The sequence below is a fragment of the Microtetraspora sp. NBRC 13810 genome, assembly GCF_030268685.1.
GTDB lineage: Bacteria > Actinomycetota > Actinomycetes > Streptosporangiales > Streptosporangiaceae > BSRQ01.
Window position 1 is genome coordinate 57446 of sequence record NZ_BSRQ01000003.1, and the last position, 105053, is coordinate 162498.

Here is a 105053-nt window from a genome sequence, read left to right on the forward strand (position 1 = left end):
GACATCCGCGCCACCGAGCCGTTGTAGGGCACCGGCACGGCCCGGCCCGCCGGGGTCACGTAGGGCGGCAGGTCGGCGTCGTCGGAGGCGGGCGCGATCACCGACACCTGGTGGCCGTCGGCGATCAGCGCCTCGGCCAGGTCGCGGATGTGCGCCATCACGCCGCCCGGCATGTCCCACGAGTAGGGGCAGACCAGCCCGACCCTCACCGCTCGCCTCCTGCGGGCTCCAGGTCGTCCAGCCAGAGCCGCTGCAGCATGTGCCAGTGCTCGGGATGCTCGGCGATGCCCTTCTCGAAGACCGACACCAGCGCCTGCGCCACCGCCCGCACCTTCTCCTGGCGGGTGCCCTCGACCGGGACCTCGATCCGCTGGTGGATCTGGAACGCCCAGTCGTCGTCCTGGAACCACAGGATCACCGGCAGCAGCACGGCACCGGTCTGCACCGCGAGCAGCGGCGGCCCGGCCGGCACCCGGGTCTTCGCGCCGAAGAACTCGACCTCGATGCCCTTGGCGGTGAGATCCCGCTCGGCGGGCAGGCAGACCACTCCCCCGCCGCGCACCTTCTGGGCCAGCTTGCCGAAGTTGTGCCCGTCGCCGCCGGTCAGCGGCAGCACCTCCATGCCCAGCCCCTCGCGGAAGGCGACGTAACGCCGGTACAGCGACTCGGGCCGCAGCCGCTCGGCCACCGTGGTGAACGGGTGCCCCTTGGCGACCAGCCACGCGCCCGCCTGGTCCCAGTTGCCCATGTGCGGCAGCGCGAGCACCACGCCGCGCCCCTCGGCCGCCGCCTCGAAGATGTGCTCCTCGCCGATGACGTGGCTGCGCGCGACGATCTCGTCCCTGGACATCGCGGGAAGCTCGAACACCTCCTGGAAGTACCGCAGGTAGGTGCGCATGCCGGCCCGGCTCAGCTCGCGCAGCTCGGCGCTGTCCGGGTGCAGGCCGGTGACCCTGGCCAGGTTGGCCTCCAGCCGGCGCACCGGGGCGCCGCGCCGGCGCCACAGCCGGTCGGCGAAGGCGCGGAACGCGAATGCGGTCGGCCGCCGGGGCAGCCGGGGGATCAGCGCCCAGCCGGCGCCGAAGCCGGCGGAGACGACGCGGTCCTGCAGGGACGGCTTATCGGTCATCACTCTCCCGATCGGCGGAGGGTCTGGGCCCGGCCGCCCCTCCGAGGCGCTGGGTCGCCTGGCCGTGCACGTGCGCGATCCGCTGCACGACCGTGACCGCGCTGGCCCCCGCGAGCAGCCAGAGCGCGATGGCCAGCACGTACGGCACGCCGAGCCCGTCCAGCCAGGCCGGCACGAGGACCGCCACCAGCCGCTCGGGACGCTCGACCAGGCCCACGTCGCAACTGAGCCCGAGCCCCTCTGCCCGCGCCTTGGCGTAGGACACCAGCGCCCCCGCCACGAGGCAGAACAGCGCCACGCCGGCCAGGACGAGCTGGTCGCTCAGCACGAACCAGAACGTCAGGCCGGCGAAGATCGCGGCGTCGCCGATCCGGTCGAGGGTGGAGTCGAGGAACGCGCCCCACGTGCTGCCGCCTCCACCGCCCAGCCTGGCGAGCACCCCGTCGAGCAGGTCGGCGAGGACGAAGACGGTGATGACCAGGGTGCCCCAGAACAGCTGCCCGCGCGGGTAGAAGTACAACGCGGCGGCGGCGGTACCGAGAGTGCCGACGGCGGTCACCATGTCGGGGCTGATTCCCCGGCGCGCCAGAGCCCTGCCCAGCGGGGTCAGGGCACGTGTGACGGCGGGGCGGAGGAGTTTGAGCATCGCGGTCCGATCGTAGGACACCTGGGAAAGGGGCGGCACCCAACGCACAGGAGCCGAGCACTTTACCCTTTTCCTCTTGTGAGATTCGCCACATGGGTATTTGGTGAACACACCGCGTCTTGACGGTGACTCGTGGTCTTACCCGGCGGCGCGCGTCGGGATGCGGTGGCGGACGCACAGGCGGCCGTTCCCACCGTTGCTGCGGGTCACGGTCGCACGAGACGACGCGGGAGGCGATGTGGCGGACAGGACAACCGGAGCCGCGGGAGCCGCGGGCAGGGCACCGGCGGCCGACCGGCCCGACATGGTGCGCAACGTGGTGCTGGTCGGCCATTCGGGAGCGGGCAAGACCACGCTCGCCGAGGCACTTCTGGCGGCGACGGGCACCATCCAGCGCCCCGGCAGGGTCGAGGACGGCACCACCGTGAACGACTTCGACGAGGTCGAGGTACGCCAGCAGAGATCGGTGAACCTCTCACTCTCGCCGATGACGCACAACGGCATCAAGATCAACCTCCTGGACACCCCCGGCTACGCCGACTTCATGGGCGACCTGCGGGCCGGGCTGCGCGCCGCCGACGCCGCGCTCTTCGTGGTCTCGGCGGCCGAGGGCGTCGACGGGCTGAGCCGGATGCTCTGGGAGGAGTGCGCGGCGGTCGGCATGCCGCGCGCCGTGGTCATCACCAAGATCGACCATCAGCGGGCCGACTTCGACGAGGTGCTCACCTCCTGCCAGGACGCCTTCGGCGACGGCGTCGCCCCGCTCTACCTGCCGCACGACGGCGGCCTGATCGGGCTTCTCAGCAGGCGCTTCTACGACTACTCGGGAGGGACCAGGACCGAGAAGGAGCCGCCCGAGTCGACGCGGGAGAACATGGAGGGGTACCGCGGGATGCTCATCGAGGGCATCATCCAGGAGTCCGAGGACGAGTCCCTGATGGACCGCTACCTCGCCGGCGAGGAGATCGGCACCAAGGTCCTCATCGACGACCTGGAGAAGGCCATGGCCAGGGGCGGTTTCCATCCCGTCCTCGCCACCGGTACCGGCGTCGGCGCCGCGGAGCTGCTGGAGATCATGACGCAGGGCTTCCCCGCGCCGCCGGAGCACCCCCTCCCGGAGATCGCCACCATCGACGGCAAGCCGGTCGCCGGCCTGTCCTGCGACCCCGACGGCCCGCTGGTCGCCCAGATCCTCAAGACCACCAGCGACCCGTACGTCGGCCGGATCAGCCTGGTCCGGGTCTTCTCCGGCACGCTGCGCCCCGACATGACGGTGCACGTCTCCGGGCACGGCCTGGCCGAGCGCGGGCACGAGGACCACGACCTCGACGAGCGCATCGGGGCGCTGTCCTCGCCGCTCGGCAAGACGCAGCGGACCAGTACCAGGTGCGTCGCGGGCGACATCTGCGCGGTGGCCAAGCTGGGCCGGGCGGAGACCGGAGACACGCTGTCGGAGCGGGAGAACCCGCTGGTCGTGACCCCGTGGGCGATGCCCGAGCCGCTCCTGCCGGTGGCGATCCAGGCGAGGTCCAAGGCCGACGAGGACAAGCTGGGGCAGGCGCTGGGGCGGCTGGTCGCGGAGGATCCGACGCTGCGGCTGGAGAACAACCCGGAGACCCGCCAGCTCGTGCTGTGGTGCATGGGCGAGGCGCATGTGGACGTGCTGCTGGACCGGCTCGCCAGACGGCACGGCGTCGAGGTCGAGAAGATCAGCCTGCGCGTCCCGCTGCGCGAGACGTTCGGCGGGCGCTGCCAGGCGATGGGCCGCAACGTCAAGCAGACCGGCGGCCACGGGCAGTACGCGATCTGCCACCTGGAGGTCGAGCCGCTGCCCTCGGGGAGCGGGTTCCAGTTCGTGGACCGGATCGTCGGCGGCGTCGTGCCGCGGCAGTTCATCCCGTCGGTGGAGAAGGGCGTGCGCAGCCAGATGGAGCGGGGCGTGCTGGCCGGGTACCCGATGGTGGACGTCAAGGTCACGCTCTACGACGGCAAGGCGCACTCGGTGGACTCCTCCGACATGGCCTTCCAGATCGCGGGCGCGCTGGCCCTGAAGGAGGCGGCGGGCAAGGTGCCGACGCTGCTGCTGGAACCGGTCGACGAGGTGTCGGTGCTGGTGGCCGACGACTACGTCGGCTCGGTGATGTCCGACCTGTCCTCGCGCCGCGGCCGCGTCCTCGGCACCGAGCCGGTCGGCACCGGCCGCACGCTGGTGCGCGCCGAGGTCCCCGAGCTGGAGATCACCCGGTACGCCATCGACCTGCGGTCGATGTCGCACGGCACCGGCACCTTCCACCGTTCCTTCCTGCGGTACGAGCCGCTGCCGCCGCAGGTGGCGGACCGGCTGGCGACGCCGGGCTGACCGGCCTCGGATGACCGGCGCGGTTCCCCGGGGCGGTGGGCGGCGGCCCCTCTCCGCCCCGGGAGCCGCGCCTCATTTCCTACCCCCACCACATAAACCCAGAAATATCCCTTTAAATCCCCAATATCGCTTAAATCGCAATTGCCCGGACGATACCTTCGCGCCACAAAGGAACGTCACAGTAGCCCCATTTCATCACACGGACCTCACAAATCGATTTCGTTCTTCCGGCCTGAGCACCTCGCCCGCGGTGTCAGACTGGAGAACCATGCGAACCGGACACCCTGAGAAGCGACCGGCGAGAATGGCCCTCCTGGCAGCGGCCGCCGTCGCCGTCGCCACCACAGCGGCCGCTTACAGCTTCGGGCCCGGCGCGAGAGCCGACGACGGGCACAAGCCCGCCAAGCAGGCAGGGGCCGCCGCGACCCCCGCGACCTCCGTCCCGGGAGCCGTCACCTCCGCGGCCGGCTGCCCCGTCGACCCGCGGTACCCCAAGCGCCAGCTCCGCGGAGTGTGGATCGCCACCGTCACCAACCTCGACTGGCCCTCGCGGTCCGGCCTGTCCCCGGCCCGGCAGCGCGCCGAGTACGTGCGGATCCTCGACGGCGCGGTCGAGCGCCGGCTCAACGCGGTCTTCGTCCAGGTCCGCCCCGCGTCCGACACCTTCTACAAGTCCGCGCACGAGCCCTGGTCGCGGTTCCTCACCGGTACGGCGGGCAAGCACCCCGGCTGGGACCCGCTGCCCTTCCTCATCGCCGAGGCGCACAAGCGCGGCCTCGAGTTCCACGCCTGGTTCAACCCCTACCGCGCGTCCTACGAGGCGTCCGCGGCCGACATGCCCGCGGGCAGCCCCGCCAGGCGGCACCCGGACTGGCTGGTCAAGTACGACGGCCGCCTCTACTACAACCCGGGCCTGCCCGCGGTCCGCGAGCACGTCGTCAAGGTGGTCACCGACGTGGTGAACCGCTACGACGTGGACGGCGTGCACTTCGACGACTACTTCTACCCCTACCCGGTGCCGGGCGCCCGGTTCGACGACGCCGCGGCCTTCGCCAGGTACGGCGGCGGTGAGGATCTCGCCGACTGGCGCCGGGGCAACGTCAACAAGCTGGTCGCCGACGTCGACGAGGCCGTGCACGCGGCCAAGCCGTACGTGAAGTTCGGCATCAGCCCGTTCGGCATCTGGCGCAACACCGCCAACGACCCCGACGGGTCCAGGACCAGCGGCATGTCCGCCTACGACGAGATCTACGCCGACCCCCTCGCCTGGATCAAGGCGGGCACGGTCGACTACATCACGCCGCAGCTCTACTGGCCGCGCGGGTTCCGGGCGGCCGACTACTCCGTGCTGGCGCCCTGGTGGGCCCGGCAGGTCAAGGGCACCGACGTGCACCTGTACATCGGCCAGGCGCTCTACCAGGTCGGCAGCACGTCCTCGGCGGCCTGGACCAGGCCCGGCGAGCTGCCCGCCCACCTGGTGCTCAACCGCAGGTACAAGCAGATCGGCGGCGACGTCTACTTCAGCGCCAAGCAGCTCCTCGCCAACCCGCTCGGCGCCATGGACCGGATCGCCAGGGAGAGCTACTCCAGGCCCGCCCTGCTGCCGCTGATGAAGGAGCGCGGCGGCGGGGCTCCGGCCGTCCCCGCCGGGCTGAAGGCGTCCGGCGCCACCCTGACCTGGCAGCCCTCGCACGGCGCCCGCTCCTACGCGGTCTACCGGGTGGACGGCAGGCCGGGCGAGTGCTCCACCGCCGACGCGCGGAACCTGCTGGCCGTCGTCCCCGGCGCCCACACCTTCCGGGCGCGGGAGTCCGGCACCTATCTCGTCACCGCGCTCGACCGGCTCGGCAACGAGAGCGACGCGTCGCTGGTCGCCGTCAAGGTTCCGTGAATTCCGGTTATTAGGTCGATCTTCACCTACGTTCCGCCGGAACCTGTGGACGGCGGCCGTCCGGCTCCCCTAGCGTGCGTGCGAGCGCGTCGGAACGACAGGGGAGGTCTTCGGTGAGGCGGACGCTGGCCGCGTTGGCGTTGCTCGTGAGCGGGCTGCTCAGCGTTCCCGGCCTGGCCGGAACGGCGTCGGCCGCGCCCGCGCCGGACGCGCCGGTCGCGCTCATCGGCGTCCCCGGGCTGCAGTGGAGCGACCTGGGCGCCGAGGCCACCCCGAACCTGTGGCGGCTGGCCGGGCAGAGCGCGCTCGGCTCCCTGTCCGTCCGCACGGTGGGCCGGGTGACCTGCCCCTACGACGGCTGGCTGACGGTCTCGACGGGGGTGCGCGCCACCGTCGGCTACTACTGCGGTGAGCCGCCCACCCCCGAGCCCCGCGGCGCGGGCGCGGCCATCGCCTCCTACGGCTACCTGCACGACGTCGCCGGCGAGCAGCACGCGGGCTCGCTCGGCTCGGCGCTGCGCGCCGCGGGACGGTGCTCGGTCGCGGTCGGGCCGGGCGCCGCGCTCGCCCTCGCCGACCGCACCGGCGCCGTGGACGTCTACCTGCCCTCCGCCGCGCAGGCCGACGCCGCCACGCTGAGCCGCTGCCCGGTGGTCGCCGCCGACGTCGACGACCTGATCCGGCCCTACCTCGCCGGCGGGACGATCCCCCGGGTGCCCGAGACGCTCGGCGCGGCGCGGCGCGCGGCGGCGGTCCGCGCGGCCGACGCCAAGGTGGGCGCGCTCCTCGCCGCGCTCCCCCGGAACTCCACGGTGCTGCTGGCCGGGGTCGCCGACCACGGATCCGACCCGCATCTGCGCGTCGCCATGATGCGCGTCCCCGGCGGCGCGGGCCGGCTGCTCGGCGCGGCGTCCACCCACCGCGAGGACACCACGATCCTGCCGGACGTCACGGCGACGCTGCTGCGCGAGGCGGGCGTCGAGGCGCCCGCGAACGTGGTGGGCACGCCGTGGACGCCGAGCCGCGACCGGGCCGGGCAGGTGGCTGAGACCGCCGCCTCGCTGGCCCGCGCCGACACGGCCGGTCAGACGGTCAAGAGCCTGCTCTTCGGCTTCTTCACCGCGCTCGCCGTGCTCCAGGTGCTCTTCTACGCCGCCGTCTTCCTGCTGCTGCGCCGGGGCCGCGCGCCCGGCGGCATCCGTACGGCGGCGCTGGTCCTCGCCTCGCTGCCGGTCTCCACGCTGACGGTCAACCTGCTGCCCTGGGACCGCGCGGGCGACCCCGCCCTGGCGCATCTCGGCGGCGTCCTCGGCTGCGCGCTGGCCCTGGGGGCGATCGCCCGGTACGGCCCGTGGCACCGGCACCCGCTCGGCCCGCTCACCGTCGTCGCCGTGGTCACCGCCCTGGTGCTCGCCGCCGACCTGCTCACCGGCAGCCCGCTCCAGCTCGACAGCGTGGTCGGCTACACCACGGTGCAGGGCGGCCGGTACTACGGCCTGGGCAACATCCCGTTCGCGCTTTTCGCCAGTTCGGTGCTGCTGTCGGCCACGGTGCTCGCCCACTGGCTGATCGGCCGGGGGCGGCGCGGCCCGGCGGTGGTCGCGGTCGCCGCGCTCGGCGGGGTGGCCATGATCCTGGGCGGCTGGCCGGGGGTGGGCAGCGACTTCGGCGGCGTCATCGCGTTCATGCCGGGGATCGCCGTGGCCGCGCTGATGATCGCCGGCCGGCGGATCTCCCCGGTGAAGCTGGGCGCGTTCTGCGTGGCGGGCGGGGTCCTCGTGATGACCATCGCCTTCCTGGACAGCCTGCGCCCGCCGGCCTCGCAGACCCACCTGGGCCGCTTCGTGGGCCAGGTGGCCACCGGCGAGGCGCTGGACGTGATCCTGCGCAAGCTCTACGCCATGCTCAGCACCCTGCTCAGCCCCAACCTGATGCCGATCGTGATCGCCGCGGGCGCCTTCCTGGTCTTCACGCTGATGCGGCCGGAGACGGTGACCGCGGGCGCGCTGCCGGCGGCCTTCGAGCGGTCGCCCGCGTTGCACGCCGGGTTCGTCGGCACCCTGGTGAGCGGCGTGGTGGGGATGCTGGTCAACGACTCGGGGGCGGCGGTGCTGTCGATGGCGCTGGCCCTGGCCGTGCCGCTGGTCCTGACGGCGGGCATCGGGACGAGGGGCGTGCCGACCCGCGAGCCCGTCTCGCGGCCGCTCAGCCCCGCCACGACCTGACCCGCGGCCGGGGAGGGCCGGCCGGGGCGGTCGTCAGTCGACCGGCCACGCCTGGGCGAGCAGCGACCGGGTGTCCTGGAGGAGCTGGGGCAGCACCCTGGTGCGCCCGACGACGGGCATGAAGTTGGTGTCGCCGCCCCAGCGCGGCACCACGTGCTGGTGCAGGTGCGCGGCGATGCCCGCGCCGGCCACGCCGCCGAGGTTCATCCCGACGTTGAACCCCTGGGCCCCGCTGGCCTTGCGCAGCGCGCGAAGCGCCCGCTTGGTGAAGCCGGCCAGCTCGGTGGTCTCCACGTCGTCCAGGTCGGCGTAGTCGGAGACGTGCCGGTAGGGGCACACCATGAGGTGGCCGGAGGTGTACGGGTAGAGGTTGAGCACGGCGAAGACAGCCGCCCCGCGGGCCACGACCAGGCCCTCCTCGTCGGTCATCTTCGGGATCTCGCAGAACGGGCACCCATCGTCGGGCCCGGCGCCCGAGGGCTTGTTCTCCCCTTTGATGTAGGCCATGCGGTGGGGAGTCCACAACCGCTGGAAGTCGTCCGGGACCCCGGCACCGGCCTGCTCGATCGGCTCGCTGTCCTGCATGCCATGCAGCATAGGACCTGGCGGCCGGCCGCGGCGCGGCGCCCTGGGCAAGCGGAAGGCCCGGCGCCCACGGTCACGGGCGCCGGGCCTCCGGCGAAGGCTCGTCAGACCTGGACGCGGCGCTCCACGGCGTCGACGATCTCGGCGATCGCCTCGTCGATGGGCACGCCGTTCTTCTGCTCGCCGTTGCGGTAGCGGAAGGACACCGCGTCGTTCGCGACGTCGTCGTCACCGGCCAGCAGCATGAAGGGGACCTTCGACCGCTGCGCGTTGCGGATCTTCTTCTGCATGCGCTCGTCGCCCTCGTCCACCTCGATCCGGATGCCCTTGGCCGCCAGCCTCTCGGCGACGGCCTTCAGGTGCGGCACGTGCGCGTCGGCGATCGGGATGCCGACCACCTGCACCGGGGCCAGCCACGGCGGCATGGCGCCCGCGTAGTGCTCCAGGAGGATCGCGAAGAAGCGCTCCACCGAGCCGAACAGCGCCCGGTGGACCATGTAGGGCCGCCTGCGGGTGCCGTCGGCCGCCTGGTACTCCATGCCGAACCGCTGGGGGAGCTGGAAGTCCACCTGGAGGGTGGAGAGCTGCCAGCGGCGCCCGATGGCGTCACGGATGTGCACGTCGATCTTGGGCGCGTAGAAGGCGCCCTCGCCCTCGGCCACGACGTAGGGCACGCCGGACTTGTCCAGCGCGTGCCGCAGGGCCGTGGTCGCCTCGTCCCACTCCTCCGGGTCGCCGACGAACTTCTCCGGCCGGGTGGCCAGCTCGGCCTCGAACTCGGTCAGGCCGTAGTCGCGCAGCAGGTCGATGACGAACTGGAGCAGCGAGGCCAGCTCGTCGGCGAGCTGGTCGGGGGTGACGAAGATGTGCGCGTCGTCCTGGGTGAAGCCGCGGGCCCGGGTGAGGCCGTGCAGCACGCCGGACTTCTCGAAGCGGTAGACCGTGCCCAGCTCGAACATCCGCAGCGGGAGCTCCCGGTAGGAGCGGCCCCTCGCCTTGAAGATGGTGATGTGGAACGGGCAGTTCATCGGCTTCGGGTAGTAGGTCGCGCCCTCCATCTCCATGGGCGGGTACATGCCGTCCGCATACCACTCCAGGTGGCCCGAGGTGCTGAACAGCGTCGACTTGGCGAGGTGCGGCGTGACGACGAACTCGTAGCCCGCCTCCTCGTGCCGCTTGCGGGAGTATTCCTCCATGACGCGGCGCACCCGGCCGCCCTTGGGATGCCAGACGGCGAGGCCGCCGCCGATCTCGGCGGGGAAGCTGAACAGGTCGAGCTCGGCGCCGAGCTTGCGGTGGTCGCGCCGCTCGGCCTCCTCCAGCATGGTCAGGTAGGCGTCCTGCGCCTCACGGGACTCCCATGCGGTGCCGTAGATGCGCTGGAGCTGCGGGTTCTTCTCGCTGCCGCGCCAGTAGGCGCCGCCCGAGCGCATCAGCTTGAAGGCGGGGATGACCCGGGTGGTGGGCAGGTGCGGCCCGCGGCACAGGTCCTTCCAGCAGGTCTCGCCGGTCTTGGGGTCGAGGTTGTCGTAGATGGTCAGCTCGCCCCCGCCGACCTCGACGGACGCGCCCTCCTCGGCCTCGGCCGCGCTCCCCTTGAGCCCGATCAGCTCCAGCTTGTACGGCTCGCCCGCCAGCTCCTCGCGGGCCGCCTCCTCGGTGACCGGCCGCCGGGAGAACGCCTGGCCCTGCTTGACGATCTCCCGCATCCGCTTCTCGACCTGCTTGAGGTCGTCGGGGGTGAAGGGCTCCTCGACGTCGAAGTCGTAGTAGAAGCCGTTCTCGACCGGGGGGCCGATGCCCAGCTTGGCGCGGGGGAAGATCTCCTGGACGGCCTGGGCCATGACGTGCGCGGTGGAGTGGCGCAGGATGGCCCGGCCGTCCTCGCTGTCGATGGCGACCGGCTCCACGGTCTCGCCGTCGGCGACCCGGCCCGCGAGGTCTCTCAGCGCGCCGTCCACCCGGGCGGCGACGACGGTTCTTCCGTCGGCCTCCAGGGCCTCGCCGTACGTCGTGCCGGCCGCCACCACACGCTCGGCTCCGGCGAGGGTGATGCGCAGTTCGGCGACGGCAGACACGGTGGCTCCTAGATCACAAGGGGATCGATGCGAATACCCCTGAATGCTACCGGGGGTCCAGACCCAGAGAGGTCAGCTCGCCGCGGCTCCCGGGGAAGACGTTCTTGTCCAGCGGGCTGTTGGCGTACTGGTGGATCACCCAGGACTGCCAGGGCGCCGGCACCACGGGGTCGCCCCGCGGGCTGCTGGGGGAGGCGATCCACAGGGGGTGGCCCTCCAGCCCCGCGCAGTTGCCGGCGCGGGCGAAGTTCACGTAGGTGTAGATCAGTGGCCGCACGCCGGTGAACTCCTCGACGATGTGGCACCACCTGCGGGCGAAGGCCGCCACCCTGGCCGGCGGGAGGCCGTCGTCGGCCTCCAGGTCCAGCGCGATCAGGTCGCCCGGCTGGAGGCCGCCCGCGGCCCTGAGCACCCGCAGGAAGTGCCGGGCCTGCCCGGCGGGACTGCCGTCCGGCCGGGCGAAGTGGTAGGCGCCGCAGACCATCCAGTTCTCCCGCATGCCCGCCCAGTTGCGGGCGAACCACTTGTCGGTGAACGTGCCCCCCTCGCTCGCCTTGGCGAACCCGAAGGCGACGCCGTCGCGGGCGTGCCGCGCCCAGTCGACCGCGCCTTGCCAGTTGGACACATCTATGCCGTGCAGCATGCGGCTCACCCCGCGGGATTCTAATGATCCCGGCGCTCCCCGTACCGCCGACGCGCCGTGTTCAGCGGCGTGCGGCGAGCAGCTCGCCGTACAGCGACTCCCACTGCGGCATGACCGACGCGGGCGAGTACGCCTGCACGGTCCGGACCGCGGCGGCGCCCATCCTGAGCCTGCCCTCGCGGTCGCCGATCAGGTCGGCGAGCGCCCTGCCGAGCGCCTCGGAGTCGCCCGGCGGGACGAGCACGCCCTCGACGCCCGAGGTGAGGACGTCGGCGGGGCCGGTCGGGCAGTCGAAGCTCACGATCGGCAGCGCGTGCGACATCGCCTCGATCATCACCATCGGCAGGCCCTCGAACCGGGAGCTGAGCACGAACAGCGACGCCTTGGCGAGCTCCTCGTCGAAGTGCTCGGTCCTGCCCATCAGGAAGACGTTGTTGTACAGGCGTAACTTCTCGATCTGTTTGCGCAGCCGGTCCTTCTTGGGGCCGGTGCCGTAGACGCGCAGCTGCCAGTCGGGGTGCCGGCGGACGACCTCGGCGAAGGCGGGCATCAGCATGTCGAAGCCCTTCTGCGCGACAAGCCGCCCGGCGGCGATGACGACCTTGTTGTTCTGCTCGGAGCGCCGCTGGTCCACGGTGTGCACGGCGTTGGGGATCCGCTCGACCCGCACGCCGGGCAGCACCTGCTCGTACTCCTTGCGGTCGGTCTCGGTGAGCACCACCACCGCGTCGAAGGCGCCGTAGTGCCGGAGCAGGGCCTCGCGCACGTCCTTGCGGTGGGTGGCGAGGTTCATGTGCTCCTGGGCGACCTTGACCACGCCGCGGCGGGTGTACTTCGCCGACAGCAGGTTGAGGCCGGGCCGGGTGGTGATCACCACGCCGCCGGAGAGCGAGGCGAGGTAGGAGATGACGGCCCGCTCCACCTGGGGGGTGAAGTAGTCCACCGCGAACTCGCCGGCGGGCACGGCCCGGCCGCGCAGTTTGCGGACGACCCTGGCCCCGAGGCTCGGCGGGCGCACGCCGTCACGCTGGTCCACCAGCGCGGACAGGGCGACCCGGGGGTCGAGCGCGAACTGCGGCCGGTCCCTGCGCCGCACCACGCTCACCACCTCGACGTCGTGTCCCGCCTCGGCCATGGCGTTCGCCTGGTTGATCACTGTCCTGATCGTCCCGCCCATGCCGTAGGCGTGCAGCAGCAGGTACCTGAGCCTCATGTCCCGTACCAGTAGTCGATGGAGAGGTTCTCGTTCACGGTGTAACGCGGACGGACGTGCATGAAGCCGCCGTCCAGCGGGATGAGCTGGGCGGGGAAGACCATGATGGAGGTCTTGTCGCGGATGTCGTCGAGGTGCCTGCCGACGCGCAGCCGGGTGCCGTCCGCGCTGAGGTACAGGTCCCAGACGCCCTTCTCCGGAGCCTCGGAGGGCACCAGGTCGGCGATCGGCACCGACGCCTCGAACGCCTGGCCGCTGACCGTCACCGGGTAGGCCAGCTCGGGCCCGCGCGGCTCGCGCAGGACCAGCGTCACCTGCCAGGTCCGCTCCCCCGCCGCCAGCCCGTGGAAGGAGCCGAGGACCAGGACGCGCCCGTTCTCCGGCCAGACCTGGCCGACCTCGGCGTGCGGCTTCACCGGCTGCCCACGGGCAGGTAGCCCCAGGCGGCGCTGATGTCCTTCAGGACGTCGGGCACGGCGTCGGGGTCGGGGAGCTCGCGGCCGGTCTGGATCGCGCCGGAGCGGATCTTGTCCTTCCAGTCGCCGAGGCCCTTGCGGTAGTCGTTGCGTGCGCCGTAGTCGAGCATCTCCTCCTCCCACGGCACGCCGAGGAAGTCGCAGATCCGCCTGGTCTCCTGCTCCGGCTCCGCGGTCACGTCCTCGTAGCGCACGGTCAGCCCGTCGAGCGCCTTGCGGGCCCGCTCGACGGCCTTCATGTACCTCAGCGCGTCGACGGCGGCGGCCTCCGCGTCTCGCTTGCCGGGGCTGGCCTCGTGCCAGGAGGTGGCGATGGAGACCGGGTGGCGCAGCAGGAAGACGAACCGGGCGCCCGGCCAGCAGGCGGTCAGCCGCTCGAAGGCGAAGGCGTTGGCCGGGGTCTTGTCCACGATGATCTTCTTGCCGGAGAGCGTCAGCTCCCGGTGCAGGACGCGGTCCCACAGCAGGTGTTCCAGGTCGGCGCGGTTGTGCCCGAGCGCGTCCATCGCCTGCTCGGCGAGTGTGGTGCCGAAGCCCACGGTCAGCCGCCGCAGGTGCAGCTCGTGCGGCGCGTGGATCTGGGAGTGGGCGTTGAGGATGACGCGGAGCAGCGTGGAGCCCGAGCGCACCGGGGACAGCAGGAAGACGGGCTGGACCAGGCGGTCGGCCTCCGGGTGGACCGGCGGCCGCACCTGGTCGGCGGCGACGGCGGCGGCGCGTTGCGACTCGCGCCGCGCTGTCCGTTGTGGCTCCGGGCCGCCCGCCGGGTGGGTGACACGGCTGAAGTGGAATCCGGTCAGTTCACCGACGGTTTCGTTGACCTTGCGCTTCCAGTTCATGCCGACGGAGGTTAACAACGAATCCTTAAGGTTCGCTGGGGAAAAATCTATCCGTTACGTAACCTGCGGGCCGTGTTCCTGTCACCCGCCGGTCATTCCGGTTCGGAAGGCAGATATCCCCAGGATCGGCAGATCGGGTGCAGATCTTCCGGCACCTCGTCCGGTTTGGGCAGCGGCCGGCCCGGCTGCACGGTGCCGGTGCGGATCTTGTCCCGCCAGTCGCCGATGCCCTTGACGAACTCGCCGTGCCCCTTGTCGCCGTAGTGGACCATCCCCTCCTCCCAGTCCACCTTGAGGTAGTCACAGATCCGCCGGGTCTGCTCGTAGGGGTCGGCCGTGAGGTCCTCGTACCTGACCGTGACGCCGTCGATGCTGTGCCGCGCCTCCTCCAGGTACTTCATGTACTGGTAGGTGTGCGTCACGGCCTCCTTCATGGGCCGTTTGACCGGGTCGGCCTCGTGCCAGGAGGTGGCGATCGACAGCGGGTGCCGCAGCAGGAAGATGAACCGCGCGTCCGGCCAGCAGGTGGCGATGCGGCGGAACGCGAAGACGTTGCTCGGCGTCTTCTCGGCCAGGATCCGCTTGCCGCTCCTGGCCAGCTCGCGGTGCAGCAGCCGGTCCCACAGCAGGTGCTCCACGTCGCTCTGGGTGTGCCCGAGCGCCTCGATGGCCTGCTGCAGCGGCTCGGTGGGCAGGTTGACGGTGATCCGCCGCACGTGCATCTCGTGCGGGGAGTGGATCTCGGAGTGGCTGTTGAGCATCACGCGGAGCAGGGTCGACCCCGACCGCACGGAGGACAGCACGAACACCGGCGCCACGAGCAACCGGTCCGCCGGGTCGGAGGGCGGCCGCACGGCGTCGTTCGGCGCCCGCCGCACCACCGGCGCGGACGGCCGCCGAACGGGCGGCCGTGGCGTGGCGGCGGGCCGGGCGGGGGCTCCGGCACGTTTGAAGTTGTAACCGGTGATCCCTTCGAGTGTGCGGTTCACCCTGCGCTTCCAGCTCATGTCCAGGCAGAGTAGAGACCACCGGTTAACCGGAAGTGAACGCAGGCTGTGTGATCAATTGTCACTTAGGGGCGCGACCCACGAGGGGGCGAGACCGGGAATGCCGGTGTCCTCGGTGTGCAGCCGCTCGGGCAGCACCCCCAGGGCAAGCAAGCGCTGGGTTGACGCACGGACCATCTCGGGTGAGCCGCAGACGAACGCCTCGTAATCGGAAGGCACCCGATGCCGGGAGACCGCCTCGGCGACGCTCTCGGGCGGGCCGTGCCGGGGGTCGTCGGAGACGGCGAGCACGAACCGCATCCGCCCGTGCCGCTCGCGCAGCCGCAGCAGGTCGGGAAGGTCGTACGCCTGGCTGCGTAGTCGTACGCCGTGGAAGAGGTCGACGGAGGGGCGGTCCGGCATCCAGGCGGTCTCTTCGATGATCGCCTTCAGCGGGGCCAGGCCGGTGCCGCCGGCGACGAAGAGCAGGTGCGAGGCATTGGAGCGGCGCAGCACGAGGGTGCCGCGGGGCGGCCCGAGCAGGAGCCGGTCGCCGACCGCGGTGTGCTGGGCGAGCGCGGTGCTGACCCAGCCGCCGGGGATCACCCGGACGTGGAAGGAGAGCAGGTTGTCGGCGCGGGGCGGGTTGGCGATCGAGTAGGGCCGCCACACCTTGGGCCAGTGCGGGCTCTGCAGGGTCGCGTACTGCCCCGCGCTGAACGGGTAGGGCGAGTCGGGCCGCACCACCAGCACGGCGAGGTCGCGCGAGCGCAGTTCGTGCGACACCACGGTGGCCACCCAGTACGGCGGGCCGCCGACGGCGTCGTCCTCAGCCGCCTTGATCATCACACTGGCGATGACGTCGTAGGCGGTGAACCACGCCTCGTCGTGCTGCGCCGTCCAGGCACCGCCGGCGTTGGCCCGCATGGCCGCGACCAGGCAGCGGCCGACCGCCGCGTAATGCTCGGGCCGCACGCCGTACTTGCGATGGTCCCTGGCGAGCTGGGAGAGGTGGCCGGTGAGCCGGTCGCCGTCCTCCAGGTTGAGCACGACCTGGGTGAGCGCGTGCAGCAGCCGCTCGCGCTGGAGGTCCATGGCGGCCGGGAACATCTCCCTGACCTGGGGATAGCGGGAAAAAAGCATTCCGTAGAACTGCGCCGCCACTTTGGCGGCGTGCGGCTCGACAAGCTGCCAGCTCTGGCGGATCAGACCCGTGTCGATGGCCATCGTGTCTGCATCACTTCCTACAGAGAACCATCACTTATTGCTAGTCGTCGGCGACGTTACGTTATATGTGTACATAGATACGTGATCATAGCGACATGTACACGTATCCGGACTCGTCTTGACCAAACGCAGTCCGCTCTTCGGTTAGCGTTAACCCGCTCTTCGGTACCGCCCGCAACCCTCCCGCGACCCGCCGCACCCCGCTCGACAAGGGGAAACCCGCTGCCTATGGTTGAACATATGAAGGATCGTTCAAACGTCGTGGCCCTCGATCCTGACGCCTGCTCGACGCCGGTGGTGGACGCGGAGCGCGTCGCCTCGGTGCGCGGGTCGCTGCCTTCGGAGGACACCGTCCAGGATCTGTCCCGGGTCTTCGGGCTGCTGTCGGACCCCGGGCGGCTGCGCATGATGGCGGCGCTGCTGGAGGGCGGCGAGATGTGCGTGTGCGACCTGGCCGCCGCGACGGGGCAGAGCATGTCGGCCGCCTCGCACGCGCTGCGGCTGCTGCGGGCGCACCGGGTGGTCAAGGTGCGCAGGGCCGGCCGGATGGCCTACTACCGGCTGGCCGACTCGCACGTGCGGATGCTCTTCGACCTGGCGATCACGCACATCGGCCACGAGGAGGGATGACCATGGCCTCGCGGGGGCACGGCCACGGCCACGACCGAAGCCACGACCGAAGCCACAGCCGAGGCCACGGGCACGGGCACGGGCACGGGCACATCCGGATGAGCGGTGAGACCGACCGGCGTCTCCTGACCGGGGCGCTCTTCCTGATCGTCGGCTTCATGGCCGTCGAGGTGGTCATCGGGTTCGTGGCCGACTCGCTGGCCCTGATCTCCGACGCCGGCCACATGCTGACCGACGCGGTGGCCATCGTCTTCGCGCTGGTCGCCATGCGGATCGCCGCGCGCCCGCCCAGGGGCGGTTTCACCTACGGCCTCAAGCGTGCCGAGATCATGTCCGCGCAGATCAACGGCATCACGTTGCTGCTGCTCAGCGCGTTCTTCGTGGTCGAGGGCGTGCGCCGGCTGATCGAGCCGCCGCAGGTCGAGGGCGCCTTCGTGGTGGCGACCGGGCTCGCCGGGATCGTGGTCAACGTGGCGGCCACCTGGCTGCTCGGCAAGGCAGACCGGTCCAGCCTGAACGTCGAGGGCGCCTTCCAGCACGTCCTGAACGACCTCTACGCGTTCATCGCCACCACCGCCGCCGGTGTCGTGATCCTGCTGACCGGCTGGGGCCGGGCCGACGCGGTCGCCGCCCTGGTGATCGCCGCGCTGATGCTGCACTCCGGCTGGCGGCTGGTCCGCGACTCGGGCCGGGTCTTCATGGAGGCGGCCCCGGTCGGCATGAACCCCGCCGAGATCGGCCGCCGCGTCGCCGCCCTGGACAGCGTCGTCGAGGTGCACGATCTGCACGTGTGGGAGGTCACCTCGGGGTACGCCGCGCTGTCCGCGCACATCCTGGTGGTCCCCGGCGCCGACTGCCACGCCGTACGGCAGGCCGCCGAGCGGATGGTGCACGAGGCGTACGGCGTCGAGCACACGACCCTCCAGGTGGACCACGCGCCGCCGGACCTGCTGCACATCGGCGAGGTCGTGTCCCGGGCCGGCGACGGGCACTGCGCGGACCCGCACGGCCCCGCCCACCGCCGTCCCGGCGCCTGACCTCTCGCCCAGGGGAGGGTCATCGGGCGACGCTCCGCATTTTTACCTGCGACAGTCGCCTGACGTGCCCATCTCCCCCTGTGGCGGGTGCACAATGAGGGGAGCGCCACCGCCGGATGACGGCGAGTCAGGCGCCGGTCCCTCACCACCGTTTCGCACTCTCTTCCGGCCATCCGGATGTCCCCGCTCGCGGAAGGCGCGGGCGGCGATTCCCCGGGGAGCGCGGAGGGGGACCGGTCCGGCGCACCACGCTGACAAGCACGAGGAGGTCGTGCCGATGTCACAGACCGAGTCTCGCAAGGCCGAACAGCTTCTCACCGCCGCCAGGGCGGAAGCCCTTTTCGCCAGCCCGCTGTCGATGTGCAGCCGGCCCAGCCTCGCCGAGGCCGCCGACGCGATCAAGATGTCGATGCGCAGCCACGGCGGCACCCTCGGGTGCGCGGCCGAGGTGGCCGCGGTGTTCGGCGACTACCCCGACCTCGCCGCCCACCGGATGCGGTGGGCGCTGGCCACCGTGGAGGCCGTCTTCTCGGCCCGCCGCGGCGGCTGACCCGCCCCACCCCCGCGCCCGGCGCGATCGGCGCCGGGCCCCCGCGCACCGTCGTCCGGGGCGGCTGACGACGGCTATCGACGGGTATCGACGGGTATCGACGGCTATCGTGGTGGGCCGTGACCCGCCGACGCCTTCTCGCCGCGCTGGCGGCCTGCTGCACCGTCGCCGCCGGGCTGGGGGTGCGCGCCCTGTCCGCCGGACCGGTGGCGAAGTACGCCGGAGACGCGCTCTACACGGTGCTGCTGTTCACGCTGCTGCTCGCCGTCCTGCCCAGGCTGCGGCCCGCGCCGGCCGCCGCCGCCGCGCTCGCCGCGAGCTGGGCGGTGGAGTTCGCCCAGCTCACCGACGTGCCGGCGGAGCTGGCCGCGCGCTTCTGGCCGGCCCGCCTGGTACTCGGCACCTCTTTCAACCCGCCCGACCTGCTCTGGTACGCCGTCGGCGCGGGCCTGGCCTGGGCCTGCGCCGCACGGCTCATCCGCCGCCGGGACGGGGAGCGGCCGGTTCCGCCCGGCTGAGTTCGAGGGCGGCGTTCTCCACCCGGATCCGCACGGTGAGCAGGCCCGCGTTGACCACGGTGAAGATCAGGGCGGTGAGCCAGGCGGTGTGCACCAGCGGCAGCGCGACGCCCTCGGCCACGACGGCGACGTAGTTGGGATGGCCGAGCCACCGGTAGGGGCCGGACCGGACGAGGGGCAGGCCGGGCACGACCACGACCCGGGTGTTCCACCGCCTGCCCAGCGTGCCGATGCACCACCAGCGCAGTCCCTGGGCGAGGACGACCACGGCCAGCATGGGCCAGCCCAGCGCGGGCAGGAAGGGGCGGTGCAGCAGCAGCACCTCGGCCGCCGCCCCGGCGAGGAGCGCGGTGTGCGCGAGGACCAGCCACGGGTAGTGACCCCGCCCGGACTCGACGCCGCCGTGCCGCCTGGCCCAGGCCAGGTGCCTGCGGGCGAGGATCAGCTCGGCGACCCGCTCGGCCACCACGAGCAGGAGCAGCAGCAGGTAAAGGGCGGCGGAGCTCACCGGCTCACCAGCGCAGCAGGACGAACTCGGCGGAGAAGCCCGGCCCCAGGGCCGTCAGCAGGCCGAAGGAGCCCGGCGCGGGCTCGCGTTCGGCCATGGTGCGCTGCAGCACGTTCAGCACCGAGACGGAGGACACGTTGCCCATCTCGTTCAGTGAGCGCCAGGTGAGGTCGAGCGCGCCCGGCGGCAGGGCGAGGACCTCGGCGATCTTCTCGATCACCTTGGGGCCGCCGGGATGGCAGACCCAGGTGCCCACCTCGCCGATCAGCATGGCGTGCTCGGCGAGGAAGGCGGCGACGTCCGCGGCGAGGTGTTTCTCGACCACGTCCACCAGGTCGGGGGCGAGGACGAGGCGGAAGCCGTGCCCGCCGACCTCCCAGCCCATCAGCCGCCCGCTGTCGGGGTAGAGGCGGCTGCGGGTGGAGACGACCACCGGGCCGCGGGCGAGGCGCTGGGCGGCCCGCCGCTCGCCGTACGCGACGACGGCCGCCGCGCCGTCGCCGAAGAGGCTGCTGCCCACCAGGTTGGCGAGCGAGGTGTCCTCCCGCTGGAGGGTCAGCGAGCACAGCTCGACGCACACCAGCAGTGCGACCTCGTCCGGCCAGGCCCGCAGGTAGTCGTGCACCCTGGCCAGGCCCGCCGCGCCCGCGACGCAGCCCAGGCCGAAGACGGGCACCCGTTTGACCCCCTGGCGCAGGCCGATCCGCTGGGCGAGCCGGGCGTCCAGGGAGGGCGTGGCCAGGCCGGTGGAGGAGCACATCATGATGTGGCAGACGTCGTGCGCGGCCACCCCGGCGGTGTCCAGGGCGCGGAGCGCGGCCTGTGTGGCGAGGTCGAGCGCGGTCTCGATGTAGGCGTCGTTCGCCGCGGTGAAGCCGTCCAGCCCGGCGTAGGCGTCCAGCGGCAGGGCGAGGCTGCGGGCGCCGACCCGGGCCGCGGCGTGGAACCGGCGCAGGAGGTTCTCGTCGACGTCGCAGACCCGGGCGAACTCCTTGGTGATCTCCTCCTGCTCGTACCGGTTCGGCGGCAACACGGTCTCCACGGCCGCGATCAGCATCGCATCCCTCCCGGGCGGTCGCACAACGGCAGGATCACTGCCCTTCTGTGCCCTTTTGTGCCCGGTCCCCTACCACCGGGAACCACCCGTTAACCCGGGCGGCCCGCCGGCGGCGGGGTCACTCCGCGAGGTCGAGCGCGGCGCGAACGATGCTGTCGGCGTCGATGCCGTGGTAGCGGTAGACGTCCTCCAGGGAGCCGGACTGGCCGAACCGGGAGACGCCCAGCGAGGTGATCGGCGTCCGGTTGACGCCGGCCAGGAACGCCAGCGTGTGCGGGTGGCCGTCCAGCACGGTGACCAGCGGGGTGGCGCGCTCGGCGGGGAAGACCTGGTCGAGGATCCAGGACGGGGCGTCCTCGTGGCCCTGCCGGGCGCGCAGGGCCTGGAACAGCAGTCCCGGGCTGGTCACGCAGACGACGTCGGCGCCGATCCCGGCCTGCCGGAGCCGCCCGGCCGCGGCCAGCGCCTCGGGGATCACCGCGCCCATCGCCGCGATGGTGACCTTGGCGTCCTCCTCGCGGCGCAACGGGTAGGCTCCGGCGACCACCTGCCGCCTGCGGCGCTCCCTGGCGGCCGGGTCGGCCGGCACCCGGGCGAGGGTCTGGTCGACCGGCCGGGTGGACAGCCGCAGGTACGCCGAGCCGCCGTCGGGCCGGCCGAGCCGGGCGAGCGCGGCCAGCAGCGTCCACTCGACGTCGATCGCGAACGCCGGCTCGTAGGCGACGCAGCCCGGCTGCTCGATGCCGATGGACGGGGTGATGACCGACTGGTGGGCGCCGCCCTCGGGGGCCAGTGCCGCCCCGGACGGCGTGCCGACCAGGATCGACTGGCCGCCGGCGTACATGCCGAACGACCACGGCTCCAGCGCCCGGCCCACGAACGGGTCGTACACCACGCCGATCGGCAGCAGCGGCTCGCCCCAGCGGCTCCACGTCGCGCCCAGCTCACCCAGCAGGCCCACCAGGTTCGTCTCCGCGATGCCGAGCTCGATGTGCTGGCCGGTGGGCCGCTCCCGCCAGTGCAGGATCGTCTCCGCGTCGTCGGCGAACCAGTCCACCCGCTCGCGGGCCGACCACACGCCGACCTTGTTCACCCAGCCGCCGAGATTGGTGCTGGAGCTGACGTCGGGGCTGACGGTCACCACCCGGCCGGCCGCCTCGGGGGCCTGCCTGGTGAGGTCGAGCAGGGTGCGGCCGAGCGCGGCCTGCGTGGTGGAGGTCCCGGACGGCGTGCGGGCGAAGTCGGCGGGCAGCCCGGGCGGCGTCCTGCGCACCGGCTCGGGCCTGCGCAGCCGCTCGGCGGCCCGCGCGCAGGTGAGCCCGGCCGTACTGGCCGCGTCGAACCGGCGCCAGGGCCGCTCGGCGTCCATCCCGATCCCGGCGGCCAGCTCGTCCATCTGCTCGCCGGTGAGCAGTGTGGAGTGGTTCTGCGGGTGGCCCTCGGTGGGCAGGCCGTACCCCTTGACGGTGTAGGCGAAGATCACGGTGGGCCGGGTGTCGTCGATCGACGCGTACGCCCGGTCCAGCGCGCTCAGGTCGTGGCCGCCGAGGTTGCGCACGGCCCGCATGAGGGTCGCGTCGTCCACGTCCTCGATCAGGCGGGTGATCGCGGCGCCCTGCGAGCCGGGGCCGGGCAGCCGCAGCCGCACCTGCGCCGCGGTGCACCGCAGCAGGCGCTGGTATTCGGGGTTGGGCATCTCGTCGATCCGGGCGCGGAGCGCGTCGCCGCCCGGCCGGGCGAACAGCTCCTCCAGCAGCCGGCCGTACTTGAGCGTGATGACCTGCCAGCCCGCCGCGGCGAACATGCCGCGCAGCCGGCCGGCGGCGATCTCGGGCACCACCCGGTCCAGCGACTGCCGGTTCAGGTCGACGACCCAGACGATCTCCCCCAGTTCGGCCACGCCCGGGTCGAGGATGGCCTCCCACACCGCGCCCTCGTCGAGTTCGGCGTCGCCCAGCAGCGAGTACTGCCGTCCGGCGGCGCCCGCGCCGGTGTGGCTCTCCACATAGCGGCGGGCCAGCGCGCCCCAGATGGGGGCGGTCGCGCCGATGCCGACGGAGCCGGTGGAGTAGTCGACCCGGCCGGGGTCCTTGGTGCGGCTCGGGTAGCTCTGCAGGCCGCCGAACTCGCGCAGCCTGGTGAGGTAGCTCTCGTCCAGGTCGCCGAGCAGGTAGTTGATCGCGTGCAGCACCGGGGAGGCGTGCGGCTTGACCGACACCCTGTCCTCGGCGCGCAGATGGCGGAACCACAGCGCCGTCATGAGCGAGACCATCGAGGCCGAGGACGCCTGGTGCCCGCCGACCTTCAGGCCGGACGGGTTGGGCCTGACCCGGTTCGCGTGGTGCACCATGGCCGCGGACAGCCACAGGACGCGTTCCTCGATCTCCGCCAGGACGTCGATGTCCACGGCGCCGTCGCCGCGCGTCTCGACCGGCGCTGTACTCATGTGTCGGTTACCCCCTGGGGACGAGTCGCCAGGTCAGACGACCCGTGCGTGCAAGAAACGGCACGAGCACATCACGAATGACACAGAGTGCACAATAGGCCGCAAAATAGTTGTGCAGAACGCACGACCTGGGAGGTCCGCCCAGCGGAGAGAGGATGCATAGTGCCAAGCGACGACCGGATCGACCCCACCGACGCCCGGCTCCTGCTCGCGCTGAGCGAGAGCCCGCGGGCCACCAGCATCGCGCTCGCCGAGCGGACCGGCCTGTCCCGCAACACGGTGCAGGCCCGGCTGGCCAAACTGGAACGGGACCGGGGCCTCGCCTCCTTCGAACGCCGCGTCGACGCCACGGCGCTCGGCTACCCGCTGACCGCCTTCGTCACCGTCAACGTCACGCAACGCAGGCTGGACCAGGTGGCCGCCGACCTGGCCGCCGTCCCCGAGGTGCTCCAGGTGCACGGGGTGAGCGGGCCGGTGGACCTGCTCGTGCACGTCGTCGCGGCCGACGCCGGCGACCTCTACCGGATCGCCGGGCGGATCCTGGCCATCCCCGGCGTCGAACGCACCAGCACGTCGCTCGTCATGCGCGAGCTCGTCGACTACCGGATCACGCCGCTGCTCCGCCGTCTCGTCGAGGAGGGGTGAGCGGTCAGTCCACCTCGGCGCTGCCGTTGACGCGGAGCTTGCGGCGGGCCCGCTCGTAGAAGGTGGTGGCGCCGAGCCGGACCACCTGGGCCGCGCTGCGCTGGGCGGTGACGCTGAGGGTGTCGCCCGGCGACAGGTGCGCGGCCACCGCGCCGTCGACCTCGACGGCGAGCCGGCCGCTGGTCGGCAGCAGATCGAGGGTGACCTGTTCGTCGGCGGCCAGCACGAGCGCCCGGTTGAACGACGAGTGCGCCGCCGCCGGGACGACGAGGAAGCCTTCGACGTTGGGCGAGACGAGGGGGCCGCCGGCGGAGAAGTTGTAGGCGGTGGACCCGGTGGGGGTGGCGACGATGACCGCGTCCGCCGCGTAACGGACGAAGGGGTGCCCGGCCACCGAGATCCCCACCGCGGCGAGCCCGTCGCCGGGCGTGCGCACCAGCGCGATGTCGTTGAACGCGGTGACCTCGGGACCGCCGCCGAGCACCGCCCGCACCGCCATCCGCGGCTCCACGGTGTAACGCTGCCCGTCGATGGCGGACAGCGCCGGCGGCAGCTCCTCCACGTCGATCTCCGCGAGGAACCCCAGCCGCCCGACGTTGACACCGAGCACCGGCGTCGGATGCCCGGCGATGAGCCGCATGGTGCGCAGCATGGTGCCGTCGCCGCCCAGGCTCACCAGCAGGTCGGCGCGATGGACCAGCGCGGCGGAGTCCACCGCGACCGCGCTGCAGTCGATGCGGTCGACCTCTTCGTGCAATCCGAGCACGGTGACGGACCGGGTGCGCGCCCATTCGACGATCGTGTCGATGGCCACCTTAGAGTCACGCTTCGGGTGCAGCACCAGCCCCACGGTGTGGACCATCCCCATGCCCGCCACTGTACGGCAGGCCACGTGGTGACATGGCCTGCCGTACCGGGGCACGGCGATCTAGTGGCCGGCGGAGGAGCCGTTGACCGTGAGGACGGGATCGGGGGTGACGATGGCGGGGAAGGTGCCGGTGTCGATGATGCCGTGCTCGTTGTAGGCGGCCTCGATGAGGGCGTACGCGCGGGGCTCCAGCTTCCACAGGGCCCGGTACTCGCGGGCGGTGGCCAGCGGGATGCCGGTCTCGTGCGCGATGTCGGCCGCCCGCGGCACGAACCGCCGGTCGATCTGCTTGTCCCAGTAGGCGCGGGCCGCGCGCATCTTGGCGGCGCGCTGCGCCGCGTCCACCGCCTGCGGTGCCGCCTCCACCACCTCGACCTGCTCGTCACCGTCGTCGTCGATCGACGCGCCGGCCGCCGAGATCACCAGCCGGTCGCCCGGGACGATCACCTGCGGCTTGCCCTGCTCGGGCGCCCACGGCACCGGCGGGGTGAGGTCCATCAGGGCGGAGGTGTTGTACAGGGCGCCGATCTGGGACAGCAGCGCCTGCTGGCGGGCCGCGTCCACGGCGAGGCCGGTGTGCTCGACGGCCTGGTCCATCGCCTGGTCCAGGCGGGCCAGCGCGGTGCGCATCTTGCGGTCGGAGGCGCCCGACTCGCGGAGCGCGCGGGCCCGCTTGGCGGCCAGCGCGACCCTGGTCAGCCTGCGGTGCGCGTCCACCTCGCTGGCCGTGCGGTCGCTGGCCTCGGCCAGGCCGAGGCGGACCATCATCCGCTCCGGCGTGAGGCGCCAGTGGATGCGGCCGCGGCCGGTGATGCGGTGCCGCTCGATCGCCATCCCGCGCTCCCACAGCCACGCGGCCACCAGCGGCGCCGCGAGCCGGAAGACGGCCTCGGCCACGCTGCGGGCGTCCATGCTGGACAGCACGGCGGTCAGGCAGGTGAGCGCCCACACCGCGATGCCGTCGATGCCCGCCGAGTAGTTCTCCCGCATGTTGCGCCGCGCCCGGACGGCGCTGGTGATGACGGCGACCTCGATGAACGCGAAGAGCAGCAGCCGCAGCGGCCCGTCGAAGCCGAGGACGTCGCTGGAGAAGCGCCACATGCCCTGGGCGGACACGCCCGTGGCGATGCAGGCGGCGACGATGGTGAGGAGGTCCTCCACGGGACGGGGGGCCACGTGGACCTGCCAGAGCCGCACCGCCGTGCGGCCGGCGGCCCGGAGCACGAAATACGCCGCGACCATCAGGGCCAGGGCGAACACACTGATGATGGCCGTCGCGAACGGATTCTCCGCCGCGAAGGCCGTGATTTGCTCGATGGGGGGCATTGGTCACTGTCCGTCAGTCTCGATGTCCGACAGTAGATTTATGAGATCATTCCAGATTGCTGGCGTCTTGTTCGCGAAACGCGTGTTCAAACAGTGACAGTCGGGAAATGACACGACGCCGTGTCCGATCGCGGGCGGGTGCGCCGCCCGGGTCAGGTGGCCGCGAGGATCGTGCCGGTGCGGTGGTGGCGGACCAGCCCGGCCAGGTCGTGGTCGAACTCGGTGACGATCTGCCGGACCCTCGACTCCGCCAGCGGGCCCAGGGTGTCGTAGACCTCCACGAACAGGTCGCGCGCCGCCGTACGGGGCCAGTCCTGCGGCAGCAGCTCGGCAGGCAGGCCGGGGTCGAGGTTGGGGAAGCCGCGCCAGGTGTCCATGATCCCGGAGCGGGCGACCAGCGCCTCGGACGCGCCGACCGCTCCCCCGCGCACCCGGTCGAGCAGCGGGCCGTAGTGCCGGAGGAAGTCGTCATAGGCCCGGCGGAGCAGCGCGAAGTCCCACGCCTCGTGCGGCGCGCGCAGACCGGGCGCCGCGCCGCCGCGGAAGACCGTCGCGTGGCGGACGCCCAGGTCGCGCAGCGCCTCGGCCACCGTCTCCCCGCCGGCGGTCGGCGAGACCCACAGCCCGTCGTAGAGTGGCGCGAAGCCCAGCCAGCGCAGCCGGGTGCGCAGGGCGTGGCGCAGGTCCCGCTGCTCCTCGGGGACGGAGAACCCGGCCACGGTCCACTTCCCGTCCCAGCCGCCCGTGCCGAGCCCGAACGACATGATCCGCTGCCTGCCCTCGGCCAGCACCGCCGAGGCCCGGTCGGTCAGCCGGTAGTAGGTGCGCCGCCCGGCCTTGGACGACTCCAGCAGGTCCCGCCTGGCCAGCCTGCTCAACGCGGCCCGCGCGGCCACCGGCGACACCCCGAACTCCCCGGCCAGCCGGACCAGCGCCGCCGAGGGCAGCGGCTCCCGCCTGCGGAACCAGTAGTCCCCGAGCAGGGTCGTGATGAGGTGCTGGGGAGGCATGCCCACCTGGAAGCGCGGCAGATCGACGTCGGCGCCGGGGGCTGGTCCGCTGTCCGTCACGCCAAGCAGTATATGGATGACGTTTGCCCCCACGCCCGTAACGGCGAAGTCTCCCGATCGGGCTCAGCCGGCCCGTTCGAGGTCGTCCCGCTCCTCGTCCAGCGGCGGGCGCGGGGCGGGGTGCTCGACGAGGGCGAGCAGCCTGCTGGCCATGAACCGCGCGGTGCGGACCGGCGTGCCGCTGCGGGTGACCTCGGCCACCTCGACCACGCCCCGGCCGATGGTGATCTCGACGCGGCGGCCCGCCCGGGTGGCGACGATCTCGTAACTTCGCGAGGTGTCGTGCGCGTCGACGACGATCTCGACCCTATCGCCCTTCACGTCGAAGCCCCCGCCACTGCTCCGGCATATGCGCCTCCCTCACCTGATATATCCGTTACCCGAACAAACCTCCGCATTAAACCTGGGAAGCGGGGTCAGCGGGCCCGGGGGAGCCTTTGCACGGCGAGCATGGCGGCGTCGTCGCCGAGGAGGCCGCCGGTGTGGGCGAGAAGGTCGTCCCTGACGTGGTTCAGCAGCGCCTCTGGCCCGTCCCTGCACCACTCGGCGAGCCGCTGGGCCAGCGGGTAGAACGTCCCGTTCCGGTCGCGGGCCTCGATGACGCCGTCGGTATATAGCAGCAGGATGTCGCCGGCCTCGAACGCGTACGTCTCCACGGCGTACTCCGGCCTGGTCAGCTCGCTCAGGCCGAGCGGCGGGGCGGACCGCCCTCCGGCGAGTTCCTTGACGCCGTTGCGGTGGATGACGATCGGCGGCGGATGCCCGCAGTTGATCAGGCTGAGGATCGGGGCGTCGTCGGGGATGTCGAGCACGGTGGCGGTGACGAAACCCTCCTCCACCTCCAGGTCGGCGTCGGGGAACTCCTCCATCTCCGAGCGGAGGCTCTCCTCCAGGTCGGCCACCAGGGCGGGCAGCATGGCCTGCCGCCGGGCGGTCTCACGGAAGGCGCCGAGCAGCAGCGCGGCGTCGGAGATGGCGCTCAGGCCCTTCCCCCGGGCGTCGCCGATGATGAGGCGGGTCACCGAGCCCGCCCGGGTGGCGCCGTACAGGTCGCCGCCGATCTGGGCCTCGGCCTCGGCGGCCAGGTAGAGGGAGGTCAGGCGGAGCGGGCCGCTGCGGCGTGGGATCGGGCGCATCAGCACCCGCTGGGCGGCCTCGGAGACCGACCGGATCTGCACCAGCTGGCGGCGCTCCTGGTCGCGCACCATGCAGAAGATCACGACCAGCGCGGAGACCACCACCACCGAGACGATCTCCACCTGGATGGTCTGCTTGCCCAGGGCGCGGTCGTGCGCGCCGATGAGCACCTGACCGGCCACGGCGGTGATGCCGAGCAGGCCGGTGAGCCGGGGGCCGGCGAACGACGCCGTGATCGCCGGGGCCACGACCAGCAGCGGCCCCAGGTGGATCTCGTTGGGGACCGCGATGTCGGCCACCATGATCAACACGATCAGGGTGAGCGGGATCGCGAGCAGAGCGTGCTGTGAACGCCACAGCCGCTCCGAGACCGTAGTCCGTGGCATAGTCTCGCCTCCCTCGGCGGGCCGTCCGGCCACCACCTCCTCTCAGACGGTATATCGCATGTCACGCGTAGTCGGTGATCCACCATGCCCTTCGGGGGTCAGCGGCCCCGCCCGCGCGCGGTGAACCAGCCGGACAGGGCGCCGCCGCGGCCGGCGAGAAGGTCGCCGAGCGCGGCGCAGAGGGCGACCAGCACGAACGCGATCACCACGAGCAGCCCGCGTTCGAAGGCCACCGCCCAGTCGCCGCCGGTGCCGGCCACGGTGGCGAAGAACATCGAGCCCACCGCCGCGACGCCGACGGCGGTGCCGATCCGCTGCCCGGTCTGCAGGACGCCGGCCGCGCTGCCGCCGCCCTCCGGCGGGACCTCCGACAGGGTGAGCGTCTGGTTCGGCGAGATCACCAGGCCGCTGCCGAGCCCGGCCAGCAGCAGCGGCGCCGCGGTGGCCAGCGCGACGTGCTCGTCCGGCACCAGGCGCACCGCGACGAGGGTCGCGATCAGCCCGGCCGCCACGCAGACCAGGCCCGCCACGACCAGCGGCCGGCCGAACCGGGCGACGATCCGGCCGCCGACGAACGCGGCGATGGCCGACCCGACCGCGAACGGCGTGATCGACAGACCGGCGAGCAGCGGCGTGTAGCGCAGCCCGTTCTGCAGGTAGAGGGTGAAGCTGAAGAAGATCCCGGAGAACCCGGCGAAGTAGAGCAGCGCGATCAGCGCGCCGAGGGCGTAGGAGCGCAGCCGGTAGAGCCGCAGGTCGATGACCGGCTGCTCGTGCCGCCGTTCCCAGCGCACGAAGATCCAGAGCACGGCGAGGCCGGCCGGGACGAGCAGCCACTTGGCGGCGCCGTGCCACTGCTGCTCCTGCACCAGGGGCAGCAGCAGGAGGACCACGCCGGCGCCGAGCAGCAGGATGCCGACCGGGTCGAGGCGCTCCCGCCCGCGGGTCTCGTCCGGCGGCGGGAGCAGCCGCCAGGCCAGCGGCAGCGCGACGAGGCCCACCGGCAGGTTGACGTAGAACACCCACCGCCATCCCTCCTGCGCTCCGGCGAGCGCGATGAGCGCGCCGCCGATGAGCGGCCCCGCCGCGGTGGCGATCCCGACCGTCGCCCCCAGCGCCCCGAAGGCGCGGCCCCGCTCGGCGCCGCGGAACAGCACCTGGATCACGCCGGCGATCTGCGGGTTCAGCAGCCCGCCCGCGGCGCCCTGGACGAGCCGGGCCACGACCAGCCAGGTGACGGTGGGGGCCAGCCCGGCGGCGGCGCTGGCCAGGGTGAAGAGCGCGAGCCCGGTCATGAAGACGCCGCGGCGGCCACGCGCGTCCCCCATCCGCCCGGCGGGCACCAGGGCGAGCCCGAAGGTCAGCGCGTAGCCGCTGAGGATCCACTGGAGGGCGTCGGGGGAGGCGTCCAGTCCGGCCCGGATGGACGGCAGCGCCACGTTGACGATGCTGACGTCCAGCAGGGTCATGAACGCCGCGACCAGGCACACCGCCAGGGCCCGCCAGCGCCGCCGGACGCATTCCTCCGTCTGCTCTTTGACCCGTTCCGAACGCATGTGGCTGCTTTGTCCGGCAATGAGGCGGTGAAACCCTTTCCCCGCGCCGCGCGCTAGTGGGAGTGCCTCGGTACGGCGTCGCCTCCGGCACCGGTGAGGAAGTCGAGGTCGGCGCCCTGGTCGGCCTGGAGCACGTGCGAGACGTACAGGCTCGCCCAGCCGCGGCCGGCGGGCGGGTCGGGGGCCCGCCAGTCCCGGGCGCGCTCGGCCAGCTCGGCCGGATCGACGACCAGGTCGAGCCGCCGGGCGGGCACGTCGAGCTCGATCACGTCGCCGGTGCGCACCAGGGCCAGGGGGCCGCCGACCGCCGCCTCGGGCGCGGTGTGCAGCACGCAGGTGCCGTACCCCGTGCCGCTCATCCGGGCGTCGGAGACCCGCACCATGTCGGTGACCCCCGCCTCCAGCAGCGCCTTGGGCATCGGCATGTTGCCCACCTCGGGGAAGCCCGGGTAGCCGCGCGGGCCCGCGTTGCGCACGACGAGCACGGTCCCGGCGTCCACCGGCAGCTCCGGGTCCTCGCAGACGGCGATGTAGTCCTCGACCCGGTCGAAGACCAGGGCGCGGCCCCGGTGGCGCAGCAGGTGCGGCGAGGCGGCGGAGACCTTGAGCACCGCGCCGCGCGGGGCGAGGCTGCCGCGCAGCACCACGGTGCCCGAGCCCGCCGGTTGGAAGGGGTTCTCGCGGGTGCGGATGACCTCCGGCCGCCAGCACCGCGCCTGCGCGACGTTCTCGCCGACGGTGCGGCCGGTCACGGTGAGCGCCTCGCGGCGCAGCAGGGAGCCCAGCTCGCGCATGACGACGGGCAGCCCGCCCGCGTAGTAGAAGTCCTCCATCAGGAACCGGCCCGACGGCATGAGGTCCACCAGCACCGGCACGTCCCTGGCCAGCTCGTCGAAGTCGTCCAGGTCGAGCGGCACGCCGACGCGGCCGGCCAGCGCGAGCAGGTGGACGACGGCGTTGGTGGAGCCGCCGAGGGCCGCGTTGACCCGGATCGCGTTCTCGAAGGCGTCCCTGGTCAGGATCGCCGCGGGCCGCAGATCCTCCTTGACCATGTCCACGATGCGGCGGCCGGTCGCCTGGGCGAGGGCGTAACGGCGGGAGTCGACGGCCGGGATGGCGGCCGAGCCGGTGAGCTGCATGCCCAGCGCCTCGGCCAGGCAGGCCATGGTGGAGGCGGTGCCCATGGTCATGCAGTGCCCCCGGCTGCGCGACATGCAGGACTCGGCCTCGGCGAGGTCGGCGGCGGTGATCAGGCCGGCCCTGGCCTCCTCGCTCAGCCGCCACACGTCGGTGCCCGACCCGATGTCGGCGCCGCGGTATTTGCCGCTGAGCATCGGCCCGCCGGTCACCATGATCGTCGGCAGGCCGACGCTGGCCGCGCCCATGAGCTGGCCGGGGGTGGTCTTGTCGCAGCCGGTCAGCAGGACGACGCCGTCCAGCGGGTTGGCCCGGATCGTCTCCTCGATCTCCATGGCGAGGAGGTTGCGGAAGAGCATCGTGGTCGGCCGCATCAGCGTCTCGCCGAGTGACATGGTGGGGAACTCCAACGGCAGCCCGCCCGCCTGCCACACCCCGCGCTTGACCGCGTCGGCGACGTCGCGCAGGTGGGCGTTGCACGGCGTCAGCTCCGACCAGCTGTTCGCGATGCCGATCACCGGCCGCCCGTCGAACACCTCCGGCCCGAAGCCCTGGTTGAGCATCCACGAACGGTGGATGAACCCGTTGCGTCCCGCCGCGGCGAACCACTGCGCGCTGCGCGGCCCCTCGATGGAGTGATCTTCGCCCGGCTCCCGTGGATCCTCAGCTCCCATGGGGGCAGTTTAGGCAGGTTCGACCGATTCGATCACCCCCCTGGGGGACTCCGGCCGAAGATGCCAGCGCGGGCGGGCGACGGCCCAGCTCCGCCGCCCGCCCCGCCGACCTGTGACTGGAACGGCCGATCCCGACCCAATTCGGAAAGCGCTATCCACGGAATCGGAGAATCAAAGTCCGAGCCCCGGACGAGTTCGACCCGTTCGCATCGTCCCGAAGCTTATCGGCGCATCCTTGCCGGCACCTTGCAGGCCCCGTGACAATGCCGCGTCACCAGCACGACCACCCGCTCCGATCCGGACGACCGGGCAGCGACCGGGACACCCGGCATTTTCTTTCCGAATGGCGATCACTGCGGCCGAGAATTCGTCACCTTTCCCACTCCCGCTTTTATCAGCCATTCCCTATTATCGCCTCAGGGGTGGGAGAAATATGAACGGTCACGATCTACATGCCCGTGCCGATCCGGCGGCGGGATCACGGCAGGCGTTCACCGCCGTGCCCGCGGGCCCGGCCCCGGCGCGGCCGGTCCTCGGCGGTGAGCTGCGGCCGGTGGTCGCGGGCGTGCCGGCCGAGGTCGCGCTGCTGCTCGCGCTCGGCTGCCCGATCGAGGTCGTGCCGGGCCTTCCGGCGGGGGTCCTGCCCCGCCTCCCGGCGGCGGACCTCCGCCGCCCGACCGAGGTGGCGGAGCGCCGCCGCCCGACCGAGGTGATCGACGAGATGCCGCGCACGACGCCCCCCGCCCACGACCACGTCCTCGTGTGCGCCCGCGCCGAGACGCTCACCGGCCGTTTCACGCTGGACGCCCGGGTGCTCTTCCCCCAGGGCACGCCCACGGTCCGCACCCTGGAGGTGTACGGCCCGCCGTACGGCCCGGACGACGCGGAGATCCACGTCACTCTGCCGATCATGAAGCGGGTCGGGCCGCGCCCTGCCGGCTGGGAGGTCGTCCGGCTGCTCCACGCGAGGGTACGGCCGGGCGCCAGGATCCGCGTCGAGGTCGCCCTCACATCCGGCGGAGAGATCACCGCCCGGCTGCGCACGGACTCCGCCGAAGCGCCCCTGGCGGGAGGAACGCCTTTCACGACGGGACCCGCCGTCATGGAAGAACCCGCCCTCGCGGAACGGCCCGCTGCCGGAGAGAGGGAAGAACCCGCCGTCCTGGAACGGCGCGCTGCCGGGGAGAAGGAGGAACCCGCCCTCGCGGAACGGCGCGCTGCCGGGGAGGGGGCGGGGGCCGAGTGGGTCCGGTCGCTGGAGCGGCTGGCTCGGGCGCGGCTGCCGTTGCCGCTGGACCTGGCGATCCTGGCGGAGGCCGGCGGCGATCGGAGGACGGAGCGCGTCGCGCGGTTGCTGGAGCTGATCGACGAGGTGGCGGGCGACCGGCCGGTGGGCGCGCTGCGGGTCGCGGTGGTCGGTTACCGGGAGGGCGGCCCACCGGCGGGTGGGCGGGCCGCCGTCGTCCAGCCGTTCACCGGGCCGGAGGAGGCCAAGCGCCGACTGCTGGCCTTCGGGACCGCCGAGACCGGTACGACCGCCGGGGCGGACGAGGCGGGCAGGGCGGCAGGCGGCGCCGGGGCGAGGGTTCCCGGCGATGCCGGAGGGGCTGTCGAAGGCGACGGGGTGGAGACGAGGGACTCGGGTTCCAAGGTGCACGGCCTGGTGGACGGGCTGGGCGCGTTGCCGGATCTCGGATGGCGGAACAGGGGCGAGTACGCCGTGGTGGTGGCCGCGGAGCGGATGCCGGTGGCTTCCGATGCCACCGGGGGGCCTGCACCGGACGGGCGGGACTGGCGGCGGGTGCGCCGGGATCTCGAGCTCAGGCTGGGCAGATCGTGGGTGGCCGGCATCCTGCTGCTGGAGCGGCCGGAACCGATCCCGGGGCCGCACACCGGCCGCCGGGCCGTCGAAGGAGCCGAACGCGCCCTGCTGGCCGTCGCCGACGCCGGATGGCAGCGCTTCTCCGCCGCCGACCCGGACGCCACCGGCGAGATCGCCATCAGGCTGGCCCCCTTGGACGTCCCGCACCCGGCCCCGTTCCCGCTGACCGAACCGCTCACCGGCGACCTCTGACCGGCGGCCCGTCGTCGGCCTGGCGGAGTCACCGGCCCTTCCGCGAGGCGCAGCGTCCGCACCGGCCCTTCCACAGCACAACGTCCACGAGGCGCAGTCTCCGCACCGGCCCCTCCGCAGCACAGCGTCCACGAGGCGCAGTGTCCGCACCGGCCCCTCTCATGACGCGGGCCAGTTCCTCCGCCCCGGTCCTCCCCCGGCGCGGACCAGGCTCTCTTCCCGGTGGCGACGTTCGTGTGGCGCTGGTCCCGTGGCGTGGAGTTTTCAGGGATCGTTCCCGCTGTGTGAGCGTGTGACCAGGTGTGTGGAGCCGGGCGGCTGAGGGGGCCGTTTGCACCGGCGGGCTTCAGCGGGGACGATCACGTCATCAATGATCCCTGAGGGAGGGCCGGGATGACGGCACCGGATCGCAGGGCGTGGCCCGGCGCGGCGTTCGGGACGAGGCGGGTCGCGCTGGCCGGGGTACTGGCGTTCGGCGTGGGGGTCGTCGTCCTGGCCGGGGTGCTGCTGGCCGGCGGCGGGGCGCCGCAGCCGATGGCGGAGGGGCTGCCGGACGCCGGGCCGATCACCGGCTGGGGGCTTCCGCTGGTCCGGTTCGCCTATGACCTGTGCGCGATCGCGACCGTGGGCGCGCTGGTCACAGGGGTGGTGCTGACGCCGCGGGACACGCCGGAGAGGACGGCCTGCCTGCACGCCGCCGCCGGGTGGGCGCTGGGCTGGACGCTGTGCGGCGTCGCGACCTACCTGCTGACGATCTCCAGCCTGGTCGGGACGCCGCCCGGCGAGGTGCTGGCGGACCCGTCCCTGCTGACGTTCGGCGCCACCTTCCCCGAGACGCAGGCCGTGCTCTTCGCGCTGGCCGCGGCCGTGGTGGTGGCGTCCGGCGCGCGGACCTTCCCCGGCTGGACGCTGCTCGTGGCGGCCGTGCTGGGGCTGCTGCCGCCCGTCTACGCCGGGCACGCCGCCTCCTCGGGCGACCACGAGATGGCGATCTCGGGGCTGACGCTGCACCTGGTCGCGGTCGCCGTCTGGGTCGGCGGCCTGGCCGCGGTGCTGCTCCACTTCCGCCGGTCGGACCGGCTGACCACCGTGCTCCCCCGGTTCAGCACACTCGCCCTGGTCTGCTTCGCGGGCGTCGCCGTGTCGGGGGTGGCGAGCGCGTGGGTCAGGCTGGGCTCGGTGGCCGATCTGTGGCAGACGCCGTACGGGCTCGTCGTGGTGGCCAAGGCGGGCGTGCTCGCGGCGCTCGGCGCGTTCGGCTGGGCACACCGCCGGCGCACCGTCGCGGGGATCGGCGAACGGCCGGTCCGGCACACGTTCCTGCGGCTGGCCGCCGGAGAGGCGGTGGTCATGGCGGCGGCCGTGGCGCTGGCGGTCGGGCTGTCGCGCACGCCGCCGCCGGTGCTGGAGGGCGGCGGGCACGGTCACGGCGCGCTCGGCTTCGAACTGGCGCCCTTCTCGCTCGCCGCCCTGGTCACGGAGATCCGGCCGGACCCGCTGGTGCTGTTCGTCCTGGCGGTTCCGGCGGCCGGCTACCTGGTGGGACTGCGCAGGCTGGCCCGCGACGGCGTGCCCTGGCCGCCCGGCCGTACGCTCGCGTGGTTCGCCGGGCTGGCGGTGCTGGCGCTGGTGCTGCTGTGCGGGGCCGGCGGTTACGCGCGGGCGATGCTGGCCGTGCACGCCGTGCAGTACGCCGTGCTCGGCGTGGTGGCGCCGCTGCTGCTGGCCTTCGGCGCGCCGCTCACGCTGGCCGCCCAGGCGACCTCGCCCCGCTCTCAGTACGGTGACGCCGCCACCGCCGTGCTGGACGGGCGGCTCGCCGCGCGGATCACCCATCCGGCCGTGCTGGCGGTGCTGTACGCGGCGCCGTTCGCCCTGTTGTACGGCACCGGCTGGCTGACGCTGTCGGCGTCGGGCCACGCCTACCACCTGATCAACCAGGCGGTCTTCCTCGGTGCCGGGCTGTTGTGCGCGTGGGTGCTGGCCGGGGTGGATCCGCTGCCGCGGCCGGTCACCTGGACGACGCGCGCGGCGCTGCTGGCGCTGGTCGCCGCCGTGCAGGTCGCCGTCGGCCTGCTGCTGCTGGCCGGGCCGCCGCTCGCGACCGGCTGGTTCTTCCTGGCGGCGCCGCCCGGCTACGCCGACCTGGCCGCCGGGCAGCGGACGGCGGGCCTGGTGTTCCTCGTGCTGCCGACGGCGGCGCTGGCCGTGCCCGCCGTACGGCTGGCGCGGTGGCGGCGTTCCGCCCGGCGGACGGCGGCGGCGCGGGACAGCCGGGTGTGACATGTCGATCGTCCCGTGGCGCGGGCGCTTTTCTCCGGGGCGCGCTGCTGGAAGGATGGGGGCCGTGTCCCGTGGCCCGTCAGCGTTCCGCCTGCTGCGGGCCGTCGTCTTCGCGACGGTGTGCGTCGCGATCTCGGCGGGCGGGCATCTGCTGGCCGGCGGCGGCCCGATCCGGCTCGGCGTCGGCGTGCTCGCCGCGGCGGGCGCGTTCGGCCTGGCCTACGCGCTCAACGGCCGTGACCGGGGCCCCGAGGTCGTCCTGCCCGCCACGATGGCCACGCAGCTCCTGCTGCACGAGCTCTTCTCCTGGCACGCCCCCGCTCCCCCGGCTCAGCTGACCGGCGGGCACGCGCACCCGGGCGTGGGCATGGCGCTGATCCACGTGGTGGTGGGCCTGCTGACCGGCTGGTGGCTCTACCGGGGTGACAGCGCCCTGTGGCTGCTGGTCCGGGTGTACGGCGTGCCGCCGCTGCGGGTGAGGCCGCCGCTCGCCGTGCCGCCGGCTCAGGCGCCGCCGCGGGTGCGGCGGGCCGGCGCGGGCGCGGAGCCGCCGCGGCTGTGCGGCCGGGTGATCCCGCCGGCGGCGTACCGGCGCGGCCCGCCCGAGGGGGTCCGCGCCGCCTGAGGTCCCGGAGGGGCCGCGGGCGGGCGCGCCGGATCCGCTCCGCCCGCGCGGAGCGCGCCCTCGTCCACGCCCGACACCGGAGTCCGTCATGACATCCCTGCCCCGTCCCGTCGGCAGGACGGTCCTCACCGCCCTGCTCTGCGCCCTCTTCTTCACCCTGGGCACGCCCGCCGCCCTCGCCCACGACCGGCTGAAGAGCAGTTCCCCCGGCAAGAACGCCAAGGTCGAGTCCGTCGAGCGGATCGAGCTCGACTTCACCGCGAGCATCAGGCTCGCCACGATCGTGCTCCACGACGCGGACGGCGAGCGCGTCACCGTCGGCAAGCCGGAGGCCGACGGCACCAAGGTGACCGCCGAGGTCTCCGAGCCGCTGACGGCCGGCAAGTACGTGATCGCCTGGCGGGTCGTCTCCTCCGACGGCCACCCGATCACCGGCGAGATCCCGTTCACCGTGACCGGTTCGCCCACTCCGACGCCTTCGCCGTCGCCTTCCGTGCCGGAGACCGCCGATCCGTCCGCCGCGCCGGCCGGGTCCGCCGCGCCTCCCGCGCCGCCCGCCTCGATCGCCCCGGATCCGGCGTCGGGCGCGGAGGCTCCCGCGGCGGACTCCGGCGCGCCCGGGTGGATCTGGGCCGGGGTCGTCGCCCTGCTGGCGATCGGCGCGGGCGTCTGGGCCCGCACGTCTCGCCGGAACCGGCGCGCGCCCGCGGAGTGAGCGTTCCTCCGCTCCGGGCCGGCCCGGGGCGGAGGATGGTTGCCCGGCGAGGAGTGGGTAGCACAGACCACGGGGCCCAGGCACGGGCCGGGCCCCGTCTCGGCCGCCCGCCGCCCGCCGAACGGGTTCGGCGCACCCCCTCGTACGGAAAGGGAGCAGCGCCATGACCGAGCCCGTGTTGGAACCGGCCGCGAGGGCCTTCGCCGACGACACCGCGGAACCGCCGTTCCTGTTCCAGCTCGACCCCGCGGAGGGCCGCAAGGTCGTCAACGGGGTGCAGAGCCCGGAGATCGACGTGCCGGGCACGGAGAGGGAGGAGCTCACCACGCCCGACGGGGTGTCCGTCACAGTCTTCCGCCCGTCGGGGGCGGAGGGGCCGTTGCCGGTCATCCTCTACATCCACGGGGCCGGGTGGGTGTTCGGCAACGATCACACCCACGGCAGGCTGGCCCGGGAACTGGCCCGTGGCGCGCGCGCCGCCGTGGTGTTCGTGAACTACTCCCTCTCGCCGGAGGCCCGTTACCCGGTCGCCACCCGGCAGAACTACGCCGCCGCCCGCTGGGTCGTGGAGCACGGCGCCGAGCACGGCCTGGATCCGGCCAGGATCGCGGTGGCCGGTGACTCGGTGGGCGGCAACATGGCCGCCTCGCTCACCCTGACCGCCAAGGAGCGCGGCGATCTGCGCCTGGCCGGGCAGGTGCTCTTCTATCCGGTCACAGACGCGAACTTCGACACCGGCTCCTACCGTGAGTTCGCCGAGGGCTACTTCCTGAGCCGGGAGGCCATGCGGTGGTTCTGGGACCAGTACACCGCCGATCCCGCGCAGCGGGACGAGATCACCGCCTCGCCGCTGCGGGCCGCCGTGGAGCAACTGGCCGGGCTGCCGCCGGCACTGGTGATCACCGGTGAGGCCGACGTCCTGCGCGACGAGGGCGAGGCGTACGCCGGGAAGCTGCGTGCCGCCGGGGTGCCGGTGACCGCGGTCCGGTACGGGGGCATCATCCACGATTTCGTGATGCTCAACGCGCTGCGAGACACCCACGCCGCCGAGGCGGCGATCAGCCAGGCCGCCGGGTTCCTCTCCGACGTCCTCGCCACCCGCCCCTGACCGGGGCGCCCGCGCGTCACGCCCCTGCGCACCACGGGGCGCCCGGGGTCGCGGGCCGCGCCCACCACCAGGGCATATAGCCCAGCTATATGCCCTGGTCATACGAAAAACCCCACAATCGTCCACCTCGCCCCGCGATAAACCTCCTGAATCAGGAATTCCACATAAAGGAATTCATCGGCCCATATATTGCTCTTCGCGGAAGAAGCGGGTTAACGTGCCTGAAACTCCCTGCTCTTCCGTACCAAACGCCGCCGAACTCCAACCGCTCCGTCCGTGATCCGCCGCGTGCCGCGCACCGTCCGCGCCGCGGCGGAGGAGCGCCCCCCACGAGGAGGCACATGTCGTGCGTCAAGCCGTAGAGGACGAGGGCAACGCGCTCGTCGTGGCATCGGACACGGCGGGTCCCGAGGCGGTGGCCGGGCCGCCGGGCCGCCGGGCCGGCCCGCGCGGAGCCGCCGACCTGGCGATCAAGCTGGCCGGGGTGCTCGCCGTCCTCGTCGTCCTCGAACTGTGCTCCCGGTTCGGGCTGCTCCCCCGGCGCTGGTTCCCCCCGGTCAGCGAGATGTACGCCGAGCTGTTCCGGCTCGCCGCGCAGCAGCCGCTGTGGGTGGAGGTCGGCCGCACCCTGCGCGCGTGGGCGGTGGGCATCGGGCTGGCCACGCTGCTGGCCGTACCGGCCGGGGTGGCGCTGGGCTCCAGCGCGGTCGCCTACCGGATGTCCCGGATCGTCATCGAGTTCTGCCGGCCCATCCCGTCCGTCGCGCTGATCCCGCTGGCGGTCCTGGTGTACGGCACCGGCCTGGAGATGAAGGTCTTCCTCATCGCCTTCGCCACCTTCTGGCCGCTGCTCTTCCAGACCGTGTACGGCGTGCAGGACGTCGATCCGGTGGCCAGGGACACCGCGCGGGCCTACGGGCTGGGAGCGGCGGCCCGGTTCTGGGTGATCACGATTCCCAGCGCCGCGCCGTACATCGCGACCGGGCTGCGCATCGCCTCCTCCATCGGGCTCGTCCTCGCGGTGACCTCGGAGCTGGTGGGCGGGGCCACCGGGCTCGGCCGGGCCATCGTGGTGGCCCAGTCGGCCGGGCAGATCACCCTGATGTACGCCCTGATCATCACGACCGGGCTGCTCGGCTGGGCGCTGAACGCGGTGTTCGCGGCGGTCGAGCGCAAGGCCCTGCGGTGGCATCCCGCGCAACGCCAGGAGGTGGCCCGGTGAAGGACGGCAGGGTGATCGGCCGCCGGGCCGGCCTGTTCCTCCTCCAGTTCGTCGTGCCGGTCGCGCTCGTCGCCGGGTTCGGCCTGTGGTCGGAACGGGCGGACGACTTCTTCTTCCCGCCGCTCAGCCGGATCGCCGCCGACTTCGCCGACACCTGGCTCTTCGAGCGGGTCGGCACCGATCTCGTGCCCAGCCTGGCCAGGATGCTCGCCGGCTACGCGATCTCGGTGGTCTGCGGGGTGGCGCTCGGCGTGCTGTTCGGCATGTCGCGGATCCTGCGCACGGCGACCGACCCGGTGATTCAGTTCCTCCGGGCGCTGCCCGCGCCGGCCATGATCCCGTTCGCGATGCTGCTGTTCGGCACCGGGGACGCCTCGAAGGTGTTCATCGTCGTCCTCGGGACCATGTGGCCGATCCTGCTGAACACCCTGGACGGGGTGCGCGGGGTGGAGGAGCAGCAACTGGACATGGCCCGCTCCTTCCGGGTGCCGGCGACGGCCCGGTTGTTCCACATCACGCTGCCGGCGGCGTCCCCGCGGATCTTCGCGGGCATGCGCACCAGCCTCGGCATCGGGATCATCCTGATGGTCGTCTCCGAGATGGTCGCCAGCCGTAACGGCATCGGCTACTTCGTGCTCCAGTCACAGCGCTCGTTCGAGATCTCGGCGATGTGGGGCGGCGTGATCCTGCTCGGCCTGATCGGCCTGGCCCTGAGCTGGGTCTTCGTCCGGGTGGAGAACCGGGTGCTGCGCTGGCACCGCGGCGCCCGCGGGCTGCTCCCCGAGCCCGCCACCGCTTCCGGCAGAACGGGCCTCCCCCGGCCCACGACCCAGGAGGTCACCCGTGCTTGAGGTGTCCAGGCTGCGCAAGGTGTACGGCGCGGATCCGCAGGCCGCCCCGGCGATCGAGGAGGTGAGCTTCGAGGTGGCCGACCGCGAGTTCCTGTGCATCCTCGGGTCCTCCGGCTGCGGCAAGTCCACGCTGCTGAAGTGCCTGTCCGGCCTGATCCCCGCCTCCTCCGGGGAGATCCGGCTGAACGGCGAGCCGGTCACCGGCCCGCCCGAGGACATGGCCTTCGTCTTCCAGGACTACAGCAGGTCGCTGCTGCCCTGGATGACGGTGGCCGGCAACGTGTCCTTCCCGCTCCGCTACAAGGGCCTGTCCAAGCGGGAGGCGCAGGCGGCGACGGACGAGGCGCTGGACGCGGTGAGCCTGGCCGGGATGCACAAGCGCTTCCCGTGGCAGCTCTCCGGCGGCATGCAGCAGCGGGTGGCGATCGCCCGGGCGCTGGCCTACCGGCCGAAGATCCTGCTGATGGACGAGCCGTTCGCCTCCCTGGACGCGCAGACCCGCTCCGGGCTGGAGGACCTGCTGCTGGACATCTGGCGGCGGTTCGAGGTGACCGTGCTCTTCATCACCCACGACATCGACGAGGCCGTCTACCTGGCCGACCGGGTGCTCGTGCTGGAGGCCCCCGCCAAGGTGGGGCTGGACGTGACCGTCCCGCTGCCCCGCCCGCGCGACCAGCTCACGACGAAGGCGCTCCCGGAGTTCGCCGAGCTGCGCGGGCGCCTCTTCTCCGCGATCCAGGGCGCCCCGGTCGCCCGGTGAGCCGCACCGCGTTCGGAGGACGCCAGATGACATCGTCGCTCTCCCGGCTGCTCGCCGTCCTGGTCCTGGTACTGACCGGCGCCGCGTGCGGGAACCCCGGCTATGACCTGTCGGCCGGCACCTACACCGCGGACGAGGCCGCGCAGGACGGGCTGCGGCGGATCACGGTCGCGGACACCGCGGGGATGCCCGCGGCGTTCGTCCGGTACGGCATGCAGCGGGGGCATTTCGCCGCGCAGGGGCTCTCGGTCGACTTCAAGAGCTCCGGCGGCGGCACCACGGTGATCCCCTCGCTCATCAACGGCGAGCTGGACATCGCCGGGTCCAACGTGGTGTCCAGCATGATCGCGATCGACCGCGGCCTGCCGGTGAAGATCATCGCACCGGGCACCAGCGCCGGTGTGGACGCGTCCAGGGACTTCTCCGCCCTCCTGGTGACCCAGGGCAGCCCGATCAGGACCGTGGCCGACCTGTCCGGCAAGCGGATCGCGGTCAACGCCCTGCAGAGCGTCAGCGACGTGATCGTGGCGGGGCTGATGGCCAGGCACGGCGGCGACTTCGCCAGCGTGACGTTCGTCGAGATGCCGTTCCCCGACATGCTGCCGGCGATCGAGCGGGGCAACGTGGACGCCGGTTTCCTGATCGAGCCGTTCGGCACGGTGGGCCGGTCCCAGGGGCTTCGCGAGGTGGTCCAGCCGTACGCGGCCCTCCAGCCGGGGTTGCAGATCGGCGGATATCTGGCGGCGGCGGAGACGGTGGAGAGCGAGCCCGAGATGGTCGCGGCCTTCAAGCGGGCGGTGCGCGACACCGCGCGGGACATCGCGCGGGATCCCGAGTCGTTCCGCGCGGCGCTGCCGAAGATCAGCAATCTGGACGCGGCGATGGCGGCCAGGGTCCGGCTCAACCAGTGGAAACCGGACAACGACCGGGCCGGGATGGAGAGCCTCGCGGCCATCATGCTCCGGATCGGCTACCTGAAGGAGCCCTTCGACTACCGCCGCGCGGTGGTGGGCTGACCGGTCAGCCCACCGGTCAGCCGACTGGGGCGCGGGTGGGTGGTCACAGCTCCGCGCCGAGGAGTTGCTGCACGGACTCCGCGGCGCGCAGCACCGCGGGGGCCAGCGCGCGCCCGGCCTCCGCGGTGGGCATCCGGCTGGAGGGCACGACGACGGCGACGGCCGCGAGGGGGGCGCCGGTGATGTCGCGCAGCGCGACGGCGACGGCGCTGATGCCCTCCTCCCCCTCTTCGACGTTGAGCGCGTAGCCGTCGCCGCGGACGGCTTCGAGCTCGTTCCGCAGCACCTCCCAGTCGCCGATGGAGGAGGGCGTCCTGGTGTCCAGCTCGTGGCCGCGGTAGCGGCGGTCCAGCTCGACCGGCGGCAGGGCGGCGAGGATCGCCTTGCCGCCCGCGGTGCAGTGGGCCGGGAGCACGATGCCGGTGCGGTTCCCGACGCGCACCGCGCGGGTGCTCTCGACGCAGTCCACGAACCGGATGTTGCGCCCTTCGAGGAGGGACAGGCTGACCGTCTCCCTGGTCTGCTCGCGCAGTTCCTCCAGCACCGGGCGGGCCACCCGGCGCAGGTCGATCCGCCCGATGGCGGCCAGGCCGATCTCGTTGAGCACCGGTCCCGGGCGGTAGGCGCCGTTGGGCTTGTCCTGCAGGACGAAGCCGCGCTTGCGCAGGGCGGCGAGCAGCCGGTGCGCGGTGGACCGGGCGACGCCGAGCAGGTCCGCGGCGTCGGCCACCCGGAGCACCTGCCGCTCGCCGATCAGTTCGAGCAGCCGCAGCGCGTTGTCCACCGAACTGAAGCCACCCTCGCCCGAATTATTCGACATAGCGGAACTATATCCGAAATTTCTTCTAGTAATAGGAATTCATGGATATGGTCATTTTCATGGTGCCTAATCCGCCAGAAGAACCTCCCGTGATCGTGGTCGGCGCCGGACCGGTCGGCATGACCGCCACCGCGATGCTGGCCCGGGCCCGGGTGCCGGTGGTGCTGATCGAGTCCGAGCCGGTGCCCAAGACCGACTGGCGCGCGTCCACCTTCCACGCCGCCACCCTGGAACTGCTGGAACGCGTCGGGGTCACCGGGCAGATGGTCGCCGAAGGGCTGCCCGTGCCCAGGTACCAGTTCCGCGACCGGCGTGACGGCCTGGTCGCCGAGTTCGACCTGACCCTGCTGAAGGACGAGACCCGCTACCCCTACCGGCTCCAGCTCAACCAGCAGCACCTGGTGCGCATGCTGCACGAGCGGCTGCGCGACGACGACTCGGTGCGGATGATGTTCGGCAGCCGGGTGACCGGGGTCGCCGGCACGCCGCGGGGCGCGTCGGTGACGGTGGAGTCGCCGGGCGGCCCGCTGACGGTGCACGGCTCGCACGTGATCGGCGCGGACGGCGCGAGCAGCGTCGTACGGCAGTCGCTCGGCGTGGCGTTCGACGGGTACACCCACGCCGAGCGCTTCCTCATCGCGAGCACCACCGCCGACCTGGCCGGACTGCTGCCGGGCATCGCCGACGTCAACTATGTGGCCGACCCCCTGGAGTGGCTGTTCCTGCTACGCACGCCGGAGTCGTGGCGGGCGGTGTGGCCGGTGCCCGCGGGGGTGCCGGCGGAGCGGGCGACCGCGCCGGAGACGCTCCAGGCGCAGCTCCAGGGGCTCGCCCCCTGTCCCGGCGGCTACCCGATCGTGGACGCCCAGCTCTACAACGTGCACCAGCGGGTGGCGGCGAGCTTCCGGACCGGCCGGGTGCTGCTCATCGGGGACGCCGCGCACATCAACAGCCCGCTCGGCGGGGTCGGGCTCAACAGCGGCATCCACGACGCGATCGACCTGACGACCCGGCTGGTCCGGGTGCGCGCGGGCGAGGCCGCCGAGGACCCCGAGTTGGACACCTTCGCCGAGATCCGCCGGCGCGTCGCCGTCGAGTACGTGCAGGCGGACACCCGGCGCAACACCGAACGGCTGAACGAGACCGACGAGGAGCGCCGGGCGGCGAACCGGGCGGAGATGCGGGCCACCGCCGCCGATCCGGAACGGGCCCGCGCCTGGCTGCGCCGGGCGTCGCTGCTGGAGAGCGTCCGGCGGTTCGGCATCGGCACGCCCCCCGAGGAGTACGCGCGTCGCACCGGCGGCTCCTCCGACCCCCGAAGGGAGGACCCCGTTGCCGGGTGAAAGCGCCGACGCGCTCGACACGCTGTACCGGGATCTCGACGCGGCGAGCCTGCGTCCCCTGTGGACCATCACCGAGCAGTTGCTGACCCCGGCCCCGCGGCCGAAGGCCGTGCCGTGGCTGTGGCCCGCGCGCACGATGCGCCCGCTCGCCGAGCGCGCGATCGGGCTCGTCCCGGTCGAACGCGGCGGGGAGCGCCGGGTGCTGAGCCTGGCCAACCCGGGACTGGGCGGCCGGCCGTACGCGGCGGGCACGCTGTGGGGGGCGATTCAGTGCCTCGGGCCGCGCGAGTCGGCCCCCGCGCACCGGCACACGCCGGGCGCCGTCCGTTTCGTGCTCGAAGGGCAGGGGGTGTGGACGACCGTCGACGGCGACTCCTGCGCGATGCGGCCGGGCGACCTGATCCTCACCCCGGCGTGGAACTGGCACGACCACGTCAACGAGGGCGACGAGCCGATGTTCTGGTTCGACGGCCTGGACCTGCCGATGATCGAGGCCCTCGACGGCGTCTTCTTCGAGCCGCACCCGGACCACCGGCAGCCGGTCAGGGGACGCAACCTGTCCGAAGACGGGTACGCCGCCGCGCCGGGCCGGTTGACCCCGGGAGGGGTGGACGGGGCGCTGGACCCGGCGCCGTCCCCGCTGCTCGTCTACCGGTGGTCCGACACCGACGCCGAGCTGGACCGGCTCGCCGCGCGCACCGGGGAGCCGATGGTCACCCTGGAGTTCACCAACCCGCGCTCGGGCGCCAGCGCGCTGCCCACCCTGGCCTGCGCGATGCACCGGCTGGCCGCCGGCCGCCCGACCCCGCCGGTACGGCGCAGCGGCAACACCGTCTGTGTCGTGCACCGGGGAACGGGCGCGAGCGTGATCGCCGGGACGCGGTTCGCCTGGGAGCCCGGCGACATGTTCGTCGTGCCGTCCTGGATGCCGGTGGAGCACCGGGCCGAGACGCCCGCCGACCTGTTCACGCTCAGCGACACCCCCGTGCTGCGGGCGCTCGGCATCTACCGCGAGGAGACGCTGGACGCCGCGCAGCCGGTGACCGGAACCTTCGAGCCCCGAGGAGAGACCTTTCCATGAAGCTGGCGTTGCTCGACGGGCTCCGGCTCGCCGCCGTCCGCGACGGCATGGCCGTCGACGTCACCGCCGCCCTGCCCTGGGCGCACGACGCCGATCCGCTGACCGCCGGATGGTGGCGGCGGCTGTGCCGTGACTTCGCCGAGGCGCGCCCGGCGCTGGAGGAGGCGGCCGGGACGGGCAGGGCGGTGCCGCTGGACTCGGCGCGGCTGCTCGCCCCGGTGCTCAACCCGTCCAAGATCGTGGCCTGCGCGAGCAACTACGCCGACCACGTGGCGGAGATGCACGAGGTGCAGCGGCGCACGCTGGGGCGGGTCGAGTCGTGGATGATGGAGTTCGACGTCTTCCTCAAGGCGCCGTCGTCCATCTCGGGCCCCGGCGACGACATCGTGCTCCCGCCGGAGGTGGTCGCGGCCGGGCAGGAGATCCACCACGAGTCGGAGCTGGTCGTCGTGATCGGCTCGGGCGGCAGGGACATCCCCGAGGACACCGCGCTCGGCCATGTCTTCGGTTACACCCTCGGCCTGGACATCACGGTGCGCAGCGCGGCCGACCGGTCCCGGCGCAAGAGCTACGACACGTTCTCGCCGATCGGCCCGTGGGTGGTCACCGCCGACGAGGCCGGCGACCCGGGCGACCTGGACATCGTGCTCCAGGTGAACGGCGAGGACCGGCAGCGGGTGAACACCGCCACCCTGGTCACCAAGGTGCCCGCCATCGTGTCGTACGCGTCGAGGATGATGACGCTCCTGCCCGGCGATGTCATCTTCACCGGGGCCCCGCCCGGGGTCGGCGCCATCCACCGGGGCGACCGGCTGACGACGTGGATCAGCCGGATCGGCCCGATGACCCTCGACGTGCGCTGAGGGAGCCCGCGCGGGACGGCCCCACGATGCGGCGGCGGCCGTCAGGCCGCCTCCGCCGCCTCGCCCGCCTGCTGGAGGGCGGTGGAGAAGTGCTGGTCGGAGAGGATGTGGCCGACGCCGACGACGAGGACGACCGGCCATTCGACGACCCCCAGGACACCGAGCGCGCCGAGCACGGCGTAGAAGGCCAGCCTGTCCGGCTCGGGCATGGCGAGGCTGCCGAGAACCGGGACGTGGACCGAGGGCCGTCGCGGAGCCCGCCGGGCGGAGGTCCGCGCCGTGCCGTCCCGGACGGAGGCGCTCGGCGTACGGCGGCGCGCGGGGGTGGGCGTCCGCGTCGCGGTGGAGGTTTCGGCCATAAGATCCCCCTTTGATGTGACATGTACCGCACGGGTGCCCTGCCGGTGACCCGGATAACACCGGGCGGCCAAACTTTGCCGCCTTTACCCGCCGCCGACGTCCGGCTCCGGGCGGCTTCGACGCGGGTCCTAGCCGAACAGCGCGCGTCCCCAGAAGTCGCCGCCGTCGCGGACGCCGGGCGGGCAGGCGAACAGGGCGCTGGAGACGTGCTTGATGTACTCGTTGAGCGCGTCGGACCTCGCCAGCGCGGACTGCACCGGGACGAACTGGCGGCGCGGGTCGCGCTGGTAGGCCATGAAGAACAGGCCGGCGTCGAGGCGGCCGAGGCCGTCGGAGCCGTCCACGTAGTTGTAGCCGCGCCGGAGCAGGTGGGCGCCGTCGTTGTTGGTGGGATGCGCCAGCCGTACGTGGGCGTCGTCCTTGATCAGGGGCCGGCCGTCGGAGCCGGTGAGGGTGAGGTCGAGCGGGTCGAACTCCTTCTTCCCGCCCAGTGGCGCGCCCTCGCCCTTGTCCCTGCCGAAGATCTGCTCCTGCTCGGCGAGCGGGGCGCGGTCCCAGGTCTCGATCTGCATCCGGATCTTGCGGGTGACGAGGTAGCTGCCGCCGGTCATCCACGCGGGGCCGTCGCCGGGGCCGACCCAGAGCTGCTCGCGCAGCAGGGCGGAGTCCTCCAGCTTGAGGTTCGCGGTGCCGTCCTTGAAGCCCATGAGGTTGCGCGGGGTGGCCTGGGCCCGGGAGGTGGAGGAAGTGCGGCCGAAACCGAGCTGCGACCAGCGCACCGAGACCCGGCCGAAGCCGATCCTGGCGAGGTTGCGGATGGCGTGCACGGCCACCTGGGGGTCGTGCGCGCACGCCTGGACGCAGATGTCGCCGCCGGAGATCCCCGGGACGAGGGCGTCGCCGGGGAACTTCGGCAGGTCGGCCAGCGCGGCCGGCTTCCTGGCCGCGAACCCGAACCGGTCGTCGAACAGCGCGGGGCCGAAGCCGACGGTGAGGGTGAGGCCGGAGGCGGGCAGGCCGAGCGCCTCACCGGTGTCGTCCGGCGGCGCCTCGGGCAGCCCGCCGACCGCGCCGAAGGCGCCGGCCTCCTTGCCCTGCGTCATCCTGGCCGCCGCCGCGGTCCACTCCTGGAGGAGCTCCGACAGCTCCGCCCGCTCCCCCGTGGTGACGTCGAAGGACACGAAGTGCAGCCGGTCCTGGGCGGGGGTGACGATCCCGGCCTGGTGCTCGCCGTAGAACGGGTACGGGGTGCCCGCCTCTTCGCCCGCGGCGGGCCGCGGCGGCTCGCCGGGGAAGGCGCGCGCCGCGAGCGCGCCGGCGCCGGCGGCGGCCACGCCCGCCGCCCCCAGCCCGAACAGCCTTCTCCTGCTGACCTGCTCAGCCACTGCGATCCTCCCTGGACGGCACGCGCCCCACGGCCGGGCGGCTCATCCCGCGATGACCGCGGCGATCTTGCTGATCGGCTCGGCCAGCGCGTTGATCGCGTCGGACAGCGTCTTCAGCTCGGCCTCCGACAGCTCGTTGTGCAGCTTCCAGCCGTCGCCCTGCCGGTGGGCGCCGAGCGCGGCCTCGGCCGCGGCGAACTTGTCGTCGAGCGTCTTCACCAGATCGGGCGAGCGCTGTTCGAGGACGGGACGCAGGGCCTGCACGGCCGCCTTGGAGCCCTCCAGGTTGGCGTCGAAGTCCCACAGGTCGGTGTGCGACCAGATGTCCTCCTCACCGGTGATCTTCCCGGTGGCGACCTCGTCCAGCAGCCCCTTGGCGCCGTTGGCGAGCTGGACCGGTGAGAGCTTGGCGGAGTTCGCCCTGTCCACGATGGTCCTGACGTCGGTCATCAGCTTGTCGGCGACCGGGCCGTCGGCGGAGACGTCCTTCTTGATCCACAGGTCCTTCTCGATCCGGTGGAAGCCGGTCCATTCCTGGCCCGGCTCCAGGTCGGCCTCGCGGGCGTCGATCGCCGGGTCGAGGTCGCCGAAGATCTCGGCGACCGGCTCGATCCGCTCCCAGTACGTGCGCGCGACCGGGTAGAGCTCCTTGGCCCTGTCGATGTCGGCGGCCTTGACCGCGTCCACGAACTCCTGGGTCTTGACCAGCAGCGTGTCGCTCTGCGACTTGACGTAGCGCTGGTAGCCGGCGGTCGCCGCGGCGAGCTCGGCGTCGGCGGACAGCGGCTGGGCGGTGCCGGACACCTTCAGCGCGCTGCGGATGCCGTTGCCGACCATCCCGGGCTTGCAGGCGGCCTCGTAGGCGCCCGGCGGCAGCTCGACGATGACGTCCCTGGTCAGGCCGGGCACGATGTTCTCCACCTCGCCCATCACCCGGTCGCCCGGCGCGTAGACGTAGAACTCGGTGACCTTGGTGCCGTTGTTGGTGATCGCGAAGGTGGAGGTGCCCGCGGTGACCTCGCCGGCGGCGACCTTGCACTCGGTGTCGTTCGCCGCGACGGCGATCTTGGCGTCCTCGGCGGGCGCGGCGCCCGGGGTGCCGGACTGCGTCTCGCCCGAGCAGGCGGCCAGCGTCGCCGCGGCCAGGCCGGCGGTGGCGAGCAGGAGGAGGGTGCGCATCTTCAACTCGTTTCAGCCGTCGCGGGCGCGGCCGGCGCCGGGCGGTTCGAAGGGGGTCGGAGGAAGAGGATCAGGGTGGGCACGGCGTAGGCGACCCAGGCGACGGTCTCCAGCACGGTCGGCTGCGGGGTGATGTTGAACATGCCCGCGATCAGGGCCCCCCACCAGGAGTCGGCGGGCAGGATCGCGCTGATGTCGAACGCCTGGGTGGACAGCCCCGGCAGCAGGTCGGCCTCCTGGAGGTCGTGCACGCCGTACTTGAAGATGCCCGCGGCGACCAGGATGAGCAGCAGCCCGGTCCAGTGGAAGAACGTCGTGAGGTTGATCCGCAGGGCGCTGCGGTACAGCCCCCAGCCGATCACGACGGACGTGAGGAGGCCCAGGCTGATGCCGATGAGCGGGGTGGCGGTGGTGGTGGCGCCCTGGACGGAGGCGAAGAACAGCAGCGCGGTCTCCAGGCCCTCCCTGGCCACGGCGAGGAAGGCCATGACCACGACCGCGAACGGGCCGAGCCTGAGAGCGTCGCCGAGCCTGGCGCGCAGTTCGCCGGACAGCGACCTGGCGGCCCTGCGCATCCAGAAGATCATCGCGGTGACGAAGACGGTGGCCAGCAGCGAGGTGATCGCGTCGAAGAGCTCCTGCTGCCGGTGGTCGAGGTGGGCCGCGGTGAAGGTGAGCAGCGCGCCGAAGCCGACCGAGAGCGCCACCGCGGCGAGCACGCCGGTCCACACGAGCGGGAGGCGGTCCCTGCGATCGCCCTTGACCAGGAACGCGACGAGCACGGAGACCACCAGAGTGGCCTCCAGCCCTTCGCGCAGGCCGATGAGAAAGCTGGCGAACACCGTCACTCCATACTCTTTGGCAAGGCTTACCTAATTGGGGCAGGAAGCACCATACTCCTCCGCCTGTCAGATCGACAGCCGGGGCGGCTTCGTGCGCGCACGCTACGCGAACCCCACCCGTCCGTCCTTTCACCGCACTCATCCGCGCACAACCCCTTCACAGCCGACTGCCGCCGGTTTACGTTCCGTGGAGCGTTGTATGTCAGTGATCTCCACTCTTCGACTGAGAATGAGGAACCTGCATGCGCACAACCCGGCGCAGGGGTGCCACCCGCGTGCTGACCGTCGCCGCGGCGCTCGCCCTTCCCCTCACCCTCGCCCCGCCCGCCCAGGCCGATCCGGTCCCGAGCAGGTCAGAGAAAAAGCTGATCGACTCGGTGACGGCAGTGGGCGCGAAGCGGCATCTGGCCGCCTTCCAGTCCATCGCGAACGCCAACGGCGGCACCCGGGCCTCGGGCACCCCCGGCTATGACGCCTCCCGCGACTACGTCGCCGGCAAGCTCCGCAAGGCGGGGTACACGGTCACCGTCCAGCCGTTCGAGTTCCCGTTCTTCGAGGAGCGGGCCACGGCGTCGATGGCGCAGGTGTCGCCCGAGCCGAAGACGTACGCGCCCACGCCGCCCGACGGTTCGGCGATCGGCGAGTTCGCGACGATGAGCTATTCGGCGGCGGGCGACGTCACCGCGACCGTGCAGGGCGTGGACCTGACCCTGCCGCCGAGCCCGGCGCCGAGCTCCACCTCGGGCTGTGAGGCGGCCGACTTCGCGGGCTTCACCGCGGGCAACATCGCGCTGATCCAGCGCGGCACGTGCGACTTCGTGGTCAAGGCCACGAACGCGGAGGCGGCCGGCGCCTCGGCGGTCATCATCTTCAACGAGGGCCAGCCGGGCCGTACGGAGACGCTGCTCGGCAACCTGGGCGCGCCGGACGTGGGCATCCCGGTCGTCGGGGTCGGCTTCGCGGTGGGCGAGGAGCTGAACTCCCCCGCCGGCACCGTGGTACACCTGGTCACCGACACCGTCAGCGAGCTGCGCACCACCTCCAACGTGCTGGCCGAGTCCAGGTGGGGCGACCCGAACAGGACGGTCATGCTCGGCTCCCACCTCGACTCCGTGTCGGCCGGGCCGGGGATCAACGACAACGGGTCGGGCAGTTCGGCGATCCTGACCGTGGCCGAGGCGCTGGGCCGGGTGCCCACCGTCAACAAGCTGCGTTTCGCCTGGTGGGGCGCCGAGGAGCTGGGCCTGCTGGGCGCCGAGCACTACGTGGCCGCCCTGTCGCCCCAGGAGCTGGCGAAGATCAAGCTGTACCTGAACTTCGACATGGTGGGCTCGCCCAACTACGCCTTCAAGATCTACGACGGTGACGACTCCGACGCGACCGGCGCCCCCGCCGGCCCGCCCGGATCGGACGAGATCGAGGCGCTGTTCGAGCGCTACTTCGACACCCTCCGCCAGCCGCACAACGGCACCGACTTCGACGGCCGCTCCGACTACGGCCCGTTCATCGCGGCCGGCGTCCCGGCCGGCGGCCTGTTCACCGGCGCGGAGGGCGTCAAGACGGCCGAGGAGGCCAGGCTGTTCGGCGGCACCGCGGGGCAGCCGTACGACCCGTGCTACCACCAGGCGTGCGACACGACGGCCAACATCAGCGACAAGGCGCTCGCGGTGAACACCGGCGCGATCGCCACCGCCGCCGTGGTCTACGCCTACAGCAGGAACCTGCCGGGACCGGACACCGCCGCCGCGCCCAAGGCGGCGAAGACGGCGAAGGCCGGTGCGGTCAAGGCCGTCCTGCACGACCGCGCCTCCCGCTAGCGGCACCCGCACGAAAGGACGCGGCCGTGCGCCCTGAGGGCGCACGGCCGCGTCATCGGGGTCCCCGCCGACGACCCCGGGTGCCGGTCAGTGACCGTGGCCGTGGTGGTCGTCATGGCCGTGGTCGTGGTCGTGGTCGTGACCGTGGTCGTCGTGCTTGGCCGGGCGGAAGTCGCGGCGGTCGAAGCCGTGGCGCCGGGCGTAGTCGGAGGACACGACCCGCCACTTGCCTCCACTCCACCGGTAGAAACGGTGCCCGTCGTAGCGGTAGTGGTTCCCGTGGTCGCTGCTGAACCAGTCGCCGTGCGCGTGCGCCCGGATCCACAGCCGGCGGCCGTCCCAGCGCCGGGTGTCGGTGTTGTGCCACGCCGAGTGGCGCACGGTGACGGCGGCGGTGACGGCGGCGGTCCTGGCCGTGGTCTCGCCGGCGGTGGCCGCCGACGCGGCGCCCCCGCTGGTGAAGACGATGCCGCCCGCGACGGCGAGCGTGGCGGCGGTGGTGATCACGCGACGTGTGATCTTGCCCATTTTCCAGTGCCTCCTTGGTACGCACGCCCGTTGCCGTGACTTCGGACGACGAGCGTGCAGCGTGTTACGTGGGGATTAACGAGGCACTTGTCGCACTTACTCCCAATCATCCCATGATGTGACAATCCCCACGCATGTCCGAAATATTGAACTTTCATCCTGCTTGTCTCGTTCTACCTCATCCGATGGCGGCGTGGGCGGGGGAGGTCACCGGCCTGCCGGCGAGCGGCGTACCTTCAAGTTTCCCGCCGTGACCGTGGGAGGCTTCTCCGCGGAACCCCCCGCCCGCACTGGGCCTTTGTACGGGTAACCTTCAAATCGATGGACGAGAAGGGTGGTGCGGGGGCGGGACTCCGTCCCGTCGATCTGGCGCGGCTGGCGGGCATCTCCACCCAGCAGGTCCGCAACTACGCCGACGCCGGCATCCTGCCTCCGGCCCCGCGGACCGCGGCCGGTTACCGCAGGTTCGGCGCGGAGCACCGGCGGGCGCTGCTCACCTTCCGGGCGCTCGGCCGGGGGTACGGGTGGGAGACCGCGCGGGCGATCATGCGGGCGGTGCACGCCGGCGACCTGCCCGCGGCGCTCGCCCACCTGGACGCCGCGCACGCCGACCTGCACGGGCAGCGACTCTCCCTGCGGGCCGCGGGCGAGGCGCTCGAAGCGATCGCCGGGCAGGAGCCCGAACCTGCCGCGCTCCCCCGGTCGGGCCTGCGCATCGGCGAGGTCGCCGCCCGTCTCGGCGTGCGCACGTCCGCGCTGCGGGTGTGGGAGGCGGCCGGCCTGCTGACCCCCCGCCGCGACCGGGGCACCGGCTACCGCCGCTTCTCCCCGGCCGACATCCGGGACGCCCGCATGATCAACATGCTGCGCCAGGGCCGGCACCCCCTGCCGCAGATCCGGACCATCCTCGACGGGCTGCGCCGCACCGGCAGCACCGAGGCCCTGCGCGCGGCCGTCGCGCAACGCCGGGCGGGCCTGACCGCGCGGGCCACGGCGATGCTGGCCGCCTCCGCGGACCTGCACCGGTATGTCGCGGGCGAGGACGCCGGGCACCCGGAGGACTGGTGATTACACCGATGCGGCACGGCTCGCCGCCGTAGATCATCCCTGGTGTGGCCGGCCCGTCCGGCCGCCGAAAGGAGAACTGACGGCATGGTCTCGCTGGTGAAAGCGTCCCGGGTCGTGGTGGCGGGCGTGGTGGCCGCCGGGCTCGCGGCCGGACCGGCTCACGCCGGAGCCCGGGAAGCACCCCGATCGGCTCCCGCCCCCGTCCCCGTCCCGGCCGTCGAAGGGCCGGTGCCCGGCGCCCTCCCCGGCGACCCGGCCGCGCCGGACGTGCGGGACACCTACCCGTGGCTGTCCACCGACGTGAACCTCGCCGCCCGCGGTTACGTGGAGCAGGAGTTCCACCTGTCCGGCGCGGCGGACGCCTACAGCACGACCGGCGAGCTGCTCGAAGCCGACGTGCCCTACCGCACCCGGATCATCGTGCGCCGCCCGGCCCAGCAGGCGAGGTTCAACGGCACCGTGCTCGCCGAGTGGCAGAACGTGACCGCCGGGTACGACCTGGACGCGCTGTGGAGCGCCGACCAGATCACCCGGGCCGGCTACGCCTGGGTCGGCGTCTCGGCGCAACGGGTCGGGGTGAACCAGCTCCGCCAGTGGAGCCCGGCCCGCTACGGCGGCCTGGACGTCACCGGCGGCGGCCGGTTCGCCGCCGACGAGCTGTCCTACGACATCTTCGCCCAGGCGGCCAGGGCCGTCAGGGCCAGGGGCGGCACGGCCCCGCTCGGCCGGCTGCGCCCGGACACGGTGCTCGCCGTCGGCGCCTCCCAGTCCGCGAGCCGGATGACCGTCTACTACGACGCCGTGCTGCCGAAGACGGAGAGCGTCTTCGACGGCTTCGCCAACATCATCGGGTCCGCGCCCACCCGGGTCGGCCCGGAGCCGGTCTTCCAGGTGCTGTCGGAGACCGACGTGCGCTCCCCGGTACGGCCGGCCGACACCGACCGGTTCCGCCGCTGGGAGGTGGCGGGCTCGGCCCACTCCGGCTGGAACGGCCAGCAGTACCGGCGTCCGCTCCTCGCCCGCGACCTCGGCAGCGCGCCCGTCTACGACTGCGACCGGCCGCCGTTCAGCCACGTGCCGCTGCACCACGTGATCGCCGCCGCCTACGACCACCTGACCCGCTGGGTCGAACGCGGGATCGCGCCGCCGTCCGCGCCGCCGCTGGAGTTCGACGCCGACGGCTCCAAGGCCCGCGACGAGCTGGGACTCGCCCGGGGCGGCATCCGGCTGTCCCAGGTCGAGGCGCCGACCGCGCTCAACGACGGCGACAACTCCGGCGAGTCGTTCTGCCGGCTCTTCGGCACGCACGTGCCGTTCGACCAGGCCAAGCTGAGGGGCCTCTACCGGAACCGGGGCCGGTACCTCGCCGGCGTCGCGCTGGCCGACGCGGACGCCCTGCGGAAGGGCTACCTGCTGCCCGCGGACGCGGCGCAGAACCTCAAGGACGCCGCCGAGGTCGACTTCGGCCGCCGCTGAGCCGCGCCGGTGAGGGGGTACGGGCCCGCCCGCGCCCCCTCACCCCGCGGCTACGGCAGGACCAGGCTCTTGTGGTAGATCCGGTAGTCGCAGGGCGTCGCCAGCAGCGGGTTCAACTGGGGGAAGTCCTCCTCGAAGGCCCCGACACGGACCTGCCGGTACCCCATCCGCTCATACCAGGCGGCCAGGAACTCCTTCGACGGGTGGGACCACTCCCTGGGGACCAGCAGTTCCAGTTGCATGACGGCGAGCCCGTCCTGCCGGCAGCTCCGCTCCGCGTACCGGACGAGTTCGCGGCCGACACCCGTGCCGCGATGGGCGGGGTCGGCGGCGAGCATCCCGAACTCGCCGGTCACCTCGTCGAGCCGCTGGACCCGGACGCTGCCGGCGAGCCGCCCGCCGAGCCTGGCCACGACGATCTCCCCGGCCAGTGTCAGGGCGGCGAGCTCGGCCTTCGTCGTCCGTTCGGCACCGTCCCGCCACAGCCCCTTCTCCGACTCGGCGTAGACCTGGTTGACCAGCCGGGTGATGTCCGCCATGACCCCGTCGTCGGAGCTCGCCGCAGCGGGCAGCGGGCGGATCTCGATGGAACTCACGCTCTATCCCTCATGTCAGGTAATGTCCGGCAATTGTCCATCCTGACGGAGATCGTCCAGGGGGCGGAATCCGTCGCCGTCATGACGCGCCTCAGCGCAGCGGCTCGTCCCTGGTCTCCGGCAGCGCGAAGACGTAGACCAGGGTCGAGATCAGCGCCAGCGCGGACATGTACCAGGGGAACAGGCCCGAGTTGCCGGCTTCCTTCAGGGCCGTGCCGATCAGCGGGGCGGTGCCGCCGAAGACGGCCACGGTCAGCGAGTACGGGAATCCGGCGCCGGCCGCGCGCACCCGGGTGGGGAACAGCTCGGAGTTGACCGCGGCCGAGATCGAGGTGAAGCAGGCCAGGAACACCATGCCGACGCACTGGACGATCAGCAGGCTGACGAAGGAGTCGGTCAGGGTGCCGAGCAGCGGCACGGGCAGCAGCGTGAACGCCAGCCCGAAGACGATCAGCATCGGCCTGCGGCCGACCCGGTCGGAGAGCATGCCGAGCAGCGGCTGCAACACCATGAAGAACAGCAGCGAGATGGTGCCCACGGTGAGCGAGTCGCCCGCGTCGAAGCCGACGTTCTGCTGCGCGTAGGTGGGCAGGAACGTCGTCCACGTGTAGTAGGCCACGGTGCCCGCGACCGTGATGCCGACGATCAGGGCGGCCTGCCGGGGGAAGCGGACCAGGAACTCGAACATCTTCGGCTTCTCGGCCCTGCCCTGCTGGATCTCCTCGGCCAGCGTGGTGGTCTCGTCGGCGCCCCGGCGGATCCACAGGCCCACCAGGCTGAGCACCGCGCCGACCGCGAACGGCACCCGCCAGCCCCAGGAGTTCATGTCCGGCTCGGACAGCGTCGAGGCGAGCAGGGCGGCCAGGCCGGAGGCGATGAGCTGGCCGATCGTGGTGCTGACGTACTGGAAGCTGGAGAACAGGCCGCGCCGGCCGGGCGGCGCCGACTCCACCAGGAAGGTGGTCGCCGCGGCGAACTCGCCGCCCACCGACAACCCCTGGATGAGCCTGGCCAGGGTCAGGATGATCGGCGCGAGCACGCCGGCCGCCGCGTACGTGGGGGTGACCGCGAGCAGCAGCGAACCCGCGCCCATCAGGACGATGGTGAACGTCATCGCCGCCTTGCGGCCGAACCGGTCCGCGAACGCGCCGACCACCAGGCCGCCGAGCGGGCGCATGAAGAAGCCCACCGCGAAGACCGCGAACGCGCTCAGCACCGGGACCAGCGGGTTGTCGTTCGCCGGGAAGATCTGCTCGGAGAAGTACACCGCCAGGAACGAGTAGGCGTACCAGTCGAACCATTCGACGACGTTGCCGATGCTCGCCGCCGTGAGCTGGCGGACCCTGCTCCTGGGGACGCCGATCGGGGACTGGCCAAGGGAGGGGGTTGCCACGAGGGCTCCTTTGCTTCAGTCACGGAGATGGCTTACTGTGCATCGGGACGACCGAAACAGTCAATTATCTTCCGACATATTTACAATTCCGACACGAAGACGGCCCATCGTGGATGTTCTCGACCGGCGTCTCGTCGCCGCCCTTCAGGTCAACCCGCGCGCCTCGTGGGGCGAGATCGGCCGTGCCGTGGGGGAGCACGAGCGGACCGTCGCCAGGCGGCTGCAACGGCTGCTCGCCGACGGCGCGGTGCGGGTGACCGCGATCTACGACGACCTGCGCTCGGGCACCGGCAGGCCCGCCCACCTGCACGTCCAGGTACGGCCCGGCCTGGTGGAGGAGGTCGCGCGGGCGCTCGCCGACCGCCCGGACACCCGCTCCGTCTACGCGATCACCGGGGCGGCCGACATCAGCTGCGAGCTCATCGCCCCGGCCCGGCAGGCGATGCACGACATCCTCGCCGCGCAGATCACCACGATCGACGGGGTCCTGCAAACCCGGACGCAGGTGGTGCTGCACACCTTCCGCACGGTGGCCGAGTGGCACGCGCCGTACCTGACCGACGCCGAGGTGGCCGAGCTGCTCCCGCCGCCGCCCCTGGAGCCGCTGCATCCGGAGCCGCTGCCTCCGGAGCCGCTGCCCGACCGGGACGGCCTGGCCGCCGGGGAGCGCGAGGTCGCCGAGCTCCTGGTCGCGGACGGCCGGATCGGCTTCACCGCGATCGCCGAACGCCTGGACATCTCGGTGCCCACCGCCCGCCGCCGGGTCGCCTCGCTGTTCGAGCGCCGGCTGTTACGGCCGCGCGCCGAGATCGAGCCCGCCCTGCTCGGCCTGGAGGTGGAGGCCCAGCTCTGGCTGTCGGTCCATCCGCGCGGGCTCGACCGGGCCGGCGAGACGCTCGCCGCCCACCCCGGAGTCCGCTACTGCGCGGCCACCTCCGGCTCGCACACCATGATCGTGCAGGTTGCCACGGCGCACGAGGCCGACCTCTACCGCTTCCTGACCGGCGTCGTCGGAACGCTCCGCGACGTCAACGACGTCAACATCACCCTCATGACGCACGCCTACAAGCGCGGCCACCTGCGCAAGTCGGGCCTGCTCACCCTGGGGCGCCCGGCCTGACCGCGGGCGGGCCGGGTCAGGCGCCGCCGCACTCGCAGTCCACCGCGTCCCACAGTTGCTCGAAGACCTCGGCGGTCAGCCTGGTCATGCCGAACTCCCACAGCTCCAGCGGCTGGTCGGTGAGGAAGCCGTGATCGTCCTCGATGTGCCGCCAGGAGTATTTGCGCACCCGCCGGCCGGCCGTGATCTCGACCTGCCTGACCACCCAGTATTCGCCCTCGGACTCCACGGTCTCGAAGAGCCACAGGCCGCCGTCGCCGTCCTTGCCCTGCCAGTGCTCCCGGGGCTCGGCCGAGGCGTCCAGCTCCCGCAACATCGCCACACGCTGATCCATCGACACGCCTCCGAGGTTCTCACGAGGGGCCGACACTTCCGGGCACGGCCCGGCCCATCGCCCCTCCGGGGGGACGGGAGTCGCGGACCGGGTCAGCGGAGTCCCAACCGGCCGAGGGACGCTTTGCAGTAGGGGCGCTGGATCTCGTGCACCAGGTCGCAGATGCCGGGTTCGCGGGCCCGGACGGAGGTCGCCTTCGGCTGGGGACGCCGCTCCGGGACCGACGGCCGCTCCGCCTTCCGCCGCACCGGCCCGGCCGGCCGCGCCCGGGAGGAAGCCGACTCCGCCGCCGCCCGCGGCCCGCCGCCAACCGCCCGCGAATCCCCCGCCCCCCGTGCCCCCCGCGAACCGCCTCCCGCCCCACGGGAATCGCCTCGCGCCGCCCGCAGACCACCTCCAGCCGCCCGCGGACCACCTTCCGCCGCCCGCGAACCACCTGCCGCCGCCCGCGAACCACCTGCCGCCACCTGCGGACCAGCGCCCACCGCTCGTGAGTTGTCTCCCGCCTCCCGCGGACCGCCTCGTGCCGCCCTCAGATCGCCTCCCGCCGCCTGCGGACCGCCTTCCGCCGTCCGTGAATCGCCTCCACCAGCCTGCGGGCCGCTGCCCGCCGCCCGTGGACCGCCTCCGGCCGCCGATGAGCTGTCTCCGATGTGACCGCCGGCTTGGTCGGCGCCACGACCGCCACCACCGCTGCCACCACCGCCCGCATCGGCACGAGCGTTGACGTTGGCGTTGGCGTTGGCGTGAACGTTGGCCGTGTCGCCCCCGCCGCCGTTCTCTCCACCCCGCCCGCGACCATCGCCGCCGGTGCCGGTATCGGTCCCCGCTCCCGCGCCGCTCTCCTGCCGACGCGCCTCCTGCGCCCCGCCGCGCCCGCCGGTGTCACGCCCGGTGTCACGCCCGGCGTCGCGTCCGGTGTCGCGCTCGGGGCCGCCGGCCAGGCTCGGCGGCGGTGGCAGCGGACGGACGGACGGCCACCGGATGACGTACGGCATCGCGGCCGATGTGGAGTGCGCCGCGGGGCGGCCCTCAGGTGCGGCCGGAACCCCCGCGGTACGGGAGTGGGCCACCAGCGCCACGGCCCCGCAGGCCACGACGACCGCGATGACGACCGGGGTGCCCCGTGGCGGCCGGAGCGGACGCCGGGGAGTGGAGACGCGGGCGTGACCGGGCGGCAGGTCCTCCCTCCGCTCGCGGCGCGCGAGCTCGCGTGGGGAGTCGCTCGCGTAAGGATGACGGTAGGGGGGAGGGTCGCCCGGCCTGCTCGTCGCGTCGGTCATCACACCTCCCGCTCCCGGTTGCGAGGCCCCATCCTCGCCACAGCGTGACCACGATCTTACGCTATGTGCACATCGGGTCGCCGCAGAGCGCGCCGCACGTCAACGACACGGTTTCACGGCACAGGCTCACGACATGGGTTCACGACACGGGCTCACGACACGGGCTCGTGGCTCGGGCTCACGGCGCGGTGGCTCCGGCGTGGAACGTCCCGTCCTGGTCGCCCACGCACAGCGGGCAGACGCCGTACACCTCCTCGGCCAGGAACCCGTCCAGGTCGTCCTCGCCGAAGCGCTCGACCACCAGCCCGCACACCCGGCAGACCAGGTGGTGGTGGCGGGCCGGGTCGCAGAGCCGGTAGGCGGCCTCGCCGGTGCGGCCGAAGACGTGCACCAGCCCGGCGTCGACGAGTGACGACACGGCCCGGTAGACCGTGGTCAGGCCGATCTGCTCGCCGCGTGCCCGCAGCTCGGCGTGCAGCCGCCCGACGGTGACCGGCCGCGCGTGCGGTGCCAGCACGTCCAGCACGAGCACCCGCCGACGTGTCGCCCGGACGCCCGCGCCGTCGAGCATGGTCCTCCAGTACGCCATGTCGACCATTTCCCTCACCGCCCCACCCTGACGACGGTTTTCATTTTCCTCCGATACTGCCCCGGAAAGTACCACTTTGAGGTAAGAAGAGGACCCAGGTCCGCGCCGTGTTCTCCGCGTCAGCCTCTCCGGGGCGGGTTCGCGGCGGGCGGGGCCGTTCTCACGGGGTCGTCTCCGGGCGTCCGGACCAGTCCGGGCAACCGGCGGGCGTGCCACCACGCCGCGTAGCATCCGGCGACGGCCGCGGCCCCGCAGATCCCGCCGAGCAGGAGGCCGCGCACCAGGTCGTAGAGGCTCACCGCCGCCCGGTCGCCGGTCCCGAGCAGGGCCGCGCCCACGACGGCGGCCACCGCGCCGGCGAGCAGGACCGAGCCGCGCAGCCGCGCTCCGGCGCCCGGCCACCTTCCCGGCCGCAGCGGTGCCCGCCGGTACCAGAGGGCGAACCACGCGGCCAGGACGACGAGGCCGCCCAGCGAGCTGACGTACATCACGACGTTGAACATCTTGTGCGGTTCGACGACCGGCATCCGCAGCACCGCCCAGTGCCGTACGGCGAAGCCGTTCACCTGGGTGAACGCGTCCCAGACCAGGTGGGTGGCCGTTCCGGCGAGCAGGGCGGGCACGGCCAGGGCCCGGCCGCGCGCGGACCGTTCCGGGCCGGGCAGCCGGGCGCGCAGGCCCTCGGGGGCCAGGGACGTCAGCGGCGCCCGCAGCACCAGGTGGAACAGCGCGAGCACGGCCAGTCCGGCGGGGAGGTCGACCAGCAGCGTCCCCCACCAGCCGTGGGTGAGCCGCGAGGAGAAGGGCAGCGGCAGGTAGTAGGGCAGGTCGGGCACCATGGCGCCGGTGGCGAGCGCCGACGGCGGCAGCCGGCGCCGGAACGGGAGGATCGCCGCGGCATGGCTCACGGTGAAGGGCACGCCCCCATTATCGGGGGCTTGATCATCGGTGGGCGCCGCGGCGATCCGTGGCGGTCATCTGAAGGTGCGCAGGCGGAGGCTGTTACCCACCACGAACACCGACGAGAACGCCATCGCCGCCCCCGCGATCATCGGGTTCAGCAACCCGAGCGCCGCCAACGGCAACGCCGCCACGTTGTAGGCGAACGCCCAGAACAGGTTCCCGCGAATCGTCCGCCAGGTCCGGCGGGCCAACCGGATCGCGTCCCCCGCCACCCGCAGATCGCCCCGCACCAGCGTCAGATCCGAGGCCTCGATCGCCGCGTCCGTCCCCGATCCCATCGACAACCCCAGATCAGCCTGGGCGAGCGCCGCGGCGTCGTTCACCCCGTCGCCCACCATCGCCACCCGGCGCCCGTCGGCCTGCAGACGCTTCACCACTTCGACCTTCCCGGCCGGCAACACCTCCGCGATCACCTCGTCGATCCCCACCTCACCGGCCACCCGCCGGGCGACCGCCTCGTTGTCGCCCGTCAGCAGCACCGGCACGAGTCCCAGCCGGCGCAACCCGGCGACCGCCTCAGCCGACGACGCCTTCACCCTGTCGGCCACGACCAGCACGCCGCGCGCCTGACCGTCCCAGCCGACCGCAACCGCGGTCCGCCCCGCCTCCTGGGCCGTCAGGAAGGCGGCCTCCAGGTCGGCGGGCAGCGGCTGGGACCACTCGGCCAGCAGGCCGGGCCGTCCCACCAGCACCGCGTGCCCTTCCACCATGCCCTGGACGCCGAGTCCCTCGACGTTGGCGAACCCCTCCACACCGGGCAGTTCCCCCACCCGCTCGACAGCTCCGCGAGCGATGGCGCGCGCGATCGGGTGCTCCGAGGCGTGCTCCAACGCGCCGGCCAACCGCAGCAGCTCCTCCTCGTCGGCACCCTGGCCGGTGTGCACACCGACCAGCCTCATCCGCCCCTCGGTCACCGTCCCCGTCTTGTCCAGCACGACCGTGTCCACCCGCCGTGTCGACTCCAGCACCTCCGGGCCCTTGATCAGGATCCCCAGTTGCGCGCCGCGCCCCGTGCCCACCAGCAACGCCGTCGGCGTCGCCAGCCCCAGGGCACACGGACACGCGATGATCAGCACCGCCACCGCGGCCGTGAACGCCGCCCCGGCGCCGCCCCCGGTCCCCCACCAGAAGCCCAGCGTCCCGACCGCCAGCGCGATCACGACCGGCACGAACACCCCCGACACCCGGTCCGCCAGGCGTTGCACCCGCGCCTTGCCGCTCTGCGCCTCCTCCACCAGCCGCGCCATCTGCGCCAGCCGCGTGTCGGCGCCCACCCCCGTGGCCCGGACCACCACACGCCCGCCGGCGTTCACCGTCCCCCCGGACACCGCGTCGCCCGGCCCCACCTCGACCGGTACCGACTCCCCCGTCAGCATCGACACGTCCACCGCCGAGGTTCCCTCGACCACCACCCCGTCAGCGGCGATCTTCTCGCCCGGCCGCACCACGAACCGGTCCCCCACGTTCAGCCCGTCCACTGCGATCCGGACCTCACGCCCTTCCCGCAACACGGCCACGTCGCGCGCGCCCAACTCCAGGAGTGCTCGCAACGCCGTCCCCGCCCGCCGCTTGGAACGCATCTCGAAGTAGCGCCCCGCCAGCAGAAAGGCCGTCACGCCCGCCGCCGCCTCCAGGTAGATGTTCCCCGACCCGTCCGAACGCTCGATCGTGAACTCGAACGGATGCGTCATCCCGGTCACACCCGCGGTACCCCAGAACAACGCCCACACCGACCACCCGAACGCGGCCAGCGTCCCCATCGACACCAGCGTGTCCATCGTCGCCGCGCCATGCCGGACGTTCACCCACGCCGCCCGGTGGAACGGCCACCCCGCCCACACCACCACCGGCGCCGCCAGCACCAGCGACAACCACTGCCAGTACCTGAACTGCAGCAGCGGCACCATCGCCATCGCGATCACCGGGACCGCCAGCACCACGGAGACGATCAGCCGATGCCGGAGCGCGGCCAGCTCGTCGGGCGCCGCGGACGCCTCGGCGTCCTCCGTCCTGGGCGGGACGGGCAGGGCCGCGGAGTAACCGGCCTTCTCCACCTCCGCGATCAGCGTCTGCGGGTCGGTCCCCGCGGGGAAGCTCACCTTCGCCTTCTCCGTGGCGTAGTTGACCGTCGCGGTCACACCGTCCATCTTGTTGAGCTTGCGCTCGATGCGGTTGGCGCAGGACGCACAGGTCATGCCGCCGATGGAGAGTTCGACCGATCCGCCCACGGTGAGCGCCCGGTCATTGGTGACGGAGGACATCGCTTCTCCTCTCTCGCGTCATTCCGGTCAGTGGGTGTGGTCGTCGTCGTGCGCGCCGGACGGGACGGCGCCCGGCTCGGGGGCGACCACCGTCGCGGGGCCGCTCCTGGCGGTGAAGTCCGCGGTGCGCACCTTGCCGTCGTGCTGGAAGTCCAGGAAGAGCCGGTAGTCGCCGCGGCTGGGCACCTCGGCGTAGAAGGTGATCTCCGGGCCGGGCCTGGTCGTGCCGTCGCCCGGCTCGCCGTCCGGATGCACGTGCAGGTAGGCGAGGTCTCCGGCGCGCAGGGCCACCAGATGGCCGTAGGCGCCGAGGTAGGGCTGGAGGTCGGTGACCGGCTCGCCGTCCTTGCTCACCTTCAGGGTGAGCCTGCTGGACCTGCCGGGGACCAGGTCGCCCCGGAGTTCGACGGTGTAGCCGTCCACGGTCGCGGTGCGCACGGCCCGCGGGAGCGGCTTCGGCTCGTAGTCGCCCGTGGCGTGCAGGTCGGCGCCGAGCGTCATGCCCTCGGCCCGGTCCGGGGCGAAGTCGGCGAACATCCGGTAGGCGCCGGGCCGGGGCAGGGTGAGCTCGACGCTCCACGTGCCGTCGGCGGACAGCTCCGGGTGGATGTGCGTGAAGCCGGACAGGTCCCGCGAGGCGACGATCAGGTGCAGCTTCTTGTCGTGTTCCACCCGGTAGGCGGTGACCGGCTCGCCGCCGGGCCCGAGCACGGTGAACCGGAGCTCGGCGGGCTCGCCGGGGGTGAACGTCGTGGCGGCCGGGACCAGGGTGTAACCGTTCTGGGAGATCTGCAGCCCTCCCGGGACGCTCGGCCCGCCCGGCGCGGACTCCGCGTGGGTCGCGTGGCCCGTGCCGGGCGCGGCCTGCGCCTTGCCGGGGTGGGTGTCGTGCCCGCGCGCCACGGGGGCGGGGGCGACCTCGCCCACGGCGCCGCCTATCCCGAAGGCGCCACCGAAGATCACGGCCAGCCCGACCACGTAGGCTCCGATCTTCACGGAGGTGTTCATCGCCTCACCATCTTGCATCCGGCCTCATGACCATCACTCCTGCCTGGTCCCCTCTATGGTGCCAACACCGTACGGGGGGTGGGTATGCCGCGACCCCGCGTCCGCCTTCCGCCGGGCAGGCGGGCGCACACGACCGCGCACGTCCACTGCCCCACCGGAAGGCGCATTGGGGCCTATCGATACCCCCATTGGGTATCTTGCATCTCAAGCTAGCATACCCCCAGGGGGTTCCTGAAAGGCGGGCCCCGGGCCGGGCAACCGCTCAGCCAAGGGCGGAAGGTCTGCGCCTCGCGGGGGTGTCTCCAGCGCCCGCCTCACTCCCACCGCACCGGGGTCGGGGCGCTCAGGGTGACCTCCCGGGCCGCGCCATTCCGTTTCGGTTGGGTTTCGGAGTCTTGACAGCGGGATGCCGTGAGGTCATATTTTCAGCACTAAGTTTACTACTGAAGAAAGTCCTCCTATGGCTGGCACGGATCGCGGCGACCTGACGCGCACGGCGATTCTCACCCTTCTCGGCACGGTCGGCCCGCTGAGCCGTACGGAGATCGCGCGCGAGCTCGACCTGAGCTCCGCGCTGGTCACCCAGGTCACCCGGGAGCTCATCGGGCACGGCATGCTGGAGGAGCTGGACCTCAAACCCTCGCGCGGCGGCCGTCCCGCGCAGCGGCTCGGCCTGGTCGGCACCGCGGGCCGCGCGCTGGGCGTCAAGGTGACCGCGGAGCGGCTCGTCATCGTGGACGTGCGTCTCGACGGCGAGGTGCTGGGCTCCTGGGAGCGGCCCTTCGACCCCTCGGCGGCCGGCGCGCTGGACGACCTCGCCGACGCGATGGCGGCCACGGTGGCCGCGGTCGACCAGACGCCGCCGATCCTCGGCGTCGGCGTCGGCGTGCCGGGCGGCGTGGACGACCAGGCGGTCGGCACGGTCAACGCGCCCACGCTCGGCTGGCAGGCGATGCCGGTCGGCGAACGGCTGCGCCGCCGGCTCGACCTTCCGGTGCTGGTGGAGAACGACGTCAACGCGCTGGCCGCGGCCGAGCGGCTGTACGGCACGGGACGCACCCACCGGGACTTCCTGGTCCTGACGATCGGCCGCGGCGTCGGGGCCGCGATCGTCGCGGAGGGCCGGGTCTACCGGGGGGCGCGGGGCGGCGCGGGCGAGTTCGGGCACGTGCCGGTGGACCCGTCGGGACCGCGCTGCGGCTGCGGCACGGCGGGCTGCCTGGAGGCGTTCGTCGGCGCGGCCGGGCTGGTCGCGGCGGCCCGCGCCCGCGGCCTGCTCGCGGACCGCGCCGCCGCGGCGGGCGACCTGCCCGGCGCGGTCGCCGAGCTGGGGCGCGCCGCCGCGGCGGGCGACCGGGAGGCGCTCGCGGTGTTCGCCGAGGCGGGCGCCGTGCTGGGCCGCGCCACGGCCGGCCTGATCAACGTCGTCGACCCCGAGGTCGTGGTGGTCCTCGGTGAAGGAGTCGCCGAATGGGAGTTCTGGCGGGCGGAGTTCGACTCCGCGGTGCGCGGGCGGCTGCTGCCGGGGCGGCGCGACATCCCCATCGAGGTGGAGGGCTGGGACGACACGAGCTGGGCCCAGGGCGCGGCGGCCCTCGTGCTGGCCACCCCCTTCGACGCGGCCGGCGCGGCCGGCGAGCAGGGCCGCCTGGTGCGCGCCCGGCTGATCGGCGCGACCCCGTGACCGGCGGGCCGGCCGGGGCGGTCCGATGACCGTCACCGAGACACGGCCGAAGGCGCCGGCCGTCACCGCCCGGCGCGCGCCCCGGCGGCGGCTGCGGTACGCGGGGACCGTCGCGTTCTTCCTGCTGCCGAGCGCGATCCCGCTGACGCTGTTCACCCTGATCCCGATGGCCGGATCGCTGTGGACCAGCCTGCACGAGTGGAACCTCATCACCCCGATGCGCTGGGTGGGCCTGGCCAACTACGCCGAGCTGCTCGGCGACCCGGGCACCCGGGCGGCGTTCCTGCACACGCTGTACTTCATCGCCGGTTACCTGCCGCTGGTCTACGTGGGCGGGCTGGGCCTGGCGATGCTGCTCAACACGGCTATGCCCGGCCGCGCCCTGCTGCGCGGCGTCTACTTCCTGCCGGTGGTGACGAGCTGGGTGGTCGTCGCGCTGATGTGGAAGTGGCTGCTCAACCCGGCCAGCGGGGTCGTCAACCAGGTCCTCGGCGCGCTCGGCGTCCAGGGGCCCGGCTGGTGGACCGACCCGGACTGGGCGATGCCGTCGGTCATCCTCGCCTCGGCGTGGAAGGACCTCGGCTTCGTCATGATCATCCTGCTGGCCGGGCTCCAGGCGATCCCGAAAGAGTTCCACGAGGCGGCCATGGTGGACGGGGCGAGCGCGTGGCGGCGGTTCCGCCATGTCACGCTGCCGCTGCTGTCCCCCTCGACGTTCTTCGTCGTCGTGATCTCGCTGATCAACGGCTTCCAGGTCTTCGACCAGGTGCACGTGATGACCGGCGGCGGCCCCGCCGGGGCGACGGAGGTGGTGGTCGAGCAGGTCTACACCTTCACCTTCCAGTACCAGAAGGCGGGCGCGGCCTCGGCGCTGTCCTGGCTGCTCTTCGCCGTCGTCCTCCTCGTGACCCTGGTCCAGGTGCGCGGGCAACGCCGGTGGGTGACCTATGGGTAGGGCGGTGCGGTACGCGATCGCGGTGGCGGGGGCGCTGGTCATGCTCTTCCCGTTCGCCTGGGCGGTCCTCACGTCGATCACCCCGGGGGACGCGGTGCTGGCGACCCCGCCCGACCTGACCCCGGACGGCGCCGGGCTGGACGCCTACCGGCGGCTGCTGGAGGCCACGCCGTTCTGGCGGATCCTGCTCAACAGCCTCTGGATCGGCGTCGCCTCGACGATCCTCCAGCTCGTCACCAGCGCCATGGCCGCCTACGCCTTCGCCCGGCTGCCCTTTCCCGGCCGCGGCGCGCTGTTCGCGGTCTACCTGGCCACGCTGATGATCCCGTTGCAGGTGCTGATCGTCCCGCTGTTCATCGAGATGCGCACGTTCAACCTGGTGGACACCTACTTCGCGGTGCTCGCCCCGACCATCGCCTCGGCGTTCGGCGTCTTCCTGCTCCGCCAGGCCATCGCCCAGGTGCCGCGCGAGTTCGACGAGGCGGCGGTGCTGGACGGGGCGGGGCACCTGCGGATCTTCGTCTCCGTGGTGCTCCCGCTGATCAGGCCCGCGCTGGCGACCTTCGCCGTCTTCGGGTTCATGGCCAGCTGGAACAGCTACCTGTGGCCGCTGGTGATCATCAGGTCGCCGGAGTTCATGACGCTGCCCCTCGGGCTGGCGGAGCTGCACGGCCGCTTCACCACCGAGTGGAACGTCGTGATGGCCGGTTCCGTGGTCAGCGTCGTCCCGATCGCCATCCTCTACGCGTTCGCCCAGAAACACGTCATCGCCAGCGTCGCACAGACCGGGCTCAAGTAAGGAAAACCCCCCATGAAGACACCCGCGAAGTTGGCCACAGTGCTGGCCGCCGCGCTGCTCGCCACTGCCTGCGCGCAGGGTTCGGCGACGAATCCCGGCGCCGGCGCGGACGGCAAGGTGACGGTGCGCTACTTCACCTTCTCCGCCGCGCCCGACCACGTGCAGGACCTGGACAAGATCGTGACCGCGTTCGAGCGGCAGAACCCGGCGATCGACGTCGTGGTCGAGACGGCCCCGTTCGACCAGTACTTCACCAAGTTGCAGACCAGCATCGCCGGCGGCACCGCCCCGGACACCTTCGAGCTCAACTACGAGAACTTCGTCACCTACGCCGCCGCGGGCTCCCTGCTCGACCTGGCCGCGTCCGGGGCCGCCACGGACGCGGCGCTGTACGCGCCGGAGTCGCTCAACGCCTTCAAGCACGAGGGCAGGCAGTACGCGCTGCCCGCCTCCTTCTCCACCGTGGTGCTGCTCTACAACAAGGACCTGTTCGAGAAGGCCGGGGTGCCCGTGCCGACGGCTGAGTGGACCTGGGCGGACGAGAAGGCCGCCGCGGAGAAGCTGACCGACAAGGACGCCGGCGTGTACGGCGACTTCCAGCCGGTGCAGTTCTTCGAGTTCTACAAGACGCTGAAGCAGGCCGGCGGGGAGTTCCTCGGCGCCGACGGCAAGGCCGCCTTCGACAGCCCGCAGGGGGTCAAGGCGGCGGAGTGGCTGGTGTCCAAGGTCGGCACGACCATGCCGACCGAGGCGGAGATCGGCGGCACCGCCGACTACGACACCAACCTGTTCAAGTCCGGCAAGCTCGCGATGTGGCACAACGGCATCTGGCAGTTCGCCGGCCTGGCCGACGTGCCGTTCGAGTGGGACGTGGTGGTCGAGCCGGGCGACTCGCAGAAGGCCAGCGCGGTGTTCCACAACGCGGTCGCCGCCTCGGCCGCGACCGGGCACGCCAAGGAGGCGTACGCCTGGGCCAAGTTCCTCAGCTCCTCGCGGGTGGCGGCCGAGACCCGCATCGCGTCGTCGTGGGAGCTGCCTCCGGTGGCCGACCAGGCGCTGCTGGACGGCTACCTGAAGGACCCGGTGCCGGCCGGCCGCCGGGCGGTGTTCGACTCCCTGGAGTCGATCGCGCTGCCGCCGGTGATCCAGCGCCAGCAGGAGATGCAGGACGCGGTCACCGAGGAGCTGACCAACGCCGCCGCCGGCCGCAAGCCGGTGGCCGAGGCGCTGAAGGCCGCGTCCGCCAAGGTGAACGAGCTGCTCGGCGGCTGACCCCGCACCCGGCACCCCCGATCCCAGGAGAGACCAAGTGACCATTGGCAGCGACAGGCTCGGCGCGCTCGTGTCGCACAGCCTCGACGTGATCCGCCGCTTCCAGGCCCCGACCGGGGCCTACCCCGCGTCCCCGACCTTCTCCGCCTATCGCGGCTACTCCTGGCTGCGGGACGGCGCGTTCATCGCGGAGGGGATGAGCCGGCACGGCGACGTGGCGGGCGCGGGCGCGTTCCACGCCTGGTGCGCGGGGATCGTCGCGGACCGCGCGGCCCAGGTGGACGCGCTCGTCGCCCGGGCGTCCCGCGGTGAGACGCCGGGGCACGCCGAGATGCTGCCCACCCGGTTCACCCTCGACGGCCTGGACGGCACGGACGACTGGTGGGACTTCCAGCTCGACGGCTACGGCACCTGGCTGTGGTCCCTCGCCGAGCACGCCGCCCGGCACGGCACGGCGGTGCCGGGGGCGTGGGAGAAGGGCGTCCGGGTCACGGCCCGCTACCTGGCGGCGTTCTGGGACTCGCCCTGCTACGACTGGTGGGAGGAGCACCTCGACCGGCGGCACGTGGCGACGCTCGGCGCCGTGCACGCCGGGCTGCGCGCCGCCGTCTCGCTCGGCGTGCTGTCCGCCGCCGAGACCGCGGCGGCCACCGAGGCGGCCGCCGGCATCGAGGCGCTGGTCGCCGCCGAGGGGGTCGCCGGCGGTCACCTGACGAAGTGGCTCGGCACCGACGCGGTGGACGGCAGCCTGCTGGCGTGCGTCGTGCCGTTCGGGCTGCGTCCCCCCGGCGACCCGGTGGGCGAGGCCACCGTCGCCGAGGTCGGGCGGCGGCTCACCGTGGACGGCGGGGTGCACCGCTATCTCGCCGACACCTTCTACGGCGGCGGCAGATGGGTGCTGCTCACCGGCCTGCTCGGCTGGAACCACGCCCGCGCCGGCCGCCGGGAGGAGGCCATGCGCTGTCTCACCTGGATGGCGGCGCAGGCCACGCCGTCAGGCGACCTGCCGGAACAGGTCTCCGGGGTGCTCCTCGCGCCGGACCGGCTGGCGGAGTGGCTGGACCGGTGGGGGCCGGTGGCGACGCCGCTGCTGTGGTCGCACGGCATGTACCTGATCCTCGCCGACGAGCTGGGGGTGCGGACGTGATCCGGCATCGTCCCTTCGGCTCCGGCCACCCGTACGCGGCCACCGAGGACCAGCGGGTCCCCGCGCTGCCGCTGGACGGCGAGCCGGTGGAGCTGCGGGTGCGCGCGGCGGCGGGCGCCGCGTCCGTGGTGTGCGAGTGGGCGGCGGACGGCGGCGCGCCGGTGGTCCTGCCGCTCACCCGGGCCGGCTCGGCGAACCCGGGCGCGGACACCGCGGACCCCGGCGCGGCCCCGGGCGCGGCGGCGGACGGCGCGGGGGTGGCGGCGGACGGCGGGCATCTCGCCGGGGCGCAGGCCCGCGCGGCGCGGGCGGCCTCCGGTTCCTGGCGGGTGACGACCCCGCCGCTGCGCGCGGGCCACCGGTACGCCTACCGGTTCCGCGCCACCAGGGCGGACGGCACCAGCCGCGCCACCCGGTGGTTCGAGACGACCGCCGCGGCCTGGCGCGAGCAGGGCGGCAAGCTTTCCGTGCGGGGCGCGGACCGGGTGCTGCCCGGCAGCGTCCGGTGGCTGGTGGGCGGCGAAGGGGCGCGCCGGGTCCGGTTCGACCTGGCGCTGGGACCCGGCGAGCACGTGGTCGGCTTCGGGGAGCGGTACGACGCCGTCGACCAGCGCGGGCGGCTGCTCGACGCGGTGGTGTTCGAGCAGTACAAGGCCCAGGGGGCGCACGGCCGCACCTACCTGCCGATGCCGTTCGCCCTGGTGGTGGGCGGTGAGACGGCGTGGGGGCTGCACGTGGACACCTCGCGGCGCACCTGGTACGACGTCGGGGCGTCCGCGCCGGACCGGTTGCGGGTGGAGGCCGAGGTGGGTCCGGAGGAGGAGCTGACCGTGCGCCTGCTCGGCGGGCCCGGACCCGTCGACGTGCTGAACGAGTTCCTCGACGTGGCCGGCCGCCCGGTGGAGTTGCCCGGCTGGGTGTTCCGGCTGTGGGCCAGCGGCAACGAGTGGAACACCCAGGAGCGGGTGATGGCCGAGATGGACCGGCACCGCGACGAGGACATCCCGGTGGGCGCGCTGGTCATCGAGGCGTGGAGCGACGAGACGACGTTCACCGCCTTCCGCGGCGCGGTCTACGAGCCGGCCGACCGGCCGCACTCCTACGCCGACTACACCTTCCCCGCGGACGGCCCGTGGCCTGACCCCAAGGGCATGGTCGAGGAGCTGCACCGCCGCGACGTCAAGGTGCTGCTGTGGCAGATCCCGTTGCAGAAGATGCGCCCGCATCCCCGTCACCAGGCCGCGGTGGACGCCCGCGCGCTGGTCGAGCGCGGATTCGCGGTCCGGGAGGCGGACGGCCGGCCGTACCGGAACCGGGGGTGGTGGTTCCCGCTGGCGCTGATGCCCGACCTGTCCTCGCCTCAGGCGCGGGAGTGGTGGACGGCCAGGCGGCGCTACCTGGTGACGGAGGTGGGCGTCGACGGGTTCAAGACCGACGGCGGCGAGCACGCCTGGGGCCACGACCTGCGCTACGCCGACGGCCGCCGGGGCGCGGACGGCAACGGGCTGTTCCCGGTGCACTACGCGCGGGCCTTCGGCGACCTGCTGGCCTCGGCGGGCAAGGCGCCGGTGACGTTCAGCCGGGCCGGGTTCGCCGGGTCGCAGCCGCACGGCGCGTTCTGGGCGGGCGACGAGGACTCCACCTGGGAGGCGTTCCGGGCGTCGATCGTCGCCGGGATCACGGCGTCGGCCTGCGGGATCGTCTACTGGGGCTGGGATCTGGCCGGGTTCTCCGGCGAGGTGCCCTCGGCCGAGCTGTACCTGCGGGCGGCGGGCGCCTCCGCGTTCATGCCGATCATGCAGTACCACTCGGAGTTCAACCACCACCGCACGCCGAGCCGGGACCGCACGCCGTGGAACATCGCCGAGCGCACCGGCGACCCGCGGGTGCTGCCGTTGTTCCGGCGGTTCGCCGCGCTGCGCGAGCGGCTGGTGCCCTACCTGGCCGGGCAGGCGCGGGCCGCGATCGGCGGCGGCGCGCCGCTGATGCGCGGGCTGTTCTTCGACCATCCCGGCGACCCGCGCGTCTGGGACCACCCGTTGCAGTACAAGCTGGGCGACGCGCTGCTGGTCGCCCCCGTCGTGACGCCCGGCGCCGAGACGGCGGCGGTCTACCTGCCCGCCGGCGAGTGGATCGACGTGTGGACCGGCGCCGCGTACGACGGCGGGCGGGAGGTCACCCTGCCCGCCCCGCTGGACCGGCCGCCGGTGCTCTGCGCGGCCGGCCACTGGCCCAGTATGTCCGCCCTCTTCCCGTCCTGACAGGAGCCCTCTGTGATCCGGTTACGGTCGGGCGTCACCGTCATGGTGATCGCCCTGCTCGCCTCCGTCGTCTCCGTCCCCGCGTACGCGCTCGGCGGCGTCCACCACAACCCGACCGGCATCGACGACCTCTACTCGGCCGAGCCGACCGAGCGCACCCCCCGCGACCCGATGGCCGGGGAGGGCGTCACGGTCAAGGCCACCACCTGGCCGATCGAACCCGGCCAGACCGTCTGGATCACCTGGACCAGGAACGGCGTCGCGCAGCCGCCCATCGGCGCCGCCTGGGACTACAACAGCGGTGGCAACAGCTACTGGAAGATCGCCCTGGGCTCCTTCAACCGGGGCGACAAAATCTCCTACACGGTGAACGCGGACGTGAACGGCGGCGGCCAGAAGAGCGTGGGGCCGTTCGCGTTCACGGTGACCTCCTGGAGCACGGTCACCGACGTCACCGGTTACACGGACAACGGCACGTCGGTGGACGTGCGCACCGGGGACAGCGCGGGATCCTTCACCCCGAGGATCCGGTTCGCGTTCCCCGCCGCGGACCGGTTCCGCACCCAGATCGCGCCCAGCGGCAACGGGCTGACCATCTCCGGCGGCGGCGGTTACACGGTGACCGACTCGCCGGGCACGCTCACCATCGCGACCGGCGCGCTGGTGCTCAGGATCCAGAAGTCGCCCTACCGGCTGTCGGTCTACAAGGGCGACGGGACCACGCTGATCACCCGCCAGTACGACCCCGCGGTGTTCCGGAACATCGGCTGGGCCAGCGACGGCGCCACCACCATCACCAAGATCGAGGACCACTACCTGTCCCCCGCGGGCGAGCGGTTCGAAGGGTTCGGCGAGCGGTACGACCGGCTCGACCAGCGCGGCACCGACGTGCACAACTACGTGTACAACCAGTACCGCGACCAGGGGGCGACCCGGCGCACGTACCTGTCCACGCCGTTCTTCATGAACTCGGCCGGATACGGCGTGCACATCCCGAGCACCAGATACGCGATCTTCAACCTGGGCACGCACCTGCCCGACCTGGCCGGGTTCACCGTGGACACCGGCGGCGGCCTGGACTCCACGCTCGACTACCACTTCTTCGCCGGCACCCCGGCCGAGATCGTGGACGACTACACCGCGGTGACCGGGCGTCCGCAGCTGCCGCCCAAGTGGGCGTTCGGCCTGTGGATGTCGGCCAACGAGTGGAACACCCAGACCGAGGTGGAGAACGAGCTGGCCAGGGCCGGCGCGGAGAAGGTGCCGCACACGGCGATGGTGCTGGAGCAGTGGAGCGACGAGGCGACGTTCTACGTCTGGCACGGCGCGACCTACACGCCGACGCCGGGCGCGGGGAAGCTGAGCTACGCGAACCTCACCTTCCCGCCGGGCACGGCGTGGCGCGACCCCAAGGCGATGGTGGCCGACGCGCACAGCAAGGGCATCAAGGTCATCCTGTGGCAGATCCCGGTCTTCAAGGAGAACTTCGACGCCAACCCGCCGGCCGCGCCGCAGCAGCACCTCAACGACAGGTCCTACGCCCAGGCGCAGGGCTACGTGGCCAGGTCGCCCTCGGGGGCGCCGTACCGGATCCCCACCGGGCAGTGGTTCGGCGACGGCATGGTGCCCGACTTCACGTCGGCGGCGGCCAGGAACTGGTGGCTGAGCAAGCGCGACTACCTGATCGACGAGGTCGGGGTGGACGGCTTCAAGACCGACGGCGGCGAGGCGGTCTTCGGCCGGGGCGTCACGTTCGCCGACGGCCGCAGGGGCGACGAGATGCACAACGCCTACCCCAACGGCTACACCAAGGCGTACAACGACTACGTCCGGGCGAAGACCGGGAACGAGGGGGCGATCTTCAGCCGGGCCGGCACGTCCGGGGCGCAGGCCAACTCGATCTTCTGGGCGGGTGACCAGAACTCCAGCTTCGCGGCCTTCCAGGAGGCGGTCAGGGCGCAGCTCAGCGCCGGCCAGTCGGGCGTGCCGTACACCGCCTGGGATCTCGCCGGGTTCACCGGCGACTTCCCGAGCGCGGAGCTGTACCTGCGGTCGGCGGCGCAGGCGGTGTTCTCGCCGATCATGCAGTACCACTCGGAGAAGGCCAGTCCGGGGGTGTCGGAGGCGCGCACGCCGTGGAACGTGCAGGCGCGCACCGGGAACACCGGCGTGCTGCCGGCGTTCCGGAGGTTCGCCAACGTGCGGATGAACCTGATCCCCTACCTGTACACCGAGGCCAGGGCGAGCTCCGCCACCGGCGTGCCGATGATGCGCGCGATGAGCTTCGCCTTCCCCGGCGACGCGACGGCCGCGGCGCTGGACCAGCAGTACATGTTCGGCTCCCAGCTCCTCGTCGCGCCGATCACCGCGCAGGGCGCCACGTCCAAGAACGTGTACCTGCCCGCCGGCGAGTGGTACGACCTGTGGAACGGCGGCCGGTTCACCGGGCCGGGCACCAAGAGCTACGCCGCCGGGCTGGACACGATCCCGGTCTACGCCAGGCCGGGCGCGATCATCCCGCTCAACCTCAACGCGGACTACGAGCTGGGCGGGGAGATCGGCAACAGCGTCGACGCCTACGCCAACCTGGTGTTCCGGATCTACCCGGCGGGCACCTCGTCCTACGCGTACTTCGAGGACTCGGCGGGCGCGAACCGTACCGTGGGGGCGGTGGAGAACTGGGGGGCGCACCGGGTGACGGTCACCGTGCCCCCGCTCACCACGACGAGCACCCTCCAGGTGGCGGCCACGAAGCCCGCCACGGTCACCCGGGGCGGCGCGAACCTCACCGCGCACGCCACGCTCGCGGCGCTGAAGACGGCGGCGGAGGGCTGGTGGTGGGATCCGGTCCGGCAGCTCACCCACGTGAAGCTGGCGTCGAGCGCCTCGGCGCGGACCGTCGTGCTCGACGGGGTGGACAAGGCGGCCTACGAGGCGGAGTTCGCCACCGGCGCCGGCACGTCGGTCAACACCGACCATCCGGGGTTCACCGGCACCGGTTTCGCCGACGGCTTCGCCTCCCCCGGCGACTCGGTGACCTTCCAGGTGAGGGCGGACGCCGCGGGCGCGCACCAGCTCAGGTTCCGCTACTCCACCACGGTGGCCGCCACCCGGACCGTCTACGTGGACGGCGTCGCCGCGGGCACGCTCAGCCTGCCCGCGCTGGCGAACTGGGACACCTGGGGCACCGCCACCCTCACCACGAACCTCACGGCCGGGGCGCACACCGTGCGCATCGCCTACGACGCGCCCAACACCGGCGGGATCAACCTCGACAACCTGGGGGTGACCAGACCGTGAAACGCCAGGCCGTGAAACGCCACGCCGTCAAACGCGTCCTGCTGACCGTCCTCACGGTGCTCGCCGCCTCGTGCGCGACCGCCCTGCCCGCCCAGGCGGCCGTGCAACGGGTGCAGTTCGCCTCCGGGCCGGCCTACCTGCTCGTCGAGTTCCTCGACGACGACCTCGTGCACTTCGAGCTCGCCGCCGGCACCGGCCCCGGCACCGGCTCGCCGATCTTCACCACCCCCCAGGTCGCCAAGAAGGACTATCCGGGGCCGGGCACCTTCTCGCAGAACGGCGGCACACTGACCACGGCCGCCATGAAGGTCGAGGTCAACCCGGGCACCCTGTGCGTCAAGGTGTCCGATCCGGCCCGGCTGCTGTACGAGGCGTGCCCGCGTAACCTCGCCCAGGCGTGGAAGGGGCTGACGATCACCAAGGGGTCGATCCAGCACGCCTACGGCCTCGGCGAGCAGTTCTTCAAGGGCGGCAGCGCGGACGGCGACTGGGTCGGCCGCACCCGCACGCCCGGCGGGAACTACGGCAACGCCATGGTCTACGACACCGACAACGGGCCGGTGGGCAACGCGCAGATCCCGGTGCTGTTCGCGGTCGGCGCGGCGAACCTGAACTACGGGTTCTTCCTGGACCACGCCTACAAGCAGGAGTGGAACCTCTCGGACAACCCGTGGACGGTGGACACCTGGGGCGACCAGCTCCGGTGGTACACGATGACCGGGCCGGACCTGCCGGATCTGCGCTCGGACTACCTGGAGCTGACCGGCAGGCCGCCGGTGCCGCCGAAGAAGGCGCTCGGCATGTGGGTGTCGGAGTTCGGCTACGACAACTGGGCCGAGATCGACAACCGGCTGACCGGGCTGCGCGACGCGAAGTTCCCGGTGGACGGGTTCGTCCTGGACCTGCCCTGGTTCGGCGGGGTCACCGCGGGCTCCGACGACACCAGGATGGGCAGGCTGACCTGGGACCCCGCGGCCTTCCCCGACCCGGCCACCCGGATCGCCGGCTACCAGGCGGACCAGGGCGTCGGTCTGATCACCATCGAGGAGTCCTACGTCGGCAGGAACCTCCCCGAGCACGCCGACCTCGCCTCCCGCGGCTTCCTGGTGCGGGCCGGCTGCTCGTCGTGCCCGCCGGTCTACCTCACCTCCAACGACTGGTGGGGCCGCGGCGGCATGATCGACTGGACCCAGGACGCGGCCGGCGACCACTGGCACGCCGCCAAACGGAAGCCGCTCGCCGACCAGGGCGTCATGGGCCACTGGCTGGACCTCGGCGAGCCGGAGATGTACGACCAGAACGACTGGACCGCCGGCGTGCTGCCGGGCAAGCACGCGCACGCCGACTACCACAACCTGTACAACCTGAAGTGGGCGGAGAGCGTCGCCCGGGGGTACGCGCAGGGGACGAAGCGGCCGTTCAGCCTGGCCCGTTCGGGCGCCTCCGGCATCCAGCGGCACGGCGTGGCCATGTGGTCGGCCGACATCGGATCCAAGCTGACCGCCCTGGCCCAGCAGCAGAACGTCCAGATGCACATGTCGATGTCCGGGATCGACTACTTCGGTTCGGACATCGGCGGGTTCCGCCGGGAGATGCTGGACTCCGACCTGAACGAGCTGTACACCCAGTGGTTCGCCGACGGCGCCTGGTTCGAGGTGCCGGTCCGCCCGCACACCGAGAACCTGTGCAACTGCGCGCAGACCTCGCCCGACAAGATCGGCCACGTGCCGAGCAACCTGGCGAACATCCGGCAGCGCTACGAGCTGACCCCCTACTACTACTCGCTGGCCCACCGCGCCTACCGGACCGGCGAGCCGGTCGTCCCGCCGCTGGTGCACCACTACCAGAACGACCCGAACGTGCGGGAGATGGGCAGCGAGAAGCTCATCGGCCGCGACCTGCTGGTCGGGGTCGTCGCCGGGGAGAACGAGCGCGAGCGGGACATGTACCTGCCCGCGGGCACCTGGTTCGACCTGCACAGCGGTGAGAAGCTCACCAGCACCGGCCAGTGGTTCACCGACCGGCCGCTGTGGGTGAACGGGCGGTTCAGGCTGCCGGCGTTCGCCAGGGCGGGGTCGATCATCCCCAAGATGTTCGTCGACGACAAGACCATGAACGCGCTCGGCAGACGCACCGACGGCCCGGTCAGGAACGAGCTGATCGCCCGCGTCCACCCGGCGGCCACGCCCTCCTCCTTCACCCTGTACGAGGACGACGGGGCCAGCACGGGCTACCAGGGCGGCGCCGTGCGCACCACCGCGCTGAGCCAGCAGCTCAGCGGCACCACGGCGACCGTCACCGTGGCGGCCGCCTCCGGCGCCTATCCCGGCGCCCCGGCGAGCAGGCCGAACGTGATCGAGCTGGTCTCCGACACCCAGGCGTCCGCGGTGACGCTCAACGGGGTGCCGCTCCCCCAGCACGCCACCAGGGCCGCCTTCGACGCCGCGGCGAGCGGCTGGTACAACGCGGGCGGCAACCTCGTGGTGGCCAAGTCGGCGGCGATCCCGGTGGGCACGGCCAAGTCGTTCGCCTTCACGCTCGGCCAGGCCCCGGTGTCGATGACGTTCTCGTGCGCGGGCGGCACGACCACGCCGGGCCAGTCGGTCTACGCGGTCGGCGGCGTCCCGCAGCTCGGCGCGTGGTCGGTGGCGAGCGCGGTCAGGCTGACCCCGTCCGCCTACCCGACCTGGACCGGCACGATCGGCAAGCTGCCGCCGAACACCACGGTCGAGTGGAAGTGCGTCAAACGCCAGGAGGCGGGCCTGCCCGACACCGCCGACCAGTGGCAACCCGGCGCGAACAGCACCTTCACCACCCCCGCGACCGGCTCCGGCGGCACCACCACCGGCGCCTTCTGACACGACCGCGCGGCCCCCGGGGCACTCCGGGGGCCCACCGGTTCCGGGCGCGGCGGAGCCGCCCAGCGGGCCGCCGAGGCCGAGGCCGCCCGCCAGGGGTTCGACGCCGGCGGCGAACGCCCACTTCTCCTGGTCAGACCGGCAGGCCGACGAGACGGGCGCTCTCCGCCCAGAGCCGGTCGCAGCGCTCGGCGTCGGTGGTGTGCGGCGCGGTGGGGACCTGCTCGCGCCGGACGAAGAACCGGCCGGTGACCCCCTCGACCCGCGGCGACGTCGCCAGCCACACGGGGGTGTCGGCCCCGTCGTCGGGCCCCGGCGAGAACGGGCGGAGCTGCGACAGGCGGTCGAACACGCGCAGGGCGCCGCGCGCGTGACGGCCGAGCCCGGTGCCCTTGATGATCCCCGGGTGCACGCCGTTCACCGTGATGCGCGAGCCCGCCAGCCGCCGGGCGAGAGCGTAGACGAACATCGCGTTCATGTTCTTCGTCCGGCCGTACGCCACGAACGGCCGGACGCTCGGCGGGAAGCCGAGCCCGCGCCGGGAGGAGAGGTCCGCGAGATCGACCGGCGCCCTGGCCAGGGCGCTCGGCGAGGCGCCCACGACGACGAAACGCGCCGGCCGTGCGCCGATCGGCGGCACCAGGGAGCGGAGCAGCAGGTACGGGGCGAGGTGGTTGACGGCCAGCGTCCGCTGGAGGCCCTCGGAGGTGAGCTCCGCGGCGTCGGCGACGACGGCGGCGTTGCTGACCACCACGTCCGGCGGCGGTCCGGCGGCCAGGCGTTCCGCGAGCGCGCGGACGTCTCCCAGCAGGGACAGGTCGGCGCGTTCGAGGCTCAGCTCCGCGTCCGGCACGGCGGACAGGATCCGGCGCCGCGCCTGGCGGAGCCGTTCCTCGCCGCGGCCGACCATGACCACGGCCAGCCCTTCCGCGGCCAGGAGGCGGGCGATCGCCTCTCCGATGCCGGACGTCGCTCCGGTGATCACGGCACGCCTGTGCTGGTGCACGACACCCTCCTTAGGTTGACGTTGTCAACCTAGTGAGCGAGGTTGACGGCGTCAACCTGCCTACACTGGTGCGATGCCACCGGATACGCGCAAGGCGCTGCTCCAAGCGGCCACCCGCCTGCTGGACGAGGGCGGCGTCGACGCCGTGACGCTGCGCGAGGTCGGCCGCCTCGCCGGGGTGTCGCACAACGCGCCCTACAAGCACTTCACCCGTAAAGAGGCGCTGCTGGCCGCCCTCGCGGCCGAGGAGCTGACCCGGCGGAACGCCGCCCTCACCGAGGTGATCGAGCGCTCGCCCGGCCCGGAGGCGGCCCTGCGCACGGCGATGCGCGACTACATCGCCTGGGCCCTGGACCACCCGGCGCGCTTCAAGCTGGTCTTCGGCACCTGGACGATCCACTCGCCGGAGCTGGCGACCGCGGCGGACGACGCCCAGGCCACGCTGGTCGGGCTCGTCGCGGCCGCCCAGCGGGCCGGCGCCCTGCCCGGCGGCGACCCGGTGCGCCTGGCGTCGCTGCTGCGCGCGCTCGCGCACGGCGCGGCGGACCTCGGCTCGGCCGGGCACCTCAGCTCCGGCGGCAAGGGGAACGCCGATCCGGGCGAGCTGGTCGACGACCTGATCGACTACCTCCGCGTCGCGACGCGCGACGCGCGCAGCCCCGCCTGACCGCCCCGCCTGACCCCCCGCCTGACCTCCCCGCCTGATCGAAACGTCAGCGCGGGGGGCCGGGCGCGCCGGCGCGCAGGCCGTCCATGACCAGGTCGAGCATCCGGCGGGTCCGCTCCTCCGAGCCGGCGCCCGGGTCGATCCGCCACAGGAAGCCGAGCAGGAGCAGGATGTCGTCCGGGTCGCACCCGGGGCGGATGCCGCCGTCCTCCTCGCAGGCCCGCAGCAGCAGGGTGATCGCGCCGATGACCGGGCCGTAGGTCTCACCGGCCAGGCCGTCGCTGGTGGCGGCGTGCAGCACGTCGGCCAGCCCGTGCTTGATCTTCCCGTAGTGGGCGAGGCGATCCAGCCACAGCCGCAGCGCCGTCAGCGGCGGGTGCTCCTCCAGCAGCGCGGGCGCGGCGCCGACGAGCAGGTGCACGTCGTGCTGGTAGACCGCGAGGACGAGCGCCTCGCGGGTGGGGAAGTGCCGGTAGAGCGTGCCCGCGCCGACTCCGGCCTTCTTCGCGATCGAGTTGAGCGAGGCGTCACCGGAGGCGGCGAAGGCTTCGCGCGCGACCTCGAGGATGCGGTCGCGGTTCTGCCGCGCGTGCGCGCGCAGGGGTCCGCGCTCCCCTTGGATCATCGCGTCGGCCCTTCGTGGCTGCTCACCGGAGAGCGCTCCGATGCCGTCCCCAGCTACCGGAGAGTTCTCCGGTCAGTAAAGCACACAACCTGACCGGGGAGAGCGCGTCGCGTCCCGTCGGCGGCACGGCCCCCGGCCGCATGATGTACGGCGAGCGGCACCGAGGCCGTCGCCGGGCAAGGGGGACAGCCGCCGCCCGCCAAGTGTGAGGCGGATGGCTCGGCGGCGGAGGTTCGGGGGGTGTGCCCCGGGACGGGGCACACGAGGTGAGGCGACCGGCGGCTCGCCGGTGCGCGATGCGACGATCAGCCCCAGAACGTCGGGACCGGGTGGCTGGGGTAGTTGGTGGAGTAGAGCGGCACCGCGTGGTGCGGGACCGCCGTCATCGGGGCGGCGTTGACCCACTTGCCGTGGTGCGCGCCCCCGACGCACTGCCGGGCCGCGAACACGCCCAGGCCGCTGGGCGCGACATAGGCCGGCGCGACCCTGCCGCCGAACATGGCGCATTCCGCGGGGGTCACGGTGGGGGCGGCGGACGCCGCCGGGGCCAGCGCGGCCGCGGCCGCCAGGGTCACCGCGGTCACGCCGAGCAGACGCATGACGAGCTTCATGACTTCTTCCTTCCGGTAAGGGTGCTACACGTGATCTGTACCTCCATCACCCAGTGAAGTCAACGAACAGCGTTCCGTAGCGATTCGCGCTCAGAACCCCGAACCTCGCCCGCTACGCCCTCTTGCAGCCGCCTTTCCACCGGTATTTCACGGCCCGGAAGCCGGAACGCTCCCGGGCTCGGCCCCCGGCTTGCGGGCCTCGATCAGGAAACGGGTGGTGGTGGCGACGAACGGGCCCTCGTCCCGGATCCGCTCGTGCAGGTCGCGCAGCCGTTCGCGGTACTCGCCCACGGTGAACCCGGGGACCATCCAGATCACCTTGCGCAGGAAGTAGACCACCGCGCCGATGTCGAAGAACTCCGTCCGGAGCGACTCGAACCGCAGGTCGGCGACCTCCAGGCCGGCTGCCTCCGCCCGCCGCCTGGCGTCGTCGGGGTGCCGCCTGCGCCGGACCTCCTCCGGCTGCGGCCCGCGGAAGTACTCGACGAGCTCGAAGACGCTGGCCGGGCCGACCTGCTGGGAGAAGTACGTGCCGCCGGGCCGGAGCACCCTGGCGATCTCCTCCCACCAGACGGTCACCGGGTGCCGGCTGGTCACCAGGTCGAAGGCCGCGTCCGCGAACGGCAGCGGCGGCTCGTCCGGATCGGCGACCACCACCGCCCCGAGCGGGTGCAGCAGCCTCGTCGCCTTCTCCAGGTTGGGCGGCCAGGACTCGGTGGCCGCCATCAGCCGCGGCAGCCGCGGCGCCCCGGCGAGCACCTCTCCGCCGCCCGTCTGGATGTCCAGCGCGGCGGACACCCGGGCCAGGCGCTCACCCATGGCACGCTGGTAACCCCACGAGGGACGCTGCTCGGTGGCCCGGCCCTCCAGCCAGGAGAAGTCCCAGCCTTCCACGGGCACCTGCTCGGCCTCGGCGACGAGCTCCTCGAAAGTACGCGGCATATGCCGAATCATGACGGCACCCCCTCGAACACCGGCAACCGAATATTCCACAGCGGCGGGAGGGGGCCGTCGAAGCCCTGCGTCCGGACCGGGTGCTGCCGCTCCCGGACGGCACCGAGGAACTGTGGAGCCCAGACTACCGGGAGCCGGTGGCCCTGCCCCTGGCCGCCGATCCGCGGCACCGCGCCGTGACGCCGGAAATCACGATCCGCGGCACCGCGCCGTGACGCCGGAAATCACGATCCGCGGCACCGCGCCGTGACGCCGGAAATGATTCGTTCCCGAAAGGGACGCCTGCTAGGTTTCCGGGCGTGACGGGCGACGGCAGACACCAGCGGCAGGTACTGATCTTCGACGCCGACGACACGCTGTGGGAGAACAACATCATCTTCGAGCGGGTCATCGGCGACTTCCTGGACTGGATGGCGCATCCGACCATGTCCAGGGCGGAGGTCCGGACGATCCTCGACGACATCGAGGCGGCCAACTCGATCGCCTACGGCTACGGCAGCAAGGTCTTCCTGCGCAGCCTCGGCGAGTGCGTGGCCCGGCTGCGTGATCGTCCCGCGTCGGAGGACGAGCTGCGCAGGATCGAGGAGCTGACGGCGGCGTTCGTCGAATGGCGGGCCGAGCTGATCCCGGGCGTCGCGGCGACCCTCGCCGAGCTGCACACCCGGCACGACCTGCTGCTGCTCACCAAGGGCGACCACCACGAGCAGCAGCGCAAGATCGACGTGTCCGGGCTCGCGCACCACTTCAGCAGCATCCACATCGTGCCGGAGAAGAACGCCGGCGCCTACCGCCGCATCGTGGCGGAGCTGGACCTCGCGCCCGCGACCACCTGGATGATCGGCAACTCCCCCAAGTCGGACATCATCCCCGCTCGCGAGGCGGGCCTGAACGCCGTCTTCATCCCGCACGAGCACACCTGGGTCCTGGAGCACACCGACCTGTCCGGCCACGACGGCGTACTGCACCTCAGCGGGTTCAGCCAGCTGCTGGAACACTTTTGAGCACGAGAACGCCCTCGGTCTCCTGCGTGTTCGTCTGCCACGACGGCTTCCACCCCGGCGGCCCCGGCGGTGTGCACGGTGGCGGGGCGGGACGCGTCCTGCTCGCCAGGCGCGGGGCCGGGGCCCGGGACGAACCGGGCGCCTGGGACTGCGGCGCCGGCGCCCTGGAGTACGGCGAGACGTTCGAGGCGGCGGTCGCCCGCGAGGTCCGCGAGGAGTACACCGCCGAGCCGCTGCGGATCGACACCATCGGCGTCCGGAACGTGCTGCGCGGCGATTCACACTGGGTCGCCGTGATCTTCGCCGTCGAGGTGGACCCGGCACGGGTGGCGATCGGCGAACCGCACAAGTTCGACGACCTGGCGTGGTTCGCGCCCACCGCCCTGCCCTCTCCCCTGCACTCACAGCTCCCCGCCACCCTCGCCCTCTTCGACACCTGGCGCCGCCGGCCCACCCCGTGACCACCCGCCCAAGCCCCCCGCCCACGGCCGCCGGGCGGGCGGGAACCCCGGCGGGGCGGGCGTTTCCGCGTGTCCGGGCAGTGATCGGATGCCACTCCGTGGCCTAGGCTTTGATCGTGAGGAGTCTGCGGGCGGGATGGCGGGCGCTTCGCCGGCCCCGGGTCGCCGACTCGCTGCTGGCACTGGCGATCTGCGCCATACAGATACTGCTCGGACTTTCCGCCGACGCGCCGCCGCTCGTGGTCGCGGCGCTCGCCTGCGCCGGCTCGGCCGCGCTGGTCTGGCGGCGCGACCGGCGGCTCACCGTCCTGACGGTCACCACGGTCTGCCATCTGGCGGCCGTCGCGACCGGCGAGATCGACTGGGCGTCCCTGGCCGCGATGGTGGCGGTGTACTCCGTGGGCCGGTACAGCAGGCCGCGCCACGCCTGGATCGCCGCCGTGGTCACAGACGTCTCCGTCTTCGCCGCCGTGCAGGCGATCCACGCCGCCCAGGGGGTGAGACCGTCGACCGCGGGGGCGCTGTCGGCGCTGATCCTGGTCGGGCTCGGCCAGTTGCTGCGGTTCCGCCGGGAGCTGGCCGACCGGGCGCGGGCCGAGCTCGCCGACGCCGCCGTACGGGCCGAGCGCCGCCGGATCGCGCGGGAGCTGCACGACGTGGTGGCCCACCACATCACCACGATGAACGTGCTGGTCGGGGTGGCCCGCACCACCATGTCCCGGCAGCCGGGCCAGGCCGAGGCGACCCTGCTCACCGTGGAGCAGACCGGCCGGGAGGCGATGGCCGAGATGCGCCAGTTGCTGCACGTGCTGCGCGCCGACGAAGGCACCGGCGGGCACGGCCTGGACACCCTGCCCCTGCTGGTCGCCAGGATCAGGGGCACCGGGCTGCCGGTGGACCTGGAGGTGACCGGTGACCCGGTGGAGCTGAGCCCCACCGCGCACCACACGCTCTACCGGCTCGTCCAGGAGGCGCTGACGAACATCCGCAAACACGCCCCCGGCGCCCGCGCCACAGTCCGGGTCGTCTACGAGCCCGCGACCGTACGCGTCTCGGTGCTCGACGACGGCCCCGCCCCGGGCGGCGCGGAACCCGGAACCACCGGGTCCCACGCGTCCGGTGCGTCCGGTGCCGCCGGTGCGCCCGGTGCCCCCGGTGCGATCGGTGCTGCCGGTGCCGCCGGTGCTGCCGGTGCGGAGGGCGAGCCCGGCAGGGCCGTCGAGGCCGGGGCTGTGGGCAGTAGCGCCGGGGTCGGGGTGGGGGTCGGGGTGGGGCAGGTGGGTGGTGGCGGGTTCGGGCTGGACGGGATGGCCGAGAGGGTGGCGGGCTGCGGGGGGTGGCTGCGGGCCGGGCCGCGTGAGGCGGGGGGCTTCGAGGTGTCCGCCGGCATCCCGGTGTCCGCCGCACGGAACGAGGAGAAATGATCAAGGTCTTGGTGGTGGACGACCACGCGCTGGTCCGGGCGGGGTTCCGGATGATCCTGGACGCCCAGGACGACATGACCGTGGTGGGCGAGGCGGAGGACGGCGAGCTGGCGTTACGGCGGTGCCGGGAGCTGCTGCCCGAGGTGGTGCTGATGGACCTGCACATGCCCCGGTCCGACGGCATCACCGCCACCGGCGCGATCACCTCCGAGCTGCCCGACGTGCGGGTGCTCGCCCTGAGCACCTTCGACCTGGACGAGTACGTCGTCGACGCGCTGCGGGCCGGGGCGTCGGGATTCCTGCCCAAGGACATCTCCCCCGAGGAACTGGTGGAGGGCGTCAGGGTGGTGCACCGGGGGGACTCGGCGGTCGCCCCCCGGTTGCTGACCCGCCTGATCGGCACGTTCGTCCGGGCTGCGGAGCCGCGCCGGCGTGCCGTACCCGAGCAGCTCGCCGGGCTGACCGACCGCGAGCGGGAGGTGCTGACCCTCATCGCCCGGGGCCGGTCCAACGGCGAGATCTGCGAGAGCCTCGGCATGGCCGCCTCCACCGTGAAGAACCATGTGACGAGCCTCTTCGCCAAGACCGGCGTCCGCGACCGCGCCCAAGCCGTGATCGTCGCCTACGAGACGGGCCTGGTCTCCCCGGGCGACTGACCGTCAGGCGTTTCTGCGGCGGGCGAGCTGTGACCGGAGCCGGGCCGTCTCGCCCCTGCGGCCCCAGGCGATGACCGCGGACAGCACGAGCAGCGCGAGCGGCAGGACGGCGCTGCCGCCCATCAGGAAGAGCTCGATCGGCGCCGCCCCGGCCATCAGGACGACGAACGCCAGGGCGGCGAGCCCGGCGAGGCGCGGCACGAAGAGCGCGACGACGCCGGCGACCTCCAGAACGCCGACGAAATAGCGGAACCAGTCGCCTAAGCCGATGGCGTCGAACGTGGAGGCGGCCGGCTCCGCGCCGGAGAACTTGCCCAGGGCCGCCAGGAGGAAGCCGGCGGCGGTGACGACCTGGAGCACCCACAGGACGGCGCTCCAGGCACGGCGCGGGCCGGTGCGCTCAGGGCGGGTCGTGGCGGTCACGAGCCCCAGCCTCTCTCTGGCGGAACGAACGAATGGAGGATCCTGCCCCCGATGACCTTCATGCCATCGACGTTAAGATCCACCGCCCCGCACCGCCATGGAGCCAGATACCGGATCCAGGTGTATCTAGCCACACCCCTGGGTTCGGGCACGGCCATTCTGGGCATCAAGGAAACGATAGGTTACTATCGTTTAGTGTCATGAGCGGCCCGGCCACGGGTCAATCGGGGAGGTTGCATGAGCGAGACGCAGACGGTGCCGCTGTACATGCGGCGCCAGGAGTTCGACCCCGTTCCGGAGCTGTCCGAGCTGCGCGAGGAGGAGGGCGTCCGGCGGATCATCACCCCCCTCGGCGTGGAGGCGTGGCTGGTCACCCGGCATTCCGACGTCCGCACCGTGCTGAGCGACCCGGAGCGGTTCAGCAACGCGCGCAGCTTCCCGCCGCGCGACCCCGGCTCGCCGCCGCCGTCCGAGCAGGAGATCGCCGCGATGCGCGCGGGCAACCTGCTCTCCGCCGACCCGCCCGACCACACCCGGCTGCGCCGGCTGCTCACCCCCGAGTTCACCGTGCGCCGGATGCGCCGCCTGGAGCCGCGGATCGTCGAGATCGTCGATCAGCACCTGGACGCCATGGGGCGCGCCGGTTCGCCGGCCGACCTCGTCTCCTCCTTCGCGCTGCCGATCCCCTCCCTGGTGATCTGCGAGCTGCTCGGAGTGCCGTACGAGGACAGGGGCGAGTTCCAGGAGCGGACGAGCCGGGTGCTGGACGTGTCGCTGCCGATGAAGGAGCGGCAGGCGCTCCAGGCGCAGTCCCGGGCGTACATGATCGACCTGGTGGCGAAGATCAAGGCGGATCCGGGCGAGGAGCTGCTCGGGATGCTGGTCCGCGAGCACGGCGACGACCTGACCGACGCCGAGCTGGCCGGCATCGGCGGCCTGCTGCTGGTGGCCGGGCACGAGACGACGTCCAACATGCTGTCGCTGGGCACGCTCGCGCTGCTGCGGCACCCCGAGCAGCTCAAGCTGCTGCGCGAGGAGCCCGACCGGATCACCGGGGCGGTGGAGGAGCTGCTGCGCTGGCTCAGCATCGTCCACTCCGGCATGGTCAGGACGACCACCACCGAGGTCGAGCTCGCCGGTCACACCATCGGCCCGGGTGAGCTGGTGGTCGCCGGTCTCGCCACCGCCAACCGCGACCCCAAACTGGTCCCCGACCCCGACGCCCTGGACATCGGGCGCGACGCGGCCGGGCACGTGGCGTTCGGGCACGGCCTGCACCACTGCCTGGGCGCGCCGCTGGCCCGGATGGAGATGCGGATCGCCTTCCCCGCGCTGCTGCGCCGCTTCCCCGGCCTGCGCCCGGCCGCGCCTGAGCCGCAGTTCCGCGCGTTCCACTTCGTGTACGGCCTGGCCTCCTTCCCGGTGGCCTGGTAGCCGACGGGCCGATCATGACGGCCGGGGCCGCGGGTGACCGGGACGGCGGCGTCCCGGTGCCCGCCGCCCCGGCCGGAGGTTCCGGCCGGGCGGGTGGCGGTCCTGCGAGCGATCGGATCGCCTCTGCTACCGTTCCGGGCATGCCGGAACGGCGACACCGGGCAGACGCGCGGCGCAACACCGATCGGATCGCCCGAGCCGCGATCGAGGCCCTGGAGGAGTCGGGCGCGGGAGTCTCGCTCGACGAGGTCGCCCGCCGGGCCGGGGTCGGGATCGCCACCGTCTACCGACGGTTCGGCGACCGCGGCGGGCTGATCCGCGCGGCCTTCCTGACCTATTTCGCGGACGAGGTCGAGCCGCTCGCGCTCGCCGCCCGCGACGCGGACGACCCCGGGCAGGCGCTGGCCGCCGCACTCCAGGCGACCACCGAGACGCTCGCCGCGCACCGGGTGCTGCTCTCGGCGGCGAAGGAGTCCGGGGCGTTCACCGTCGACATCGCCGAGCGCTATCTCAGCCCTCTCGGCGACGTGCTCGCCGCCGCCCAGCGACGCGGCCAGATCCGCCGCGACCTGGTCATCCGGGACATCGCCGCCGTCGTCGTGATGGCGATGGCGACGGTGCAGCTGGGCGATCCGCCGGGCGCCGACCGCCGCCGCCACCTGGCCCTCCTGCTGGCCGGCATGCGCCCCTCCGACGAGCCGCTGCCCGCCCCCTCCCCCCGCCAGAGGCCGCCCGGCTACGCCGGCTGACCGGACCGGCCCTGCCTGCGGTATCCGCCGGGGGCGATGCCGTACTCGCGTTTGAAGGCGTTGGCGAAGGCGTACTCGGAGGTGTAGCCGGCGCGGGCCGCCACCTCGGCGAGCGGCGCGCCGGACTCGCGCAGCACGCGAGCCGCGCCGGTCAGCCGCCACCAGGTCAGGTACGTCAGCGGCGGCCGGCCGACCAGGGCGGTGAAGCGGCGGGCGAAGGCCGCCCTGGACAGCCCGGCCTTCGCGGCGAGGGTCCGCACGGTCCACGGGTGGGCGGGGTCGGCGTGCATCGCGTGCAGCGCGGCGCTGACGGCGGGGTCGGCCAGCGCCGCGGCCCAGCCGGTGGCGCCCGCTCCCGCCGGCCGCTCCGCGAACCAGGCGCGCAGGATGTACAGCAGCAGCATGTCGAGGAGGGCGAGCACGACGGTGTCCGCGCCGGGCCTGGGGCGGTCGATCTCGCCGGCGAGCAGGTCGATCGCGGCGCGAAGCTCGGGACGGCGGCCGAGGCCGGCGGGCAGGTGGATCATCTCGGGCAGGTCGCGGAGCAGCGGGTGGGCGCGGCCCGGATCGAGCCGGTAGCCGCCGCACAGCGTGACCGTGACCGCCCCGTCGCCGGGCACGGCGTCGGAGACGAACAGCTCGCCTTCCTCCAGCGGATCGCACACCGGCTCCCGCGGCGGCCGAGCCGACCCTGCGGCCATGCCGTACCCGTGGCCGTGCGGGAAGAAGACGACGTCGCCGACGCCGAGCGGGACCGGCTCCCCCGACGGCGGGTAGAGCCGGCACGAACCCCGGAGCACCACCTGGAACCCCGCCGACCCCGGCGCCGCGGGAAACCGCCTCCCCCAGGGCTCACGCCAGGCGACCCGCGCCGAACGCGGCGCCCCCGAGCGCATGAGCGCGATCACGTCGCTGAGCACATCCACCACACGAACCTAACACGAGACGATCACGTATCTTTCCGCGCCTTCGGAGCATTGGCCATCTCCCTCACCCCTCCTACGGTTGACCATCGATGGAACCTTTCGGGAAAGGGGCGGACGATGCCGCGACGGATTCTGGTCACGGGGGCGACGGGCACGGTCGGCCGCCGGGTGACGGCACAACTGACGGAGGCGGGCGTCCAGGTCCGCGCGATGACCCGCGGACCACTCCCCCGTCCGGCCACCCCGGCACCCGGAGCGCCGGCCCCGCGCCCTGCTCCCACGAGACCGGACGGCCTCCGCCCACGTGCCGCCGACGCGGTAGCCGCCGGGCGGGACCCGGGAGCGACCGGTCCGCTCGCGGATGGGCGAGACCCGGGAGCTATCGGTCCGCTCGCGGATGGGCGGGACCCGGGGGTCGGTGTGCCTGCGGGTGGGCGGCTTCTCGGGGTGGCCGGGGTTGAAGCGGTGTGGGGGGATTTGGGGGTCTTGGGGTCGGTGCGTGCGGCTTGTCAGGGGGTTGAGGCGGTTTTCCTGGTGTGGCCGTTCGCCTCGACCGACGGGCTGGAGGCGGTGCTGGAGGTGATGGCCAGGGAGGTCCGCAGGGTCGTCTACCTGTCGTCGGCAGCCGTGCGGGAGCACGAACGGCGGGCCGAGCGGCTGATCGAACGGTCGGGGCTGGAGTGGACGATCCTGCGCCCGCACGCCTTCGCGGCCAACGCCCTGCGCTGGGCCGGTCAGATCCGCGCCGGACAGGCACCCCGCGAGCCGTACGGCGGAGCCTCGGCATCCCCGGTCCGTGAAGCGTACGAGGGGGCATCCACATCCCCGGCGCGCGAGCCGTACGAGGGGACATCGGCCCGCGAGCCGTACGGCGGAGCCTCGGTGTCGCTGGTGCGTGGGCCGTACGGTGGAGCGGCGATGGCCGTGGTGCATGAAGGGGACATCGCGGCCGTCGCGGCGCGGGCGCTCGCCGGCGGGCACGCCGGCGCGGTCTACGAGCTGACCGGGCCGCAGTCGCTCACCCAGGCCGAGCAGGCGCGGATCATCGGCGAGGCGATCGGCCGCCCGGTGCGCTGGGAGGAGACCTCCCCGCAGGACGCCCGGCGGGAGATGGTGGACGCCGGTCTGCCGCCCGGGATCGCGGACGGCATCCTGCGCGCCCAGGCCGCGATGACCGCCGGCCCCGCCCCGGTCACCGCCACCGTGCGAGAGGTCACCGGAGCCCCGGCCCGCACCTTCCGCTCGTGGGCGGCGGAGCACGCCGCCGCGTTCCGCGCCGAGGGCTGAGCGGCCGGGCGCGGACGGGGCCGGCCGTGGGTGCGCCGCCGCCGGCGATCGGCGACCGGCGGCGGCGCACCCACGGCTTCATGGGCACCACGGATCCGAGGCGCGAACGGCGGTCAGGGTCTGCAAGTCCCGTCTCACCGCCCGCACATCAGAACCGTCAGCCGCAGTTAACGTCGGATGTCTTTTCCCGTCAAGAGCCTGAAAGGAGCCGACAGGACCGACCGGAAGTCTCCAAGACCCCGAAACCGCCGCCGATCTGAGCATATTCGGAGCATCTCGCACATAATTTCGAGTCCACCATCTGGGATACATCCGATGTAACAAGTCCGCCGCCCGCTTTACCTCTGCTTGACGCCCTCCGTGATCCATGTCACCGTTTCGTCGTAAGGCGACGAAAGGTCATGCCTTCGTCGTCGTTTCCCGGTCCCATAAGGTGCGGCGGCGCGCTCCTTTCGTGCAAGGAGTGGCGCATGCCTGTGTCAGCACGACGCTTATCCGCCGGTTTACGCGGCCCGCGCGCCGCATTCCGCGGGATGCTCCGGATCTTCGTCGCCCTCGTCCTGGCGGCCGTGGCCGCGCTGGTCGTGATGCCGGGCACGGCGTCGGCCGCGCCCCTGACCAAGGTCCTCGTCTTCTCCAAGACCGCCGGCTTCCGGCATTCGGCGATCGCGAACGGCATCGCGGCCGTCCGACAGCTCGGCTCCGCCAACGGGTTCACCGTGGACACCACCGAGGACGCCGCCGCCTTCACCACCGGCAACCTCGCGCAGTACCAGGCCGTCGTCTGGCTGTCCACCACCGGCGACGTGCTCAACGCCGCCCAGCAGACCGCCTTCCAGTCCTACATCTCGGCGGGCGGCGGCTACGTCGGCGTGCACGCCGCGGCGGACACCGAGTACGACTGGGCCTGGTACGGCGGGCTGGTCGGCGCCTACTTCAGCTCCCACCCGGCGACCCAGCAGGCGACGATCCGGGTGGAGGACCGGGCGAACGCCTCCACCTCGCACCTGCCGCCGACCTGGACCCGGACCGACGAGTGGTACAACTACCGGGCCAATCCGCGGGCCGGGGTGCGGGTCCTGGCGTCCCTGGTCGAGTCGTCGTACTCCGGCGGCACCATGGGAGACCACCCGATCACCTGGTGCCACGACTACTCCGGCGGCAGGGCCTGGTACACCGGTCTCGGCCACACCGAGGAGTCCTACGCCGACCCGAACTTCGCCAGGATGCTGCTCGGCGGCATCCAGATCGCGGCCCGCGCCAAGCCGGCCGACTGCCGTCCGGAGACCGGGTACACGCCGCTGTTCGACGGCACCCAGGCCAGCCTGAACCAGTGGCGGCAGGCGGGGCCCGGCGGCTTCACCCTGGCCGACGGCACGCTCACCTCCTTCGGCGGCATGGGCCTGCTGTGGTACCCGGTCAGCACGTTCTCCGACTACTCGCTCAGGCTCGACTGGATGATGCCCGGCGACGACAACGGCGGGGTCTTCATCGGCTTCCCCGATCCGCAGGGCGACCCGTGGAGACCGGTGGACCAGGGGCACGAGATCCAGATCGACGCCAGCGACGCCGATCCGACCCGCACGACGGGCAGCGTCTACAGCTTCAAGGCGCCGGACACCGCCCTGCGCGACGCGGCGCTCAACCCGCCCGGCTCGTGGAACGCCTACGAGATCGCCGTGCACGGGCAGCGCGTCGAGGTCTTCCTGAACGGCGTCAAGATCAACGACTACACGAGCACCCGGAACATCGCCGGCGGCTACATCGGCGTCCAGAACGACGGCGCCGGCCTCGACATCAACTACCGCAACATCCGGATCAAGCGGGACGGCGGTCCGCCGGCCGCCATCGATCTGGCCCGCGGCAAGCCGGTCAGCACCTCCAGCGTGGAGAGCGGCAGCGGGCACGTCGGCGCGAACGCGGTGGACGGCAACGCCGCAACCCGCTGGGGCAGCGCCTACAGCGACCCGCAGTGGATCTCCGTCGATCTCGGCGCCTCCTACGCGATCAACCGGGTCCGGCTGAACTGGGAGGCCGCTTACGGGAAGGCGTACCAGCTCCAGACCTCGGCCGACGGCACCACCTGGACCACCGTGCACACCACCACGACGAGCGACGGCGGCGTGGACGACGTCGACGTCACCGGCACCGGCCGCTACCTCCGCGTCCACGGCACCCAGCGCGCCCTGCCCGCCTACGGCTACTCGCTGTGGGACCTCGACGTGTACGGCACCTGACAGTTCGACCCGGCACCCCACCCGCGCACCCCCCAGGAGCTCCCGTGTCCGGTTCCGCGCGCCTTCGTCGCGCCTTATGTGCCCTCTTACTCGTCCTCGCCGGCGTGGCGGCGACCGCGCCGGCGACCGCCCCCGCAGCCGCCGCGTCCGCCACAGCCGCTGCCTCCGCCGCCTCCGCCAGGTCCAGCGCCGGGGCCGCCGCGCCGCCCCCGGCCAGCGCCTTCGAGAAGGTGAAGCTCGACGGCGGGCTGTCGATGGGCGAGCCCATCGAGCTGTCCGTGCTCCCCGACGGCAAGGTGCTGTACATCAACCGCGGCACCAGCACGGGGGGCGGCCAGGTCCGCCTGTACAACCCGGTCACCAGGGCCACCACCGTGGCGCTCACCGTGCAGCTCGACGCGCGGTTCGAGGACGGGCTGATCGGCATCACGATCCACCCCCGGTTCACCGAGAACCGCTGGGTGTACCTGTTCTACTCGCCCAAGGTGACCCCGCTGGTGAACCGGATCTCGCGGTTCACCTTCAACACCACGACCAACGTCCTCGACCCGGCCAGCGAGGACATGATCATCGAGTGGCCCACCGAGCGCGACCTGTGCTGCCACTCGGCCGGGTCGATGAGCTGGGACAGCGACGAGAACCTCTACTTCGCCGTGGGCGACAACACCAACTCCGGCGGCGACTCGGCGGGCATGGCCCCCATCGACGAACGGCCGAGCCGCAACCCGCAGTACGACGCGCAGCGCACCTCCGGCAACACCGACGACCTGCGCGGCAAGATCAACCGGATCCATCCGGAGAACAACGGCACCTACACGGTCCCGGCGGGCAACCTCTTCGCGCCGGGAACCGCCCAGACCAGGCCGGAGATCTACGTCATGGGCCTGCGCAACCCGTACCGGATCTGGGTCGACAGGGAGGCGGGCGACACCCTGTACTGGGGCGAGGTGGGCCCCGACGCGGGGGCGACGATCGCCAACCGGGGACCGGCGGCCTACGACGAGTTCAACCGGGCGACCGGGCCGGGCAACTACGGCTGGCCGTACTGCGGCGGGCCGAACGTCGCCTACAACGACTGGAACTTCGCGACCAACTCCCCGCGTGGCTGGTTCCCGTGCGGCGGCACGACCGGCCCGGTGAACGACTCGCCGCGCAACACCGGCCTGCGGCAGCTCCCGCCCACCAAGCCGGCCCTGGTCTGGGAGCAGCACGGCGGCAGCAAGGAGTGGCCGCAGCTCGACAACCCCGGCGGCTGCGGCTCCCCCAACCACGCCGAGGTCTACCACTACGACCCGGACCTGAACTCGGCGGTGAAGTGGCCCGAGTACTACGACGACACGCTCCTCATCTCCGAGTACTGCCGTAACTGGATCAAGGAGGTGCAGTTCGGCGGCGGCGACCCCGCCACCGCGGCGCCGACGGCCATCGAACCCGTGCTGGCCGGAATGAACCTGGTGCACCCCATCGACATGGAGTTCGGCCCGGACGGGTCGCTCTACCTGCTGGAGTACGGCAGCGGCTACTTCTCGGGCGCGGCGGACGCCGGGCTCTACAAGATCAACTACGTGCAGGGTGGCCGGTCCCCCGTCGCCCAGGCCAGAGCGGACAAGGACAACGGCCTGACCCCGCTCGCGGTCGCCTTCTCCAGCGCGGGAAGCACCGATCCCGACGGCGACCCGATCACCTACGCCTGGGACTTCGACGACAACGGCAGCGTCGACTCCACCGCGGCCAACCCGTCGTACACCTATACGACGAACGGCGACAAGCGGGCCAGGCTGACGGTCCGGGATCCGGCCGGGCACACCGGCACCACGGTGATCCCGATCGTGGTGGGCAACAACCGGCCGGCGGTCACGCTGTCCGGGCTGCCCGACGGCGGCGTCTTCAGCTGGGAGCAGGACCTGAACGCGACCGCGTCGGCGACCGACGCCCAGGACGGCGCCCCGGCCTGCGGTTCCGTCGTCATCCGCGCCGCGCTCGGCCACCAGGAGCACGCCCACGAGGAAGGCGAGGGCACCGGCTGCGGGGCCACCTTCAACACCGGGCCGGTGCACGCCGGGCCGGACGCGATCCAGTTCTTCGTCATCCGGGCGAGCTACACCGACCGCGGCGCGACCGGCACCGTCCCGCTCACCGGGGAGAAGGAGATCTCGCTCTGGCCCCGGCAGTGGCAGGCCGAGCACTACGAGCAGCTCAACGGCCCGCGGGTGGTGGACCAGACGGCGGCCGAGGGCGGCAGGCGGCTGGGCGACATCCAGAGCGGCGAATGGGTCAGGCACCACCGGGTCAGCCTGAAGGGGATCACCGGCGTCCGCGCCAGGGTGTCCTCGGCCAACCAGGGCGGCACCCTGTCCTTCCGCCTCGGCTCGCCCACCGGCACCGAGGTCGCCCGGCTGACCGTGGGCGGCACCGGCGGCTGGGACAACTACGCCGAGGTGACCGGCACGGTCACCCGCCCCGACGACGGCACGTACGACCTGTACATCGTCTTCACCGGGGTGAACACCGGCACCAACGCGCTGTTCGACCTGGACAGCTACACCTTCACCGGCCCGGGCGTCAGCACCCCGCCCGGCACCGGCACCGGCACCGACCTGGCCCGCGGCAAGCCGGTCACCACGTCCAGCGTGGAGTCCGGCAACGCGCTGGTCGGCGCGAACGCGGTGGACGGCAACGCCGCAACCCGGTGGAGCAGCGCCTACAGCGACCCGCAGTGGATCACCGTCGATCTCGGCGCGTCGTACACGATCGACCGGGTCCGGCTGAACTGGGAGGCCGCGTACGGCAGGGCGTACCAGGTGCAGACGTCGCCCGACGGCGCCACCTGGACGACCGTCTTCAACACGGCGGGCGGCGACGGCGGCGTGGACGACCTCACGGTGACCGGAACCGGGCGATACGTCCGCGTCTACGGCACCCAGCGCAGCCTCGCCGCCTACGGCTACTCGCTGTGGGACCTCAACGTGTACGGCACGCCGGCCACGGCCGCCTCCCTGCTGTCCCGGGGGCGGCCGGTCACCACGTCCAGCGTGGAGGCCGGCAACGGCCGGGTCGGCGCCAACGCGGTGGACGGCGACGCCGCCACCCGGTGGAGCAGCGCCTACAGCGACCCGCAGTGGATCAGCGTGGACCTCGGCGCCTCGCGGTCCATCAGCCGGGTGCGGCTGAGCTGGGAGGCCGCCTACGGCAGGGCGTACCAGATCCAGACGTCGCCCAACGGCACCACCTGGACCACGATCCACACCACCACCGCCGGAGACGGCGGCGTGGACGACCTCACGGTGACCGGGAACGGGAGATACGTCCGCGTCTACGGCACCCAACGTTCCCTGCCCGCCTACGGCTACTCGCTGTGGGAGCTGGACGTGTACGGCGCCTGACGGCGCCCGCTCGCCGCCGGGACCCCGCGCCCGGCGGCGAGCGCCGCTCCGGTGCGGGTCAGCCCGTCCCGGTGGGCACGTGGATCACCGCGAAGTCGGTGGCGACCGAGGTCCACGGCATGATGATGAGCGCGCCGTCCCGCTCCAGCACCCGGGCCCGCTCCCCGTCCGTGCCGTACGCCTGCGGCAGCTCCGCCACCCCGGCGGCCTTGCCGGTTGCCGCGTCGAGCCGCACCAGCCGGGGAGACAGGTCGCGCCGGTCGCCCGCCTCCAGGGCGAGCAGTCCCCGCTCGTCGGCGCGGACGTAGGTCAGCATCGTGTCGCGGGTGCCCGAGGACTCCCAGACCTGTTTGCCGGTCCTGAGGTCGACGGCGATCGCCCGGTTGCGGGAGCGCGCCAAGCCCGGCACGTTCTCCGGGAAGGTCGCGAGGTAGAGCCGGTCGCCGTGCACGGTGACGCGGTACTGCTCGGTCAGGCCGTCGATGAAGGCGACCCTGTTCATCGGCAGGAGGTCGATCTTGCCGGTGCTGAAGTCGCCGAGCTTGCCGCCCCGGCTGTCGAACGCGGTGAAGAAGTTCTTGTCGCCCTGGTCGTCCAGCTTGATGACCAGCGGATCGACCGACAGCACCACGGCCGACAGGCCGAGGTCGGTGAGCGGGCGCCGCCAGGTCGTCTTGCCGGTCCGCGCGTCGAGCATCGCGACGCTGTCGCCGCCGTCGAGGTAGCACTCGGTGATCACGGCCACCCGGATCCCCGCGCCGTTGACCGCCCGGATGCGGCACCCGTCCGGCGCCCTGACCGTCCACGCCCTGGCGCCGTCGGACAGGCGGTAGCCGTACAGGGCGTCCTCCACGTGGAGCACCGCCATGCCGTCCGCGCCCATGATCTGCGGGGCGATGAGCGAGGTGGCCAGCCGGGACTTCTCCGCCGGGATCCTGACCTTCCAGGTGATCCTGCCGGTGGCGGCGTCCACACCCGCCAGGCGGTCGCAGAGCGTGGCGCTGCCGTAGGCGACCGCGCCCCTGCCGCCGGACGGGTCGGGGGTGGCGCCGCAGAGCTGCTCGCCGGGCGAGGGGGTGCCCCAGGCGCGTTTGCCGGTCTTCAGGTCGTAGGCCAGCAGCCCGTCCTTCTGCACCCGGACGAAGGTCGTGCCGGTCTGCCAGCCGGCGTAGGCCAGGCCGGTGGTGAAGTCGGAGCTGCCGGCGTTGGTGAGCGGCACCGCCCAGGTGGCGCTCGCGGCCTCGGCGGCCGGGGCGCCGGTCCCCGCGTCCGGGCCGGTCCCGGCCACGAACCACGCGGTGCCCGCGCCCACCGCCAGCAGCACGACCAGGCCGAGCGCGACGAACAGCACGGTCCCGCCCCTGCGCCGCGGCTCCCGCGCCGGCGGCCCCTGCGGGGGATACCAGGGCGCCTGCCCCGGAGGCGGTGGCGGAGGCGGTGGCAACTGGCCCGGGGGCGGCGACTGGCGCGGGGCGGAGGGCTGGGCGGGTCCGTTCGGCGGCGGGAGGTGGACCTGCTGGGCGGGGTGCGGCGGGGGAAGGTCGCCGGGCGGCGGCGGGGGGAACGGGGCCTGCCGCGCCCAGGGGGGCGGCGGCGGAGGAGCGTAGCCCTGGGCGGGGTGGCCCGGCGGGGGTCCCGGGGGGCCGTATCCCTGAGCGGGGTGGTGGCCCTGCGGGGCGGGTCCCGGGGGGCCGTATCCCTGAGCGGGGTGGTGGCCCTGCGGGGCGGGTCCCTGGGGGCTGGGGCCCTGAGGGGGGTGGCCGGGTTGTTCCCAGGGGGCCGCCGGTCCGGGCTGCGGGGGGCCGTATCCCTGCGGTCCCCGGTGCCCGCCGTATGGATCTCCGTTGTTCGGGTCCGTCATGTTCCACTCCCCCGTTCAGGTGAGCTGCCGGCGGGCGTAGTCCGCCCACTGCCGCTCGAAGTTCGCCTTGCCCACGCCCAGCGCCTGGAAGAACGCCGACTCGCTCTCGTCGCCGTCCGCCCGGTAGGCCGCGACCACCGCGCCGACCAGCTTCCGCTCGCCGTACCGCTCGGCCGCGTAGCGGATGGCGAGGTGCCCCATGAAGTAGTTGAGGCTGCCCATGCCCTTGTAGGTCCAGGTCGTGTTGTCGGGCAGCCTGCCTTCGAACGGCAGCGGGAAGCGGCCCGCGAGGTACGCCTGACCTTCGTCGAAGCGCAGGTTCTGGTTGATCGGCCGCCCGCGGTTGGCGACGTACTCGGCGAAGCCCTCGATGATCCAGTTCGGTTTGCCGAAGAGCGAGAAGCCCGCGCTGTCCAGGCTCGCGACGAGCGAGTGCGCGAACTCGTGCGTGGTGACCTCCTTGATGCCCTGCCCGGAGTCGAAGAAGTCCGACGCCGCGTCCAGGACGATCCGGGTGCCGCCGATCTTCACGTCGTCGCCCAGGCCCCAGCTCGGCATCGGGATGGACACGCCGGCCTCGCCGGTCACCTTCTCCTTGCGGAACAGGTTGCCGAGCTGCGCGGGCCCGTCGGCCAGGGCGACCACGAATCCCGCGGGGACCGGGGCGCCCTGCTCACCGCTGCGCTGCCAGAAATCGCGGACGTCGGAGGTGGCTCCGGCGACGGTGGGCGCGATCCTGCGGGCGAGGGCGGCGTCCTGCGGCCGGGCGAGGATGATGCTCGAACCCGCCTGCACCAGCGATATGTCCGGCCAGATGTCCCACGGCCCCGGGTAGTACACCGTCTTGGATCCCCCACCGGCGCTGAACGGGGGCGGCGCCCCGCCCACCTTGGTGACGACCAGGGGCGCGCCGGCGGACGCCTTCTCGATGGTCCAGCGGTACCACTCCGTCACGGGGCGCAGGTCGATGCCGGCGATCCGGTGCACGAAGGCGACGTCCTGCTCGAACTTCACCCCTCGCCCGAAGTTGTCCTCGGCGCGGCCCACCCGGCGCAGCACCTGGTAGGACGTCTCGATCATCGGCACCTTGCGCAGGTTGGCGAAGACCCTGGACTGTTCCCTGACCAGCGCGGTGTTCTTCTGGTCGAAGATCGAGGTGAACTGCTTGGCGTCGCCGGCGGCCAGTGCCCTGCCGTGCGCGGCCATCAGCGCGTTGATCTCCTCGTCGGACACCACGACCGCCTGCGGGTCGGCGCCGCCCGTCGCCGCCGCCGCGAGCTCCCGTTCCGGCGCGGGACCGGCCGCGCCGCCTCCCCGCAGCACCAGCCCCACCCCGGCGCCCACCGCGACGACCAGCACCAGGGACAGGACGCCCAGCGTCACCCACAGGCCGGTCCTGCGCCGGCGCTCGGGCGGCCGCTGCTGCCACTGCGGCGGCGGCCCCTGCAACTGCGGCGGTCCCTGCGGTGATCCCTGCGGCGGTCCCGACGGTGGCCAAGGTGGTGGCCCCGCCGGTGGTCCTGCCGGTGGTCCCGGTGCTGGTCCGTGGGGTGGGCCCGGTGGCGGCCCCTGCCACTGGGGAGGTCCCTGCCACGGTGGCGGCTGAGCCGGATACTGAGGGTGATAACCCGACCCTGTCATCACTTACGCCCCGTAATCGATCAAATAAACCGAAAGGTGGGAATCGTATCAGTGGTGTGATCCCGCCACACCGCAGCTCGGGCAGGTCACGGGAGCGGTGGGCGCGCCTCAGGCGAGGACCTTGTCCAGGAAGTCGGACAGTTTCCCCCTGGTGCGCTCGATCTGCTCCTCGACCGTGAGGGACTCCTCCAGGCGTCCCCCGAGGTCCGGGATCTTCCTGCCGCGCACGTACAGCGAGCAGGCGAGGTCGGTGCACACGTACACGCCGACCGAGTTGCTCTCCCGGCCCGCCTGGCCGGCCCGGCGGGCGGTCATCAGGGAGACGCCGGTGCCGGGGTGGGTGGTCAGGCACAGGGAGCACATGCCTCGGTGCAGGCGCCCGCGCTGCTGCGCGGACAGCCGTAGCGCGACGCCGACGACCTCGCCGCCGCGTTCGGCGACGAGGTAGCCGCGGTCAGGGGCGCCGGGCTCGCGCCACCCCAGGAAGTCCAGGTCCTCCCAGGGCTGCACGGCCAGATCCCGCGGCACCGCGAGCCGTTTGGCCTCTCCCTTGGAGCAGTTGACGAACGACACGCGGATCTCCTGCTCGGTCAGTGCTTTCATGGCGGGGAACGGTACAGCGCCTATGCTTATTAGGCAAATGCCTAGAGACTCTAGGAAGGTGGAAGCGCGGATGGCTCGTGCGGGACTGACGGCGGAGCGCGTCACGAAGGCGGCCGCGGATCTGGCGGACGCCGTCGGGTTCGAGAACATCACCGTGTCGGCGCTGGCACGCGGCTTCGGGGTGAAGGACGCGAGCCTGTACTCACATGTCAGGAACCTGCAGGATCTGCGGGAACGGGTGACGTTGCTGGCCGCGGGCGAACTGGCCGACCGGATCGCGGCGGCGGTCGCGGGCCGGTCGGGCAAGGAGGCCATGACCGCGTTCGCCAACGCCTACCGGGACTACGCGCTGGCCCATCCCGGCCGTTACACGGCGACGCAGTCCCCGGTGGACCCCGCGGTCCTCGCCACCTCCACCGCCTACTTCCGCAGCATCGAGCTCACCCACGCCATGCTGCGCGCCTACGGGCTGTCCGACCCCGAGCTCACGGACGCCGGCCGCCTGATGCGCAGCGCCTTCCACGGCTACATCACCATCGAGGCCAGCGGCGGTTTCAGCCATTCCCGCGACGTGCAGGAGTCCTGGGAGCGCGCCCTGGACGCCCTCCACCTCATGCTGGAGAACTGGCCGGCCGACCCGTCCCGGCACGCGGCGGGCGGCGAGAAGACGTGACCGACGACCCCGGGGGTGACCCGGAGTCGTCCCCGGGCCACCCCGCCCGCACGCCGGTGCAGCCGGTAGCCCGGCTCGGTACCCCCGCCGAGCCCGGCGCTACCAGGACACCCAGGGGCTCTCCGCGCCGCCGCTCCACGTGGCCGCGCCCGCCTGCTTCCAGCGCTGCCGTACGTTGGTCCTCGCGCCGCCGGAGCGTGGCGGCGAGGTGACGACGAACGGGCCGCAGGTGACGACCGTGCCCGGCGCGCCGAGCGCGAGGCCGGCGCAGGTGTAAGGCTGGGAGACGTTGGTCTCCGCGTCGGAGTTGTAGAGCTGGACGTTCACGTCCGCGCGGGCCGCGCCGGTCCCCCGCACCCGCCCGAGCAGGTAGAACCGGTCCCCCACCACCGCCATGCACGGAGAGATCTCGGCGAACTTGCCGGCGGCGACCCAGGCCCGGCAGCGGTACTCCGGGACCACCTTCTCCGGCGTCGGCGTCGGCGTAGGCCGGGGCTTCCTCGTCGGGGGAATCGACGACGGGTCGGGGGCCTCCTTCGGAGGAGTCTCTTTCCTGGTCGCCGTCCGCCGCGGCGTCGGCGAGCCGGAGGGCCGCGTGGGCGGGGACGGCTCCGCGGTGGGCTCCGGCCTGGCCGTCCTGGGCACCCGGCTGCGCGACGGCTTCGGCTCCGGGGAGGAGACGGCCGGGGTGGTGACCGGCGCGGCGGGCGTCGGCGTGGTCGTCGGCTCCGGGGGCGGCGTGGCGCTCTGCGCCGCCGCCATCAGGTCGGCCGGCTGCCACGGGGCGACGGCCACCACCACCCCGGCGGACACGACCAGCGCCCCCGCGACGACCGCCGTCACCAGCACCGGCGCGGAACGCGCCCGCCGCCTGGAAGGAACGGTCCCGGCACCCGGTACGGCGGGCGGCGCGAGCTGCTCACCGGCGAGCGGCTCGCTGGTGAGCAGGGGGTCGGCTCCCCTGCCGACCGGCGGCAGCGCCGGCAGCCCGGCCAGCGACGGCCCCGCCGCGCGCAGCGCCGCCGCGACGTGGCCGATCGGAGGACGCGCGGCCGGGTCCTTCGCGATGCACTGGATGATGACCGACCACAGCGCGTCGGGCATCCCGGGCAGCCGTTTCGGCGCCGCGGTCGCGTGCTGGCGGAGCACCGCCATCGGGTGGTCGCCGGTGAAGGGGGGCCGTCCCGCGAGGAGTTCGTAGAGGATCAGGCCGGTGGCGTAGACGTCCATCGCCGCGGTGGGCGGGCGGCCTTCCGCGACCTCCGGCGGCAGGTACGTCGGGGTGCCGATGATCGAGGTGGTCTGGGTGAGACGGGGGCCGTGCACGATGCGGGCCACGCCGAAGTCGCTCAGCCGTACCCGCCCGGTGCCTGCCTCGACCAGGATGTTCGCCGGCTTGACGTCGCGGTGCACGACACCCTCGGCGTGCGCGGCGGTCAGCGCGTCGGCCACCTGGATCATCAGCGCGGCGGCCTCGGCCGGAGGCAGCGTGCCGCGCCGGGTCAGCAGCCGGTGCAGGTCGCCGCCGTCGACGAGGTCCATCACCAGCGCCAGGCAGTCGCCCTCGACCACGAAGTCGCGCATCGTGATCACGTTGGGGTGCCGGAGCGTGCGCAGCACGTTGCGCTCCTGCACGAACCGCAGCACCAGGTCGGGATCCCCCGACAGGCTGTCCCGCAGCAGCTTCACCGCCACGATCTCGCCGGTGTCCCTGGCCCGCGCCCGCCACACGGTCCCCATCGCCCCGGAGCCGATCTCATCCAGAAGCAGATATCTGCTGAGAGACGCCCCCGATCCTCCCGTGACCATTACCCCGCCCCGCTCTCCCTCGGAAGATCATGGTCACAATAGTCAGTTCTGCCCCAAATATCTCTCAATCCGGGGCGACGGTCCAGTCCGCTTCCTGCGGGCTACCGTTTCGCCCGTCTGCCCGGCTTCGCCGCCCTGCTCCGCTTCCCCTGGGCACCCGGCTTCGCCGCCGTGCCCGGCTTCGCCCGTGCGCCTGGCTCCGACGTCGTGTCCGGCCAGTGGGGCGGGCGGGTGAGTGACGGCGGGAGCCTGGTGGCGGCGTCGCCGTTGGCCGCGTCGAGCTGGGACTGGGTCAGATAGAGGGCGCCGGTGAGGTCGGCGCCACGCAGGTCGGCGTTTCTCGTGTCGGCGCCGATGAGGTCGGCCATCCGCAGGTCGGCGCCCCTGAGGTCGGCTCCGATGAGGTACGCGCCGCGCAGGCCGGCGCCCCTGAGGTCGGCGCCCCGCAGGTCGGCCCCGATCAGGTCGGCGCCCCTGTGGTCCTGCCGGCCCCGGATGCCGGCCCGGGCGAGCTCACCGGCGCGCAGCAGCAGGGCGTTCACGTTCTGCCGGTGCGCCGCGACGTCGAGCTCCACCAGGGACTCGGGCGGCTCCCCGGTGAGACGCTCGGTCTCGGCGAGCAGGTCGCGCAGCTCGCCGTGGATCGGGCGGGCCGCCTCCAGCGTCAGCGCCTCGGCCAGGTAGTAGAGCAGCTCGTGCAGGTGCCGCATGACCGGGAAGACGTCGAACATCCGCTTCGCGGTCTCCGGCGCCCGCCGCCAGTCCCGCCCGTGGAAGGTGACCTGGGAGACCTTCTGGCCCGCGCCGAAGCAGTCGTAGACCGTGCACCCCGGGAAGCCCTTCTGCCGCAGGTCCCGATGGACGCCGCAGCGGAAGTCCTGCCGCAGGTTGGGACACGCCTGCCAGGCGCGCTTGTCGATCGCGAAGTCCGCCGAGGCCGCGAAGGCCGGCACCACGCAGCACAGCGCGAAGCAGCTCGCGCAGTCGGCGCGCAGGTCCGCGCGGCCTCCGCCGGGAAGGGGGCCTGCGGGATCGGGGTTGGCGGACAAGGCGCGTGCTCTCCCGTCGGTCGGTCATGCCGTACGGGCACCGCGGCCCGCCGCGTCGGTCAGCGTACCGCCCGCCCACGACACCCGGTGGAACGCCCGCCTCCAGCGCGCGGCGGTACCGCCCCGGCGAGACGGCGGGCCGCCCGCCCCGCCGCACAGGGCGGAACGCCCGGCCTACGTACGGCGCCGCCGCAGCCGCCGCAAGAGCGGCCATCCGCCGAGACCGAGTACCAGGGCCGCGCCCGCGTAGATCCACCACGTGGACCACCCGTAGGAGTTCGCGGACGTGGCGGCGACGGAGGACGCGTCCACCGTGGTGGAAGCGGCGGCCGGGGTCGCCGCACCGGCGGGGGCGGAGGGCGTTGTCGCCGCACCGGCGGGGGCGGAGGGCGTTGTCGCCGCACCGGCGGGGGCGGAGGGCGTTGTCGCCGCACCGGCGGGGGCGGAGGGCGTTGTCGCCGCACCGGCGGGGGCGGAGGGCGTTGTCGCCGC

The 105053-nt window shown here is 72.8% G+C and carries 91 protein-coding genes (1 of these 91 cut by a window edge); 44 read left to right on the plus strand and 47 right to left on the minus strand.

Going from position 1 to position 105053, the window contains the following annotated elements; genetic code table 11:
* The 3 genes in view from QSK26_RS07445 to pgsA are tightly spaced (each overlapping or abutting the next) and all read right to left on the minus strand, a layout consistent with a single transcriptional unit that may run on beyond the window.
* Nucleotides 1–209, minus strand: partial view of a glycosyltransferase family 4 protein gene (locus QSK26_RS07445; RefSeq protein ID WP_285774245.1) — the start only. 931 nt of this gene lie to the left of the window's left edge; only the first 209 of its 1140 coding nucleotides appear in the window; it begins with the start codon at nt 207–209; its stop codon lies off the left edge, out of view.
* Nucleotides 206–1129 (minus strand): phosphatidylinositol mannoside acyltransferase, encoded by a 924-nt coding sequence (locus QSK26_RS07450; RefSeq protein ID WP_285774246.1) that lies wholly within the window; start codon nt 1127–1129, stop codon nt 206–208. The genes QSK26_RS07445 and QSK26_RS07450 overlap by 4 nt, the downstream gene beginning before the upstream one ends.
* Nucleotides 1119–1775, minus strand: a complete 657-nt coding sequence (gene pgsA, locus QSK26_RS07455; RefSeq protein WP_285774656.1) for a phosphatidylinositol phosphate synthase — start codon at nt 1773–1775, stop codon at nt 1119–1121. Before pgsA ends, QSK26_RS07450 begins: the two co-directional genes overlap by 11 nt.
* Nucleotides 1776–2013: 238 nt before the next feature.
* Between pgsA and QSK26_RS07460 the strand changes: the two genes are divergently transcribed.
* The 3 genes from QSK26_RS07460 to QSK26_RS07470 all read left to right on the plus strand — a co-directional run bounded on the left by QSK26_RS07460 (nt 2014) and on the right by QSK26_RS07470 (nt 8250).
* On the plus strand, nt 2014–4134 hold the full coding sequence (locus tag QSK26_RS07460) for an elongation factor G-like protein EF-G2 (RefSeq protein WP_285774247.1): 2121 nt from the start codon (nt 2014–2016) through the stop codon (nt 4132–4134).
* A gap of 304 nt (nt 4135–4438) precedes the next feature.
* The gene (locus QSK26_RS07465; protein ID WP_285774248.1) at nt 4439–6025 is read left to right on the plus strand and encodes a glycoside hydrolase family 10-like protein; all 1587 of its coding nucleotides are present in this window, start codon (nt 4439–4441) and stop codon (nt 6023–6025) included.
* Nucleotides 6026–6138: 113 nt separating this feature from the next.
* Complete coding sequence (locus tag QSK26_RS07470; protein ID WP_285774249.1) at nt 6139–8250, plus strand: hypothetical protein; 2112 nt, start codon at nt 6139–6141, stop codon at nt 8248–8250.
* 33 nt (nt 8251–8283) lie between these two features.
* Here the strand turns inward: QSK26_RS07470 and QSK26_RS07475 are convergent, their stop codons facing one another.
* From QSK26_RS07475 to QSK26_RS07510, 8 genes are all read right to left on the minus strand, one after another.
* Nucleotides 8284–8835, minus strand: coding sequence for an HIT family protein (locus QSK26_RS07475; protein WP_285774250.1), 552 nt, complete (start codon nt 8833–8835; stop codon nt 8284–8286).
* A 104-nt stretch (nt 8836–8939) separates the two neighbouring features.
* A complete protein-coding gene (gene thrS, locus QSK26_RS07480; protein WP_285774251.1) occupies nt 8940–10913 on the minus strand; it encodes a threonine--tRNA ligase in 1974 nt (657 codons plus the stop codon).
* A gap of 46 nt (nt 10914–10959) precedes the next feature.
* Nucleotides 10960–11556 (minus strand): glycoside hydrolase family 25 protein, encoded by a 597-nt coding sequence (locus QSK26_RS07485; RefSeq protein WP_285774657.1) that lies wholly within the window; start codon nt 11554–11556, stop codon nt 10960–10962.
* A gap of 61 nt (nt 11557–11617) precedes the next feature.
* Nucleotides 11618–12769: a glycosyltransferase family 4 protein gene (locus tag QSK26_RS07490; RefSeq protein ID WP_285774252.1), complete on the minus strand. Its 1152-nt coding sequence runs from the start codon at nt 12767–12769 to the stop codon at nt 11618–11620.
* On the minus strand, nt 12766–13185 hold the full coding sequence (locus QSK26_RS07495) for a hypothetical protein (RefSeq protein ID WP_285774253.1): 420 nt from the start codon (nt 13183–13185) through the stop codon (nt 12766–12768). Before QSK26_RS07495 ends, QSK26_RS07490 begins: the two co-directional genes overlap by 4 nt.
* Entirely contained in the window at nt 13182–14084 is a 903-nt protein-coding gene (locus QSK26_RS07500; RefSeq protein ID WP_285774254.1) for a sulfotransferase family protein, read from the minus strand. The genes QSK26_RS07495 and QSK26_RS07500 overlap by 4 nt, the downstream gene beginning before the upstream one ends.
* 92 nt (nt 14085–14176) lie before the next feature.
* Nucleotides 14177–15091, minus strand: a complete 915-nt coding sequence (locus QSK26_RS07505) for a sulfotransferase family protein (RefSeq protein WP_285774255.1) — start codon at nt 15089–15091, stop codon at nt 14177–14179.
* Nucleotides 15092–15145: 54 nt separating this feature from the next.
* Nucleotides 15146–16297: a globin domain-containing protein gene (locus QSK26_RS07510; RefSeq protein WP_285774256.1), complete on the minus strand. Its 1152-nt coding sequence runs from the start codon at nt 16295–16297 to the stop codon at nt 15146–15148.
* Nucleotides 16298–16537: 240 nt separating this feature from the next.
* On the opposite strand from QSK26_RS07510, the gene QSK26_RS07515 reads away from it, so the two are divergent.
* The 4 genes from QSK26_RS07515 to QSK26_RS07530 all read left to right on the plus strand — a co-directional run bounded on the left by QSK26_RS07515 (nt 16538) and on the right by QSK26_RS07530 (nt 19032).
* Nucleotides 16538–16927, plus strand: a complete 390-nt coding sequence (locus QSK26_RS07515) for an ArsR/SmtB family transcription factor (RefSeq protein WP_285774257.1) — start codon at nt 16538–16540, stop codon at nt 16925–16927.
* 98 nt (nt 16928–17025) lie between these two features.
* Nucleotides 17026–17964 (plus strand): cation diffusion facilitator family transporter, encoded by a 939-nt coding sequence (locus QSK26_RS07520; RefSeq protein ID WP_285774258.1) that lies wholly within the window; start codon nt 17026–17028, stop codon nt 17962–17964.
* Between the two features lie 277 nt (nt 17965–18241).
* A complete protein-coding gene (locus tag QSK26_RS07525; RefSeq protein WP_285774259.1) occupies nt 18242–18514 on the plus strand; it encodes a hypothetical protein in 273 nt (90 codons plus the stop codon).
* 119 nt (nt 18515–18633) lie between these two features.
* On the plus strand, nt 18634–19032 hold the full coding sequence (locus QSK26_RS07530) for a DUF2809 domain-containing protein (protein WP_285774260.1): 399 nt from the start codon (nt 18634–18636) through the stop codon (nt 19030–19032).
* On the opposite strand, the gene QSK26_RS07535 is transcribed toward QSK26_RS07530, so the two are convergent.
* From QSK26_RS07535 to QSK26_RS07545, 3 genes are all read right to left on the minus strand, one after another.
* Entirely contained in the window at nt 18989–19540 is a 552-nt protein-coding gene (locus tag QSK26_RS07535) for an isoprenylcysteine carboxyl methyltransferase family protein (RefSeq protein WP_285774261.1), read from the minus strand. The genes QSK26_RS07530 and QSK26_RS07535 overlap by 44 nt on opposite strands.
* 4 nt (nt 19541–19544) lie before the next feature.
* Nucleotides 19545–20597 (minus strand): type III polyketide synthase, encoded by a 1053-nt coding sequence (locus QSK26_RS07540; protein ID WP_285774262.1) that lies wholly within the window; start codon nt 20595–20597, stop codon nt 19545–19547.
* A 118-nt stretch (nt 20598–20715) separates the two neighbouring features.
* Nucleotides 20716–23043: a thiamine pyrophosphate-binding protein gene (locus QSK26_RS07545; protein WP_285774263.1), complete on the minus strand. Its 2328-nt coding sequence runs from the start codon at nt 23041–23043 to the stop codon at nt 20716–20718.
* 162 nt (nt 23044–23205) lie between these two features.
* Between QSK26_RS07545 and QSK26_RS07550 the strand changes: the two genes are divergently transcribed.
* Nucleotides 23206–23688 carry an Lrp/AsnC family transcriptional regulator gene (locus tag QSK26_RS07550; RefSeq protein ID WP_285774264.1) on the plus strand — a complete coding sequence of 161 codons (483 nt, stop codon included), beginning with the start codon at nt 23206–23208 and terminating at the stop codon, nt 23686–23688.
* Nucleotides 23689–23692: 4 nt separating this feature from the next.
* On the opposite strand, the gene QSK26_RS07555 is transcribed toward QSK26_RS07550, so the two are convergent.
* The 7 genes from QSK26_RS07555 to QSK26_RS07585 all read right to left on the minus strand — a co-directional run bounded on the left by QSK26_RS07555 (nt 23693) and on the right by QSK26_RS07585 (nt 31842).
* Nucleotides 23693–24556 carry an NAD(+)/NADH kinase gene (locus QSK26_RS07555; RefSeq protein WP_285774265.1) on the minus strand — a complete coding sequence of 288 codons (864 nt, stop codon included), beginning with the start codon at nt 24554–24556 and terminating at the stop codon, nt 23693–23695.
* Nucleotides 24557–24616: 60 nt separating this feature from the next.
* A complete protein-coding gene (locus QSK26_RS07560; protein WP_285774266.1) occupies nt 24617–25882 on the minus strand; it encodes a hypothetical protein in 1266 nt (421 codons plus the stop codon).
* A gap of 152 nt (nt 25883–26034) precedes the next feature.
* Nucleotides 26035–26952, minus strand: a complete 918-nt coding sequence (locus QSK26_RS07565; RefSeq protein ID WP_285774267.1) for a PaaX family transcriptional regulator — start codon at nt 26950–26952, stop codon at nt 26035–26037.
* A 63-nt stretch (nt 26953–27015) separates the two neighbouring features.
* Nucleotides 27016–27273 carry a DUF8836 family protein gene (locus QSK26_RS07570; RefSeq protein WP_285774268.1) on the minus strand — a complete coding sequence of 86 codons (258 nt, stop codon included), beginning with the start codon at nt 27271–27273 and terminating at the stop codon, nt 27016–27018.
* Between the two features lie 95 nt (nt 27274–27368).
* A complete protein-coding gene (locus QSK26_RS07575) occupies nt 27369–28475 on the minus strand; it encodes a PP2C family protein-serine/threonine phosphatase (RefSeq protein WP_285774269.1) in 1107 nt (368 codons plus the stop codon).
* 98 nt (nt 28476–28573) lie between these two features.
* On the minus strand, nt 28574–30031 hold the full coding sequence (locus tag QSK26_RS07580) for an MFS transporter (protein ID WP_285774270.1): 1458 nt from the start codon (nt 30029–30031) through the stop codon (nt 28574–28576).
* Nucleotides 30032–30084: 53 nt separating this feature from the next.
* Entirely contained in the window at nt 30085–31842 is a 1758-nt protein-coding gene (locus QSK26_RS07585; RefSeq protein WP_285774272.1) for an IlvD/Edd family dehydratase, read from the minus strand.
* A 433-nt stretch (nt 31843–32275) separates the two neighbouring features.
* Between QSK26_RS07585 and QSK26_RS07590 the strand changes: the two genes are divergently transcribed.
* The 9 genes from QSK26_RS07590 (at nt 32276) to QSK26_RS07630 (ending at nt 42496) form a co-directional block, all read left to right on the plus strand.
* Entirely contained in the window at nt 32276–33916 is a 1641-nt protein-coding gene (locus tag QSK26_RS07590) for a hypothetical protein (RefSeq protein WP_285774273.1), read from the plus strand.
* 393 nt (nt 33917–34309) lie between these two features.
* Nucleotides 34310–36199, plus strand: coding sequence for a bifunctional copper resistance protein CopD/cytochrome c oxidase assembly protein (locus QSK26_RS07595; protein ID WP_285774274.1), 1890 nt, complete (start codon nt 34310–34312; stop codon nt 36197–36199).
* Nucleotides 36200–36263: 64 nt separating this feature from the next.
* The gene (locus QSK26_RS07600; protein ID WP_285774275.1) at nt 36264–36824 is read left to right on the plus strand and encodes a hypothetical protein; all 561 of its coding nucleotides are present in this window, start codon (nt 36264–36266) and stop codon (nt 36822–36824) included.
* An 88-nt stretch (nt 36825–36912) separates the two neighbouring features.
* Nucleotides 36913–37539: a copper resistance CopC family protein gene (locus QSK26_RS07605; protein ID WP_285774276.1), complete on the plus strand. Its 627-nt coding sequence runs from the start codon at nt 36913–36915 to the stop codon at nt 37537–37539.
* Between the two features lie 163 nt (nt 37540–37702).
* Nucleotides 37703–38647 carry an alpha/beta hydrolase gene (locus QSK26_RS07610; RefSeq protein ID WP_285774277.1) on the plus strand — a complete coding sequence of 315 codons (945 nt, stop codon included), beginning with the start codon at nt 37703–37705 and terminating at the stop codon, nt 38645–38647.
* 346 nt (nt 38648–38993) lie between these two features.
* Nucleotides 38994–39869: an ABC transporter permease gene (locus tag QSK26_RS07615; protein ID WP_285774278.1), complete on the plus strand. Its 876-nt coding sequence runs from the start codon at nt 38994–38996 to the stop codon at nt 39867–39869.
* Complete coding sequence (locus QSK26_RS07620; RefSeq protein ID WP_285774279.1) at nt 39866–40720, plus strand: ABC transporter permease; 855 nt, start codon at nt 39866–39868, stop codon at nt 40718–40720. The genes QSK26_RS07615 and QSK26_RS07620 overlap by 4 nt, the downstream gene beginning before the upstream one ends.
* Nucleotides 40713–41480, plus strand: a complete 768-nt coding sequence (locus QSK26_RS07625) for an ABC transporter ATP-binding protein (RefSeq protein WP_285774280.1) — start codon at nt 40713–40715, stop codon at nt 41478–41480. Before QSK26_RS07620 ends, QSK26_RS07625 begins: the two co-directional genes overlap by 8 nt.
* Nucleotides 41481–41506: 26 nt before the next feature.
* Entirely contained in the window at nt 41507–42496 is a 990-nt protein-coding gene (locus QSK26_RS07630) for an ABC transporter substrate-binding protein (RefSeq protein WP_285774281.1), read from the plus strand.
* A gap of 43 nt (nt 42497–42539) precedes the next feature.
* Here QSK26_RS07630 and QSK26_RS07635 read toward each other — a convergent pair whose 3' ends face one another.
* Nucleotides 42540–43316, minus strand: coding sequence for an IclR family transcriptional regulator (locus tag QSK26_RS07635; RefSeq protein WP_285774282.1), 777 nt, complete (start codon nt 43314–43316; stop codon nt 42540–42542).
* Nucleotides 43317–43375: 59 nt separating this feature from the next.
* Here QSK26_RS07635 and QSK26_RS07640 point away from each other — a divergent pair, with 59 nt between their 5' ends.
* From QSK26_RS07640 to QSK26_RS07650, 3 genes are read left to right on the plus strand one after another with little or no spacing between them, the layout of a single operon-like run.
* Entirely contained in the window at nt 43376–44659 is a 1284-nt protein-coding gene (locus QSK26_RS07640; RefSeq protein WP_285774283.1) for an FAD-dependent oxidoreductase, read from the plus strand.
* On the plus strand, nt 44649–45740 hold the full coding sequence (locus QSK26_RS07645; RefSeq protein ID WP_285774284.1) for a cupin domain-containing protein: 1092 nt from the start codon (nt 44649–44651) through the stop codon (nt 45738–45740). The genes QSK26_RS07640 and QSK26_RS07645 overlap by 11 nt, the downstream gene beginning before the upstream one ends.
* A complete protein-coding gene (locus tag QSK26_RS07650; protein ID WP_285774285.1) occupies nt 45737–46603 on the plus strand; it encodes a fumarylacetoacetate hydrolase family protein in 867 nt (288 codons plus the stop codon). Before QSK26_RS07645 ends, QSK26_RS07650 begins: the two co-directional genes overlap by 4 nt.
* Before the next feature lie 41 nt (nt 46604–46644).
* Here the strand turns inward: QSK26_RS07650 and QSK26_RS07655 are convergent, their stop codons facing one another.
* The 4 genes from QSK26_RS07655 to efeU all read right to left on the minus strand — a co-directional run bounded on the left by QSK26_RS07655 (nt 46645) and on the right by efeU (nt 50369).
* Entirely contained in the window at nt 46645–46962 is a 318-nt protein-coding gene (locus QSK26_RS07655) for a hypothetical protein (protein WP_285774286.1), read from the minus strand.
* A 129-nt stretch (nt 46963–47091) separates the two neighbouring features.
* Entirely contained in the window at nt 47092–48348 is a 1257-nt protein-coding gene (gene efeB / locus QSK26_RS07660; RefSeq protein ID WP_285774287.1) for an iron uptake transporter deferrochelatase/peroxidase subunit, read from the minus strand.
* A gap of 42 nt (nt 48349–48390) precedes the next feature.
* Nucleotides 48391–49527 carry an iron uptake system protein EfeO gene (gene efeO / locus QSK26_RS07665; RefSeq protein WP_285774288.1) on the minus strand — a complete coding sequence of 379 codons (1137 nt, stop codon included), beginning with the start codon at nt 49525–49527 and terminating at the stop codon, nt 48391–48393.
* A 2-nt stretch (nt 49528–49529) separates the two neighbouring features.
* Complete coding sequence (efeU, locus tag QSK26_RS07670) at nt 49530–50369, minus strand: iron uptake transporter permease EfeU (protein WP_285774289.1); 840 nt, start codon at nt 50367–50369, stop codon at nt 49530–49532.
* A 242-nt stretch (nt 50370–50611) separates the two neighbouring features.
* On the opposite strand from efeU, the gene QSK26_RS07675 reads away from it, so the two are divergent.
* Nucleotides 50612–52186, plus strand: a complete 1575-nt coding sequence (locus tag QSK26_RS07675; RefSeq protein WP_285774290.1) for a M28 family metallopeptidase — start codon at nt 50612–50614, stop codon at nt 52184–52186.
* A gap of 87 nt (nt 52187–52273) precedes the next feature.
* On the opposite strand, the gene QSK26_RS07680 is transcribed toward QSK26_RS07675, so the two are convergent.
* On the minus strand, nt 52274–52714 hold the full coding sequence (locus tag QSK26_RS07680) for a hypothetical protein (RefSeq protein WP_285774291.1): 441 nt from the start codon (nt 52712–52714) through the stop codon (nt 52274–52276).
* Nucleotides 52715–53035: 321 nt separating this feature from the next.
* On the opposite strand from QSK26_RS07680, the gene QSK26_RS07685 reads away from it, so the two are divergent.
* Together QSK26_RS07685 and QSK26_RS07690 are read left to right on the plus strand one after the other, a co-directional pair.
* A complete protein-coding gene (locus QSK26_RS07685) occupies nt 53036–53782 on the plus strand; it encodes a MerR family transcriptional regulator (protein WP_285774292.1) in 747 nt (248 codons plus the stop codon).
* A gap of 84 nt (nt 53783–53866) precedes the next feature.
* Nucleotides 53867–55258, plus strand: coding sequence for an alpha/beta hydrolase domain-containing protein (locus QSK26_RS07690; RefSeq protein WP_285774293.1), 1392 nt, complete (start codon nt 53867–53869; stop codon nt 55256–55258).
* 50 nt (nt 55259–55308) lie between these two features.
* Here the strand turns inward: QSK26_RS07690 and QSK26_RS07695 are convergent, their stop codons facing one another.
* Nucleotides 55309–55854, minus strand: coding sequence for a GNAT family N-acetyltransferase (locus QSK26_RS07695; protein ID WP_285774294.1), 546 nt, complete (start codon nt 55852–55854; stop codon nt 55309–55311).
* Nucleotides 55855–55945: 91 nt separating this feature from the next.
* Complete coding sequence (locus QSK26_RS07700; protein WP_285774295.1) at nt 55946–57247, minus strand: MFS transporter; 1302 nt, start codon at nt 57245–57247, stop codon at nt 55946–55948.
* A 109-nt stretch (nt 57248–57356) separates the two neighbouring features.
* Here QSK26_RS07700 and QSK26_RS07705 point away from each other — a divergent pair, with 109 nt between their 5' ends.
* Nucleotides 57357–58367 (plus strand): Lrp/AsnC family transcriptional regulator, encoded by a 1011-nt coding sequence (locus QSK26_RS07705; RefSeq protein WP_285774296.1) that lies wholly within the window; start codon nt 57357–57359, stop codon nt 58365–58367.
* Between the two features lie 16 nt (nt 58368–58383).
* Here QSK26_RS07705 and QSK26_RS07710 read toward each other — a convergent pair whose 3' ends face one another.
* Together QSK26_RS07710 and QSK26_RS07715 are read right to left on the minus strand one after the other, a co-directional pair.
* Complete coding sequence (locus QSK26_RS07710; protein ID WP_285774297.1) at nt 58384–58701, minus strand: hypothetical protein; 318 nt, start codon at nt 58699–58701, stop codon at nt 58384–58386.
* A 532-nt stretch (nt 58702–59233) separates the two neighbouring features.
* A complete protein-coding gene (locus QSK26_RS07715; RefSeq protein ID WP_285774298.1) occupies nt 59234–59413 on the minus strand; it encodes a hypothetical protein in 180 nt (59 codons plus the stop codon).
* A gap of 272 nt (nt 59414–59685) precedes the next feature.
* Here QSK26_RS07715 and QSK26_RS07720 point away from each other — a divergent pair, with 272 nt between their 5' ends.
* On the plus strand, nt 59686–59871 hold the full coding sequence (locus tag QSK26_RS07720; protein ID WP_285774299.1) for a hypothetical protein: 186 nt from the start codon (nt 59686–59688) through the stop codon (nt 59869–59871).
* Nucleotides 59872–60162: 291 nt separating this feature from the next.
* Here the strand turns inward: QSK26_RS07720 and QSK26_RS07725 are convergent, their stop codons facing one another.
* From QSK26_RS07725 to QSK26_RS07740, 4 genes are all read right to left on the minus strand, one after another.
* Nucleotides 60163–60582: a Fur family transcriptional regulator gene (locus QSK26_RS07725; RefSeq protein WP_352244301.1), complete on the minus strand. Its 420-nt coding sequence runs from the start codon at nt 60580–60582 to the stop codon at nt 60163–60165.
* A 110-nt stretch (nt 60583–60692) separates the two neighbouring features.
* On the minus strand, nt 60693–61493 hold the full coding sequence (locus QSK26_RS07730; RefSeq protein ID WP_285774301.1) for a DUF4184 family protein: 801 nt from the start codon (nt 61491–61493) through the stop codon (nt 60693–60695).
* Nucleotides 61494–61547: 54 nt separating this feature from the next.
* Nucleotides 61548–63797 (minus strand): heavy metal translocating P-type ATPase, encoded by a 2250-nt coding sequence (locus tag QSK26_RS07735; protein ID WP_285774302.1) that lies wholly within the window; start codon nt 63795–63797, stop codon nt 61548–61550.
* Between the two features lie 27 nt (nt 63798–63824).
* Entirely contained in the window at nt 63825–64805 is a 981-nt protein-coding gene (locus tag QSK26_RS07740; protein WP_285774303.1) for a DUF8832 domain-containing protein, read from the minus strand.
* A 460-nt stretch (nt 64806–65265) separates the two neighbouring features.
* On the opposite strand from QSK26_RS07740, the gene QSK26_RS07745 reads away from it, so the two are divergent.
* Genes QSK26_RS07745 through QSK26_RS07780 form a run of 8 tightly spaced genes read left to right on the plus strand, consistent with a single transcriptional unit; the run spans nt 65266 to nt 79081 of the window.
* The gene (locus tag QSK26_RS07745) at nt 65266–66489 is read left to right on the plus strand and encodes an ROK family transcriptional regulator (protein WP_285774304.1); all 1224 of its coding nucleotides are present in this window, start codon (nt 65266–65268) and stop codon (nt 66487–66489) included.
* 25 nt (nt 66490–66514) lie between these two features.
* Nucleotides 66515–67444: a carbohydrate ABC transporter permease gene (locus QSK26_RS07750; protein WP_285774305.1), complete on the plus strand. Its 930-nt coding sequence runs from the start codon at nt 66515–66517 to the stop codon at nt 67442–67444.
* Nucleotides 67445–67448: 4 nt separating this feature from the next.
* The gene (locus QSK26_RS07755; RefSeq protein WP_285774306.1) at nt 67449–68243 is read left to right on the plus strand and encodes a carbohydrate ABC transporter permease; all 795 of its coding nucleotides are present in this window, start codon (nt 67449–67451) and stop codon (nt 68241–68243) included.
* Nucleotides 68244–68255: 12 nt separating this feature from the next.
* Nucleotides 68256–69515, plus strand: coding sequence for an ABC transporter substrate-binding protein (locus QSK26_RS07760; RefSeq protein WP_285774307.1), 1260 nt, complete (start codon nt 68256–68258; stop codon nt 69513–69515).
* Nucleotides 69516–69552: 37 nt separating this feature from the next.
* Nucleotides 69553–70662, plus strand: coding sequence for a glycoside hydrolase family 15 protein (locus tag QSK26_RS07765; RefSeq protein ID WP_285774308.1), 1110 nt, complete (start codon nt 69553–69555; stop codon nt 70660–70662).
* Nucleotides 70659–72923 carry a glycoside hydrolase family 31 protein gene (locus QSK26_RS07770; protein ID WP_285774309.1) on the plus strand — a complete coding sequence of 755 codons (2265 nt, stop codon included), beginning with the start codon at nt 70659–70661 and terminating at the stop codon, nt 72921–72923. Before QSK26_RS07765 ends, QSK26_RS07770 begins: the two co-directional genes overlap by 4 nt.
* 12 nt (nt 72924–72935) lie before the next feature.
* Nucleotides 72936–76223, plus strand: a complete 3288-nt coding sequence (locus QSK26_RS07775) for a TIM-barrel domain-containing protein (RefSeq protein WP_285774310.1) — start codon at nt 72936–72938, stop codon at nt 76221–76223.
* Entirely contained in the window at nt 76220–79081 is a 2862-nt protein-coding gene (locus QSK26_RS07780; RefSeq protein ID WP_285774311.1) for a TIM-barrel domain-containing protein, read from the plus strand. The genes QSK26_RS07775 and QSK26_RS07780 overlap by 4 nt, the downstream gene beginning before the upstream one ends.
* Before the next feature lie 133 nt (nt 79082–79214).
* Here QSK26_RS07780 and QSK26_RS07785 read toward each other — a convergent pair whose 3' ends face one another.
* The gene (locus QSK26_RS07785) at nt 79215–80087 is read right to left on the minus strand and encodes an SDR family NAD(P)-dependent oxidoreductase (RefSeq protein WP_285774312.1); all 873 of its coding nucleotides are present in this window, start codon (nt 80085–80087) and stop codon (nt 79215–79217) included.
* Nucleotides 80088–80160: 73 nt separating this feature from the next.
* On the opposite strand from QSK26_RS07785, the gene QSK26_RS07790 reads away from it, so the two are divergent.
* Nucleotides 80161–80754, plus strand: a complete 594-nt coding sequence (locus tag QSK26_RS07790) for a TetR/AcrR family transcriptional regulator (RefSeq protein ID WP_285774313.1) — start codon at nt 80161–80163, stop codon at nt 80752–80754.
* Between the two features lie 46 nt (nt 80755–80800).
* Here the strand turns inward: QSK26_RS07790 and QSK26_RS07795 are convergent, their stop codons facing one another.
* The 3 genes from QSK26_RS07795 to QSK26_RS07805 all read right to left on the minus strand — a co-directional run bounded on the left by QSK26_RS07795 (nt 80801) and on the right by QSK26_RS07805 (nt 82932).
* Nucleotides 80801–81379: a TetR/AcrR family transcriptional regulator gene (locus tag QSK26_RS07795; RefSeq protein ID WP_285774314.1), complete on the minus strand. Its 579-nt coding sequence runs from the start codon at nt 81377–81379 to the stop codon at nt 80801–80803.
* A 305-nt stretch (nt 81380–81684) separates the two neighbouring features.
* On the minus strand, nt 81685–81990 hold the full coding sequence (locus tag QSK26_RS07800; protein ID WP_285774315.1) for a hypothetical protein: 306 nt from the start codon (nt 81988–81990) through the stop codon (nt 81685–81687).
* A gap of 147 nt (nt 81991–82137) precedes the next feature.
* The gene (locus tag QSK26_RS07805; protein ID WP_285774316.1) at nt 82138–82932 is read right to left on the minus strand and encodes a class I SAM-dependent methyltransferase; all 795 of its coding nucleotides are present in this window, start codon (nt 82930–82932) and stop codon (nt 82138–82140) included.
* A gap of 311 nt (nt 82933–83243) precedes the next feature.
* Between QSK26_RS07805 and QSK26_RS07810 the strand changes: the two genes are divergently transcribed.
* The 4 genes from QSK26_RS07810 (at nt 83244) to QSK26_RS07825 (ending at nt 86486) form a co-directional block, all read left to right on the plus strand.
* Complete coding sequence (locus tag QSK26_RS07810; RefSeq protein ID WP_285774317.1) at nt 83244–83945, plus strand: HAD family hydrolase; 702 nt, start codon at nt 83244–83246, stop codon at nt 83943–83945.
* Entirely contained in the window at nt 83942–84406 is a 465-nt protein-coding gene (locus tag QSK26_RS07815) for an NUDIX domain-containing protein (RefSeq protein WP_285774318.1), read from the plus strand. The genes QSK26_RS07810 and QSK26_RS07815 overlap by 4 nt, the downstream gene beginning before the upstream one ends.
* A gap of 116 nt (nt 84407–84522) precedes the next feature.
* A complete protein-coding gene (locus QSK26_RS07820; protein WP_285774319.1) occupies nt 84523–85830 on the plus strand; it encodes a sensor histidine kinase in 1308 nt (435 codons plus the stop codon).
* A complete protein-coding gene (locus QSK26_RS07825; RefSeq protein ID WP_285774320.1) occupies nt 85827–86486 on the plus strand; it encodes a response regulator transcription factor in 660 nt (219 codons plus the stop codon). The genes QSK26_RS07820 and QSK26_RS07825 overlap by 4 nt, the downstream gene beginning before the upstream one ends.
* 3 nt (nt 86487–86489) lie before the next feature.
* On the opposite strand, the gene QSK26_RS07830 is transcribed toward QSK26_RS07825, so the two are convergent.
* Nucleotides 86490–86909, minus strand: coding sequence for a DoxX family protein (locus tag QSK26_RS07830; protein ID WP_285774321.1), 420 nt, complete (start codon nt 86907–86909; stop codon nt 86490–86492).
* Nucleotides 86910–87146: 237 nt separating this feature from the next.
* Between QSK26_RS07830 and QSK26_RS07835 the strand changes: the two genes are divergently transcribed.
* Together QSK26_RS07835 and QSK26_RS07840 are read left to right on the plus strand one after the other, a co-directional pair.
* On the plus strand, nt 87147–88343 hold the full coding sequence (locus QSK26_RS07835; RefSeq protein WP_285774322.1) for a cytochrome P450: 1197 nt from the start codon (nt 87147–87149) through the stop codon (nt 88341–88343).
* Nucleotides 88344–88483: 140 nt separating this feature from the next.
* Nucleotides 88484–89092, plus strand: a complete 609-nt coding sequence (locus QSK26_RS07840; RefSeq protein WP_285774323.1) for a TetR/AcrR family transcriptional regulator — start codon at nt 88484–88486, stop codon at nt 89090–89092.
* On the opposite strand, the gene QSK26_RS07845 is transcribed toward QSK26_RS07840, so the two are convergent.
* Nucleotides 89080–90018 carry an AraC family transcriptional regulator gene (locus QSK26_RS07845; protein WP_285774324.1) on the minus strand — a complete coding sequence of 313 codons (939 nt, stop codon included), beginning with the start codon at nt 90016–90018 and terminating at the stop codon, nt 89080–89082. The genes QSK26_RS07840 and QSK26_RS07845 overlap by 13 nt on opposite strands.
* Nucleotides 90019–90228: 210 nt before the next feature.
* Between QSK26_RS07845 and QSK26_RS07850 the strand changes: the two genes are divergently transcribed.
* From QSK26_RS07850 to QSK26_RS07860, 3 genes are all read left to right on the plus strand, one after another.
* Nucleotides 90229–91305, plus strand: coding sequence for an NAD(P)H-binding protein (locus QSK26_RS07850; protein ID WP_285774658.1), 1077 nt, complete (start codon nt 90229–90231; stop codon nt 91303–91305).
* Nucleotides 91306–91838: 533 nt separating this feature from the next.
* Nucleotides 91839–93542 carry a ThuA domain-containing protein gene (locus QSK26_RS07855; RefSeq protein WP_285774325.1) on the plus strand — a complete coding sequence of 568 codons (1704 nt, stop codon included), beginning with the start codon at nt 91839–91841 and terminating at the stop codon, nt 93540–93542.
* A gap of 44 nt (nt 93543–93586) precedes the next feature.
* Nucleotides 93587–96925, plus strand: a complete 3339-nt coding sequence (locus tag QSK26_RS07860; RefSeq protein ID WP_285774326.1) for a galactose-binding domain-containing protein — start codon at nt 93587–93589, stop codon at nt 96923–96925.
* Between the two features lie 58 nt (nt 96926–96983).
* On the opposite strand, the gene QSK26_RS07865 is transcribed toward QSK26_RS07860, so the two are convergent.
* The 3 genes from QSK26_RS07865 to QSK26_RS07875 all read right to left on the minus strand — a co-directional run bounded on the left by QSK26_RS07865 (nt 96984) and on the right by QSK26_RS07875 (nt 101030).
* Nucleotides 96984–98276 (minus strand): outer membrane protein assembly factor BamB family protein, encoded by a 1293-nt coding sequence (locus QSK26_RS07865; RefSeq protein ID WP_285774327.1) that lies wholly within the window; start codon nt 98274–98276, stop codon nt 96984–96986.
* Between the two features lie 525 nt (nt 98277–98801).
* A complete protein-coding gene (locus tag QSK26_RS07870) occupies nt 98802–100235 on the minus strand; it encodes a hypothetical protein (RefSeq protein WP_285774328.1) in 1434 nt (477 codons plus the stop codon).
* Nucleotides 100236–100535: 300 nt separating this feature from the next.
* Nucleotides 100536–101030, minus strand: a complete 495-nt coding sequence (locus QSK26_RS07875; protein WP_285774329.1) for an FBP domain-containing protein — start codon at nt 101028–101030, stop codon at nt 100536–100538.
* A 70-nt stretch (nt 101031–101100) separates the two neighbouring features.
* On the opposite strand from QSK26_RS07875, the gene QSK26_RS07880 reads away from it, so the two are divergent.
* Complete coding sequence (locus tag QSK26_RS07880) at nt 101101–101703, plus strand: TetR/AcrR family transcriptional regulator (protein WP_285774330.1); 603 nt, start codon at nt 101101–101103, stop codon at nt 101701–101703.
* A gap of 99 nt (nt 101704–101802) precedes the next feature.
* On the opposite strand, the gene QSK26_RS07885 is transcribed toward QSK26_RS07880, so the two are convergent.
* The 3 genes from QSK26_RS07885 to QSK26_RS07895 form a co-directional block, all read right to left on the minus strand.
* Complete coding sequence (locus QSK26_RS07885) at nt 101803–103512, minus strand: serine/threonine-protein kinase (protein WP_285774331.1); 1710 nt, start codon at nt 103510–103512, stop codon at nt 101803–101805.
* A gap of 101 nt (nt 103513–103613) precedes the next feature.
* Nucleotides 103614–104561, minus strand: a complete 948-nt coding sequence (locus QSK26_RS07890; RefSeq protein ID WP_285774332.1) for a pentapeptide repeat-containing protein — start codon at nt 104559–104561, stop codon at nt 103614–103616.
* 174 nt (nt 104562–104735) lie between these two features.
* Nucleotides 104736–105053 (minus strand): hypothetical protein (locus QSK26_RS07895; protein ID WP_285774333.1); only part of this gene is annotated, 318 nt, incomplete at its 5' end.

Bases quoted from the DNA above. Each gene is read 5' to 3' on its own strand.
- QSK26_RS07450 (WP_285774246.1), bottom strand. From the start codon at position 1,129: ATGACCGATAAGCCGTCCCTGCAGGACCGCGTCGTCTCCGCCGGCTTC.
- pgsA (WP_285774656.1), bottom strand. From the start codon at position 1,775: ATGCTCAAACTCCTCCGCCCCGCCGTCACACGTGCCCTGACCCCGCTG.
- QSK26_RS07465 (WP_285774248.1), top strand. From the start codon at position 4,439: ATGGCCCTCCTGGCAGCGGCCGCCGTCGCCGTCGCCACCACAGCGGCC.
- QSK26_RS07475 (WP_285774250.1), bottom strand. From the start codon at position 8,835: ATGCAGGACAGCGAGCCGATCGAGCAGGCCGGTGCCGGGGTCCCGGAC.
- QSK26_RS07485 (WP_285774657.1), bottom strand. From the start codon at position 11,556: ATGCTGCACGGCATAGATGTGTCCAACTGGCAAGGCGCGGTCGACTGG.
- QSK26_RS07490 (WP_285774252.1), bottom strand. From the start codon at position 12,769: ATGAGGCTCAGGTACCTGCTGCTGCACGCCTACGGCATGGGCGGGACG.
- QSK26_RS07500 (WP_285774254.1), bottom strand. From the start codon at position 14,084: ATGAACTGGAAGCGCAAGGTCAACGAAACCGTCGGTGAACTGACCGGA.
- QSK26_RS07505 (WP_285774255.1), bottom strand. From the start codon at position 15,091: ATGAGCTGGAAGCGCAGGGTGAACCGCACACTCGAAGGGATCACCGGT.
- QSK26_RS07510 (WP_285774256.1), bottom strand. From the start codon at position 16,297: ATGGCCATCGACACGGGTCTGATCCGCCAGAGCTGGCAGCTTGTCGAG.
- QSK26_RS07515 (WP_285774257.1), top strand. From the start codon at position 16,538: ATGAAGGATCGTTCAAACGTCGTGGCCCTCGATCCTGACGCCTGCTCG.
- QSK26_RS07520 (WP_285774258.1), top strand. From the start codon at position 17,026: ATGAGCGGTGAGACCGACCGGCGTCTCCTGACCGGGGCGCTCTTCCTG.
- QSK26_RS07525 (WP_285774259.1), top strand. From the start codon at position 18,242: ATGTCACAGACCGAGTCTCGCAAGGCCGAACAGCTTCTCACCGCCGCC.
- QSK26_RS07540 (WP_285774262.1), bottom strand. From the start codon at position 20,597: ATGCTGATCGCGGCCGTGGAGACCGTGTTGCCGCCGAACCGGTACGAG.
- QSK26_RS07545 (WP_285774263.1), bottom strand. From the start codon at position 23,043: ATGAGTACAGCGCCGGTCGAGACGCGCGGCGACGGCGCCGTGGACATC.
- QSK26_RS07555 (WP_285774265.1), bottom strand. From the start codon at position 24,556: ATGGGGATGGTCCACACCGTGGGGCTGGTGCTGCACCCGAAGCGTGAC.
- QSK26_RS07560 (WP_285774266.1), bottom strand. From the start codon at position 25,882: ATGCCCCCCATCGAGCAAATCACGGCCTTCGCGGCGGAGAATCCGTTC.
- QSK26_RS07575 (WP_285774269.1), bottom strand. From the start codon at position 28,475: ATGCCACGGACTACGGTCTCGGAGCGGCTGTGGCGTTCACAGCACGCT.
- QSK26_RS07580 (WP_285774270.1), bottom strand. From the start codon at position 30,031: ATGCGTTCGGAACGGGTCAAAGAGCAGACGGAGGAATGCGTCCGGCGG.
- QSK26_RS07585 (WP_285774272.1), bottom strand. From the start codon at position 31,842: ATGGGAGCTGAGGATCCACGGGAGCCGGGCGAAGATCACTCCATCGAG.
- QSK26_RS07590 (WP_285774273.1), top strand. From the start codon at position 32,276: ATGAACGGTCACGATCTACATGCCCGTGCCGATCCGGCGGCGGGATCA.
- QSK26_RS07595 (WP_285774274.1), top strand. From the start codon at position 34,310: ATGACGGCACCGGATCGCAGGGCGTGGCCCGGCGCGGCGTTCGGGACG.
- QSK26_RS07605 (WP_285774276.1), top strand. From the start codon at position 36,913: ATGACATCCCTGCCCCGTCCCGTCGGCAGGACGGTCCTCACCGCCCTG.
- QSK26_RS07610 (WP_285774277.1), top strand. From the start codon at position 37,703: ATGACCGAGCCCGTGTTGGAACCGGCCGCGAGGGCCTTCGCCGACGAC.
- QSK26_RS07630 (WP_285774281.1), top strand. From the start codon at position 41,507: ATGACATCGTCGCTCTCCCGGCTGCTCGCCGTCCTGGTCCTGGTACTG.
- QSK26_RS07635 (WP_285774282.1), bottom strand. From the start codon at position 43,316: ATGTCGAATAATTCGGGCGAGGGTGGCTTCAGTTCGGTGGACAACGCG.
- QSK26_RS07640 (WP_285774283.1), top strand. From the start codon at position 43,376: ATGGTGCCTAATCCGCCAGAAGAACCTCCCGTGATCGTGGTCGGCGCC.
- QSK26_RS07650 (WP_285774285.1), top strand. From the start codon at position 45,737: ATGAAGCTGGCGTTGCTCGACGGGCTCCGGCTCGCCGCCGTCCGCGAC.
- QSK26_RS07655 (WP_285774286.1), bottom strand. From the start codon at position 46,962: ATGGCCGAAACCTCCACCGCGACGCGGACGCCCACCCCCGCGCGCCGC.
- efeO (WP_285774288.1), bottom strand. From the start codon at position 49,527: ATGCGCACCCTCCTCCTGCTCGCCACCGCCGGCCTGGCCGCGGCGACG.
- QSK26_RS07675 (WP_285774290.1), top strand. From the start codon at position 50,612: ATGCGCACAACCCGGCGCAGGGGTGCCACCCGCGTGCTGACCGTCGCC.
- QSK26_RS07680 (WP_285774291.1), bottom strand. From the start codon at position 52,714: ATGGGCAAGATCACACGTCGCGTGATCACCACCGCCGCCACGCTCGCC.
- QSK26_RS07685 (WP_285774292.1), top strand. From the start codon at position 53,036: ATGGACGAGAAGGGTGGTGCGGGGGCGGGACTCCGTCCCGTCGATCTG.
- QSK26_RS07690 (WP_285774293.1), top strand. From the start codon at position 53,867: ATGGTCTCGCTGGTGAAAGCGTCCCGGGTCGTGGTGGCGGGCGTGGTG.
- QSK26_RS07710 (WP_285774297.1), bottom strand. From the start codon at position 58,701: ATGGATCAGCGTGTGGCGATGTTGCGGGAGCTGGACGCCTCGGCCGAG.
- QSK26_RS07715 (WP_285774298.1), bottom strand. From the start codon at position 59,413: ATGCGGGCGGTGGTGGCAGCGGTGGTGGCGGTCGTGGCGCCGACCAAG.
- QSK26_RS07720 (WP_285774299.1), top strand. From the start codon at position 59,686: ATGACGTACGGCATCGCGGCCGATGTGGAGTGCGCCGCGGGGCGGCCC.
- QSK26_RS07725 (WP_352244301.1), bottom strand. From the start codon at position 60,582: ATGGTCGACATGGCGTACTGGAGGACCATGCTCGACGGCGCGGGCGTC.
- QSK26_RS07735 (WP_285774302.1), bottom strand. From the start codon at position 63,797: ATGTCCTCCGTCACCAATGACCGGGCGCTCACCGTGGGCGGATCGGTC.
- QSK26_RS07740 (WP_285774303.1), bottom strand. From the start codon at position 64,805: ATGAACACCTCCGTGAAGATCGGAGCCTACGTGGTCGGGCTGGCCGTG.
- QSK26_RS07745 (WP_285774304.1), top strand. From the start codon at position 65,266: ATGGCTGGCACGGATCGCGGCGACCTGACGCGCACGGCGATTCTCACC.
- QSK26_RS07750 (WP_285774305.1), top strand. From the start codon at position 66,515: ATGACCGTCACCGAGACACGGCCGAAGGCGCCGGCCGTCACCGCCCGG.
- QSK26_RS07760 (WP_285774307.1), top strand. From the start codon at position 68,256: ATGAAGACACCCGCGAAGTTGGCCACAGTGCTGGCCGCCGCGCTGCTC.
- QSK26_RS07790 (WP_285774313.1), top strand. From the start codon at position 80,161: ATGCCACCGGATACGCGCAAGGCGCTGCTCCAAGCGGCCACCCGCCTG.
- QSK26_RS07795 (WP_285774314.1), bottom strand. From the start codon at position 81,379: ATGATCCAAGGGGAGCGCGGACCCCTGCGCGCGCACGCGCGGCAGAAC.
- QSK26_RS07800 (WP_285774315.1), bottom strand. From the start codon at position 81,990: ATGAAGCTCGTCATGCGTCTGCTCGGCGTGACCGCGGTGACCCTGGCG.
- QSK26_RS07805 (WP_285774316.1), bottom strand. From the start codon at position 82,932: ATGCCGCGTACTTTCGAGGAGCTCGTCGCCGAGGCCGAGCAGGTGCCC.
- QSK26_RS07825 (WP_285774320.1), top strand. From the start codon at position 85,827: ATGATCAAGGTCTTGGTGGTGGACGACCACGCGCTGGTCCGGGCGGGG.
- QSK26_RS07835 (WP_285774322.1), top strand. From the start codon at position 87,147: ATGAGCGAGACGCAGACGGTGCCGCTGTACATGCGGCGCCAGGAGTTC.
- QSK26_RS07840 (WP_285774323.1), top strand. From the start codon at position 88,484: ATGCCGGAACGGCGACACCGGGCAGACGCGCGGCGCAACACCGATCGG.
- QSK26_RS07850 (WP_285774658.1), top strand. From the start codon at position 90,229: ATGACCCGCGGACCACTCCCCCGTCCGGCCACCCCGGCACCCGGAGCG.
- QSK26_RS07855 (WP_285774325.1), top strand. From the start codon at position 91,839: ATGCTCCGGATCTTCGTCGCCCTCGTCCTGGCGGCCGTGGCCGCGCTG.
- QSK26_RS07875 (WP_285774329.1), bottom strand. From the start codon at position 101,030: ATGAAAGCACTGACCGAGCAGGAGATCCGCGTGTCGTTCGTCAACTGC.
- QSK26_RS07880 (WP_285774330.1), top strand. From the start codon at position 101,101: ATGGCTCGTGCGGGACTGACGGCGGAGCGCGTCACGAAGGCGGCCGCG.
- QSK26_RS07885 (WP_285774331.1), bottom strand. From the start codon at position 103,512: ATGGTCACGGGAGGATCGGGGGCGTCTCTCAGCAGATATCTGCTTCTG.